At 62.4% G+C, this 111,069-nt stretch carries 117 protein-coding genes and 2 pseudogenes (1 of these 119 running past the window's edge); 66 read left to right on the forward strand and 53 right to left on the reverse strand.

The genetic code is table 11. The annotated features are described in order from the left end of the window. From glpA to AC6I6L_RS15510, 5 genes are all read left to right on the forward strand, one after another. On the forward strand, positions 1 to 514 hold the end of the coding sequence (gene glpA / locus AC6I6L_RS15490) for an anaerobic glycerol-3-phosphate dehydrogenase subunit GlpA (protein WP_497918667.1). Its footprint begins 1,190 nt before the window's first position; 514 of the gene's 1,704 nt are visible here — the last part of the coding sequence; its start codon lies beyond the left edge, outside the window; its stop codon occupies positions 512 to 514. A gap of 1 nt (position 515) precedes the next feature. After that, positions 516 to 1,856, forward strand: a complete 1,341-nt coding sequence (glpB, locus tag AC6I6L_RS15495; RefSeq protein WP_497918668.1) for a glycerol-3-phosphate dehydrogenase subunit GlpB — start codon at positions 516 to 518, stop codon at positions 1,854 to 1,856. Between the two features lie 67 nt (positions 1,857 to 1,923). Next, positions 1,924 to 3,243, forward strand: coding sequence for an anaerobic glycerol-3-phosphate dehydrogenase subunit C (locus tag AC6I6L_RS15500; RefSeq protein ID WP_497918669.1), 1,320 nt, complete (start codon positions 1,924 to 1,926; stop codon positions 3,241 to 3,243). Beyond that, positions 3,240 to 4,400 (forward strand): Cdc6/Cdc18 family protein, encoded by a 1,161-nt coding sequence (locus tag AC6I6L_RS15505; protein WP_497918670.1) that lies wholly within the window; start codon positions 3,240 to 3,242, stop codon positions 4,398 to 4,400. The genes AC6I6L_RS15500 and AC6I6L_RS15505 overlap by 4 nt, the downstream gene beginning before the upstream one ends. A gap of 417 nt (positions 4,401 to 4,817) precedes the next feature. Beyond that, positions 4,818 to 5,951 (forward strand): SWIM zinc finger family protein, encoded by a 1,134-nt coding sequence (locus tag AC6I6L_RS15510; RefSeq protein ID WP_497918671.1) that lies wholly within the window; start codon positions 4,818 to 4,820, stop codon positions 5,949 to 5,951. A 196-nt stretch (positions 5,952 to 6,147) separates the two neighbouring features. Here the strand turns inward: AC6I6L_RS15510 and AC6I6L_RS15515 are convergent, their stop codons facing one another. The 7 genes from AC6I6L_RS15515 to AC6I6L_RS15545 all read right to left on the reverse strand — a co-directional run bounded on the left by AC6I6L_RS15515 (position 6,148) and on the right by AC6I6L_RS15545 (position 12,929). Further along, positions 6,148 to 6,558: a type II toxin-antitoxin system VapC family toxin gene (locus tag AC6I6L_RS15515; protein WP_497918672.1), complete on the reverse strand. Its 411-nt coding sequence runs from the start codon at positions 6,556 to 6,558 to the stop codon at positions 6,148 to 6,150. Further along, positions 6,545 to 6,772, reverse strand: a complete 228-nt coding sequence (locus AC6I6L_RS15520; RefSeq protein WP_497918673.1) for an antitoxin VapB family protein — start codon at positions 6,770 to 6,772, stop codon at positions 6,545 to 6,547. Before AC6I6L_RS15520 ends, AC6I6L_RS15515 begins: the two co-directional genes overlap by 14 nt. A gap of 84 nt (positions 6,773 to 6,856) precedes the next feature. Further along, a complete protein-coding gene (locus AC6I6L_RS15525; RefSeq protein ID WP_497918674.1) occupies positions 6,857 to 7,273 on the reverse strand; it encodes a GlcG/HbpS family heme-binding protein in 417 nt (138 codons plus the stop codon). A gap of 387 nt (positions 7,274 to 7,660) precedes the next feature. Beyond that, positions 7,661 to 8,587 carry a DUF368 domain-containing protein gene (locus AC6I6L_RS15530; RefSeq protein WP_497918675.1) on the reverse strand — a complete coding sequence of 309 codons (927 nt, stop codon included), beginning with the start codon at positions 8,585 to 8,587 and terminating at the stop codon, positions 7,661 to 7,663. Positions 8,588 to 8,623: 36 nt separating this feature from the next. Beyond that, on the reverse strand, positions 8,624 to 8,815 hold the full coding sequence (locus AC6I6L_RS15535; protein WP_497918676.1) for a hypothetical protein: 192 nt from the start codon (positions 8,813 to 8,815) through the stop codon (positions 8,624 to 8,626). Between the two features lie 106 nt (positions 8,816 to 8,921). Continuing rightward, positions 8,922 to 11,888 carry an oligosaccharyl transferase, archaeosortase A system-associated gene (locus AC6I6L_RS15540; protein WP_497918677.1) on the reverse strand — a complete coding sequence of 989 codons (2,967 nt, stop codon included), beginning with the start codon at positions 11,886 to 11,888 and terminating at the stop codon, positions 8,922 to 8,924. A 156-nt stretch (positions 11,889 to 12,044) separates the two neighbouring features. Next, positions 12,045 to 12,929, reverse strand: a complete 885-nt coding sequence (locus AC6I6L_RS15545) for a glycosyltransferase (RefSeq protein WP_497918678.1) — start codon at positions 12,927 to 12,929, stop codon at positions 12,045 to 12,047. A gap of 246 nt (positions 12,930 to 13,175) precedes the next feature. On the opposite strand from AC6I6L_RS15545, the gene AC6I6L_RS15550 reads away from it, so the two are divergent. From AC6I6L_RS15550 to AC6I6L_RS15580, 7 genes and pseudogenes are all read left to right on the forward strand, one after another. Next, positions 13,176 to 14,348, forward strand: coding sequence for a glycosyltransferase family 4 protein (locus AC6I6L_RS15550; RefSeq protein WP_497918679.1), 1,173 nt, complete (start codon positions 13,176 to 13,178; stop codon positions 14,346 to 14,348). 27 nt (positions 14,349 to 14,375) lie between these two features. Beyond that, positions 14,376 to 15,401, forward strand: a complete 1,026-nt coding sequence (locus AC6I6L_RS15555) for a hypothetical protein (protein ID WP_497918680.1) — start codon at positions 14,376 to 14,378, stop codon at positions 15,399 to 15,401. 88 nt (positions 15,402 to 15,489) lie between these two features. After that, positions 15,490 to 17,022, forward strand: a complete 1,533-nt coding sequence (locus AC6I6L_RS15560; RefSeq protein ID WP_497918681.1) for an alkaline phosphatase family protein — start codon at positions 15,490 to 15,492, stop codon at positions 17,020 to 17,022. Positions 17,023 to 17,099: 77 nt separating this feature from the next. Next, entirely contained in the window at positions 17,100 to 18,197 is a 1,098-nt protein-coding gene (locus AC6I6L_RS15565) for a hypothetical protein (protein WP_497918682.1), read from the forward strand. Further along, a pseudogene (locus AC6I6L_RS15570) lies at positions 18,197 to 18,739 on the forward strand (glycosyltransferase); the annotation flags it as partial. The gene AC6I6L_RS15565 and the pseudogene AC6I6L_RS15570, both read left to right, overlap by 1 nt. A gap of 54 nt (positions 18,740 to 18,793) precedes the next feature. Continuing rightward, a complete protein-coding gene (locus AC6I6L_RS15575; RefSeq protein WP_497918977.1) occupies positions 18,794 to 19,351 on the forward strand; it encodes a glycosyltransferase in 558 nt (185 codons plus the stop codon). Between the two features lie 114 nt (positions 19,352 to 19,465). Beyond that, complete coding sequence (locus AC6I6L_RS15580; protein WP_497918683.1) at positions 19,466 to 20,518, forward strand: glycosyltransferase; 1,053 nt, start codon at positions 19,466 to 19,468, stop codon at positions 20,516 to 20,518. Here AC6I6L_RS15580 and AC6I6L_RS15585 read toward each other — a convergent pair. Continuing rightward, positions 20,515 to 21,036 carry a methyltransferase domain-containing protein gene (locus tag AC6I6L_RS15585; RefSeq protein WP_497918684.1) on the reverse strand — a complete coding sequence of 174 codons (522 nt, stop codon included), beginning with the start codon at positions 21,034 to 21,036 and terminating at the stop codon, positions 20,515 to 20,517. The two genes, AC6I6L_RS15580 and AC6I6L_RS15585, sit on opposite strands and share 4 nt — an antisense overlap. Positions 21,037 to 21,255: 219 nt before the next feature. Between AC6I6L_RS15585 and AC6I6L_RS15590 the strand changes: the two genes are divergently transcribed. The 7 genes from AC6I6L_RS15590 (at position 21,256) to AC6I6L_RS15620 (ending at position 27,924) form a co-directional block, all read left to right on the forward strand. After that, positions 21,256 to 22,605, forward strand: a complete 1,350-nt coding sequence (locus tag AC6I6L_RS15590) for a sulfatase family protein (protein ID WP_497918685.1) — start codon at positions 21,256 to 21,258, stop codon at positions 22,603 to 22,605. A 23-nt stretch (positions 22,606 to 22,628) separates the two neighbouring features. Further along, positions 22,629 to 23,648: a nucleotidyltransferase family protein gene (locus tag AC6I6L_RS15595; RefSeq protein ID WP_497918686.1), complete on the forward strand. Its 1,020-nt coding sequence runs from the start codon at positions 22,629 to 22,631 to the stop codon at positions 23,646 to 23,648. Continuing rightward, entirely contained in the window at positions 23,648 to 24,526 is an 879-nt protein-coding gene (locus tag AC6I6L_RS15600; RefSeq protein WP_497918687.1) for a dTMP kinase, read from the forward strand. Before AC6I6L_RS15595 ends, AC6I6L_RS15600 begins: the two co-directional genes overlap by 1 nt. 1 nt (position 24,527) lies before the next feature. After that, positions 24,528 to 25,946 carry an oligosaccharide flippase family protein gene (locus AC6I6L_RS15605; protein WP_497918688.1) on the forward strand — a complete coding sequence of 473 codons (1,419 nt, stop codon included), beginning with the start codon at positions 24,528 to 24,530 and terminating at the stop codon, positions 25,944 to 25,946. A 198-nt stretch (positions 25,947 to 26,144) separates the two neighbouring features. After that, positions 26,145 to 26,351, forward strand: coding sequence for a hypothetical protein (locus tag AC6I6L_RS15610; protein ID WP_497918689.1), 207 nt, complete (start codon positions 26,145 to 26,147; stop codon positions 26,349 to 26,351). 184 nt (positions 26,352 to 26,535) lie between these two features. Continuing rightward, positions 26,536 to 26,850 (forward strand): sulfatase-like hydrolase/transferase, encoded by a 315-nt coding sequence (locus AC6I6L_RS15615; RefSeq protein ID WP_497918690.1) that lies wholly within the window; start codon positions 26,536 to 26,538, stop codon positions 26,848 to 26,850. A 249-nt stretch (positions 26,851 to 27,099) separates the two neighbouring features. After that, positions 27,100 to 27,924, forward strand: a complete 825-nt coding sequence (locus tag AC6I6L_RS15620; RefSeq protein ID WP_497918691.1) for a hypothetical protein — start codon at positions 27,100 to 27,102, stop codon at positions 27,922 to 27,924. On the opposite strand, the gene AC6I6L_RS15625 is transcribed toward AC6I6L_RS15620, so the two are convergent. The 6 genes from AC6I6L_RS15625 to AC6I6L_RS15650 form a co-directional block, all read right to left on the reverse strand. Continuing rightward, positions 27,912 to 28,427 (reverse strand): metal-dependent hydrolase, encoded by a 516-nt coding sequence (locus AC6I6L_RS15625; RefSeq protein ID WP_497918692.1) that lies wholly within the window; start codon positions 28,425 to 28,427, stop codon positions 27,912 to 27,914. The two genes, AC6I6L_RS15620 and AC6I6L_RS15625, sit on opposite strands and share 13 nt — an antisense overlap. Continuing rightward, entirely contained in the window at positions 28,414 to 28,893 is a 480-nt protein-coding gene (locus AC6I6L_RS15630; protein WP_497918693.1) for an OB-like fold-containing membrane protein, read from the reverse strand. The genes AC6I6L_RS15625 and AC6I6L_RS15630 overlap by 14 nt, the downstream gene beginning before the upstream one ends. A gap of 3 nt (positions 28,894 to 28,896) precedes the next feature. Continuing rightward, positions 28,897 to 29,478: a glycosyltransferase family 2 protein gene (locus AC6I6L_RS15635; protein ID WP_497918694.1), complete on the reverse strand. Its 582-nt coding sequence runs from the start codon at positions 29,476 to 29,478 to the stop codon at positions 28,897 to 28,899. A 13-nt stretch (positions 29,479 to 29,491) separates the two neighbouring features. Further along, the gene (locus AC6I6L_RS15640; RefSeq protein WP_497918695.1) at positions 29,492 to 30,586 is read right to left on the reverse strand and encodes a glycosyltransferase family 4 protein; all 1,095 of its coding nucleotides are present in this window, start codon (positions 30,584 to 30,586) and stop codon (positions 29,492 to 29,494) included. A gap of 783 nt (positions 30,587 to 31,369) precedes the next feature. Next, positions 31,370 to 32,293: an NAD-dependent epimerase/dehydratase family protein gene (locus AC6I6L_RS15645; RefSeq protein WP_497918696.1), complete on the reverse strand. Its 924-nt coding sequence runs from the start codon at positions 32,291 to 32,293 to the stop codon at positions 31,370 to 31,372. A 515-nt stretch (positions 32,294 to 32,808) separates the two neighbouring features. Further along, positions 32,809 to 33,015 (reverse strand): HVO_A0556 family zinc finger protein, encoded by a 207-nt coding sequence (locus AC6I6L_RS15650; protein WP_497918697.1) that lies wholly within the window; start codon positions 33,013 to 33,015, stop codon positions 32,809 to 32,811. 66 nt (positions 33,016 to 33,081) lie between these two features. Between AC6I6L_RS15650 and aglF the strand changes: the two genes are divergently transcribed. From aglF to aglJ, 4 genes are all read left to right on the forward strand, one after another. Beyond that, positions 33,082 to 33,819 carry a UTP--glucose-1-phosphate uridylyltransferase AglF gene (gene aglF / locus AC6I6L_RS15655; protein ID WP_497918698.1) on the forward strand — a complete coding sequence of 246 codons (738 nt, stop codon included), beginning with the start codon at positions 33,082 to 33,084 and terminating at the stop codon, positions 33,817 to 33,819. 822 nt (positions 33,820 to 34,641) lie between these two features. Continuing rightward, complete coding sequence (locus AC6I6L_RS15660) at positions 34,642 to 36,021, forward strand: Cdc6/Cdc18 family protein (protein WP_497918699.1); 1,380 nt, start codon at positions 34,642 to 34,644, stop codon at positions 36,019 to 36,021. A gap of 78 nt (positions 36,022 to 36,099) precedes the next feature. Next, complete coding sequence (gene aglM / locus AC6I6L_RS15665) at positions 36,100 to 37,395, forward strand: UDP-glucose 6-dehydrogenase AglM (protein ID WP_497918700.1); 1,296 nt, start codon at positions 36,100 to 36,102, stop codon at positions 37,393 to 37,395. A 133-nt stretch (positions 37,396 to 37,528) separates the two neighbouring features. Further along, a complete protein-coding gene (gene aglJ / locus AC6I6L_RS15670; protein WP_497918701.1) occupies positions 37,529 to 38,533 on the forward strand; it encodes an S-layer glycoprotein N-glycosyltransferase AglJ in 1,005 nt (334 codons plus the stop codon). A gap of 262 nt (positions 38,534 to 38,795) precedes the next feature. On the opposite strand, the gene AC6I6L_RS15675 is transcribed toward aglJ, so the two are convergent. Next, positions 38,796 to 39,125: a DUF5789 family protein gene (locus AC6I6L_RS15675; RefSeq protein ID WP_497918702.1), complete on the reverse strand. Its 330-nt coding sequence runs from the start codon at positions 39,123 to 39,125 to the stop codon at positions 38,796 to 38,798. Positions 39,126 to 39,258: 133 nt separating this feature from the next. Here AC6I6L_RS15675 and AC6I6L_RS15680 point away from each other — a divergent pair, with 133 nt between their 5' ends. Next, positions 39,259 to 39,468: a ribbon-helix-helix domain-containing protein gene (locus tag AC6I6L_RS15680; protein ID WP_497918703.1), complete on the forward strand. Its 210-nt coding sequence runs from the start codon at positions 39,259 to 39,261 to the stop codon at positions 39,466 to 39,468. 36 nt (positions 39,469 to 39,504) lie between these two features. On the opposite strand, the gene AC6I6L_RS15685 is transcribed toward AC6I6L_RS15680, so the two are convergent. Further along, on the reverse strand, positions 39,505 to 39,954 hold the full coding sequence (locus tag AC6I6L_RS15685) for a JAB/MPN domain protein-containing protein (RefSeq protein WP_497918704.1): 450 nt from the start codon (positions 39,952 to 39,954) through the stop codon (positions 39,505 to 39,507). Positions 39,955 to 40,067: 113 nt separating this feature from the next. Continuing rightward, entirely contained in the window at positions 40,068 to 40,751 is a 684-nt protein-coding gene (locus AC6I6L_RS15690; protein WP_497918705.1) for a hypothetical protein, read from the reverse strand. Between the two features lie 160 nt (positions 40,752 to 40,911). Between AC6I6L_RS15690 and AC6I6L_RS15695 the strand changes: the two genes are divergently transcribed. After that, a complete protein-coding gene (locus AC6I6L_RS15695; protein ID WP_497918706.1) occupies positions 40,912 to 41,598 on the forward strand; it encodes a VOC family protein in 687 nt (228 codons plus the stop codon). 83 nt (positions 41,599 to 41,681) lie between these two features. Here the strand turns inward: AC6I6L_RS15695 and AC6I6L_RS15700 are convergent, their stop codons facing one another. The 4 genes from AC6I6L_RS15700 to AC6I6L_RS15715 form a co-directional block, all read right to left on the reverse strand. Beyond that, on the reverse strand, positions 41,682 to 41,972 hold the full coding sequence (locus AC6I6L_RS15700) for a DUF5779 family protein (protein ID WP_497918707.1): 291 nt from the start codon (positions 41,970 to 41,972) through the stop codon (positions 41,682 to 41,684). A gap of 64 nt (positions 41,973 to 42,036) precedes the next feature. Continuing rightward, positions 42,037 to 42,492, reverse strand: coding sequence for a ferritin-like domain-containing protein (locus tag AC6I6L_RS15705; RefSeq protein ID WP_497918708.1), 456 nt, complete (start codon positions 42,490 to 42,492; stop codon positions 42,037 to 42,039). A gap of 276 nt (positions 42,493 to 42,768) precedes the next feature. Next, positions 42,769 to 43,233: a hypothetical protein gene (locus tag AC6I6L_RS15710; RefSeq protein WP_497918709.1), complete on the reverse strand. Its 465-nt coding sequence runs from the start codon at positions 43,231 to 43,233 to the stop codon at positions 42,769 to 42,771. Between the two features lie 130 nt (positions 43,234 to 43,363). After that, positions 43,364 to 44,563, reverse strand: a complete 1,200-nt coding sequence (locus AC6I6L_RS15715; RefSeq protein ID WP_497918710.1) for an RNA-guided endonuclease TnpB family protein — start codon at positions 44,561 to 44,563, stop codon at positions 43,364 to 43,366. Between the two features lie 58 nt (positions 44,564 to 44,621). Between AC6I6L_RS15715 and AC6I6L_RS15720 the strand changes: the two genes are divergently transcribed. From AC6I6L_RS15720 to leuD, 9 genes are all read left to right on the forward strand, one after another. Beyond that, positions 44,622 to 44,756, forward strand: a complete 135-nt coding sequence (locus AC6I6L_RS15720; protein WP_006088820.1) for a hypothetical protein — start codon at positions 44,622 to 44,624, stop codon at positions 44,754 to 44,756. 399 nt (positions 44,757 to 45,155) lie between these two features. Continuing rightward, entirely contained in the window at positions 45,156 to 45,749 is a 594-nt protein-coding gene (locus tag AC6I6L_RS15725) for a winged helix-turn-helix transcriptional regulator (protein WP_497918711.1), read from the forward strand. 386 nt (positions 45,750 to 46,135) lie between these two features. Further along, entirely contained in the window at positions 46,136 to 47,380 is a 1,245-nt protein-coding gene (locus tag AC6I6L_RS15730; RefSeq protein ID WP_497918978.1) for a LeuA family protein, read from the forward strand. A gap of 349 nt (positions 47,381 to 47,729) precedes the next feature. Further along, positions 47,730 to 49,547, forward strand: coding sequence for a biosynthetic-type acetolactate synthase large subunit (gene ilvB / locus AC6I6L_RS15735; protein WP_497918712.1), 1,818 nt, complete (start codon positions 47,730 to 47,732; stop codon positions 49,545 to 49,547). Positions 49,548 to 49,602: 55 nt separating this feature from the next. Then, the gene (gene ilvN / locus AC6I6L_RS15740) at positions 49,603 to 50,265 is read left to right on the forward strand and encodes an acetolactate synthase small subunit (protein WP_497918713.1); all 663 of its coding nucleotides are present in this window, start codon (positions 49,603 to 49,605) and stop codon (positions 50,263 to 50,265) included. Further along, the gene (gene ilvC / locus AC6I6L_RS15745) at positions 50,258 to 51,319 is read left to right on the forward strand and encodes a ketol-acid reductoisomerase (protein WP_497918714.1); all 1,062 of its coding nucleotides are present in this window, start codon (positions 50,258 to 50,260) and stop codon (positions 51,317 to 51,319) included. Before ilvN ends, ilvC begins: the two co-directional genes overlap by 8 nt. 16 nt (positions 51,320 to 51,335) lie before the next feature. Next, positions 51,336 to 51,626, forward strand: coding sequence for a DUF7989 family protein (locus AC6I6L_RS15750; protein WP_497918715.1), 291 nt, complete (start codon positions 51,336 to 51,338; stop codon positions 51,624 to 51,626). After that, positions 51,623 to 53,044, forward strand: coding sequence for a 3-isopropylmalate dehydratase large subunit (gene leuC / locus AC6I6L_RS15755; protein ID WP_497918716.1), 1,422 nt, complete (start codon positions 51,623 to 51,625; stop codon positions 53,042 to 53,044). Before AC6I6L_RS15750 ends, leuC begins: the two co-directional genes overlap by 4 nt. Next, positions 53,041 to 53,682, forward strand: coding sequence for a 3-isopropylmalate dehydratase small subunit (gene leuD, locus AC6I6L_RS15760; RefSeq protein ID WP_497918717.1), 642 nt, complete (start codon positions 53,041 to 53,043; stop codon positions 53,680 to 53,682). Before leuC ends, leuD begins: the two co-directional genes overlap by 4 nt. A gap of 212 nt (positions 53,683 to 53,894) precedes the next feature. Here leuD and AC6I6L_RS15765 read toward each other — a convergent pair whose 3' ends face one another. Further along, positions 53,895 to 54,659, reverse strand: coding sequence for an aldo/keto reductase (locus AC6I6L_RS15765; protein WP_497918718.1), 765 nt, complete (start codon positions 54,657 to 54,659; stop codon positions 53,895 to 53,897). A gap of 138 nt (positions 54,660 to 54,797) precedes the next feature. Between AC6I6L_RS15765 and AC6I6L_RS15770 the strand changes: the two genes are divergently transcribed. Next, positions 54,798 to 55,259, forward strand: a complete 462-nt coding sequence (locus tag AC6I6L_RS15770) for a phosphopantetheine adenylyltransferase (protein WP_497918719.1) — start codon at positions 54,798 to 54,800, stop codon at positions 55,257 to 55,259. A gap of 75 nt (positions 55,260 to 55,334) precedes the next feature. On the opposite strand, the gene AC6I6L_RS15775 is transcribed toward AC6I6L_RS15770, so the two are convergent. Further along, positions 55,335 to 55,799, reverse strand: a complete 465-nt coding sequence (locus tag AC6I6L_RS15775; RefSeq protein WP_497918720.1) for a nucleoside deaminase — start codon at positions 55,797 to 55,799, stop codon at positions 55,335 to 55,337. A 135-nt stretch (positions 55,800 to 55,934) separates the two neighbouring features. Here AC6I6L_RS15775 and AC6I6L_RS15780 point away from each other — a divergent pair, with 135 nt between their 5' ends. Beyond that, complete coding sequence (locus AC6I6L_RS15780; protein WP_497918721.1) at positions 55,935 to 56,129, forward strand: cold-shock protein; 195 nt, start codon at positions 55,935 to 55,937, stop codon at positions 56,127 to 56,129. Between the two features lie 181 nt (positions 56,130 to 56,310). Here the strand turns inward: AC6I6L_RS15780 and AC6I6L_RS15785 are convergent, their stop codons facing one another. Together AC6I6L_RS15785 and AC6I6L_RS15790 are read right to left on the reverse strand one after the other, a co-directional pair. Further along, positions 56,311 to 56,871, reverse strand: coding sequence for a class I SAM-dependent methyltransferase (locus AC6I6L_RS15785; RefSeq protein ID WP_497918722.1), 561 nt, complete (start codon positions 56,869 to 56,871; stop codon positions 56,311 to 56,313). Next, positions 56,840 to 57,037 (reverse strand): hypothetical protein, encoded by a 198-nt coding sequence (locus AC6I6L_RS15790; protein ID WP_497918723.1) that lies wholly within the window; start codon positions 57,035 to 57,037, stop codon positions 56,840 to 56,842. Before AC6I6L_RS15790 ends, AC6I6L_RS15785 begins: the two co-directional genes overlap by 32 nt. A gap of 44 nt (positions 57,038 to 57,081) precedes the next feature. Here AC6I6L_RS15790 and AC6I6L_RS15795 point away from each other — a divergent pair, with 44 nt between their 5' ends. From AC6I6L_RS15795 to AC6I6L_RS15805, 3 genes are all read left to right on the forward strand, one after another. Next, a complete protein-coding gene (locus AC6I6L_RS15795; protein ID WP_497918979.1) occupies positions 57,082 to 57,351 on the forward strand; it encodes a hypothetical protein in 270 nt (89 codons plus the stop codon). A gap of 100 nt (positions 57,352 to 57,451) precedes the next feature. Continuing rightward, complete coding sequence (locus AC6I6L_RS15800) at positions 57,452 to 57,970, forward strand: gamma carbonic anhydrase family protein (protein ID WP_497918724.1); 519 nt, start codon at positions 57,452 to 57,454, stop codon at positions 57,968 to 57,970. Between the two features lie 306 nt (positions 57,971 to 58,276). Next, positions 58,277 to 59,023, forward strand: coding sequence for a class I SAM-dependent methyltransferase (locus AC6I6L_RS15805; protein ID WP_497918725.1), 747 nt, complete (start codon positions 58,277 to 58,279; stop codon positions 59,021 to 59,023). Between the two features lie 159 nt (positions 59,024 to 59,182). Here AC6I6L_RS15805 and AC6I6L_RS15810 read toward each other — a convergent pair whose 3' ends face one another. After that, complete coding sequence (locus AC6I6L_RS15810) at positions 59,183 to 59,674, reverse strand: hypothetical protein (RefSeq protein WP_497918726.1); 492 nt, start codon at positions 59,672 to 59,674, stop codon at positions 59,183 to 59,185. A gap of 74 nt (positions 59,675 to 59,748) precedes the next feature. After that, positions 59,749 to 60,876 (reverse strand): pyruvate dehydrogenase (acetyl-transferring) E1 component subunit alpha, encoded by a 1,128-nt coding sequence (gene pdhA, locus AC6I6L_RS15815; RefSeq protein WP_497918727.1) that lies wholly within the window; start codon positions 60,874 to 60,876, stop codon positions 59,749 to 59,751. Between the two features lie 118 nt (positions 60,877 to 60,994). Here pdhA and AC6I6L_RS15820 point away from each other — a divergent pair, with 118 nt between their 5' ends. From AC6I6L_RS15820 to AC6I6L_RS15835, 4 genes are all read left to right on the forward strand, one after another. After that, entirely contained in the window at positions 60,995 to 62,677 is a 1,683-nt protein-coding gene (locus AC6I6L_RS15820) for an acetate--CoA ligase (protein WP_497918728.1), read from the forward strand. Between the two features lie 103 nt (positions 62,678 to 62,780). Next, positions 62,781 to 63,206, forward strand: a complete 426-nt coding sequence (locus AC6I6L_RS15825; RefSeq protein ID WP_497918729.1) for a universal stress protein — start codon at positions 62,781 to 62,783, stop codon at positions 63,204 to 63,206. 278 nt (positions 63,207 to 63,484) lie between these two features. Then, entirely contained in the window at positions 63,485 to 64,093 is a 609-nt protein-coding gene (locus AC6I6L_RS15830; protein WP_497918730.1) for a VOC family protein, read from the forward strand. 252 nt (positions 64,094 to 64,345) lie between these two features. Beyond that, on the forward strand, positions 64,346 to 64,747 hold the full coding sequence (locus AC6I6L_RS15835) for a carboxymuconolactone decarboxylase family protein (protein ID WP_497918731.1): 402 nt from the start codon (positions 64,346 to 64,348) through the stop codon (positions 64,745 to 64,747). Between the two features lie 16 nt (positions 64,748 to 64,763). Here AC6I6L_RS15835 and AC6I6L_RS15840 read toward each other — a convergent pair whose 3' ends face one another. Beyond that, entirely contained in the window at positions 64,764 to 65,327 is a 564-nt protein-coding gene (locus tag AC6I6L_RS15840) for a CNNM domain-containing protein (RefSeq protein WP_497918732.1), read from the reverse strand. 116 nt (positions 65,328 to 65,443) lie between these two features. Between AC6I6L_RS15840 and AC6I6L_RS15845 the strand changes: the two genes are divergently transcribed. Both AC6I6L_RS15845 and AC6I6L_RS15850 read left to right on the forward strand, forming a co-directional pair. Further along, a complete protein-coding gene (locus AC6I6L_RS15845; RefSeq protein ID WP_497918733.1) occupies positions 65,444 to 66,307 on the forward strand; it encodes an SDR family oxidoreductase in 864 nt (287 codons plus the stop codon). Positions 66,308 to 66,413: 106 nt separating this feature from the next. Then, positions 66,414 to 66,860, forward strand: coding sequence for a universal stress protein (locus tag AC6I6L_RS15850; protein ID WP_497918734.1), 447 nt, complete (start codon positions 66,414 to 66,416; stop codon positions 66,858 to 66,860). A gap of 46 nt (positions 66,861 to 66,906) precedes the next feature. Here AC6I6L_RS15850 and AC6I6L_RS15855 read toward each other — a convergent pair whose 3' ends face one another. Further along, complete coding sequence (locus AC6I6L_RS15855; protein ID WP_497918735.1) at positions 66,907 to 68,532, reverse strand: spermidine synthase; 1,626 nt, start codon at positions 68,530 to 68,532, stop codon at positions 66,907 to 66,909. Between the two features lie 135 nt (positions 68,533 to 68,667). Here AC6I6L_RS15855 and AC6I6L_RS15860 point away from each other — a divergent pair, with 135 nt between their 5' ends. Continuing rightward, positions 68,668 to 68,949: a DUF7967 family protein gene (locus AC6I6L_RS15860; protein WP_497918736.1), complete on the forward strand. Its 282-nt coding sequence runs from the start codon at positions 68,668 to 68,670 to the stop codon at positions 68,947 to 68,949. A 32-nt stretch (positions 68,950 to 68,981) separates the two neighbouring features. Here the strand turns inward: AC6I6L_RS15860 and AC6I6L_RS15865 are convergent, their stop codons facing one another. The 5 genes from AC6I6L_RS15865 to AC6I6L_RS15885 form a co-directional block, all read right to left on the reverse strand. Further along, entirely contained in the window at positions 68,982 to 69,554 is a 573-nt protein-coding gene (locus AC6I6L_RS15865; RefSeq protein ID WP_497918737.1) for a DUF7344 domain-containing protein, read from the reverse strand. Positions 69,555 to 69,797: 243 nt separating this feature from the next. Beyond that, positions 69,798 to 70,991, reverse strand: coding sequence for a redox-regulated ATPase YchF (locus tag AC6I6L_RS15870; RefSeq protein WP_497918738.1), 1,194 nt, complete (start codon positions 70,989 to 70,991; stop codon positions 69,798 to 69,800). 169 nt (positions 70,992 to 71,160) lie between these two features. Next, positions 71,161 to 71,334: a DUF1059 domain-containing protein gene (locus AC6I6L_RS15875; protein ID WP_497918739.1), complete on the reverse strand. Its 174-nt coding sequence runs from the start codon at positions 71,332 to 71,334 to the stop codon at positions 71,161 to 71,163. Positions 71,335 to 71,543: 209 nt separating this feature from the next. Continuing rightward, positions 71,544 to 72,518 (reverse strand): ArsA family ATPase, encoded by a 975-nt coding sequence (locus tag AC6I6L_RS15880; protein WP_497918740.1) that lies wholly within the window; start codon positions 72,516 to 72,518, stop codon positions 71,544 to 71,546. A gap of 17 nt (positions 72,519 to 72,535) precedes the next feature. Continuing rightward, the gene (locus tag AC6I6L_RS15885; RefSeq protein ID WP_497918741.1) at positions 72,536 to 72,832 is read right to left on the reverse strand and encodes a DUF7990 family protein; all 297 of its coding nucleotides are present in this window, start codon (positions 72,830 to 72,832) and stop codon (positions 72,536 to 72,538) included. A gap of 173 nt (positions 72,833 to 73,005) precedes the next feature. On the opposite strand from AC6I6L_RS15885, the gene AC6I6L_RS15890 reads away from it, so the two are divergent. Beyond that, a complete protein-coding gene (locus AC6I6L_RS15890) occupies positions 73,006 to 74,241 on the forward strand; it encodes a CobW family GTP-binding protein (RefSeq protein WP_497918742.1) in 1,236 nt (411 codons plus the stop codon). A 42-nt stretch (positions 74,242 to 74,283) separates the two neighbouring features. On the opposite strand, the gene AC6I6L_RS15895 is transcribed toward AC6I6L_RS15890, so the two are convergent. Beyond that, the gene (locus AC6I6L_RS15895; protein WP_497918743.1) at positions 74,284 to 74,499 is read right to left on the reverse strand and encodes a hypothetical protein; all 216 of its coding nucleotides are present in this window, start codon (positions 74,497 to 74,499) and stop codon (positions 74,284 to 74,286) included. A gap of 152 nt (positions 74,500 to 74,651) precedes the next feature. Then, positions 74,652 to 74,966, reverse strand: a complete 315-nt coding sequence (locus AC6I6L_RS15900; RefSeq protein WP_497918744.1) for a hypothetical protein — start codon at positions 74,964 to 74,966, stop codon at positions 74,652 to 74,654. Positions 74,967 to 75,024: 58 nt separating this feature from the next. On the opposite strand from AC6I6L_RS15900, the gene AC6I6L_RS15905 reads away from it, so the two are divergent. Next, complete coding sequence (locus tag AC6I6L_RS15905; RefSeq protein WP_497918745.1) at positions 75,025 to 75,249, forward strand: DUF8107 family protein; 225 nt, start codon at positions 75,025 to 75,027, stop codon at positions 75,247 to 75,249. A 61-nt stretch (positions 75,250 to 75,310) separates the two neighbouring features. On the opposite strand, the gene AC6I6L_RS15910 is transcribed toward AC6I6L_RS15905, so the two are convergent. Beyond that, positions 75,311 to 75,550: a DUF8007 family protein gene (locus AC6I6L_RS15910; RefSeq protein ID WP_497918746.1), complete on the reverse strand. Its 240-nt coding sequence runs from the start codon at positions 75,548 to 75,550 to the stop codon at positions 75,311 to 75,313. Positions 75,551 to 75,661: 111 nt separating this feature from the next. Here AC6I6L_RS15910 and AC6I6L_RS15915 point away from each other — a divergent pair, with 111 nt between their 5' ends. Together AC6I6L_RS15915 and AC6I6L_RS15920 are read left to right on the forward strand one after the other, a co-directional pair. Then, entirely contained in the window at positions 75,662 to 76,042 is a 381-nt protein-coding gene (locus tag AC6I6L_RS15915) for a cupin domain-containing protein (RefSeq protein ID WP_497918747.1), read from the forward strand. Further along, a complete protein-coding gene (locus AC6I6L_RS15920; RefSeq protein WP_497918748.1) occupies positions 76,039 to 76,740 on the forward strand; it encodes a DUF8052 family protein in 702 nt (233 codons plus the stop codon). The genes AC6I6L_RS15915 and AC6I6L_RS15920 overlap by 4 nt, the downstream gene beginning before the upstream one ends. A 51-nt stretch (positions 76,741 to 76,791) precedes the next feature. Here the strand turns inward: AC6I6L_RS15920 and AC6I6L_RS15925 are convergent, their stop codons facing one another. The 5 genes from AC6I6L_RS15925 to AC6I6L_RS15945 form a co-directional block, all read right to left on the reverse strand. Further along, positions 76,792 to 78,639, reverse strand: coding sequence for a carbon starvation CstA family protein (locus tag AC6I6L_RS15925; RefSeq protein WP_497918749.1), 1,848 nt, complete (start codon positions 78,637 to 78,639; stop codon positions 76,792 to 76,794). Between the two features lie 282 nt (positions 78,640 to 78,921). Next, entirely contained in the window at positions 78,922 to 79,200 is a 279-nt protein-coding gene (locus AC6I6L_RS15930; RefSeq protein WP_497918750.1) for a hypothetical protein, read from the reverse strand. Positions 79,201 to 79,287: 87 nt separating this feature from the next. Then, on the reverse strand, positions 79,288 to 80,451 hold the full coding sequence (locus tag AC6I6L_RS15935) for a pyridoxal-phosphate-dependent aminotransferase family protein (RefSeq protein WP_497918751.1): 1,164 nt from the start codon (positions 80,449 to 80,451) through the stop codon (positions 79,288 to 79,290). A gap of 3 nt (positions 80,452 to 80,454) precedes the next feature. Further along, the gene (locus AC6I6L_RS15940; protein WP_497918980.1) at positions 80,455 to 81,153 is read right to left on the reverse strand and encodes a class I SAM-dependent methyltransferase; all 699 of its coding nucleotides are present in this window, start codon (positions 81,151 to 81,153) and stop codon (positions 80,455 to 80,457) included. Positions 81,154 to 81,235: 82 nt separating this feature from the next. Next, complete coding sequence (locus tag AC6I6L_RS15945) at positions 81,236 to 82,012, reverse strand: NAD(P)H-hydrate dehydratase (protein ID WP_497918752.1); 777 nt, start codon at positions 82,010 to 82,012, stop codon at positions 81,236 to 81,238. A gap of 149 nt (positions 82,013 to 82,161) precedes the next feature. On the opposite strand from AC6I6L_RS15945, the gene AC6I6L_RS15950 reads away from it, so the two are divergent. After that, positions 82,162 to 82,788, forward strand: a complete 627-nt coding sequence (locus tag AC6I6L_RS15950; protein WP_497918753.1) for a phosphoribosyltransferase — start codon at positions 82,162 to 82,164, stop codon at positions 82,786 to 82,788. A 170-nt stretch (positions 82,789 to 82,958) separates the two neighbouring features. Next, positions 82,959 to 85,703, forward strand: a complete 2,745-nt coding sequence (locus AC6I6L_RS15955) for a hypothetical protein (protein WP_497918754.1) — start codon at positions 82,959 to 82,961, stop codon at positions 85,701 to 85,703. A 276-nt stretch (positions 85,704 to 85,979) separates the two neighbouring features. On the opposite strand, the gene AC6I6L_RS15960 is transcribed toward AC6I6L_RS15955, so the two are convergent. Together AC6I6L_RS15960 and AC6I6L_RS15965 are read right to left on the reverse strand one after the other, a co-directional pair. After that, positions 85,980 to 86,120: a rubrerythrin-like domain-containing protein gene (locus tag AC6I6L_RS15960; RefSeq protein ID WP_497918755.1), complete on the reverse strand. Its 141-nt coding sequence runs from the start codon at positions 86,118 to 86,120 to the stop codon at positions 85,980 to 85,982. Between the two features lie 115 nt (positions 86,121 to 86,235). After that, complete coding sequence (locus AC6I6L_RS15965; protein WP_497918756.1) at positions 86,236 to 89,190, reverse strand: bacterio-opsin activator domain-containing protein; 2,955 nt, start codon at positions 89,188 to 89,190, stop codon at positions 86,236 to 86,238. Positions 89,191 to 89,490: 300 nt separating this feature from the next. On the opposite strand from AC6I6L_RS15965, the gene AC6I6L_RS15970 reads away from it, so the two are divergent. The 3 genes from AC6I6L_RS15970 to AC6I6L_RS15980 all read left to right on the forward strand — a co-directional run bounded on the left by AC6I6L_RS15970 (position 89,491) and on the right by AC6I6L_RS15980 (position 92,370). After that, entirely contained in the window at positions 89,491 to 90,423 is a 933-nt protein-coding gene (locus AC6I6L_RS15970) for a winged helix-turn-helix domain-containing protein (RefSeq protein WP_497918757.1), read from the forward strand. A 160-nt stretch (positions 90,424 to 90,583) separates the two neighbouring features. Then, positions 90,584 to 91,507, forward strand: coding sequence for an ABC transporter ATP-binding protein (locus AC6I6L_RS15975; protein ID WP_497918758.1), 924 nt, complete (start codon positions 90,584 to 90,586; stop codon positions 91,505 to 91,507). Then, positions 91,504 to 92,370: an ABC transporter permease gene (locus AC6I6L_RS15980; RefSeq protein ID WP_497918759.1), complete on the forward strand. Its 867-nt coding sequence runs from the start codon at positions 91,504 to 91,506 to the stop codon at positions 92,368 to 92,370. The genes AC6I6L_RS15975 and AC6I6L_RS15980 overlap by 4 nt, the downstream gene beginning before the upstream one ends. Positions 92,371 to 92,524: 154 nt before the next feature. On the opposite strand, the pseudogene AC6I6L_RS15985 reads toward AC6I6L_RS15980, so the two are convergent. After that, positions 92,525 to 92,650, reverse strand: a pseudogene (locus AC6I6L_RS15985) (DUF2196 domain-containing protein); the annotation flags it as partial. Positions 92,651 to 92,700: 50 nt separating this feature from the next. Next, positions 92,701 to 92,862 (reverse strand): hypothetical protein, encoded by a 162-nt coding sequence (locus AC6I6L_RS15990; RefSeq protein ID WP_497918760.1) that lies wholly within the window; start codon positions 92,860 to 92,862, stop codon positions 92,701 to 92,703. Between the two features lie 598 nt (positions 92,863 to 93,460). Here AC6I6L_RS15990 and AC6I6L_RS15995 point away from each other — a divergent pair. Continuing rightward, entirely contained in the window at positions 93,461 to 94,117 is a 657-nt protein-coding gene (locus AC6I6L_RS15995; RefSeq protein ID WP_497918761.1) for a hypothetical protein, read from the forward strand. 22 nt (positions 94,118 to 94,139) lie between these two features. On the opposite strand, the gene tenA is transcribed toward AC6I6L_RS15995, so the two are convergent. Next, positions 94,140 to 94,799, reverse strand: a complete 660-nt coding sequence (gene tenA / locus AC6I6L_RS16000; RefSeq protein ID WP_497918762.1) for a thiaminase II — start codon at positions 94,797 to 94,799, stop codon at positions 94,140 to 94,142. 63 nt (positions 94,800 to 94,862) lie between these two features. Further along, positions 94,863 to 96,524, reverse strand: coding sequence for a tRNA uridine(34) 5-carboxymethylaminomethyl modification radical SAM/GNAT enzyme Elp3 (locus AC6I6L_RS16005; RefSeq protein ID WP_497918763.1), 1,662 nt, complete (start codon positions 96,522 to 96,524; stop codon positions 94,863 to 94,865). A 157-nt stretch (positions 96,525 to 96,681) separates the two neighbouring features. Here AC6I6L_RS16005 and mbhE point away from each other — a divergent pair, with 157 nt between their 5' ends. The 7 genes from mbhE to mnhG are packed head-to-tail and all read left to right on the forward strand — an operon-like array spanning position 96,682 to position 102,896. Further along, positions 96,682 to 99,105, forward strand: a complete 2,424-nt coding sequence (mbhE, locus tag AC6I6L_RS16010) for a hydrogen gas-evolving membrane-bound hydrogenase subunit E (protein WP_497918764.1) — start codon at positions 96,682 to 96,684, stop codon at positions 99,103 to 99,105. A 14-nt stretch (positions 99,106 to 99,119) separates the two neighbouring features. Then, complete coding sequence (locus tag AC6I6L_RS16015) at positions 99,120 to 99,569, forward strand: MnhB domain-containing protein (RefSeq protein ID WP_497918981.1); 450 nt, start codon at positions 99,120 to 99,122, stop codon at positions 99,567 to 99,569. Further along, positions 99,566 to 99,919, forward strand: a complete 354-nt coding sequence (locus AC6I6L_RS16020; protein ID WP_497918765.1) for a sodium:proton antiporter — start codon at positions 99,566 to 99,568, stop codon at positions 99,917 to 99,919. The genes AC6I6L_RS16015 and AC6I6L_RS16020 overlap by 4 nt, the downstream gene beginning before the upstream one ends. Positions 99,920 to 99,939: 20 nt before the next feature. After that, on the forward strand, positions 99,940 to 101,643 hold the full coding sequence (locus tag AC6I6L_RS16025) for a complex I subunit 5 family protein (RefSeq protein ID WP_497918982.1): 1,704 nt from the start codon (positions 99,940 to 99,942) through the stop codon (positions 101,641 to 101,643). After that, positions 101,640 to 102,245, forward strand: a complete 606-nt coding sequence (locus tag AC6I6L_RS16030; RefSeq protein WP_497918766.1) for a Na+/H+ antiporter subunit E — start codon at positions 101,640 to 101,642, stop codon at positions 102,243 to 102,245. The genes AC6I6L_RS16025 and AC6I6L_RS16030 overlap by 4 nt, the downstream gene beginning before the upstream one ends. After that, positions 102,238 to 102,531, forward strand: coding sequence for an MrpF/PhaF family protein (locus AC6I6L_RS16035; RefSeq protein ID WP_497918767.1), 294 nt, complete (start codon positions 102,238 to 102,240; stop codon positions 102,529 to 102,531). The genes AC6I6L_RS16030 and AC6I6L_RS16035 overlap by 8 nt, the downstream gene beginning before the upstream one ends. Next, the gene (gene mnhG, locus AC6I6L_RS16040) at positions 102,528 to 102,896 is read left to right on the forward strand and encodes a monovalent cation/H(+) antiporter subunit G (protein WP_497918768.1); all 369 of its coding nucleotides are present in this window, start codon (positions 102,528 to 102,530) and stop codon (positions 102,894 to 102,896) included. The genes AC6I6L_RS16035 and mnhG overlap by 4 nt, the downstream gene beginning before the upstream one ends. A gap of 7 nt (positions 102,897 to 102,903) precedes the next feature. On the opposite strand, the gene AC6I6L_RS16045 is transcribed toward mnhG, so the two are convergent. Next, positions 102,904 to 104,247 carry an MFS transporter gene (locus tag AC6I6L_RS16045; RefSeq protein ID WP_497918769.1) on the reverse strand — a complete coding sequence of 448 codons (1,344 nt, stop codon included), beginning with the start codon at positions 104,245 to 104,247 and terminating at the stop codon, positions 102,904 to 102,906. A 2-nt stretch (positions 104,248 to 104,249) separates the two neighbouring features. Then, positions 104,250 to 105,341 (reverse strand): SAM-dependent methyltransferase, encoded by a 1,092-nt coding sequence (locus AC6I6L_RS16050; protein ID WP_497918770.1) that lies wholly within the window; start codon positions 105,339 to 105,341, stop codon positions 104,250 to 104,252. Between the two features lie 140 nt (positions 105,342 to 105,481). Here AC6I6L_RS16050 and AC6I6L_RS16055 point away from each other — a divergent pair, with 140 nt between their 5' ends. Continuing rightward, positions 105,482 to 106,324 (forward strand): helix-turn-helix transcriptional regulator, encoded by an 843-nt coding sequence (locus tag AC6I6L_RS16055; RefSeq protein WP_497918771.1) that lies wholly within the window; start codon positions 105,482 to 105,484, stop codon positions 106,322 to 106,324. 15 nt (positions 106,325 to 106,339) lie between these two features. Here the strand turns inward: AC6I6L_RS16055 and AC6I6L_RS16060 are convergent, their stop codons facing one another. From AC6I6L_RS16060 to AC6I6L_RS16070, 3 genes are all read right to left on the reverse strand, one after another. Next, positions 106,340 to 106,831: an SHOCT domain-containing protein gene (locus tag AC6I6L_RS16060; RefSeq protein WP_497918772.1), complete on the reverse strand. Its 492-nt coding sequence runs from the start codon at positions 106,829 to 106,831 to the stop codon at positions 106,340 to 106,342. Positions 106,832 to 106,968: 137 nt separating this feature from the next. Then, complete coding sequence (locus AC6I6L_RS16065) at positions 106,969 to 109,143, reverse strand: DHH family phosphoesterase (protein ID WP_497918773.1); 2,175 nt, start codon at positions 109,141 to 109,143, stop codon at positions 106,969 to 106,971. Positions 109,144 to 109,236: 93 nt separating this feature from the next. Further along, entirely contained in the window at positions 109,237 to 109,500 is a 264-nt protein-coding gene (locus AC6I6L_RS16070) for a hypothetical protein (RefSeq protein WP_497918774.1), read from the reverse strand. A gap of 148 nt (positions 109,501 to 109,648) precedes the next feature. Here AC6I6L_RS16070 and AC6I6L_RS16075 point away from each other — a divergent pair, with 148 nt between their 5' ends. Next, the gene (locus tag AC6I6L_RS16075; protein WP_497918775.1) at positions 109,649 to 110,377 is read left to right on the forward strand and encodes a metal-dependent hydrolase; all 729 of its coding nucleotides are present in this window, start codon (positions 109,649 to 109,651) and stop codon (positions 110,375 to 110,377) included. 186 nt (positions 110,378 to 110,563) lie between these two features. After that, entirely contained in the window at positions 110,564 to 110,959 is a 396-nt protein-coding gene (locus AC6I6L_RS16080; RefSeq protein ID WP_497918776.1) for an OsmC family protein, read from the forward strand. Positions 110,960 to 111,069 lie beyond the last annotated feature (110 nt).

Raw genomic sequence — 111,069 nt, forward strand, 5'->3', positions numbered from 1 at the left:
GTCGATCCTCGACGAGGGCATGGACGATTTCGGCCTTCGATCACCGATCGCCCGCCGGAGCAAACAGCGACTCGGTAGTCGATCGCGGGAGGTTCTCGACACCGACGAGGCGAATCCCGTTATCTGCCAGTGTGAAGGCGTCACACGGGCGGAAATTCAGGATGCGATCTCCCAATCCGGCTCCGACCTCAACGCGGTTCGAATCCGCACGCGCGCGTCGATGGGGAACTGTCAGGGCGGCTTTTGCTGTCAGAACGTGGCCAACGAACTCCACCCCGAGTACGACGAGCCGACGGTCCGGGCGGCCCTCGACGAACTCTTCCAGGAACGCTGGAAAGGCGAGCGCCACGCCCTCTGGGGCGAACAGCTCTCCCAGGCGATGCTCAACTACGCCCTGCACGCGACGACGATGAACCGGGACAACGATCCCGCGAACGAGTCGGAATCGATCGCGTTCGACGCCTTCGACGGCGGACGAAGGCGAGCCGAGCCGCGAACCGACGGAGGGCGCTGAGATGGCGATCGAAGACGACGTCCTCGTCATCGGCGGCGGACTCGCGGGTGCGACGGCGGCGCTGGCCGCCGCGGAACACGCCGACGAGGTCCGACTCGTCACGTACAAACAGAGCACGCTGCGCCACGCCAGCGGCCTGATCGACGTGCTCGGCTACGCGCCCAGCGGGCCCGCGAGCAGTGCGAGCAGCGCGGACGGCGACTCCTCGGACGGGGAGGCACACGGGCCGCTCGTCGACCCGTTCGACGCGATCGAGTCGCTCCCCGAGGGCCATCCCTACGAGCGCGTCGGCGTCGAGGCCGTTCGCGAGGCGCTCTCGTTTTTCGACGACCTCGCGGGCGAGACGTACGCCGGCGGGCACACCGACGCGAACGCGCTCGTGCCGACCCACGGCGGGACCGTCAAACCGACGGCTCGCTACCCCGCCTCGACCGCAGCCGGTCTTGCGAGTGACCCACAGGAGACGCTGCTGGTCGGCTTCGACACGCTGCCGGACTTCGAAGCCCCGCTGGCCGCGGCACATCTCGAAGCCGCGGGCGCGCCGTTTTCGGCACGGGGCATCACGGTATCGTTTCCCGGCATCGTCCGCGACGACGCGAAGGTGACGCGCTACGCCCACTTGCTCGATCGCGACGAGACGGTCGAGATGGGCGTCGGAGAGACCGGCGCGCGAAACGGCCTCGTCGAGACGGTTCGGCCGCACCTCGACGGTGAGACGCGAGTCGGCTTCCCGGCCGTTCTCGGGGACGATCACCCGGAGGACGTTCGGACCGACCTCGCGAACGGACTCGGCGTCGACGTGTTCGAGGTCCCGATGGGGCCGCCGAGTCTTCCCGGCATTCGTCTCGAAGACCTGCTGTTCGACGCGCTCGAGGACGCCGGCGTTCACGTCGAATCCGGCGTCCCTGTCGTCGACTACGAGACGAACGGCGACGACGATCGGGTCGATCGCGTGATCGTCGATCGTCACGGTGCGAAACTCCCGTTCCGGGCCGACCAGTACGTCCTCGCGACCGGGGGCCTGGTTGGAAAAGGCGTCAAATCGGAACGCGAGCGCGTCTTCGAACCGATTTTCGACTGTCACGTGGCCCACGCCGCGGACCGCTACGACTGGTTCGTCGACGACGTCTTTGGCGACCAGCCCTACGCGCAGTTTGGACTCGCGACCGATCGCGAGTTGCGGCCGCTCGACGCCGACGACGATCCCGAGTTTACGAACCTGCGAGCCGCGGGTGCCGTCCTCGGCGGCTACGATTTTGCCGCGGAGAAATCCGGTGCAGGCGTCTCGCTCGCGACCGGGTACACTGCCGGCCAGCGCGCCGGCAGGGAGGGTGGTAAGTAATGACGACCGTGCGAACCGTACTGGCCACGGACCGTACCGAGGCCGCAGAAAACGACGAGGTGATTCGATGAGTGACGCAGAACAGCCGACCGACGATCACGTACCGGGAAGCGAGGAGTTCGAGCCGATCCAGGTGTTCCCCGAAGCCGAGGAGATGGACCTGCGACCGGGCGCGGACAACTGTTATAAGTGTTCGACCTGCGACACGAACTGTCCGGTCGCGGAAGTCGACGACGAGTTCCCCGGCCCGAAGTTCCAGGGACCAGAACAGTGGCGACTCAAGCGCCAGGAGGATCAGGATATCGACGACTCGGTGATGAAGTGCTCGAACTGCATGCGCTGTGATAGCGCCTGTCCATCCGACGTGCCCCTCTCGCAGATGCACAACACCGCCCGCGCCGAGTACGTCGAGGAGAACCTGAGCAAGTACTCCCGGGAGTACTGGCGCAACCGGATGCTCGCGAACTACCGCACGCTCGCGCCGCTGGGGGCCGCGTTCCCCCGAACCGCGAACTTTGTTATGGGGCTGCCGATGACCGGCTGGCTCGGCGAGAAGATTCTCGGCATCGCGGGCGATCGGGACCTGCCCGAGTTCGCGACCGAGACATTCCGAGAGTGGTGGACAAAGCGAGGTGGCGCGCAGGTTCAGAATCCCGACAAACGCATCGCGTACTTCCACGGTTGTTACTCGAACTACAACACGCCGGAAGTCGGCACGGCGCTCGTGCGCGTCTACGAACACTTCGGCTACGAAATCATGGTCCCCGAGCAGGACTGTTCGGGCACGCCCATGTTCGCAAACGGGATGTTAGACGACGCCCGCCGGGCGGCCGAGACGAACGTCCGCGAACTGGGTGCTGCGATCGAAGACGGGGCGGATATCATCACCTCCTGTAGCTCCTGTTCGATGTCGCTTCGCCAGGAGTACCCCGAACTGTTCGACTTCGAGGGGACCGAGAAGATGGCGGCCAACACCTGGGACGCGATCGAATACCTCCGGGTTCACGAGGACCTCAAAGGGGCCCTCGAGGGAACGTCGGTCGAAGACGAGAACTTCGCCTACCACGCGCCGTGTCACGCGCGCAACCAGGGACTGGACGGCCAGACGATCGAGGTGCTCGACCACATCGACGGCGCAAACGCCGAGGACGTCGGCGACTCCTGTTCGGGCATCTCCGGAACCTACGGCTGGAAGGCGGAGAACTACGAAACCTCCATGAAGATCGGGGAAGAGATGTTCGAGCACATGGAACACGCCGACGCCGAAACCGGACTCACGGAGTGTCCGACCTGCTCGATGCAGATGGAACACGGGACGGGCTACGAAATCACGCACACGCTCGAGGTTCTCGAAGCGGCGCTCGTCGGAGCCGGCGCCCAGGAATGAACTTACAGGAGCGGATCGCCCGGCGACGCTCTGCCCACCAGGCGCAGGCGATCGTCATCGATCGAGACCACCTCAGTCCGGTCGTTCACCGATCGGAGCCGGTGGGACGCGGCCCCGTCCTCGAGCAACTGCTCGACGAACTCGAGGCCGTCTTCGACGGCGAGTTGCCGCCGCCGGTCGCCGTCGTCGGACCCGCGGGTGCCGGCACGTCGGCGATCGTCACGGCGCTGTTTACCGCGATGAACGATCGTCTCGGTGCATCCTCGCGGTCGATGGGGACGACGACGCGCGGCGGCACGCCGAGTCCGGTGACGTGGTTCGTCTACGTCGACGCCCGCCGCGTCGACAGCGCCTTCGCGTTCTACCGGGCCGTCCTGTCTGTCGTCTCGAACGAGACCGTCCCCAAAAGCGGCGTGGGGACCGACGACCTCCGCGAGCGACTCCGGGAACGATTCTCCCGACCCGATCGCCGCGCGGTCGTCGCGATCGACCACCACGACGAACCGGAGACCCTATCGCACGAACGCATCTGCGAACTCCTCGACCCAGCGGCCGACAGCGTCACGACGGTCGCGGTCGGCCAGAGCGAACCCGACGGCTGGGGCCGACCGACGGTGACGGTGCCGGCCTACCGCAACCACGAACTCGTCGACGTCGTCACCGATCGCTCCTCGACGGGACTGGCCGCGGGCGCACTCGACCACGAACTGGTCCGCGATCTGGCCGTCTGGGCCGACGGCAACGCTCACGACGCGCTCGCAGCGCTGTTCGGCGCGGCGATCCTCGCGAGCGACGAGGGGTGTTCCCGGATCGAACGCCGCCACATCGACACCGCGACCGCGGACGTTCCCGAGGACGGCGTCCACGTCGATCGCGCGCTCGCGCTGTCGGAAACCCGCCAGCGCGTCCTGCTCGATCTGGTCGCGGTCGACGCGGCCGACCGACCGATCCGCGAGGTCGCCGTCGAAATCGCCGAGCGATCGTCGCTGACGACCGGTACCGTCAAGCGATTTCTCTACGAACTCGCCGATCGCGGCGTCATCGAACGCGTCCCGCTCCCCTCGACGGGCAGCGGTCGTCGCCCGAGCACGGTCGAACCCCGGTTCCCGACGATCGCGTTTTGCGCGCTCGCGCCGTCGATCGACGATCGGTCATAGGGGTTCCGGTCGGGTTTGCGCGGGTCGAACCTGCTGGCGCGATCGGCGGTCGTTCATCGCTGGCACGCCACTAGAAAATCGGCTTCGAGTTTCGTTTGCGAGTCGTTTTGACGGTGCGTCTCGTTCTCTCAGCTATCCGTGCCAACGTTTGGTCGAACTGAGTCCGGCAAGTGGCACCTGGTTGGTCCCGATGGCTGTCGATACGGACGAGCGTTCGCAGCTGAGATAGACGATCCCCCGGACGAAACCCACACAGCGACCGATATCGTCGCGTACGAGCCGCCGGATGACGATTAGCTTAGCCCGGCCTCCGTCTCCCTCGAAGCGAGACTCAGTGGAGATGACGAGCAACGGCTCGTCTTCCCGGTCGACGTTCGCGAGAGCGATGCTGACCTGTGTGGGTCATGCCGTCTCCGATTGGACCACCACCAGAAACGGCGATCGAAGCTCATCACCGAACTCAAGCAGGTGACGCCGGTTCGTGACGGTGATTGGGAGGTGAGCGAGCACGAGACCCGACGCGCCTGCGACTGGTGCCGAGCGCACGAACGCACGACGTGGCACGGTGAAAGCCTCGGCTGTACAGTGTGTCCGGCCTGCGGACGGCTCTTCGAGACGCCGCTCGGGGAGCCGACTGCCGAGAACACGCCGGCAGTCGATCGCCTGCCGGAGACGCCAGCGGAGCCGATCACACCGATCGTCGTCGGGGCGACACTCCCTGACTACGAGCCCACCGAGTTGGTCGGGAGCAACCGGCCGCTAATCAAATACCACGAAACGCACACATACGCGTCGCTGGTGCTCGAACTCGAGCGGACCGGCCATGCCTTCTCGGCCGAAGGGATCGCTGCGCTCGAGCGGGTCCGCACGAGTTACGCCGACCAGGTCGCAGCCGACGACGCACACCGAACTGATGTCACGCTGGAGATCGGGACGACGCCACGGACGATCACGCTCGATGGCATCCCCCCCGAGGATCGGTCGTTGGTGATCGACGAGTGTTGGGATATCGTAAGTGATCCTACTCACTGGGTTCCAATCGGGTGGCCAGAGCAGGGATGGATCCACGGTCGGGCGGCCGATCCCTCGATTCCCAGAGACGAACCCGTCACGGATGCATTCCCCCGCCTCGAGACACAATCGCTAACGCCGTCAGTTGATCTGGAGCTCCTTCGACAAGCGAGCGAACCGGGCCGCTACGAGCGGGGCACGCGCTACTACGAACGTGGAGCCGTGACCGACATCGAGCGTGTCGACGATCACCTCCAGGCGACGGTCCAGGGAAGCCGTCCGTACGACGTTCAGGTAACACTCTCACAGGGGAGCTACGTCGATGGTCGGTGTAGCTGTCCGGATGACGCCATCCCCTGCAAGCATATCGTCGCAACCGTGTTAGCCAGCGGTGACGTCGACTCCGTCGCCGACGATCGATCGCTGGATACGGTCCTCACGGCGGCGTCCGCCGAGGAGCTTCGAACACTCCTTTACGATCTCGCGGACGATGACGTGACGCTTCGCAAGCGTATTTACGATGAACTGGACGAGGTGTGAGTTGTTCTTGCTGCCGACGTTCTTTGTTGCCGATTCCAATTGAATCGTCCTCCTCTGCTCGAGGAGAGCAACACTCTCGACGTGGAGAATCCTACGCACAAGGCGGGGAGGAGGCCACAGAGGGTTATTTCCTGCATTCGGAGCCGATTCAACGGAAGAAGAAAGTGATTCGTACCTACTGTGTAGCGCGCGGGTGTCAAAACGTCGTCCAGTCGACGGCAGTGACGTCGTCCATCCGATCGAAGTGGTCTACGTTCGCAGTGAGCACCGAGAGCCGTTCGACCATTGCCGTCGCCCCGATGTAGACGTCATGGAGATCGTGAAGCGGCGTGCCTTGCTGTTGTAACTCGTTGATGATGTCGGCGGCAGCGGTCGCGACCGCGCGATCAACATCGAGGATTTCGAACCGTGCGAGGAGGCGTTCGAGATTCTCCAGTGCGTCCTGTTGTGTCGCGCCGTCCGTGTATCGCTTGTTTACACCGAAGCGCAGTTCGGTAACTGTGACCGTACTAATCGCGTGGCGTCCCTCATCGTCAAGCTTGGCGACCCGATCGGCGACCCCGCCGCGATCGATATCGACGAGTACCGACGTATCACAGAGCTTCATCGTCGAAATCCTCGAGCGGACCGCGACTCAACTGTCCGATATCCTCCTTGACGGCGTCGTACGTCTCGCGATCGAGTACGCCTACGCCCGTAACGTCGGCGAGTTGGCGACGCTCTTCGAGGTGGTCTCTGATGACGTCGCTGAAACTGCGTTCTCCTTTCTCGCGTTTGAGTTCGCGGTAGACGTCGTCGGAGATCGCGATGTTCTTGCTCATGTAGTATGTATGGGTACTCATACGCAAAAGCGTTTCGTGGAGTTCGACGACCCCACGTTCGAGGAAGTCGACCCGCGCCACCGTTCACCTGCTCTCGAACGCCTCGAGTCCCGCTTGTGCGACTTCGACGTCTTCTTCCACGCTGCCGCCGGACACACCGATACCGCCGACGACGTTGCCGTCGTCGTCCTCGAGGGGGAACCCGCCACCGAAAGTGACGATTCGGCCGTCGTTCGTATGCCCGATCCCATACAACGACTCTCCCGGCTGCGATACCTCGTGAATGGTTTCCGTATCCAGTTTCAACGAGACCGCCGAATAGGCCTTGTTCTGGGCGATGTCGATGCTCGCGAGAAGTGCGCCGTCCATCCGGTGAAAGCCGACGAGATTCCCGCCCTCGTTCAGTACTGCGATACACATCGGTGGGACGTCGGATTCCTCGACGTGATTCTCCGCCGCTTCGATGATCCCCGTTGCGACATCCAGTGTGACGTCTGTCATCTGTTTCGACCTCCGTCCCTACGACCATACTGACAAAAATAAAACGATCACGTGGACTAACACGAATATTACCCCTCTCTGACCCTCTCGCCGGTCGATAGATCGCCCCACGATGCCCCGGTGCGACGATCACACGAACTCCGGTCTCGGTCCCGGTTCTCTCTGACCGACCACTGCGGCGCACATTCCGAATTCTAGAGTGGGGACCCGACAGTGGATATAACCGGGGCGGCTCACTAGCCGGTACCGGGAGCGGCCGAGGATCGCGTCGATCGTCCGCGAGACGATGTTTCTTCGCGTGCGTCCCGCTCGTGCCGGGTTCCTGTCCGCGAATCCAGTGTTTCAGCGTCGTTGTGCGGCACTGGCATCCAGGTGAAATACTGGAATCTAGTACTCCAGATCGTCCGTGTACCGATCGACGACCAGGACGAGTCCGGCACCGACGAGTCCCATGCCGATCGCGGCCGTCGGCGTCCCAACGCTGGTCTCGCTGAGGTTCGTATACACTTCGACGGCGGGGAGTCTGAGCGCGCCGACCATCAGGCTCACCAGAAAAGCGAGCGTCGCAGCCCGGTACCGATCGAGCGCGCGACTGACCAGGTGGGCCATCGTGAACAGCCCGAGGACGGCCCCGAAGCCGAAGACGGCGACGACCGAGCCGGTCTCGAAGACGGGCGCGAGCGTGTCGCCGTTGAGCAATCCGAGGAGGGCGTCGACGAACCGGCTCAGCGTGCCGGTCATGTACTCGTACTGGCCCAGCACCAGCAGGAAGAACGCGCCCGAGACGCCCGGCAAGACCATCGCACAGATCGCGATCGCGCCGGAAACGAACACGATCGCCGGCCCGTGGGAGGCGGTGCCCGCGGTGATGCCCGTGATCGCCGCCGCAATGGCGATGCCGGCGATCGAGACGGCCACTCGCGGCACGGTCCAGCGATCGATTTCGGCGTAGAGCACGATCGCTGACGCCCCGATCAGGCCGAAGAAGAAGCCGTACGTCGGCACCGGATACGTCGTCACCGCGACGTGCATCCCCCGCGAGAGGACGACGATCGCGGTCCCGATGCCGAGTCCGAGCGTGAGCAAGAACGGAATCTCCATGCGCTCGAGTTCCGTTCGGAGTGCGCGACGGCTCTCGGTCTCGTGAATTCGCAGGGCAGGCTCGAACGCGCGCGGATCGATCGCCGTGATCGCGGCGATCAGTCGATCGTAGATACCGACGATGAGCGCGATCGTGGCCCCGGAGACGCCGGGGACGACGTCCGCTGCGCCCATCGAGAACCCCTTCAGGTAGACGGCGAGAAACTCCCGCATCGGTCTGGGATATTTCGGATGCGGTGAAAAGCGTTCTCACTTCTCGCTTCGTTCGGACAGCCAGAAAGCCCCCGACTGCTCCGGTCGGGGGTACGCGAGACGCCCCGCGTCTCGCTCCCCTTCGTTCACTCCGTTCGCGAAGACCTCGCTGCGCGCTTCACTCACGCCGTTCGTTCCAGTGCTTGCGTCGGCCGCCGTCCCGGACCAGCCGGCCCCTTCCAGTCCCACCCCGGGCGGATGGCCCGGTTGGACACGTACGGTGGACTGACGGGGGAATGAGATTCGTGGAAAAAGATTCAGTTCGATCCGCGGAACGGCTTCGGTCGACTCGTGATCAGGGCGCGGGCTCAACCGCGATCGCGTTCTGGGTTTCGTTGGTTTCGGTGTCGTCGCCGGCGGTCTCGTCACCGCCGGCTTCGTCGCCGTCGTCGGTGTCGGTCTCGTTTCCGTCGGCGGGGTCCTCGAAGGCGACTTCCTGGAGATCGACGTCGATCGTCTCGCCGTCGACGACGGCCGTCTCGGGGACTTCGGTCTGGCCGGCATACTGGCTATCATCGCCCCGGACCGTGACGAGGAACTGGTCGTCCGTGTTGACGCTGCTGTTCGTGTAGCCGTCCTCGACGCCGAGCTCGTCGTTCGTCGCGTAGGGCACGGTCAGCTCGAAGGTGCCGTCCTCGTCGACGGTCGCCGTCTGCTGGTAGGTGAACGGATCGAGCTGCGTCCCGGCGTCGACCTGAATGGTGGCGCTGACCTCGCCCTCCCCGTGGAGGGCCTCGTCCTCGACGGTACCGGTGATCGTCGCGCCCTCGACGCGCTCGTAGGTCTTGACCGCGGCTCCCTGGCGCACGTCGAAGATCCGGAGTTCGAGCTGTGGGATCTGCTGGAGGAACGCGAACTGCTGTTGGACCTGCTCGGGACCGCCTCGCTCGTTCAGGTAGATCTGCGGGTTCCACTCGGTGTCGGCGGGGTCGGCCACGTCGCTCTCGCCGCCTTGCTGTTGGACCAGCCGATCGATCGTCGTGCCGAGATCCTCCGTGGCGACGTTGCCGGTCTGGGTGTTGACGATCGCGTAGCTCGTAAACGGCATCAGGTACGCGTCGTTTTTGTGCACGAGGCGGTAGTGTTCCATCCCGCTTGCGTCACCGAAGTACAGCTGTGACTGGACCGTGTCGTAGTACGGCGCGTCGTCTCCCTGGGAGATGTTCTGGAGTGCTTCCGCGGGGATCTGATCGCCTTCCTCGTAGCCGTGGGGCGTCGCGTAATGGTTGTAGTCCGGACCGGTCCACTCCGTGATCGCGTGGAACTTACCCGCGACCATCTGGTCGTCGATCATCACGTAGCGGATGTCCTCGTGGCCGTCGCCGGCCATGGTCTCGAGGTCTTCGTTCGAGTGGACGTCGTTGCCACGGGGCGATTCGCCCGCGGCGATCGCGTCGAGGACCAGTTCGCCGCGTTCTTCGGACTGGGCGGTGAGATAGGCCGAGGACGATCGGGCGTTCTGCTGGAACGGGTTCGAGTGAGGGATCCGCTCGCCCTGGGTGGTTATCAGGTGGCCGTAGTCCCACCACGACATCACGCCGTAGGCCCCTTCGGGGTACTCGTGGTCGCCGTTTTCAGGGTAGTCGTAGGTGCCGTACAGTTCGAGCTGATCGGCGTTTTCGGCGTCTCCGTAGTTCCCCGGCGCGGGTGTGTTGTCTTTCAGCCAGTGGGTCGACTCCTCCCAGACCATCGCGTCGCCGTGGGGCTGGGCGCTTTCGCCGCGGTCCATCACCGTCGCACCGGCGAGGGGCGGAACCAGCGGCGCGAACAGGAGCATGACGACCATGATCATCACGATGACCTGGTACGTCTCGACCTGTCGAAGCGACTGGACGCCGCTTTCGATATCGAGGTTGAAGATCCGGACGATGTCCGCGATGAAGACGGCGTTGACGATCGCGACCGCGAGCACGAGGTAGTAGGAAAAGCGGATCTGCGTCGCGGCCATGCTGGTGAGAAAGAGCGACCAGACGACGATCAGGGTGTACTCGGCGCGGAACTCGCGCCCGAGGAACGGTCGGGCGATCAGGAGGGCGAGACCGGCGAGCATCGTGTAGAAGGCCGCCCCGAACTCGCTGAAGGCGTAATCCGAGAAGAAGTTCTCCGGCGGCTGGGCCTCCTGGATGGTGAGCGTCCCTCGTGCGGGGTTGATCGGGAGCAATCGGCTCGTGAGATTGCCGACCAGCGTGCTATAGAGGTCGGGGACGACGAGCCACATGACGGCGAAGGATGCGATAATGAGTCCCCCGATCGCGGCTGGGTAGTAGCGGCGATCGAGGTCGCGATCGTTCCACTGTCGGGCGAGCCAGGCCATGAGGAGACAGCCGACGGCGACCAGAAGGGCGGTAAACGGCTGAAGATAGCTGAAGCGCGTCACGCTGAACCCTGACTGCTCCCTCAATAACAACGTCACAACGGCCGTCACGCCAAGACTAACTGCGCCAACGAAGGCAACGTGGTCCGGCGAGACACCGCGCAGGTAATCTGTACAGAGCTGGACGGCGAAGAAGACACCGAAGATGCCGATCAGCAGGATCGCTGACGGCCAGACCCAGACGTACAGTGCAAGCGCGATCCCGGCGAGAGCGCTATAGATGGCCGGCGTCTGGAGGGCGTCCCAATCCCTGTCGATCACCAACTCGTAAATCGGTTTCTCCCGTTCGGCCACGCGGAGCGCGACCATCATCGCGAGGACGGCGATCGCCATGAACAGGACCTCGCCAATGTGGTGGTCGAGCTGGCCCACGGTCGATCGGGTGAAGAACTGTCCGGGCGCGAGGGCAAGGATCGTTATTGAAACGATGCCGCCGATCGTGCCGCCGAGTCGGCGTCCGGCGAAGAAGACGGGGATCGCGACGAGAGCAGCCATCGCCGGGATGGCAAGGAGCGCAACGGTGTAGAGCGTGCTCGTCGATGGACCGCCGAGTCCGACGATTATCGCGACGGTGACGATGATTTGGTCGAATAGGGTTCCGAACTGGCCGACATAGGTACCCGTCGGAAAGCCGGTCCAGATATCGTACGGCATCGTCCGCGGATAGTTTTCTGCAGTCCACTGGACCGTTCGCCAGTGATACCACGAGTCGACACCGCTCAGTGCAGGGGTGCCGTCTTCGGTAATAAATCCTCCATAGGATTGAGCTCGTGCCCAGAACATAAACAGCATCACGACCCCGATGAAGGGAATATGATACCATTTCTCCCATGATCCGAGGAAGGACGTTTCGGTCCGCTCCTCGACGCGTTCGGTATCCGTACTCATTAGCTTGCACCAGACCCAAGTCAAGAATAAGTCTTGTTATATACTCGTGGTTTCTTGATATCCACGGCCCGAACCGGTCCGGTATTTTCGACTGTCTCTTGACGGAGAACGATCGCGGTCGATCTGGTTACAGAGTGGGGATCCAGTGTGCTACCCTCAACTCGCCAAACGACCGTAGAGGTATCCGAGACCAACTGCGGCCGTCAGTAAGAATAGGATCAGTATCTCTCCGAGATGTGCTAGAGATGGACTCTTCAGCCGGCGCGGAATGCTATCGGTGACCAAATCCGCCAAGAACGACGATTCGTTTGACATACTCTCGGTGAGCGCTGCTTTGGAATACCCCTGCCAGAACGATCGACGGAACAGATACGGGAGCAAAAGTTGTCCGGAGTCGACCTTGTGCTGGACGACGGCCTTGGGGGTATACCAGAATTCGCCGTCGATCCGTTCACAGAGTTCGGCTTCCTCACCTTGGAGCGGGTTCGTTTGATTCTTGCCGAGATCTTCTCGGAACGCACCGGCGTCGAAGAACGCGTCTCGACGGAAAGAGATGTTACAGCCGAACGTATTTCGGACAGGTTGCGGTTCCATCGTCTCGACGAAGTTGTCGTGCATGACTCCGACGAGCCAGTAGAACTCGGAGGGAAGGTACCACGGTTCGTCACCCGGCCAGAGCGGAACGACATGCCCTCCGACGCCAACCGGATCGTGGGTTTCGTAGATCGTCATCAGTTCTGAAATCCAATCGGAATCCGTGACGATGTCGTCGTCGGTAAACACGACTACGTCACCGGTTGCGGCCCTGGCACCCGCGTTTCGAGCAGCGCTTAATCCGTCGTCGTCGTCAAGTGCAACAATTCGCGTCTCGGGGGTAGCCCCATATTGATCCTCGATCGCTTCAAAAAGGATCGGCGCACCCGAAACGACAATGATGAACTCCATTTCGTAGTGGCCCTGGGAGAGGATACTATCGGCAGCGTCGCTGAATTGCTCGAATCGTGTTCCATCATGGACGTTGACCACGACCGATGCTTTCATTTCGTCACCAGATCGCTGTGCCGGGTATTTAACGATTCCTTTGACTGACTACGCTCCGTCGAAGCGGGGGATCGTCGGATTTCCCAAAAGGAGAGCGGTATGGACCACTCTACAATGGCCGTTGAATTAGCGCAGTGTATTGTGACAGAAGTAAATACGAGATACTACTACGTTTGAATATGCTGCGCGTCTGAAGGGGATATAACGACGGATTTATTTCCCCTGCTATTTGATTTTATCGGTAGTGTGAAAATCTGTACTGTCGCTCCTGGATTCAATCAGCACGGCGGGGTTCCGTATGTCGCCCGTAATCTCGTTGCTCAATTATTTGATCGAGGCATCGACTGTGCAGTAGTTACTGATCATGAACAGGAATCTGACGTAAAACCTGAACTTCCTGATGAGGTGGAGATCTATACAGTTCCGAAATCTAGTGCACTCTTCCCACTAGACATCACTGCCTTCGCGCTTCGGACGACACCAGTGCTCGAAAGCCTCCACCGTCGCCACGATTTTGATGCGATCCACGTTCACGGGAACTACATAATGCTTCCGATCCTCGCGAGGCAGTTGGGACTCATCGATGCGCCGCTGATTGAAACCGCCCACGGGACGTACCTTAACGAGATTCGAGCGTTTTCTAACTATCCCTCGTTCTCACGAAAGTGGAAGTACTGCACCGGCGTTTATTTAGATCACCTGATTCAAAAGTACGGCTCGCAGTTCGCCGATCACGTTCACACGGTTGCCGACCGATCGAAACCGGAACTCGAGGAGATGGGTATCGACGGCGGCAAGATAACGGCGATTCCAAACGGGGTTAATCTGGAGGAGTTTGACGAAGAAACTGTCGAGCGTACCATCCGAACGGAGTACGAGCTAGAAGGCGCCGATATCGTGCTATCCGTCGGAAGTATGGTTCCTCGAAAGGGGATACACACGTTAATCGATGCCGTTCCCGCTATCCGATCCCGAAATCCGAACGCGCATCTCGTCCATGTGGGCGGGCACAGTCACAGCGGATACGCAGAGTACATCTACAACCGCCTCTCGGAGCACGGCGTCGAAGATGCGGTCACACTGACAGGAACAGTTTCCCGGGAGGAGTTACTGGGATGGTACTCGACCTGTGACGTCGCGGTATCGGCTAGTTTCTCTGAAGGATGTCCGATTAACGTTTTGGAGGCGGGCGCCAGTTCGTGTACGGTCGTTGCAACCGACGTGGCCGGTGCACCCGAGATATTGGGTGAACACGGGATCTACGTCGAACCGGGGAACGAGCAGAGTATTGCTGCTGGCGTTTTGAAAGGACTCGAACGCGACACAGGCACCGAAATCCGCTCGCGAATCGAAGAACAGTTCACGTGGGATCGGATTGCGAGCGAGATTTACGACGAGTTCCTGGAGTGGGTGGAGTAACGACGTATCACGTTCCGTTGAACTACTATGATCGACACATACGGTATTCACGACTTCCTCACGATTCAAACCAACGTTTCACTTCCCGTCCCCAAATACTTCGCCGGGGAAACGGCCAGCGGTGATCCGGAACTGCTGATTCAGGAGATGACAGCGTTCGACTTCGATCCCCCGTCGTACGCCCGTCGACTTGCGAGTCATTTTTACTGGTTTGACGAAGGGACGTTGACGGTTACGTACCCGAAGACACCGACTGGTAAGCCGGTTGCTGTCCAGATTTCCGATATCGGTCAGGGGAAGACAGTGGTTCGGTATACGCCCGCGTTTCGGAAAATGGTCGACTTCGGCGGGTTGTTCGAAGGGCTGTTGACGGTGAAACTTCTCGACGCAGGCGTCGCGCTAATTCACGCTGGTGGCCTCGTTCGGGGCGACGAGGCGACGCTGTTAGCCTCCATGGGACGGATGGGGAAAACATCGACCATCTTATCAGTTCTATCGGCGAACGAGGACGTCGAATTCATGGGGGACAACGTGGTACTGATCGATTCCGACGGGAGAGCGTACGCGTGGCCTGCCACCCTCGGTATCTTTCCAGGAACGGCCGTCACCGATCGGCAGCTATCGATCACGAAGCGACTTCGGGTTCGGGGCAAACGAGCGATCGCGAAGTCGGATCTGCTCAGCGCCCTCCTGTTGCACAAATTCTCGATCGATCTTTCCGAGAGTATCGACCCGCACGATGTCGCGACGATCAAACGCGATGCCCGGGTCGACCGTGTGTACGTACTCAACGGCGGGCGCCCGCAACCCGGCAGTCAAAACCTGTCTGCGGCAGCGGCTGCCGCCAAAGTAGCGACCGGCACCGACATCGAACTTGATCCGCAGAGTTACTACCTCTCACTGTACGCCTTTGCAGGGGACGTGCCAGCAGCGCATCTAGACCGGATTAAACATCGCCGAGCGGCGCTACTAGAGCGTTCATTTTCTACTACCGGGCTAACGGAGCTCTTTTCTACGGACGTATCCGGATATACGGAGCAGATAGAGATATGACGAACAGATGTATTTTCGAAACATGCATAAATAGGGGCTGGCCTTCTTCACGAGAAAGGCTGGATTCGAAGATCCGACAACACTCACTATGAAAACGCTCGTAATTGGTCTCGACGCTGCGACATACGATGTCCTCGGTGATCTGCTCGACGCAGGTCGGCTTCCGAATCTCTCACGGTTAATTAACGAGGGGGTATCGGGAACGCTTCGGTCGACGATTCCACCAGCGACCTACCCCGCCTGGAAGTGCTACTCGACGGGACAACATCCGACGAAGCTCGAGTTTCACAGTTTTCTCGACTTCGATCAAGGCGAGTTAGAGCCAGCATCTACTGACGCGCCGGAAATTTGGGATTATCTCTCGGTACAGGGTGAGACGGCGGTCATGATAAACATGCCCACCACGTATCCTGCGAAACCTCTCAACGGGATCATGACGTCGGGATACGTCGTGTCCGGAGACGACTGGGCCTATCCCAAGGAGTTGAAGGGCGTTCTCGAGTCGGAGTTCGATTACGAGCCGTTGGTGGATTTCCCGGTCCACACCGAACTTCTCGCCGAGGATACTGAACAACAGCGGTCGGAGATACGCCGACTGATGCAGAGTCGGTTCAACCTGGCATCGTTTGCTGTAGAACAGTTGGATCCAGACTTTCTCCAGCTGACGATGTATTATACCGACACGTACCAGCACTTCTTCTGGGAGGAACGGGAGATTCTCCACGAGATGTGGGAGTACGTCGACGGCCAGATCGGTGACCTCCTCAACCAGGTCGACGAGCCGAACGTGTTCGTCGTTTCGGATCACGGGTTTCACGAACTCGAGTCTGGAATTTTCTACATGAACCAGTGGCTACAGGAGAACGGCTATCTGAATTTCGACGAAATCGAGAAAACGGGCGTTATGCGGTCGCTCGGTCTCACATCGAGCGGTCTTCGAAACGCGCTCGATCGCGTTAATTTGCTCGGAGTTGCACGTAAAGTCGTCCCCGAGTCACTTCGACGGCAAGTGCCGAACCCCCGCGGAGAGGTGGGCGTAGACCAGTATCTCGAGAAGATCAACTGGGACGACAGTACGGCGTTCTTTTACGGAGGGATTTTCCTCAATGCCGAGAACCTCGGTTCGAGATACGAGGATGTTCGCGACGAACTCGCCGAGGAACTCGTACGGATAACCTCCCCGGTAACGGGCGAGCGGATATTCGAGACGGTTTGTCCGCCGGAAGAGGTGTACGAAACTCCACATTCGCCGAAAGACAATCACAAGATCCCAGACCTGCTCTTATTGACGAAAGATAATGCGTTCGCGAGTCCGGGTATTTCGGGGTCGCTGTGGAATACGGAAGACCTCGCGGGACGCTGGAGCGTTCACGCTCGTGACGGCATATTCATCGCTCACGGCCCCAATATTCGGAGCGGCGAGTCGACCGATCTCGAGATATTCGACGTTGCACCGACGATACTCCACAGTATGGGACACGCAGTTGCTGAAGAGATAGACGGACGGGTTGCCGACGAAATATTCGAACCCAGAAGTGACCCTGCGTTGCGCGACGTCGAAGTACAGTCCGAAGCCGAACGAATTCAACTGGCGATCTGGTCCGCCCAAGAGGAACTATGAGTCACCGAATAGCGAGCAATACCGTCCGTTCGTCGAGATCCAAGTACGATTACGAATTTATCGATTATCCCCGAGACGTGCCCTGGGAAGCGTACGAGGAAGCCCGGCAAACGTTCATCGACCGGATCGCGGGCGAAGAAGGGATCATTTCTGTATACGAATCGGGGCGCCCCTCCACGAGAGGCATCTCGGATATCGATCTAATAGTCGTCGTCGAAGACGAGATCGATGACATCGATCGGGTTCGCGCCGCGATCGAAAGCGCAAAAACCGACGAGTACTATTTTTTCCACGGACCGGAAGTCCTGACGCGCGACGTGTTTCGTACGTATCACAGCGTGTTGCCTCAGCCGAAAGAACTGCATCATTTGTACGGCGAACAGTTGGACCACGAGGGTGCTCGAACGGAATATACCGCATTCGTGTACCTCGTCGATTCGGTGAATGCGACCTACCCCCGTGAGTTCTTGGAATTTCTGTACTTACCGAGCGTAACCCGCTCTCACGAGTTGCGAATTATCAGTCAAGATCTGCTCAGCTTGGTGGTCCCGCAGCCGATCACTCGTCAGATAACGCTCCGCCTTGACGTCCGGCTCGCGATCCATCGGCTCAATTCGTTCCGAAACGACGTCAATATGTATTTAGAGCAGTACGGAGACGGGAACGAAACCCTGGAACAGTTCGACCGAGCGATAACTGACCTTCGGCAAGGGTGGTTCGAGAACCCGAATCAGGAAGAAACGCTTCTGGAACGCCTGGAGGACTCGGTCACGGCCGCTTTCATCCTCGCCGGTGAACTAGCTGAAACCCTTTCCTCGATCGGCGTTCGCGTCGAAGCGCCGGACAGAGAGCTACGGACGGCCGACATCTACTCCGACGTATACACTGCTGACTGGTCGCGGACGACGGGTGAGCGGACATCGATACGGAATTTCGCCGAAAAGGGGGTCCCCTCCTGCCTCCTCCCCCAGATCGTGACGGTAAATCAGCGGATCAGGAGCGGTGATTTCACCGTGACGACGCCGGACGATTACCGGCAGACGGTCGACTACCGGAACGAAGTGTCGGCTAAACGGGAAGCGAGCATGGAATCGTACAAGTACCACCCGCTTCGTTCGCAGTACCTCTCGGTCGTTCGGACGCTGAATAAAGCGAAAATTCGATTGGTTTGCTAATGAGTTCGCAGTTCGCTCCAGAGCGAGTTTGTTACCTGGGATACGGATTGCACCCCCCGTGGGACGAAGGAACTCGCGTTCTAACGCGAGATCTTCTTCGGGCGGTTCGAGACTATTCGAACGTCACGCCGATCGGCCTGTCTACGATCGACCGCGGGGAGGAGCCGGCGACAGAACTGTCCACCGACTACGTTCGAGAATCCTTCGTCGGCCGAGCGGCCGCCAGAGCGGGTTTGTATCGGTACAATACGGACGTTCCGATGATGTTGCGACTCGGTGTCGAACTACGGAAAAAGATTCGTTCGGGTGAGTGTGACCTCGTTCACGCTGGGTTCGCAAGCCATTCGATATACTCTGCGATAGCGGGGCCGTCGGTCCCGTTCGTCGCGCACGTTTTCGGGGGACTGGAACATCGGAAACTGTTACGACTCCTCCGAACGCAGCGGCGGATCGACGCGTACGTTACGTCCTCGAAAAGCGGTCAAAAGGAGCTTATCGAGTTCGGGATTCCCGACAGGAAACTGTACTACGTCCCGCCGATAGTGGAGACCGAAACCCGAACTGACACTGACGGACGGGAACGATACGATCTCCCGATGGACGACTTCGTGGTGGGATACATCGGTAACGTCAATCAGTACAGATTCCCGTTCGAATTTGCGAAGCGATTAGATCAGTTTGCATCGGATTCCGGAACGAGCGCGGTGGTCTTCACGAAGAAAATAGAGGACGAGGACATCCGAGCGCTACCGAACTTGGATGTCGTTGTCAGGTCGCTCTCGACGGAGGAAAAACAGCTAGCGCTGGCCGCTGCCGACGCGTGGGTGTTCCCCTTCGTGTTCCCGAGTACGGAGGAGGCGCCGATAATCGATCCGCCACTTACGGTTCTGGAAGCGATGAGCGCCGGAAAACCGGTCGTCGCGTCGTCGACGTTGAGCCTTCCCGAGATTATCACGGATGGTGAAAACGGTTTCCTCCGGTCTGGCGGCAATTTCGAGTCGTTTTTCCGAGCGCTCGAAACGCTTCGTAACGAGCGGCGCAACGCCTCCGGCGTCGGAACGAATGCGCGACAGTACGTCCGCGACAATTTCTCTAGCCAACAGGTCGCGAACGTACTCTGTGACGTTTACGGAGACGTGATGTCTGATGTGTGACACCGCGTGTAGAGACGGAAGCACTTCGAACAGAGCGTACGGTTCCGTAATTGTGTTCGATGGGTCGAATGCTGGCTGCGCAGCGGCGAGCATAGTTGTTTCAGGTGACAGAGTATGACCGAACCAACCCTCGCCGTGTTGCACGACGAATTTCAGAGCGTCGGTGGCGCGGAAGAAGTAGCCGTCCAGATGGCAAAAACACTGGATTGCGAAATTTACACGAGTAAGAAAGAAACGACGCACTACGATGACGAAGTTACGATACATGAACTCGGTGCACCCTCGATCGGGAATCCGATCGTGGACGAGATGTTATCCGGAATTCCGTTTTATCGACTGGATCTGCCGGATGTGGACGTAATCATCAGTACTGGTGACCGTTCGAAACTCTATGTTCCGACCGCCGAGCAGCGGGTTATCAATTACACCCATACGCCGACCAGATGGGTATACGATCTTCGAGAGACGATCGCCGGGGAGTTAGGAGTCCCGAAAGGATACGCGCTGCGGTTCCTCGCTACGATTTGGGATCGAATTCTCCGGAGATCGCTACGGAACGTCGATACCTTGCTGTGTAACTCTCCGGTCATCAAACAGCGGATCCGAACGTACTGGAACACCGACGCCGAAGTCCTCTACCCGCCGATCGATACGTCGGAGTTTCACCACGCTGAAGACAACGGGTACTTCCTCTGGATCAATCGGTTACTCCCGCGTAAACGACCCGAAGTCGTATTCGATGCGTTCGAATCACTCGACGAGACGTTGGTCGTCGTTGGCGACGGACTCTCGAAGTACGAAGAGCGCGCTCAGGCGCAGGAGAACATCGACTACCGAGGCCGCGTTTCCGACGAGGAGAAGATTGAACTACTGAGCCACTGCACTGCGACGGTTTACGTCCCGATGGAGGAGGACTTTGGCATCGTCCCTATCGAGTCGTTCGCCTCTGGTAAACCAGTGATCGGGGTATGCGAAGGGTTTACCCAATATCAGATCGAAGTGGAGAAAAACGGGCTGTTCGCCGAGCCAACTACGGATGGACTCGAAGAAGAGATTCGGAAGTGTCGATCGATCAGTTGGAACGAGAAGGAAATTCGAGAGTGCAGCAACAAATACGATCTCACGAATTTTGAACGGTCTTTGTTGCAGTACGTCGACGAGATCTAACTTTTTTCGACTGTGAACCGGAGCTCGCCCGAAAACCAAGGCGTGCTGCTGAGCCAATCTCCCGGGTACCTTCTCGCGAGTAGTCTGAATATGGGCGTGAACACGCCTATTATCGGAAGATCAATATTTGCTTTGATCTCCCTCGATGTCAATCTCAGCGGAAAATCGAAGTAGTAGTCGCGTTCGTGATCCCCCTCGAATAGAAATTCGAGTGTGCTCCACGTGAAGAACTGTTTGTGGGTCGGATCGGTGAACATTTGCCTTCCGACGGGGACTCGGATTTCCGCCTGCCCACCACGTTTCAGTATTCGAGAAATCTCATTGAAGGTTTCTTCTAAATCACTTAAGTGTTCGACGACGTGATATGCAATGACTCGATCGGCGATCTCATCGGCAAAGGGCCACGGGGGGCGGTCTAGATCGCAAACAATATCCACTTCGTCTAATGGCGCTATATCGACCCTGATATCCGACTCGGGATGTGGGACCGTTCCGCAGCCGAGTTCAACGACGGTCATATGGACAGTTATTGATAACACTCTCATGAATCCTTCGTTGAACGCTTGAACGGGAGAGGACTGTCCAGTATACCGGCTATATTTGAAAGTTCTAGTCGATTATCTGTTGTGTTTCTAGAAATAGGCCTCTTGCGAACTATTCATTAACACTCGCTCGAATACATGCGGAGAGTCTGAATACGAATGGTTTATTCTCACGATCGAATCACTAGACGACGAATGCACCCTGATGGGCCGAATGTTCTCGTTGTCGTCGTTGACGCACTCCGGGCGGACTACGCGAACCGAAAGGTTGCCCCGACGATCTCGTCGCTCGCGGAATCGGGCGTCTACTGTTCCCGAGCCTTTTCTACGATCAATACGACCGATCCGTCGCTAACCTCGATCTACACGGGCAGCTATCCTCGATCGAACGGGTTCGTAAACCACGGGTCGGGCGTAACTCCTGACGAGCGTCGATCGATCGAACGGACCCCGTTTCTTCAGGAAGTGCTCGGAGAGCGTGGATACGAAACGATCGCGATCGACTGGATGGAACGCTGGCACGAGAACGGTTACGACGAGTACACCGGTGAACTCGTCGAACGAGAGACGAGCGCGGACGGTGAATCGGACAGGAGACGGATCGGTGCGACAGTTACCGAGAGTCTTCGTGAGCGTATTCCTCCGGGCCTCTACGCTGCTATTAGAGGTGTAAAACACCGGGTCAGCCCGCCGACGGTGGAGCAACTCGGATGGCTCCCGGACTCGGCAGCGGACGTCACGTCCGCGGCTGTCAATCGGATCGACAACTCCAGTCGTCCGTTTTACCTGTTTGCACACTACTGGGACGCCCACGCGCCGTACGAAGTCCCCGAAGAGTACACGACCAAGTTCGGTGATCTCGACGATCCGACTGCACGATACGCCGGCGGTGTCGCCTACATCGACGCTCAACTCGGCCGGCTCCTCAACGAACTTGAGGGTCGGGGGATCCGCGACAAGACGCTCGTCGTCGTGATGGGTGATCACGGCGAGAGCCTCGGCGAACACGGCATCTATTACGACCATCACGGCCTGTACGACCAGACGATTCACGTTCCGATCGTCCTCTCCCACCCTGACGTTCCGAGCGCAGACCTCGATTCGTTCGTCCAGCACGTCGATCTCGCTCCGACGATCCTCGATCTCATCGGGTACGACGTTCCTGCAAGTATGGACGGCCAGTCGCTTCTGCCTGTCCTCAACGGGGACGCCGAGACGCGATCGGCGATCGTCGCCGAGGAAGCGCAAACCCAGCGTAAGATCTGCATTCGGACCGACCGCTACAAGTACATCAAACATATCGGGGACGACCACGTTTGTCGTGGGTGTCACGTCGTCCACGGGGGCGAGGAAGAACTGTATGATCTCGAGGCGGACCCGGACGAGACGAGGAACATCGTGGACGAGCGGCCGGAGACTGTTGAAACGCTCCGAACGGAGTTAGAGGAGTGGATGAAGCAACACAGTAGCGAACGAGCGAGCATCAAGCGGGCCGTCGGCTCACTCGTCGCAAGCGACTCTGGTAAAGATGCGATTAATTTATAATCGGACCACGGCACGGCGTTACTATGAAGGCCGAGCCAGCAACGAGACGGAACGCCCTCTCTCCGACGTCGGAGGCCGTTGCAGCCGCCGTTGATCCTCGCTTTCCATCCTCACCTTCGACTTCCTTGGAAGGTCTTCCTCAAGCCCTTCGGGCGAACAAGTTCTCTCACGAACTGGCTGTCAAGGTAGGTGTCGACGAAACTGGTCTCGAAGATGAAGATCATCGGGAACACCGTCATGCTCGCGAGAACCGACTCGAACGGGTAACCGCCGCATTCAACAAAGAGGGGGTCTCGTATGCTTCAATCAAGAATCTCCGCGGACCGAACGTCTTGATGAGCGATATCGATCTGTTGATACCCGATCCGGCACAGCAGGCGAAAGCCGCACGCGTGCTCACCGAGCGCGGCTACGATTTTTATCGATTCCGCCTGCTTGCTCACCCTCGCAAAATGATGGCCAAGCAGTCCGAAGGGGATCCCAGACCGGTTGACATCTACCCTGATGCTATCTGGATCCGCAAACGGGTGTGCGACCCAGAAACGGTCGTCAACCGTGCAGCGGCCCACAGAGAACGGAGACCTGCTCCAGAGGACGACCTGTATCTGGTCGCGACCCACGCGTTTTCACACTTTTCAGTCACATTCGCCGAGATGTTCCACGGTGTTCGTCTGCTGGAAGACGAGCAAATCGACTGGGAGTATCTGATCGAGACGGCGACGACCTATGGCTGTGCGGACGCGCTCTATGTCTATCTCCGGCTGGTCGATTCATATCTGGCGGCGACGAGGCGGGAGCGGGTTCCCGATCGGGTCTTCGAGAGGCTCGGGAGCGCGTGGCCGTGTAAACTGATCGACCGGTGGTGGCGTAGGCAGTCGACATTCAACTATCCAGTGGAGATTCCAGTACATCTGGCTGGCGTCGTCTCTTCGTTTTATCACACGCCGCTAATTGCCCGTCACTCGTCTCTCAGGGAAACGTTCAAAGACGCACAGTCGCATTACCTCGCGACTGCATCGCAACTTTTGCTGGGTGAAGCGTGATGAGCCGCACTCGAGACGTCAGTATCGCCCTTGGGCTGCTTGCCATCGGGGTCGCTCCCGTTCTCGCGGGGACGATAGTTAATTCCCTACTCGTCATAGCCTTTGGCACAATCGCCATCGTCGCCGTTCTCCCGATCAGTTACAAGCTAATTCGGTATCCGTCGACGCGGAAGGCGACGCTCGGCGAGGTCATGTACACGTTACGAGGGGCGCGCGGGTCTCGGCTCCAAGGCTCACGCGGGATGCTGGTCTGTTTTACCGGCATCGACGGGTCCGGAAAGACAACACAGGCGAACCGGCTCGTTGAGGAGTTCGAAGACCGCAACGTTCCGGCAACACATATCTGGGCCCGCTGGCGTCCGTTTTTTTCCTACCCACTTATGGGCGTTCTTTATCTCACTCTCGGCTGGCGCCGGAAGGATTATCACAAGAGTACTATTCTTCAACGAATCTGGGGCTATCTTCTCGTAGTCGATCATAGCCTTTTCTATCTCAGGTATATCTATCCTCGCTTGCTCAGGGGTCAGGTCGTGTGTATCGATCGCTACGTCGTCGATCAGCTCGTCGAAATGCGCTACGATGGACTCTACAACGATCGGGCAGCCCGATTGCTTGTCCGGTTGCTTCCGACACCGTCGGAGACGTTCTTGATGGACGTTCCAGTCGAGGTGGCCCTGTCACGAAAGGACGATACCCAGGAGATGCTCGATCGGCTGCAGCTCGAGGTGGATGTGGAAACGTATCTCCGGGACCGACGGGAACTGTTCCAGGAGAACGCTACCAAGATCGACTTGACGACGGTCGACACGACGCGTCCGATCGAGGAAACCCATCCCGAAATCACCGACCGCGTCTTCGAATCGTACTTTGAGTTCTAATATGGCACGTCTTTCTCGCGCGTCGACACTCCAGTTCGGGATCGAACTGTTCCAGACGCTCTTGGGATTCATCGCGATCGTCTACTTTGCACGACGTCTCGGGTCGGGGACCCTCGGACAGTACTTTCTCGCGCTGGCTGTCGTCAATTGGCTATTGATTCCGTCATCGGGCATCCGAAGCACGATGCATAAACGGGTAAGCGAGGACAGCGATCAGGACCAGTTCTTTACCGCAGGGTTAATCGCTCAGTTCGTCTTTCTGACCGTTATCATCGGAGGTCTCGTTCTCTTCAGAGGTCCTGTTAACGACTATCTCGGATTCGAAGGCGTCGCACTGGTCGGCGCACTGACCGTCGTCAAAGCATTCGCGACATTCCAGCAAGCGGCACTCCGCGCCGAGCACCGGGTCGAACTCGCGGCGATCGTCAGCGGCGCATGGGAGACATTCCGTATCCTCCTGCAACTGGCGCTCGTTATCGGCGGATTCGGCTTGCTGGGGCTACTCATCGGCGAGATCGCGGCGGGTGCACTGATCGGCGTCGTCCTGACGGTGATACTCTCGTTACGGCTCGCTCGTCCTGCACGTCATCATTTCCGATCGCTCTACGAGTACGGCAAGTACGCGTGGTTGAGTACAATTAAACCTTTCGCGTACTCTTGGGTCGACGTTCTTGTCCTCGGCTTTTTCGTTACGAGTTCCGTCATTGGGGTCTACGAGGTTGCGTGGCGGATCAGCGCCGCGTTCATTCTGCTCCCGTCGGCGATGGGTAAGGTCGTATTCCCATACCTGAGCCGTCAAGCTTCAGAAGGAGATACTGAACAGATCCGGAATACGTTACGAACCGCAACGACCTTCGCAGGCTTGTTCGCTATTCCAGGAATGGTCGGTACGTTCGTAATCGGGATGGACGTGCTCCGTATCTACGGGCCCGAATTCGCTACCGGGATGTTGCTACTAATAGTGCTGACGTTCGGTCGCCTAGGTCAATGCTACGAGACGTTCCTGATACAATCACTCAACGCCATTGATCGACCCGACGTCACCTTCCGCATTTCGGCGCTGTTCATCACGTTGAATCTGGCGCTGAACGTCGTCCTCGTCTGGCAGATGGGTGCGATTGGAGCGGCACTTGCGACGGCGGCGACCATGCTCCTTAGCACGGCGCTTGCCGCGCGAGCTCTAAACGACACTGTCGGGTTTACAGTGGACTGGAGCACGCTCGGCGTGCAAGTGGTGAGTGCGGTCGTCATGGGCCTCGTCGTGTTCTGGGCCCGCGAACAGATCGCACCAGTCACCGAAATCGAAACGGTAATGTTGGTGGCCCTGGGCGCCGCAGTATACTTCGCCGGGATCTTTGCAGGTGCCGACGAGGCGCGGTCACAGCTTCGACACGTCGTCAACCAGTCATTGAACCGTTGAGACAGAACTGCCCCAACGTCCACGAACGAGCGTTATTTCAGCACCTGTCATATTGGTACTGGCGATGACCGATTCCGAAGTGGGCGATCACTCGATACTGTTCGTCACGGTCGACTGCCTCCGGGCTGACCACACCGGTTGTTACGGATACGACCGTCCGAGGACCCGAACGTCGACGAACTCGCACGAGACGCGACGATGTTCGAGTACAGTTACGCGAACTGTCCACAGACGCAGTGGGCGATGCAGTCTCTCCATACCGGTGTCTGTGCCCACGCCATCGGCGGACTCGGTATTCCCGACGAACGAGGCATCGCGCTCGCCGATCGGTTCAGTGCGGGAGGGTACGCGACCGGAGACTTCGCCAACGACGGGTTCGTGTCTTGGGAATATCATTATCACTAAAGTAATGTTTTAACAAGTGCAAGAACGTCTCCGATTTTACCCGATCGAAACCGTTCCTGAAGCGTCTCGGCGATCGTGTCGATAGATTCACTGAAAGTAAGGTCCTACGGTATGTCTACACGCCATTCGTCGAATCCATTTGATCGGCCGAGGAAACGGTGACCACGATGACTATCGTGAACTGGTGACGGGTCGCTACGTGGTGGACGCGGCGATCGACTGGATTGAGGCCCTACGGGAGGCCGACGGACCGTTCTTCGCATGGACCCACCTGGTGGACGCGCACACCCCCTACTCCCGGTGGGACAGACACCGGGAGGAACTGCGCGGTGACACCGACATCGAACATGTCGTTCGTCCACACGGCCTGATCACGATGGGCGAATCTCCTCCGGGAGCGGTGATCGACGCCCACGATGGTGGAATTCAGAGCGCCGACGAACAGATTGATCGCGTGCTCGACGTCATCTCCGACGACACCGCGGTCGCTCTCACGTAAGATCACGGCGAGTCCTTCGGCCGGTACGCCGGATTCCACGGCGGGAAGGTTTACAGTCCGTTCACACAGGTTCCAATTGTCTTCCGTGTCCCGTGGATAGCACTAGACCGTTTAACGAGTATCCCGTCCAGCACCTCGACATTACGCCGATGCTTCTTGAGATGGCAGGGATCAACGCCCCCATCAGCACTGTCTGGCGATTCCGTATGTCAGAGCGACTGAGAGCACGATTTTCCGGTTTACTTCTGTGTGACCGACGACGAGAGAGACGACGTGGTCGGCATCACCAGCGGAGAGTGGAAGTACGTCGAGCCGAAATACTGTGAACGAGAGCTCTATCACCATACCCACATGGGTGCGGAGGAGACTGAAGTCGGCGACGATTACCCCGACATTCATGATCGTCTGATGACTGCCTTGACTGACGGCGAAAACTGTATTGAACAGCGAGAACTGCTAGACGTGGCTCCGACGATCTATTCTCTGCACGATGTCGACCCGGCCGAACGCTTCCTCAGAGAGCACCTGCTCGAGGGTGACGAGCGAGAGGTCATCTCACTCGGCACACAGATTCGTCGCGACGAGGGTGTCGTCTCCGGCCGCTGGAACCGATGGAAGTACGTTTACACCGGAGGTGAGGACCTGCTGTTCGATCTGAATGTCAATTCTAGAGAGCGGGTCTCGGTTGCCGACAAACACCCCGACATCATCGTGTGGTTTGAGCGATCGGGAATCGATCGCTTATTCGGAACGGATGATGGCGAACTCCGGAGGGCGACCGGGATCGACTCGAGGCCCTCGGATATCTCGAACTCGAAGACTGAACGTACGAATATCGACTGTTTTATCCGTCTGTTCACGTACCGTCAATCGATGGCAACAGTCACGATCCCGGACGGCGTCTACGCCCGTGTTGAACAGCGTGTCGAGGAAAGTGAGTTCGAGTCCGCAGACGAGTACACGACGTTCGTTCTCAAGGAAGTCCTCGACCAGCTTGAAGGCGATCGAACTGAGGATGCTGGCGACCGCAACGAGGTACTCGACAAGCTTCGGGACCTTGGCTATCTGGAGTAATGGGTCGTTCTAGTCCGGTTGCCGATAATGTACCACGCAACCAGTGCGAGTACTGTCGCTCCGATCGTCGGCCACACGTCGGAACTCACGTATAGACCCGGGGACGGTGGACGATACGTCGACAGCGGCCAGAACAGCGGGTACGGGGCGAGACCGCTCGCGGTCTTCAGGAGTGCATCGAGCAGGAGATGGGATAGTGCTCCTGCAGTAAGTACCAAGAGGCTCTTAGACTGGGCCCGCGGAACGAGGACGACCACCACGATACCGATGGTAATTGCGACGCCGACCGCCGTATGAAGCGCTGTCCAGCCGAGCGATCCCCCGATCACCGATACGATTGACGAGTCGTCGATAAAGAGCGTGACCTTGGTGAGATCGGGAAGTATTGCTCCGACCATTCCCATCGTCACGTACGGTCGAGTGATCCACGACCACCTTACCGAAGCGATGCGGAAAACGGCGTACACTAACAGGGCGTGAGTCAACAGGTCAGGCACTGTCATCACCGGGGCTGAATCCCCATCGCTCGGATTCGAAGCGCCAATCGCGAAGGAACCGACCGAGTACCCAGAGGCCAGCTAGAAGTGAGATTCCGTACGCGTACCAGTGGGCTCGCTCAGACCGAACGACGATACCCTGTGCTTCGATGTGGTGGTCCTCCCTGACTTCACCGTGCACTTCGATGTACTGCCCCTCGACGACGTCCGTGTCAGGGTCAAGAGACCGTATCGTGAGAATGAACGGGCCATCACTGGAATCGTACCGGATTCGGACCGGGTCGGTCTCAACGACCTGTCCGTACACGACGGCCTCGTCGCCCACGTACGAGTCGTATTCGTCCACGAGATTGGACGTTTCAGGGTGGGGACTTCCGTCGGACGGTAATGCCCCGAACCAGACGACGAGTCCGCCCTGTGCGATGATTAGGGCGAGGAGCACCAGCAGCCGGATTCGTGCGGCTTCGAGCATCGATCATGTCACCACGAATCGAATTCTCCTCGCAACAATTCGCCCCGCGACGGGAGCGAAAATACGCGGATGTCGTCGGGTGAGATAGCTGAGCCACTCGAGATGTCCCCGCGAGTGCATGGATTCACCAGTATCAATATCATAATGCGGAACCGCCTCCCTTTCCAGCCGATGTACCGCTCCACCGGCTTTCTCTACGCGGATCGCAAAATCGGTGTCTCCCCCGTGGTGGCGCGACTCGTCGAAGCCGCCGATGGTTTCCCACAACGAGACGTGGAATATCATGAGCCGTCCGATCACCCACCGTAACGGCGGGAAATCGCCAAGCCCAGCGAGTGTTCGATCGTCTATATTGTCGATCGTCTCACCGACTGTCGCCGTCGGAAAATCGATATCGTCGTCGCAGATGACGATCCACTCGTTCGACGCTGCACTGACGCCGGCGTTCCTGGCCACATTCAGTCCCTCGTCCCGCCGGACGATCACTTCGGCCGATTCGGGAGTCGTCCGGATAGTGGTTATGTCGTCCCGAATCGTCGGCACGATAATCGATACGTTTTTGAATATGGATTCTTCCTCGGACATCGTTTTGAGTTGCCTATATTCCCGATTCAGTCCGGGTATCGGTCGGTCTGGACTGTTCGATAGGCCGCTGGTACACATCAACCACTCGATCGGTTACGTCCTCCCACGTTGGAAGGGAGGCGTTGACATTATGGTCGTTGATCTCTAAACACTCCCGGACAGCGTCGGCGACCGTTGTTGGATCGATCTCGGAAACACCGATACAACCGTGACAACGAATCCAGTCCCGTAATGCGCCGGCCTCCCGGACCACACATGGTGTTCCAGCAGTCAACGCCTCACCGACGGTCAGACCGTACGCCTCGAATTCGGAGAGGGTCACGAACGCCTCTGCGCCTGCGTACAACCCGGGGAGCCGACTATCGTCAACGTACCCGAGAAACTTGACCCGGTGGGTAACGCCCGTGTTGCGTGTGACTCGTTCCAGTTCCTTCCTGTATGGGCCTTTTCCAGCGACGCGGAGATCGAATCCAGGGAGCTCCGGAAGCGCACGGATCACGTGCTGGATGCCTTTATACTCCGCTAACCGACCGACACACAACAGATAGGGGCGACCGCGAGTTCCCGGATCACGATCAGAAAATCGTTCAATGTCTATACCGTTCGGTACCACGGCCGGTTCGATACCAAAATCAGAGTGCAAGCGGTCGCGTTCCCAGTCGCTCACGGCGACGACTGCATCTGCACTGCGAAGACTCCAACCGCCGAGTGGTCCGTAGAGAGAGAAAAGGGGACCCCGAACGCTGCTGGCGCTTTGACCATGATAATGTGGTGTCACGACGAAGCGCTCGTCGGTGACTCCGACCGCGGCGCAGAAAAGTGGGAGAGAGTGATAGTTGTGGCCGTGAACGATGTCCACATCAGCGCGACGGACGGCGAGTGCAAGTTGTGGTGCAACGTGCAATGCGTTCCCGGGTGATAGCGAACGGAATCGACAAATACGAACGCCGTCTTCCGTCCCTCGCGATGGAACGTCTCGGTCTGCATCGGCGGAGAAGACGGTTACTTCGTGACCACGAGTTACTATTCGTGTGGCAAGTTCCTGAACGTGGGTTTCGATACCACCCTCGTGTGGCGGATACCGATGCGTCACGAACAGTATCTTCATACTCTTACACCACCGCGTTCTCGTCCCATTGGACTCGCACTATCACAGTTCTGCAAAGCTCTTACGATTCCGCTTAGTTTCTTTACCCCTCGAATGTTTCACATTATTCATATACTGTCTGCAAAACTTAAGACTGGTTTCCACCCAATCGACTTCTACAGAATTGAAAGTTCATAATAAAGGGGGATTTGTGTTACAGTTTCCTAAAATCATAGGGACTAGAACGGTGTCAAGCCAATCGTACACCGTTTGTCCGGAAAAACCAGGCAACTCTTCAATCTCTGCCAGTGAATTTCCCTGTCCATACGGCAGAGTACTCATGAGACGTTTGACAGCCTTCGCATCCATCTCCTTACACAGTTGCTGCGCAACTGGTCCTAATCGACACCATCCAACTTGCCGCCCCACTCCATCATGGGGCCTTTTTACTCGTCTAGAAGAAATGAGTTAGTTTGCTGAGGACTATGAGAAATTCGGAGAAGAGTTAGTCGTATTTCTCGACTGAGCAGGCTACTTCTACGCAAAAGATGCCTGGGAGCATGTGAGTGGCGAGCACGAGACCGAAACTGTCGTGAATCGGTGAGCGCGTCATCTGCCAAGAATCCATGCCTGCGTATTTTTCTCGGCCTTCCGTCACCAGTCGAGATGAACCATTCGAGTGTTCTGCGGTCTTCATCAGAGAGTTCGACAACGTGCTTCTTCGCTCCCATTCATAGAGATAGGGTCCCAGAGTGCTTAGCCCAGCAGGTCAAGGGTTGAAGCTACATAGTCGCCCGCCGAACCCTACCCGTCAGTGTACGGCTCACACACACGCCGAATACCCTCTTTGAAGTCGATTCTGGGTTCCCAGCCAATTTCCCGGTGAATCTTCGTCAAATCCGCACAGGTATCATGAACGTACACCGACTCAGGAATCGGGTTCTCGATGTACTCGGGCTCTACATTGGTCCCAAGTACCTCGTTGATTAAATCGACGACCGTATTGAAATCGTAAGGATCCCCCGTGCCTAAATTGTAGATGCCAGTGAGCTCGTGGTCGGCGGCCAGTTCGAGGCCCCGGACAACATCAGACACATGTGTGAAATCGCGCGTCTGTGTCCCGTCGCCGTAGAGCTTTGGCGATCGACCGTGTGCAATATCGTCTGCAAACTGCGCAATCACGTTAGCGTACTCTCCTTTGTGCCCCTCGGCTCCCTCGTACCCTTGATAGACCGAAAAGAAACGAAGACCGGCCATGGCCATACCGTAGTGGTTCCCAAAGTACTCACCATACCGTTCGCGGGCGAGTTTGGAGGCCTCGTAGCCGGTGTTGACTTCGACGTTCATCGACTCGGGAGAAGGTTCGGTCCGGTCCCCGTAGATCGACGACGTTGACGCGTAGACGACGGTGTCACAACCGTCCTGTCGTGCCTGCTCGACGACATTTACGAACCCCTCTACGTTCACGCGGGCACCATGCTGAGGATTGTCTTCGTGCATCGCATACGAAGAAAGTGCCGCAAGATGAAACACCACATCCACGTCAGTTGGGAGGTCGTCCTCCAAAACACTCCGTTCGACGAATTCTACCTCGTCTTCGAGGTTCGTCGGGGTACCCAGGTAGCAGTCGTCGATCGCGATCACGTCGTTGTCCGTCGCGAGGTAGTTTGCGAGATTCGAGCCGATGAATCCCGCACCGCCCGTTACGAGGACGCACTGATCCTGCATACTGGGACCCTTTCAGCAATCGAATAAAAAGGGTTCGAGATCAGTTCGGAGGTCCTTTTGACTCGCTACGAATCTCGGTTTCGTCGAACTGTCCGCAGGGATTGCCATCGTTTGGGTCCTTCCGAGTAGCGAGGTGGAAGACAAGATTGAGGCCCGACTGACGACCGTACTTACTGCGCTCCGATCGGTCAGTTCCATATCGACGACCGCTGTATTGTCTGGAACTCTCCCCTTGTGACGGTTCGAAAAGTCGTCGCCGTCGACGATTTTGTTACCGTCAGTAAGGAAATGCTCGATAACTGTGATCCAATAAGTTCCACACCACCGTGGTTAGAGTACGGCGATCCGTTAGACCCATACAGCCCGATTGTCCGTCGCTGAAGAAGCTCTTCCGGTTGTATTGGCCCCAAGAAGACGCGCCGGGCTAGATAAGTTCGGTGTAGGGTCTGGACAGTTCACTTCGGCGATCTCAGTCGGAATCTGTTACCGAAATCTGTTCGGGGGAGTCCTCTAACTCAATCAACGTCCCAGAACTGCACTGCCGGAGTACCACACTTGGTGCAGACGACGGCTTCGTTCCCCTTATATCGGTCTCGAACGAGTGATCCACTATCACAGAAGGAACAATCAGTATTTTCTAGTTGGAGGAGATGGGTGCCGTTCGCGGAAGTCAACAATGGATCGGTGGAAGTACTCATCTGATTCAGTGATTGTGTATACATTACAAATATTTTCTGGCTGTGAAAATCACCGGCAAATCAATGTATCTTTCCTCGGTCATTAGACGTGTGCAAGGAGTCGTCCTGGCCGCGGGCAAAGGAACCCGCCTCCGGCCGCTCACCGATGACAAACCGAAGGTCCTCGTCGAAGTCGACGGCAAACCCCTGATCGAGGACGTTTTCGACAACCTACTAGAAATCGACACGACCGAGCTCATCGTCGTCGTCGGCTACCAGAAAGAACAGATCATCGAACGCTACGGCGACGAATACGAAGGCGTCCCGATCACCTACGCCCACCAGCGCGAACAACTCGGACTCGCCCACGCGATCCTCCAGGCCGAACCCCACGTCGACGACGACTTCGTCCTCATGCTCGGGGACAACATCTTCCGCGGGAACCTCGGCGACGTGATCAACAGACAGCAGGAAGATCGCGCCGACGCTGCCTTCCTCGTCGAGGAGGTTCCGATGGAGGAGGCCTCCCGGTACGGCGTCCTCGACACCAACGAGTACGGCGAGATCGTCGAAGTCATGGAGAAACCGGACGACCCACCGTCGAACCTCGTTATGACCGGCTTCTACACGTTCACGCCCGCGATCTTCCACGCCTGCCATCTCGTCCAGCCTTCCGATCGCGGCGAGTACGAACTCCCCGACGCGATCGATCTGCTCATCCAGTCAGGACGAACGATCGACGCGATTCGGATGGACGGCTGGCGGATCGACGTTGGCTATCCGGAAGATCGCGAGGCTGCAGCGGAGCGAATCCAGAACGAAGCTGAGCCACCAGCGCCGACCGAGTGAGTTCGCACACTGTTTTCGACCGGCGGGAATCGCGTTCCCAGTGAGTGTTTCGATCGGGATCGATCCGAACTGGCCCACAGATCGGACTAATACGACCACCCCCACACCGGATTTCAGATGATTTTGCGTCCATGAGGGTGGGTACCTGTAGAATGCAGTGGAACGATTTCGGGCGGAAAACGGACTGCAAGGGCGGGTTCGGCACGATCTGGGACAGATTCGGTTCGGGGAGACACCCTGACGCGTAAATATATCTGTTACTGTCACGGCAATGTATTACTACGTACTAGTATGACAAGCTAGTAGTAGTGAGTGATCCCGAAGCGTATCGATCGGACAATTCTATCGACAGCGATCGAGCGCAGAGAAAACGGGGCGGAACACTCGGCGAAACCATCCAACGCAAACCACCGACAGCTCCCTCTGGTAACTCCAACTGGACGATCGATTTGAGCGACGCCGACGCCCGACGGAACCAGAACCCCGCTCCCAGCGACCTCGATCGCAACACGCCCCTCTGACCGTACCCAAATTCATCTGAAATCCGGTGTGGGTGTGGAACGTATCCGCCACCCCCATGTGATATTCGATCGCAAATTCATCTGAAACCTGGTGTAGCCGATCGGCTTCGTCGGTCCGTTTCCCCACCAGATCATTTGAAATCCGGTGTTCGCTCCCGCGGCGACACTGCCCACAGGTATTTGACCCATCGCTGACCGCTTCCTGGCGAAAATAGCCGCCGAAGACGGCTCTGAATCCCACTTCGGGAGAGACAGTCTCGGAACGAAAAGAACTAAGACGAATTCATTTGAAATTCGGTGTATGTCTCTCCGAACGGAGGAGGTCCAGTCGCTCGGCGAGTACGCGGCCGAGCACGGGGCCGTCGCTCACTCTCGCTCCAAGTCTCGCGACGATCCGCTGTCGGTTCTCGACGAGGAAGATCGAATCTTCGCGAACGAGGATCTGCTCCGCATCGATCACGTCCCCGACCAGAACAAGATCGTCGGCCGGAACAACCAGATCGAAACCGTCGCCCGTCGCCTCAAACCCACGATCGCCGGCGGAACCGGCAAGGGAACGCTCCTGCTCGGCAAATCTGGGTCGGGCAAGACACTCGTCACCCGCTACGTCAGCCGGGAGGTCGTCGATCGAGGCGAGGAAAACGGGGTCCGGATCGGACGCGCAGTTATCGACTGTGCACAGCGCCGGTCGGAGGTCCAGACCGTGATTCACCTCGCGAAGAGTCTCAACGATCCCGACGAGACCGGAATCGCGATTCCACACTCCGGGATTTCGACGGGCGCGTACTACGACCGGCTCTGGGCGGTGATCGACGACCTCTACGACGCGATCATCGTCGTCCTTGACGAGATCGATCGGCTCGCGCCACCCGACGACGTCGAGAACGTCCCGCCGGAGGAAGCCGACGACAGCAAGCTCCTGATGCAACTCTCGCGGGCGGGCGAAGAGAACGACGTCGACGCGAGCATCACGGTGATCGGGATCAGTAACGACCTCAAGTACGGCGATCGACTGGACACCCGCGTCGAGAGTTCGTTCTCGCCGGACGAGATCGTGTTTCCGGCCTACGACGCGAACCAGCTGGGCGACATCCTGACCCGGCGGCGTGACGCCTATCGCGAGGACGTGCTCACCGACGACATCATTCCGCTCTGTTCTGCGTTCTCGGCACAGGAACACGGCGACGCGCGGCGCGCGATCGACCTCTTTCGACTCGCCGGCGAAGTGGCACGCGAAACCGACGCCAATCGAGTCCGCGAGGATCACGTCCGCGTAGCAAACGACGACGCGGAGGTCACCCGCATCCAGGATCTCATCCGCGGCTGTCCGACGCAGGCGAAGATCGCGATCGGCGCGCTGGCCACGATGGACGAGTTCTCGGAGCGATCGGCGTTCACGGCGACCGAACTGTATCGCGTCTATCGCGCGTTCGCCGAGTCGATCGACGCGAACGTCCTCGGCAAAAAGCGCATCACGGACCAGCTCCGCGAGTACGAGACCCTGAAGATCATCGACATGACCCGAACTAGCGATGGATACCGAGAGGGGACGTACCTGCGGCTGTCACTACTGGACGATTCGGGGCTTCTCCTGCAGACGATCGGGCTCGACGATCGCTGTGCGACGATTCCGATCGACTCGCGGATGCGCCAACACATCGCCGCAGTCCTCGACTTGTGAGTACCGTCACTTCGAGTCGCTGAATCCACACCGATCGAACCCAAAAATCACTAACACCCTCCCGTCCTCTCGACAGGTATGCACGTCTCGATCGTCGGTAGCGGCTACGTTGGAACGACCGTCGCGGCCTGTCTCGCAGACCTTGGCCACGACGTCGTCAACATTGAGATCGACGAGGACGTCGTCGCCCGGATCAACGCGGGCGAGGCCCCGATTCACGAGGCTGGCCTCCAGGACCGAATCAGCGAACACGCCGGAACCCGCCTGCGCGCGACGACCGACTACGCGGCTGCCGCCGACACCGATCTCACCCTGCTCTGTCTCCCGACGCCACAGGCCGAGGACGGCAGTCTCGACACGGCGATCATGGAAGCCGGCGCGGAATCGCTGGGCGATGCCCTCTCAAAAAAGGACCAGGACCACGTCGTCGTCGTCAAGAGCACCGTCCTCCCCGGCACTACGGAGGACGTCGTCGGCCCGATTCTTGAAGACCACTCGGGCAAGCGCGTCGGTGAGGATCTCCACCTCGCGATGAATCCCGAGTTCCTCCGGATGGGGACCGCGGTCGCGGACTTCCTCGAACCCGACAAGGTCGTCGTCGGCGCGGGGAACGAGACCGCCGCCACCGCACTCCGCGACCTGTACGCACCGATTCTCGATCGCCCGGAAACCTCCCTCGTCGAAACCGACATCCGGGAAGCGGAGCTGATCAAGTACGCGAACAACGCCTTCCTCGCCGCGAAGGTCTCGCTGGTGAACGAACTGGGCAACATCGCCAAACAGTACGACGCCGACGCCTACGAGGTGCTCGACGCCGTCGGTCTCGACGATCGGATCTCGGATCGGTTCCTCCGATCGGGACTGGGCTGGGGCGGCTCCTGTTTCCCGAAAGACGTCGCCGCGCTGCGAGCGGGCGCGCGCGAACAGGGGTACGAACCCGAACTCCTGGACGCGGTCGTCGCGGTCAACGACGAACAGCCCCGGCGACTCGTCGGCCTCCTCGCAACTCGCGTCGACCTCGACGGTGCCCGAATCGCGGTTCTCGGGCTCTCGTTCAAGCCGGGAACCGACGACATACGCAAATCTCGCGCACTCGACGTGATCGATTGCCTCCGCGAACGAGGCGCGGACGTCGTCGCTTACGATCCGGCTGCGATGGCAAACGTCCGGGAACAGTATCCCGACCTCGATATTACCTACGCCGACTCGGCCGAGGCCGCACTCGAGGACGCCGACGGGGCGGTCGTCGCGACCGACTGGCCCGAGTTCGACGACCTCTCGTTTGCAGGAATGGCCCGCCGCGTGGTCGTCGACGGCCGCCGGATCGACGTCGACGAGGGGGCCCTCGAGACCTACGACGGGCTGACGTGGTGAGCACCCGAGCGACCTCGGCCCGATCGACGCACGCCGTCCAACCGACACCGATCGGTCGATTCGACAGCCAGTACAAAAACGATTCACTGATCTATCAGCATGCTTTTAGACACCGACGCGAGAATGCCAGTCAATGGAGCATGACGGGGCGCGCGTGGAATCGGTCGATCGGCGCGGGGAGGTGCTCGCGATGATCGAGGAGACGCGCGAGATTTCGGCCGACGAGGTCTGTATCCTCATTCCGACGCTCGACGAGGCGGCGACGATCGGCGACGTGATCGACGGCTTCTACGAGCACGGCTACGTCAACGTGGTCGTCGTCGACGGTGACTCGACCGACAACACTCGAGAAATCGCCCGCGAACGCGGGGCCGAAGTCATCGTCCAGTCGGGCAGCGGAAAGGGACAGGCCGTCCGGGAGGCACTGGAGTACGTCACCGTCCCGTACGTGCTGATGGTCGACGGCGACGGCACGTACGACCCCGCGGACGCGAATGCGATGATCGAGCCCCTCTCGCGGGGGTACGACCACGTGATCGGGAACCGCTTTGCGGACATGGACGACGACGCGATGAAGGCGTTGAACGGCTTCGGCAACCGGCTGATCAACAACTCGTTCCGGTTCATTCACGGAGCCGACTACGACGACATCCTCTCGGGCTACCGGGCGTTTACCGTCGATTCCTTCGAGCGGCTGTCGCTGGACTCGGACGGCTTCACGATCGAGACGGAACTCGCCGTCGAGTGTGTCAAACACGGGATCGAGACGGCCGTCGTCCCGATCAGATACAGCGCCAGGCCCGACGCCTCCGAAACGAACCTCCACCCGCTCAAAGACGGCGGGACGATCATCCTGGCGCTGTACTCGCTCGCCAAGACGAACAACCCGCTGTTTTATTTCGGGAGTCTGGGACTGGGCGCGATCGGTTCGGGGGCCGTGATCGCGGCCTACGTCCTCTGGCAGTGGGTCCAGTACGGCCAGGGTCACGAGATCATGGCGGTCGTCTCCGCGGCCGCGATCCTGCTCGGCGTCCAGTTGCTCATGTTCGGCGTGCTCTCGGATATGCTCGTCACGCTCCACCGCGAACAGCGTCGTCGCCTCGAACAGATCACGCGGGAAAACGGCCGCGACGACTGAGTTCGACACCAGAGTTTCGATGCAATCGCTTCCGAAGGGCGAGACCGATCGGTCCGGTGAACCGATGCGAGCACTGTCGCGGACGGCGTGAGCGAAGCGCGTGGTTCGAGAGAGCGGCGCTCTCTCGTCATCACGAAAGATCTCCGGTCTTTCGAACGACGGCGAGTTGCAACCGGCCGAGCGGTCGAGAGCGTTGGGGAGTATCCGTACCCGCGTCTCGAAAGACGCTGTTTCCGACTCCGATCGCGAACACGAACCAGATTCAGAAGGGGAGGAGCGATCGAAACTGCTGGACGACGCCGCCGGAATGTTGCTGTCGATACTCCTCGAAGGGGTGGTGCAACGCGTTCAGAAGTTCCTGGCGCGATCGGAACTCTTCAGCCTTGACTTCCGCGAGCATCTCGCCCAGCGCGACGTCGTTGCCGTGGACGTTGTAGGGGATGCGTTCGTGGCCGATTTCGGCCCGGACGTCGTCTGTCGTCGCCGGGAACGAGAGGTCGGCGTCTTTGAGACGCGCGTCGACGGCGGCGATGCCGAACTCGACGCTCTCGGGTTCGTCGTCGTCTCCGTTCGATGGTGGCCGGACTCCCATACTGACTCACTAGACAGTGAAATATAAAAACCGCTACGAAGACGGTGCGACAGCACGCTCCGATCGGCAGCGTCCCGTGACGCACCCACATCCCGTCGACACGCCTTTTTGCCTCCCCAGTGGAGTATCAAGTATGACCGAATACACCACGGTTTCGATTCCGAAGGATCTCGCCGATCGGGTCGACGAGACGATCGAGGGGACGAGTTTCCAGAGCACGAGCGATCTCGTCCGGTTCCTACTTCGCAGTATCGTGATCCAACATCAGCGAGAGGGGCAACTGACCGAAGCTGAGTTCGAGGAGATCACCGAACAGCTCCGCGGGCTGGGGTATCTGGACTGACGATCGATCGGTAGCTCATCGGAACGGCAGTGCCTGTCAGTTACCGACACGCCACTCGACGTCCGCGAGGAACTCGTCGGGCGCGTTCGCCTCGATGATCTCGAGGGGCAGGTCGTTGCCCTTCCGATCGAACGCGGCGAACGATCGGTCGTCGATCTCCCAGGGTGGGACGGCGACGAAGATCACCTGCGCGAGGTCGTCCCGTTTGGTCACCGCGAGTTCGCGAAGCGGGTGGGAGACGAATCGTCCCTGGGCCTGCCGGGCGGGCGTCGAGAGGTCGACGCCGAAAACCGCGTTGACCGCGTTGCCGGGGTCGGGCAGGTAGAAGTCCGTAAACACCGGGGTCTCGGGCGGGAGCGCCGCCGCGTCCGCGCCCTCGAGCTCGCCGGCCGGCGTGACGGACACGCCCGTCGTCACGCGATTGGGATCGGCGTCGCTGGCGAGATCGAGCAAGACGTCGACGAGCGCCCGCGTGACGTAGACCATGCCCGCGCGTACGGGCGGCTGACAATTAAGCTGTGTTCCCCGCGGGTGCGAAGTCGGGGACGCATACACGACGAATCGCGTGAATACTTCGATCGAGTTCCCACGCGACGCCCCTAGAACGGAAGCAGGTTCCACCCTGCCTTTGCGTACACGAGCGGCATCCGTCGTCGAGAACCCGAAAGTGCGTCGTCGAGCGCTCTCGCGGCGTCGTCCAGAATACCGGCCCCGTGACCGACGAGGACGCGATCGGGCGCGAGGTCGCCCAGCGCGTCCCGCGGCGGGACGGCTCGACGCATCGGGTGGACGCCGAGGCGCTCGCCCGGCGCGAGGAAGTAGTCGGCCGTACCGACGGATTCGGGGACGACCAGGGTTCCGTCCGCGGGGTTGTACAGCGCCACCTCCTGCCAGAAGCGGTTGTCGACGATCGTCCGGACCTCCACGCCAGTGTCCGAAAGCTCGGTCTCGAACCGGACGATCGGTGCGTCGAGTTCCTCGCTGACCCCCTCGAAAAAGCGGGGCAGATAGAGGTGGACGCCGTGTCGGTTGGCGATCGCAGCGGCGTCGCGCTTGTGTCGATCGAGCGTGATGACGACGCCGGCGACCTTCCCGAACTCGGCCAGCAGGTCGTCCAGTCCGGCCGCGTCAACCGGATCGATGACCCAGACCTCGCCGTCGATGGCGAGGGCGTGACTTGCCCGCTGCATGGTCTCCTCGGGGTGGGCGATCCAGCCGATGCCGTTTGCGAAGCGATCGATCGTCGTGAAGTCGGTCGCGCGCTCGTCGATCCGGAAGCTCATACCACTGGTAAGACCGTCACCTCAATAAACGCGGGCGAAGCGGTTGGTTTCGTTGCGAGTCGATTCCGCGGCTCACACAGTTCATATCTTTCCCCGTCGGCACTTGTTTTCCACCCCCAACCGCCGACGCTTCTTTGCCCCCGGACCCTGTAGGTGTGGTATGTTGCGCCGGCTGTCGTGGCTCGCACTCGAGGTCAAGTATCTCGATCGAGCGCGCGCCTTCTACGAAAAGCAGTTGGGACTGTCCGTCCGGGAGGAGCGGGCGGGCGAACTCGCGCTTGCGGCCGGGGAGACCGATCTCGTGCTTCGCCGGCCCGAGGCTGTCCCGCGCGGCGGACTGCACACCCACTTCGCGTTCTCGATCCCGGCCGCCGAGTACGACGACTGGTGGGATCGCCTGAGCGAGGCGTTCGATCTGGAGGAAGTGACGTTCGGTGCCGCGAAATCGCTCTACCTGTACGATCCGGACGGCAACTGCGTCGAACTCGGTCAGCGAGACGTCGCCGGACCGGGGATCGACGGTATCTTCGAGGTCGTCCTCGAAGTCGAATCCCTCGATCGCGCCCGATCGTTCTACGAATCGCTCGGGTTCGAGACGGTCGACGTGGGCGGCGATCGCAAGCGCATCCGACTCCAGGGGCCGATGGCGCTGGAACTGTGGGAGCCGCATCTGGGAATCGCAGACGCCCGCGGCGGCGTCCACGTCGATCTGGGCTTCGAGGCCGACGACCCGGCGGCGGCGCTCGATGCGGTGCGAGATCGGGTCCGGACGATCGATCGGGAGGAAGGAGACGAGATCGTGGTTCGCGATCCGGACGGCCACGTGTTGACGGTCAGGTCCGCCTGAACGAGAGCGTGCCGGTCGCAGCCGGTCTGTCCGCCGGGTAACATCGAACCGACGGCCGACGACTCTGTAGCGCCGTCAGTTCCCTACAGGCGATCGGTACTGACGTCGACGCCCGGCGGGGTGACGAGTAAGAACCCGCGGAAGTGGACGAGATTTCCGCCGGACTCTTTGATATCGCGGGCGAATCCGGAGGCCAGTTCGTTGACGTCGCCGTCGACGCAGAGCACGAGGACGTTGCCGTTCGAGACTGTTTCGAGCCACTCTTCTGCGGGGGTCGAGCCGTCGAGCACACCCAGGACGAGCTCGCCTTCGAGGTCGAGTTCGTCGTCGATGTGTTCCTCGACGGTCCGAAGGTCGAGGTCGAAATCACTCATGTGGTCTGCGTCGAACTACGACGAGAAAAACGTTCGCCTCGCGACGACTGTCGTCCCGCCGCGGTCAGTCCTGCGGAAATTCCTTCCTGAATCCGCGGAACTCCGTGTGGTGAGCTTCTTCGTCCGCGAGAATCGTGACCGCCACGTCCTCCGTGACGGGATCGTTCGCGTCCCGAGCGGCCTCCAGCAGCGATCGGTACCGCTCCATCGCGCTGTCCTCGGCCTCGAGGACGCCGTCGATGACCGACTGGACGTCCGTCGTGTCCTCGGGCGGCTGGAGACTCGCCTGCTGTGCCTCGAAGGACTCCGACCCCGGCGGCGAGTGATCGAGCTGTTTCAGGCGGTTTCCGAGCAGCCGCGCGTGCTCGAGTTCCTCCTCGACGTCCGCTTCGAGGCTCGCTTTCACCTCTTCGGCGTGGACGCCGTCCAGTACGATCGCGTTCGTCAGGTAGTTCATCACGGTCTCGAGTTCGTCGACGTACGCCTCGGTCAAGAGGTCGGTAACCTCTTCTGATGTCATTGCTCGTCTCCCTACCACGACCGGGGATAAAGGTTTGACACGCGCGTTTCGCTACCCGGCCTCGGTTCGAGTACATCCGGTTACCGCTGCCACCACGGGCCCGATTGCGGCCGTCGAATCACGAAGTTCGGATCGTTCCTACCGGTTGAGACCGTTCTGGAATCGAGAGGTCTGTCAATTCTACCGAGAGGTTTCTGGGATCGAGTATCCGTACCGGAAGCATCCCGACTGTCGTGAGACGCCGATGTTCTGTCTGAGCGCTCTTGCGGAACGTCGTCAGCTGGGTTCGATCTCTCGCGTCTCGACGAGAGTAACCACGAACAGACACGCACCGATTACCATTGCCAGGGTTGCCACTTGTCCAACCGTTCTCGAAGCGGAGAATCCCGCATCGAAAAAGAACCAGAAGTATTGAACGGAGATGTCGACATCAGCAGCCACGCCGAGGATGAACCCACCCAGTACGAGCCCCGACGACAGTCGATCGGTTTGTCGCGGGTCCAGCCCGGTCGAGATCGACGAACCGAGCGCATCGAGACCGTACCGGACGACGATCGTGAGTGCCAGAAGTGCCAGACCGATGAACCCGATCAGCGCGAGAAACATCGAGAGCCGTCCCAGTGCGCGAATCTCGCCAAAACCTGCTGCCGGGACGATCATCAACGTCGTCCCAAATACGGCGAGGACGATCGACCCGGCCACTGCGCGCTTCGTCAACGGCCAGCGTACCGAAACGGACATCGACGGCAGTCTTTCTCGTCCCATATTCGTGACATCCTCGCCCGCCGTGAACGACGGGGCTTCCTACAAGGGAAGCCTCGCGTCAAGGGAGGTTTCAGGACTCGAAGGCCGCAAGCGTCGTCTGTCGGGATTACCGACTCGGCGTGCGGTGTCCTGTGGCCGTGTCACAACGGCTCCCATTCCGTGGCGAGTCATCGCGCTCCGGTTTCCAAGGAACGCTCTCTCCCCACGGATCAACGCGACTGGCGATGTTAGCCGCCGCGTTGATATCTGCTTGAAACGTCGACACGTGGCACTCGGCGTTCGTACACGTGAACTCGGCTTGCGATCCACGATCGCCGATGTGACCGCAGGCGTGGCACGTCTGGGACGTGTAGCGCGGGTTCACAAACTCGACCGGAATACCGGCTTCGAGGGCCTTATCCTCGATCCGCTTGGTAAGTCGAGCGAACGCCCACGAGTGCAAGCGTCGGTTCATGTACTTTCCGTAGTCCAGATTCTCACGGATGTACGACAGGTCTTCAAGGACGATCACTGGGTCCTCGAAGGATGCGGCGTACTCGACGGCTTCGCGAGACGCCTTCTCAACGATATCCGTCAAGGCACTCTGGTAGTGGTCGAAGCGCTCGTCCACGCGCCACTCGGCGGCATCACGCTCTTGCAGCCGTTTGAGTGTCGTGTGCATCTCCTTGCGGAGTGCTCGCGCACGACTGCCGTCGTAGATGTACGGTTGGATCGGCGTATCGTTCTGACAGGCACAGCCCGTCAGCAGTTTGGATTCGCCGATATCGAAGCCGATTCGAGTCGGTTCCTCTGGCGTTTCCGGGTCGGCTACCTCGTATTCGACGGTAACGTGGAGCACCCAGTTCGTTCGGTGCTGTTGCAGCCGGAACTCTCCGACTGTCGCATTCTCGTCGAGCAGGTCGAACCAGAGCGGTTCCTGGTCGGGATTGATCCGAAGTGGAATCCAGAAGGCGTTGCCACGCCCGGCCTGTGGAACGCGCCAGCAGAACTCGTAGGTACGTTCGTCAGAATGGTCGAGAGTGAATCCCCGGTTTGTGAATCGAACCGGGTGGTCGTCTCCGAGTTCCGACGCGTTGTACGTATCCCGAAGCTTCGGGACGTAGTTCTTGAGCGCATCCTTGGCGTAGGACGTGAGAGTGTACGGCATGACGATATCATTAACCGCCGTTTGCGTATCCGCGCCACTCTCGAAAGCGTCCGAAAGGGCGCGGCGGTACGTCGTCACGGTACGCTTGAGCCGTTGCTCTTTGCCCGTAGTAGGCGGGGCGAGCGTGGCTTCGAGCGTTTTCGTGACGGTCGCCGACACAACTACGAGTACGGTAGCGTAATAGTTAAAACTAACGAAAAACTAACCATGTGTATAGATGCCCAACCTGAACATCGAAGTAGATCAAGACGAGTACGACCGCCTGAGCGAGATCAAAGACGCCCACGGCCTCACCTGGAAAGGAGTACTACTCCAAGGCGCAAAGTCGTTGGACACCGAGGGGCCGTTGTAGGGCGAGTCGAGACACGAACGAACGCGATTCCTCCCCGTGCTAGAGTGGTATGCGTCACTCCTGAATACTGGTCAAACAAGTGCTCGGCTTGGTATCCAGCTTTTTGAAAGAACGCTTTGCAGCGAGTATTCAAAACAAACCATGATCACTCAAGCACGGGGTTTCCTCACTACCGCAAGATGAGTATGATCGACACACTCAACGAACATGTCATTTTCTAATTCGATCGCACGTCACACTGGCAAATCGCACGTCAAGAGGGCCAGTCGAACGTTACGGCAGTCCGGCACCGCGCCGAGCCCAGGACGGCCGGTTCCGTCGGTTCATCCGCGCCGAACGTAGGCGCACCGGTTCGGTAGCAGCCGTACACTCATTGCCGCCCCTGCCCAAGAAACGCACATGCGCGACCTCGACGACACCGACCTCGAGATTATCCAGTTGCTCACCGAGGACGCCCGCCGGCCCTACAGCGAAATCGCGGATCACGTCGACCTGACGCCGCCGGCCGTCTCCGATCGAATCGCCCGACTCGAAGAACAGGGACTCATCCGCGGCTTCACCGTCGATATCGATCGATCGAAACTCCAGCGGGACGTAGCCGTGCTGGCCGAACTTGACCCGAAGCCGGCCGCGGTCGACGACGTGTACGCGGCGGCCGCCGATTTAGACGGCGTCGAACACGTCTTCGAGGGGATGGACGGACGCGTGCGAGTCCACGCGACGCTTCCCGACACCAACGTTCGATCGTGGCTCGAGGCCGGACTCGACCTCGAAACGTTGTCGGGGTACGACGTGACGCTACTGGCCCGATCGGAGCGCCGCGTCGGCGTCTCGGCGACGGACTTCTCCCTCGAGTGCGTCGTTTGCGATCAGCGGATCACCAACGGGGGCGTGACGGCGACTATCGACGGCGAGGTCAAGACGTTCTGCTGTCCCTCCTGCGAAGACCGGTATCTCACCGAGTACGAGACTCGCCAGGAAGCGATCGACTAGCGTCGCGCGCGGGCAGCCAGTTGCCGAGTCCGGGTCGGCCGCGATCGCCCCACTATTCGAACGTTTGTCTTCTAGATGCGCGACAACGTCGACAATTGAAAACTTGGGGACGGTCGACGGCGGCGGCGATGCACGGTCGTCCAGCCGGGGCGCGCGCGAGCGATCGATCGGGGCCGATCGGGTCGATTATCCCGAATCAAACCCCGATCGGATTCGGTTGGCACGGTAGCCGACGCGTCGTCTACCGTATTGTAATAGGATGTTAGTGTCTATATCAGGGCGTTGATGTCGTGCGGTTTTTCGGATCGATCGCGATAGCGTGTCACTGAATCACACCCTTCCTCGGTGGAGACAGCGACACGCTTATATATCATGTCGCACGTCGGATTCTGATACAATGTCTTCACCAGACAACCCGTCCTCTGACACCAGTCAGGGGGGTCGAGTTCTTCCAGGGCACGTTAGATTCCACTGACGAAATAGAGTCAGCACGTGTCTTCGATACCACCCTCCGGGATGGTGAACAGTCTCCCGGAACTTCGTTCTCGTACGACGATAAACGGCAGATCGCGTCCATTCTGGACGAGATGGGAACCCACGTCATCGAAGCAGGCTTCCCAGTGAACTCTGACGCCGAGTTCGAGGCCGTTCGCGACATCGCATCGTCGACCCGGACGACGACCTGCGGGCTGGCCCGCGTCGTCGACAAGGACATCGAAGCGGCACTCGATTCCGGCGTCGAGATGGTACACACGTTCGTGTCCACCAGCGACGTCCAGATCGAGGATTCGATGCACGCCACGCGAGAGGAAGTTGTACAGCGCGCAGTCGAGTCGGTCGAACGCATCACGGAGGCGGGAGCGATCTGCATGTTCTCGCCGATGGACGCGACCCGGACCGACGAGCAGTTCCTGATCGACGTGATCGAAGCGGTCACCGAGGCGGGAGTCGACTGGATCAACATTCCGGACACCTGTGGCGTCGCGACGCCGACGCGGTTCAAGGCCATGATCGAGAAGGTCTGTGCCCACACCGACGCGCGAATCGACGTCCACACGCACGACGACTTCGGACTGGCCACCGCCAACGCGCTGGCCGGCATCGAAGCCGGTGCCGACCAGGCGCAGGTCTCGGTCAACTCGATCGGCGAGCGGGCCGGCAACGCCGCCTACGAGGAGTTCGTGATGGCCGTCGAGTCGCTGTACCAGACCGATACTGGGATCGACACGACCCGTATCACCGAACTCTCGCAGGTCGTCGAGGAAAAAAGCGCCATGCCGACCCCGGGCAACAAACCCGTCGTCGGCGCGAACGCGTTCTCCCACGAAAGCGGGATTCACGCGGCCGGCGTCATCGAGAACTCCGACACCTTCGAGCCGGGCGTGATGACCCCCGAGATGGTCGGTGCCGAACGCCGACTGGTCATGGGCAAACACACCGGGACTCACTCGGTTCGGGAGCGCCTGCACGAACTGGGCTTTGTGCCCTCCGACGAGCAAATCAACGCGGTCACCCGCCGGGTCAAAGACTACGGCGCGGAGAAGCGCCAGATCACGGTCGACGACCTGGAGCGCTTTGCCGAAGAGGCTGGCATCGATCGCCAGGAGGAGCGAGAGGAGGTGCGCATCTAAGGGATGTCCTCCCCGTTTGCTACCGTTCGCGAGCACCGGCTATGCTCGAAGTACGGAGTGATTCGTACGAGGTCCGGAATGACTCGTAAGGATTATGTCCCTCGAACCACCTACGTGGGTAGTAATGAGGTCTCGCGTGTCGCTGTCGGCTCGCACCGTCGACACCGGCGCGTCCGCTCTTATTCGTATTGTAGGGGCGTAACCGCCCCATACTCAGTACCCAGTCAGCGACCCGAGTCCGCACGCTTTCACAGCGATCAGCTACCTAACAGCGACCAGCCACCTACCAGATGACACCGCACCGTACATCCACACCGACGAATCGCCAACCCGCGGCGGGAGATACTCGATGAGCGAACGCGCCGCATCGGTCACACCAGCAGAACAGGACGACGAACCAGCCGACGCCGAGGTCACCGACGGAGTCTCGCCCGGCGAAGAGACCGACGACGTGTCCGAGCCGACGACCGAAAGCACGCCGGTCACGACCGGGGCCGAGGCCGTGATTCGCGCGCTGGAAAACGCGGGCGTCGAGTACGCCTTCGGCGTGCAGGGCGGGGCGATCATGCCCGTCTACGACGCGCTGTACGACTCGGATATTTACCACGTGACGATGGCCCACGAACAGGGCGCGGCTCACGCGGCCGACGCCTACGGCATCGTCGCAGGTGAGCCGGGGATCTGTCTCGCGACGTCGGGCCCAGGCGCGACGAATCTCGTCACGGGCATCGCGGACGCCGACATGGACTCGGACCCGATGGTCGCACTGACGGGCCAGGTGCCGACGGAATTCGTCGGCAACGACGCCTTCCAGGAGACCGACACCACCGGCGTCACGACTCCGGTCACGAAGGACAACACCTTCTCGACCGATCCCGATCGCGTCGGGACCGACGTGAGTGAAGCCTTCGCGCTCGCCCGCGAGGGCCGGCCGGGACCGACCCTGGTCGACCTGCCGAAAGACATCACCAACGCCGAGACCGATCGGGAGCCGGAGGAAGCCCGCGTCCCCGACACCTACACCGTTCAGGAGCGAGCCGACGACGAGATCGTCGCGGCCGCAGCCGAACGGATCGAGAACGCCGCCCGCCCCGTCATGCTTCTGGGCGGCGGCGTCATCAAAGGCGAGGCCAGCGAGGCCTGCCGCGAGTTCGCGATCGAACACGAGATTCCGGTCATTACGACGATGCCGGGAACCGGCGCGTTCCCCGAGGACCACGAACTGTCACTCGAGGGGGCCGGCATGCACGGCACCGGCTACGCCAACATGGCGATTACCCACTGTGACACCCTGATCGGGATCGGCACGCGCTTCGACGATCGCCTCACCGGCGGCATCGAGACCTTCGCGCCTGACGCGGAACTGATCCACGTCGACATCGACCCTGCGGAGATCTCGAAGAACATCCACGCGGATTACCCGCTGGTCGGCGACGCCGAAACCGTCGTTTCCCAACTCTCTGAAGCGGTCGAGCGCTCGCCGGAAGCGAAAAAGTGGCGCGCACAGTGCCAGCAGTGGAAATCCGACTACTCGATGGCCTACGACGCCCCCGAGGACGAACCGGTTCAGCCGGAGTTCGTCGTCGAGGCCTTAGACGAGGCCACGAGCGATCGCGCGATCGTCACCACCGGCGTCGGCCAACACCAAATGTGGGCCTGGCAGTACTGGACCTACACCGAGCCTCGGACGTGGGTGTCCAGTCACGGCCTCGGGACGATGGGGTACGGACTGCCCGCCGCGATCGGTGCTCGCATCGCGGCCGACGACGACCAGGAGGTCATCTGTGTCGACGGCGACGGCTCGTTCCTGATGACGATGCAGGGGCTGTCCGTGGCGGTCAGAGAGAATCTCGACATCACCGTCGCGGTGCTCAACAACGAGTACATCGGGATGGTCCGCCAGTGGCAGGATGCCTTCTTCGAGGGGCGACACGCCGCCTCGGAGTACAGCTGGATGCCCGAGTTCGACAAACTCGCCGAGGCCTTTGGCGCACGCGGCTTCCGCATCGACGACTACGACGATGTGGCCGACACGATCGAGGCGGCGATCGCCTACGACGGGCCGTCCGTGATCGATGTCCATATTGATCCCCAGGCGAACGTTTACCCAATGGTGCCAAGCGGCGGCGACAACGGACAGTTCGCGCTGTCGGAGGACCAGCTATGACCGTCGGACGGACTCCGTCCGACCGCACGCGAACCACTGACCGGAGGTGGTTCGCGTGAAACGCGGACTCGACGGGCCACGCCCGGAGGAGCGACCGACGCCCGCGGGCCGGCGCAACAAGCAGGGGATTCGCATCGACCCCGAGGTCGAGGCGACCCACCTCCCCCGCCGCACCGTCATCTCGGCGCTGGTCACCCACGAACCCGGCGTGCTCTCGGACGTTTCGGGACTGTTCTCGAGACGGCAGTTCAACATCGAGAGCCTCACCGTCGGGCCGACCCACGACGAGGACCGCGCCCGGATCACGCTGGTCGTCGAGGAACCAGACCCCGGCATCGACCAGATAAAGAAGCAACTCCGGAAGCTGGTGCCGGTCATCTCCGTGCGCGAACTCGACCCGGACGCGATGCGCCGCGAACTCGCGCTCGTGAAAGTCGACGCCGAGCGCCCCGATCGGGTCGCCGCCGTCGCGGACATGTACGACGCCAAAACCGTCGACTCCAGCCCGGAGACCGCGACCTTCGAGATCACGGGCGCACAGCAGAAGATCGAAGCCGCGATCGAGACGTTCAGTCAGTTCGGCATTCGGGAAATCTCCCGGACCGGCACGACGGCGCTCGCACGCGGCACCGACGACACTGCGGCACCGCTGACTGCGACCGAATCGGCCGCCGACGGGGCGAACCAAGACCAACAGTATACAGCAGACGATGACTGACGAATTCACGACCGATATCTACTACGACGATGATGCAGACGTATCGACGCTCGACGACGACACCGTAGCCGTCCTCGGCTACGGGAGCCAGGGCCACGCCCACGCGCTGAACCTCCACGAAAGCGGGGTCGACGTGGTCGTCGGCCTGCGCGAGGATTCGTCCTCGCGATCGGCGGCGGAAGCCGACGGGCTGACGGTCACGACCCCGGCCGAGGCAGTCGCCCAGGCAACCTACGTCTCCGTGCTCGTTCCCGACACCGTCCAGGCGTCGGTCTACGAGAACGCGATCGAACCCAACCTCGAGGCGGGTGACACGCTCCAGTTCGCCCACGGGCTGAACATTCATTACAACCAGATCCAGCCGCCGGAAGGCGTCGACGTGTCGATGGTCGCCCCGAAGAGTCCGGGCCACCTCGTCCGACGCAACTACGAGAACGACGAGGGAACGCCCGGCCTGCTCGCGGTCTACCAGGACACGACCGGCGACGCACACGAACGGGCGCTCGCGTATGCGAAGGCGATCGGCTGTACCCGCGCCGGCGTCATCGAAACGACGTTCCAGGAGGAAGTCGAATCCGACCTCTTTGGGGAGCAGGCCGTCCTCTGTGGCGGCGTCACCGCGCTCGTCAAACACGGCTACGAGGCGCTCGTCGACGCGGGCTACTCGCCGGAAATCGCCTACTTCGAGTGCCTGAACGAACTCAAACTCATCGTCGACCTGATGTACGAGGGCGGGAACATGGAGATGTGGAACTCCGTCTCGGACACCGCCGAGTACGGCGGTCTCACCCGCGGCGATCGTATCGTCGACGACTCGGTTCGAGAGAACATGGACGAAGTGCTCGAAGAGGTCCAGAACGGAGAGTTCACGCGAGAGTGGATCCTCGAGAACCAGGCCGGTCGACCGAGCTACTCCCAGCTTCGTCAGGCCGAGCAGAACCACGAAATCGAGGAAGTCGGCGCACGACTGCGCGAGCTGTTCGCCTGGGCCGACGAGGACGAAACTGAAGACGAGACCGAAGAGGAGTCCGTTCAGGTGCAAGCGGACGACTGATCACGACTCACAAATCATGAGTGGAAACCAGCAAGAGACGACCGATACGGTGGCCGACATGAGCCACACCAACCCCTACACCGGGGAGACGGCCGGCCGGCTGTTCAGCCGCGGCCCGACCGTCATCGCGGACGGCGGTGAGCCGGCGGCGACCGACCCGAACGGACGCACAGCCGACGAATCAGCAGCGGAGACGGTACGAGACGTCGACCACACTCCGCCAAAGGGCGCAGACGACGCCAACCGCGTCTTCGAACGCGGCCGAACACGCCCCGTAGGGGATGAGACTGTAGAGGACGAGACATGAGCGAGGGAACACTGTACGACAAGGTGTGGGACCGCCACAAGGTAACGCAACTGCCGACCGGACAGGATCAGCTGTTCGTCGGTCTCCACCTCATTCACGAGGTGACGAGTCCGCAGGCGTTCGGAATGCTCCGCGAGCGCGACCTCGAGGTCGCATTCCCGAAACTGACCCACGCGACGGTCGATCACATCGTGCCGACGGCGGATCAGTCTCGACCGTACAAAGAGGACGCCGCCGAGGAGATGATGGCCGAACTCGAACAGAACGTCCGTGATGCGGGTATCGACTTCTCCGATCCGACGAGTGGCGACCAGGGGATCGTCCACGTCATCGGTCCGGAGCAGGGACTTACCCAACCCGGCAAGACGATCGTCTGTGGCGACAGCCACACCTCGACGCACGGCGCGTTTGGCGCGCTCGCGTTCGGGATCGGGACCTCCCAGATTCGGGACGTGCTCGCGACGGGGACGATCGCGATGGAGAAACAAAAAGTCCGCAAGATCCAGGTCGACGGCGAACTCGGTGAAGGCGTCGAAGCGAAGGACATCATCCTCGAGATAATCCGCCGACTCGGCACCGAGGGCGGCGTCGGCTACGTCTACGAGTACGCCGGCGAAGCGATCGAAGACCTCAGCATGGAAGGGCGGATGTCGATCTGCAACATGTCGATCGAGGGCGGCGCTCGCGCGGGCTACGTCAACCCTGACGAGACCACCTACGAATGGCTCGAGCAGACCGACTACTTCCAGGAGAATCCTGAGGAGTTCGAGAAACTGAAACCGTACTGGGAGTCGATTCGCAGCGACGAGACGGCAGAGTACGACGATATCGTCCACATCGATGCCGGCGAACTCGAACCCGTCGTCACGTGGGGGACTACCCCCGGCCAGGGAATCGGTATCTCGGATCCGATTCCGGCACCCGAAGATCTCCCCGCAGACAAGCAAGACACCGCTCGGCGCGCCCAGGAGCACATGCGGGTCGAACCCGGCGAGACGATGGCCGGCTACGAGATCGACGTCGCCTTCGTCGGCTCCTGTACGAACGCCCGACTGCCGGACCTGCGCCGGGCGGCGGCGATCGTCGAGGGGCGGCAGGTCCACGACGACGTCCGTGCGTTAGTCGTCCCCGGAAGCCAACGCGTCCAGCGTGCCGCGGAAGCAGAAGGACTCAAAGACGTCTTCGAGGACGCCGGCTTCGAGTGGCGAAACGCCGGCTGTTCGATGTGTCTCGGCATGAACGAGGACCAACTCGAGGGCGACGAGGCCAGCGCCTCTTCCTCGAACCGGAACTTCGTCGGTCGCCAGGGCAGCAAGGACGGCCGCACCGTGTTGATGAACCCCCAGATGGTCGCTGCGGCGGCGATCGAAGGCGAAGTGACTGACGTTCGAGAGATGACGGAGGTGACCACAGTATGACTGACACCGATTCGGTCGACATTCCGGAAGTCGACTACGTTTCCGGCACCGGTATTCCGATCCGAGGTAACGACATCGACACCGACCAGATCATTCCGGCCCGGTTCATGAAGGTCGTCACCTTCGACGGACTCGGCGAGTTCGCGTTCTTCGACGTGCGCTTCGACGAGAACGACGATCCCAAAGACCACCCGATGAACGAGGAACAGTTTCAGGACTCCTCGATCATGGTCGTCAACAACAACTTCGGCTGTGGCTCTTCGCGCGAACACGCCCCGCAGGCGCTGATGCGCTGGGGAATCGACGCCATCATCGGCGAAGGCTTTGCCGAGATTTTCGCCGGCAACTGTCTCGCGCTCGGCATTCCGACCGTCACCGCCGACACCGAGACGATCGAAGCGCTCCAGAGCTGGGTCGACGAGAACCCCGACGGCGACATCGACGTCGACGTCGACGCCGAGACGGTCACCTACGGCGGGGAGACGATCGATGTCACCGTCGACGAGGCCCAGCGCAAGGCTCTCGTCGAGGGCGTCTGGGATACGACGGCGCTGATGAAATCGAACGCGGGCGAAGTGAACAAGAAGGCCGCGGAGCTGCCGTACGTTCCCGACACGGCGATTCCGGACGCGGAGTAATTCTCGCCGTTCACCACCACCCAACCACACGCACGTCTACTCGATTGCTTCCCCGAAACTTGCTTGCCTCCCCGAAACTCGCTCCTTGCGTGGGATGGCTCCACCTCGAACGATGCTGAAGTGCCGCGGTCGGTCGGTTACTGATTTTCGTGAGAATCGGCAATCGATTCGGCTCCGGGTACCCGTTGGACTGGACCCAGTTTCGAGACCGCCTATTCAGGGAACAGTTCGTTTTCCCGATCGATCGCGGCGATCCGGTTCCGATCCCCGGCGTCCAGTTCGAGCTGGGCGGCCATACGATTCGATTCGAGGTGGTTTCGCGAGGAGGCCTTGGGGATCGTGACGACGCCGTCGGTGCCGACGAGCCATGCGATCGCGACGGTTTCGGGCGTCGTCTCGTGTTTGTCCGCGATCGCCTGTAGCGCTGGGAGTTCTCGCACCCGACCGCCGGCGAGGGGTGAGTAGGCCACGAGTGCGTAGTCGTTTTCCCGCGCGTCGGCCAGGAGTTCGTCTCGCGTAAACAGTGGGTGGCGTTCGACCTGGTGGGCTGCGATCGACGATTGGAGATGCGTTCGCGCTGTCTCGATTTGCTCGGCTGTGAAGTTCGACAGACCGAGATGCAAGACGAGGTTGTCGTCGACGAGCGCGTCGAGTGCCGGGAGCGTTTCCGTGGGGTCGTACGCGCCGCGTGGTCGGTGAACGTAGAGGATATCGACGTAATCGACCCCGAGCCGATCGAGACTCTCCTCGGTCGCCGTTCGGACTCGATCGGGATCGAGGTCGTCGATCCAGAGTTTCGTCGCGACGGTCACATCCTCGCGAGGTACGTCGCTCGCGGCGAGGCCCTGTCCGACGACATCCTCGTTTTCGTAAATGCTAGCGGTGTCGAGGTGTCGGTAGCCGACATCGAGGGCCATCTCGACGACTGCGGGATCGTCGATGCCCATCGTCCCGAGACCGACCGGCGGAAGGTTCATATCGACTCTCCGTACGTCACAGTGATAAGCGCCGTCGTTTATCAACGCGGTCGCCAGGATTCGACCGGGATCGGTTCGAGCGTCGGTGGTGTGGCCGGCCCGCGCCCTTCTTGTGGCTCGAGGCCGTCACCGGGTCGTATGCGAGTCGCAGTCGCTGGCACGTTCGGTCCGGTCCACGACGGTCACCGGGAACTCTTCGAGCACGCGCTTCGGTTCGGCGAAGACGGCGTGGTTCTCGGCCTCACGAGCGACGCCCTCGCGACCGAAACGCGATCGCGGCCGGTCCCGTCCTACGAGAGCCGGGAGCGATCGGTTGCCGCCGAACTCGAGTTGATCGACGAGTGGACTCGAAACGTCTCGATCCGGAAACTCGACGACCCGTACGGAATCGTCACGGACGACGCCTCGATCGAGGCGCTGGTCGTCTCGCCGGAGACCGCAGACGAACTCGTCGCGATCAACGAGAGACGCCGGGAGCGCGGGTTCGATCCGCTGACCGGAATCGTCGCGCCGTACGTGCTCGCCGCGGACGGCAACCGAATCTCTTCGACTCGGATCGTTCGAGGAGAGATCGACGAACACGGCGCGGTGGTCGACTGAGCGCCGTCCGCGACGCTGTGATCGGGTGCGTAGCTCCCCCCTTCCCTTGGGGCACTCGCGTGGAGGGAGCGTGAGTTACCAATCGAACGTTTCGTGGAGGTGTCGTCCCTCCTGGTTCAGGACGGGACCGACGACTTCGGTGACGCCCTCGAGGACGGTTGCCGATCGAACCGGCGTCTCGTGTCCGGTGAACGCGCCGATCTCGTCGCCGCCGACGCTGTATGCGATGCGCCCGAGTTCGGCATACCGGAGACCGCCGGCACACATCGGACAGGGTTCGGTGCTGGTGTACATCACGGTCTCGCGTCGGGCGTCGGGATCGAGTTCTCGTCGGGCGCGGTAGGCGAGGTGGAGTTCCGGATGGCGTCGGACGTCGGATTCGGTCACCACGCGGTTCGAGGCCTCCATGATGACCTCGTCGTCGCGAACGAGGACGGAACCGAACGGGCGGTCGCCTCGCTCGGCGGCCGATCGGGCGAGATCGAACGCCCGGCGCATGTGCGATTCGTGATCGAACTGGTCGAACGGTGAGGGTGTCACGTCCGGAATTCGGAGTCGACGGGGAAGAACGTATGCCCGCTGCGATCGCAGACGAACCCCTATATATACTCGTGGCACCTGCCACATGCAGGTATATAAGTCCGGGACGACTCGAACGAGGTGGAGGAACCTGCAATGCCAACCGGTACGGTCGACTTCTTTAACGACACAGGCGGCTACGGATTCATCGAGACCGACGAAATTGACGACGACGTCTTCTTTCACATGGAAGACGTCGGCGGCCCGGACCTCGAAGAGGGACAGGAAGTCGAGTTCGAAATCGAACAGGCGGACAAAGGCCCTCGAGCGAAGAACCTGAAGCGCCTGTAAGCGTCGGGGGTGAGGTCCGACACCGCTCGATCGGTGAACGGGTCGCCCGCCGAAAACGGATGTGTTACCAACGCGGTCAGCTGGCGCTTTGGCGGTTCGAGCGCGCCTTCTACCGACTGGAGAGTGTCCGCGTTGCACGTTCGACCGAAACTGAGCTGTGTCGATCGGGACTGCAGTTTGGTCAGGGGACGCTCTGGACCGTTGGATCCAACGATCGGGCAGCGACTAGCCAGACGCGAGATCGGTCCTCGTCTTCGGCGTAGTACTGGATCGTCAGTTCTTGACAGGCGTCTAATAATTCGTTCGGTTCGAACCGGTACCGATTGCTCTCGGGTTCGGACTGGAGGTGGTGTTCGTAGACGAGTACGCCGCCCGGTGTGAGGGCTGTTGTAATGTCTGCCAGTCGATCGCGCGCGTCGAAAAACCGGATCGCCACCACGTCGTAGGCGGCCTCGGGAAAACAGTAGCTATCGACGTCGGCGAGAATCCACTCGATCGCACACGATCGGGCGACCGCTCGCTCGCGTGCGCGGTCGAGCATCGCTCGCGAGATGTCGATTGCGTCGACCGTCCAGCCTTCGTTGGCGAGTGCGATCGCGACTCGTCCGTCACCGGTTGCGATGTCGAGTGCTCGTCCCTGCGGTAACTCGTCTTTGACTGCGTCCACGAGCGTCGTTCCGTCGGTCGGACGCAATGCGACGCGGTTCTCGTCACCGGCCGCCGATCGCTTCCCGTTTGCCATCGTATGTGACCTCTACGCGGAGGTATGCGTTTTGCGTTTCGGGATGGGAGTCGTCGGTGTCGAGCGCCTCGATCACGTCGCGCCCGAGACGGAACCCCTCGACGCCGGACGTTCCGTTCGATCGGCCACGACTGCCGGCCCGCTGTGACCCGCGTTCACGCGACACTCGCAAGGCCGAACGGTATGTCGATCGTCGCCGTCGCGTCGTACATGGCTGACACACCCGACGTCGACGCAGTCGAGACCGAAGATGAGTACATTCACGTACGGTTTCGCGATCCGGACCGGTACGACGAGATTCGAACGCCAGACTGGGCGGAGAAGCCAGCGGGATCGGTCTCCGAGGGAAGCGAAGTGCGAACCGGTCGGGTCGAAGGCGAGGACGACTGGGAAGTGACGAGCGTACTCATTCCGAAATCCGTCGGCGAGGAGAACGCCGAAGAACAGGCGCGCGAGATACTCGAAAAGATCGAGTCCTAACGCCGAACGGACCCGTTGGACACGGTGTACGTTTCGGGCGGCGTGTCTGTCACGACCTCGTCAACGAACGCTTATGAGACGCCTCGTGGTCGAATTTCGCATGGTCGACAGTCGAACCTACGCGTTCGAGGGAACCACACCGACGATCGACGAGCAGGCTCGCGTGAGTCACGACGCGGTACTCGTCGGTGACGTGACGGTCGAGTCGGATGCGAGCGTCTGGCCGGGCGTCGTCCTCCGCGGCGACATCGGTCCCGTTCGCGTTGGTCGGCAGGCCCACGTTGGTGACAACGCGACGATTCATGCTTCGACGCTCGAGGCGAACGCGATGATCGGCCACGGTGCCGTTCTCAACGAGGCGATCGTCGAAGAGCGCGCACTGGTCGGCTTCAACGCGACGGTCAACACCAACGCCACGATCGGACGGCGAAGCATCGTCGCAGAAGGAACGGTGGTCCCGAACAACTACAGCGTTCCACCGGAATCGTTCGTCCGTGGCGTCCCGGCGGAGATCACGCCACTCGAGAAGACGACGATCGATCCGGAGGAGGTCTTCGAGGAGTTTTCTTCGGGTGCGTATACGAACCTCGCACAGCGCCACGAGGATCTATTCGAGTGATTGCCTGCGTCTCGCTGGTGTATCAGCGGCCGTGCGTTGCCGTCGCTTCCAGTCGACGCGATCGCAGCCGGTGGACGGGGACATCACTCGGAGAACTTACAGTGGTCCTGACTCACCGGGATCGTTGACCATATCTAATAATTGATTTAAAGGAAATTCAGGAGAATATATAACACTCGTGGGCCAGTAGAGCACGTTGACTGTCGGGACTGTGGCCGGGCGAAACCATCGGGCACCGCTGTTTCCGGTCGTTTCGGTCGGCTCCGACGCAAACGTATCCCATCCGTATTCGAGGTGTAATGAACCATGTCCGAAGAGGTACCTACACAAGACGACGTCGTTCAGTACTACAGTTCGGTGGATCGCGTCGAAGAGTACACGCACGCCGTCGCGGCGGGACTAACGAAATCCGAACGGTTGGCGATCGAGAGGTATTTCACCGATTCGACGGCGAGAGTCCTCGACCTCGGTTGCGGGGCCGGTCGGACGACGGTCGAACTCGATCGAATAGGGTTCGACGTGATCGGACTCGATCTGACCGAGCCTCTCGTCAAAAGCGCTCGACAGCAGTCCCCCGAGATCACGCTTTCAGTGGGTGACGCACGGCTGTTACCGTTCGAAGACGAATCGTTCGACTACGCGTTGTTTTCGTACTTCGGGATCGACGACATCCCGAGCGAACACGATCGATATCGAGTGCTTCAGGAGGTTCGACGCGTGTTGCAACCCGGTGGAGTGTTCGTATTCAGCGCCCACAATCTGTGGAGCACGTACGTCATCCGAAGCCTCGATCTGGAGGGACTCTACAAATTCGCCGAATTCTGGGCCCAGAACGTCCGTTCTGGACGCGTGTTCTCCCGGTACAAATACGACAACTACATTTCCGGCGAGCCAGGAATAATTTACTACATTCGACCCGCAGATCAGAAACAGCAACTTCGACGATGCGGGTTCGAAGTCGTCGACCTCGTGCGCAACGACGGGAGTATTCGCCAGTACGTCGGGCATCCCTATTACGTCGCGCGCAAGCCGAACCGTTCTCGACCGACCTGACCGCGCCGCCGAGACTCGACCCGCTCGCAAAAGCGGTCCTCGTCGCGACTCGATCGACGAAAATCGCCGGACGTCTCGATCGACGAGAGTCGCTGAAAGTCCGTGTCACGCCAGCGCACTCGGCGTGTGGTCGGAGGGGGAGAAACCGCAGGTCGGGGTCTACGTTTCGACGGTCTCGGTCTCGAATATCTCCGCGTAGAGGCCGTCCGCGAGTCGATCGAGATCCGTTTCGGCCTCGCTCGCGTCCATCGTGTCGCAGATACCTCGCCACTCGACCGAAAGCTGCGAAATCGGAACCAGTGCGACACCGCCGACGGTGACCTCGCCGTCGGGCGTGTGGACCGTCCATTCGGTTCGCGTCCCCCTCGTGGACCTGGTGACGGCGGTGATCTGGCCGCCGGAAGCGAGCCAGCGATCGACGAGACCGTCGGTAATCCGCCGAAGTCGTCGCTCTCCGAGGACGTGGACCGTGATGCCACCGGTCGTAAGCAGCGCGAACGCGCCGATGGCGACGAAGGGGCCGCCGTAGGTGACGTTTAGCGACGCCGCGAGCGCGGCCGTCAGGACGACGAGGCCGAGGACGCGCATGTCGAAGGCGGTCGGGACCGTGCCGGACCAGGTCGATTCCTGGCTCGGCTGTTCGAGTTGCATGCCGGCCCGTCGGGACGAGGGTCTCGTAGTCCTTTCTATGTCCGTCTGGCCGCTTTATGAGGCCTCTAATAACGTTATTCGTAGTCGATCAGTTCGTCGTCACCGTGCGTTTCGCGAAGCCCTTCGAGGTACTTGCGCTGTTCGACCAGCCGCGGCGTCGGCTCCTCGTACGTGTACTCGAACAGTTCGCCGGGATCGGCCACGACGCTCTCTGTCCGATCGACGATCGACGCCAGCGTCTCCTCGATTTCGCGTTCGATCCCGTCGATCGCGTCCTCGTCGAGCACGCCGCGGTCCCGGAGATAGGTCTCGAACCGATCGATCGGGTCGCGCTCGCGCCAGCGTTCGACCTCCGCCTCGTCGCGGTAGACGTCCGGATCGTCGGCCGTCGTGTGCGCGCCGTAGCGGTACTGGACGGCCTCGATCAGCGTTGGTCGAAGCCGATCGCCGTCGCCGTCGAGTGCCTTCTCCCGTGCGGCCTGCGTGACGACGTAGGTTGCGAGCGGGTCCATCCCGTCGACCTGAACGCCCGCGAAGCCGTAGGCGTGGGCTTTCTGGGCGATCGTCGCGCTCGCAGTCTGGCGCTCTCGCGGGACGGAGATCGCCCACTGGTTGTTGTTACAGACGAAGACGGTCGGTGTGTCGAAGACGCCCGCGAAGTTCATCGCCTCGTGGACGTCGCCCTCGGACGTCGACCCGTCGCCAAAGTGGACGACCGACACGCGCTCGTCCCCGTTCAGTTTCGCCGCCCACGACCAGCCGACGGCGTGTGGGAGGTGTGCTCCGATCGAGATGTTCAACGGGAAGACGGAGATCTCTGCGAGCGCGGCATTCCCGTCTTCGTGGCCCATCCAGTAGAGCAGGTACTCCCAGGGGAGGCCGCGAGCGACGATCGCGCCGTGTTCCCGGTACTGGAAAGAGAGCATGTCCTCGTCCGCGAGTGCGTAGGTCGCCCCGATCTGGGACCCCTCCTGACCGGCCAGCGACGAGTACGTCCCCATCCGTCCCTGGCGCTGGAGGCTGATCATCCGCTCGTCGAAGCGCCGACAGAAGCGCATGTCGCGGTACATCGATCGCAGCGTCTCCGGTTCGAGATCCGGCTCCAGTGCCGGCTCGACGACGGCTCCGTCCGCATCGAGAACCTGCACTCGATCGTCCGGGGCTCGCTCGAGTACGGCCCGCGCGAGCGCGTCTCGTGACATGCACAGATCGTCGTACCGGGGCGTTATAACAGTACTGCGGCCCGTGAACAGTAGCTACGATACGCGCTTGCCCCCGGCGAGCGATGGCTACTATATCTTCCGGCCGCAACGATCGCCCATGAGCTGGACGGTCATGCCGACGTTCGAGACGTACGATCGGGCCCGCGAAGAGTTCTCCTGGGACCTCCCGGCGTCGTACAACCCCGCCGTGGATTTCCTCCGGAAACACGAGGACACGAGTCGTGTCGCCTTGCGGTACGAACATTCCGAGAGCAGTGAGGGAGAGACGTACTCCTTCGACGATCTCGACGATCGATCGGACCGGATCGCCGCCGCGCTGGCCGACCTCGGCGTCGAGGCCGGCGACCGCGTCGGGGTGGTCGTCCCGCAGAAGCCCCAGAATCCGATCACCCATCTCGCGAACTGGAAACTCGGGGCCGTCTCGGTGCCGTTGACGGTACTGTTCGGCCGCGACGCGCTCCAGTACCGTCTCGAAGACAGCGAGGCGACCGCGGTCGTCGTCGATCCGAGCGTTCGAGGGACGATCGAGGAGGTTCGCGACGACTGTCCGGCGCTGGAACACGTGATCGAACTCGGCAGTGGGCGGACGGTCGCGGGTGCTGACGAAACGGCGGCCGGCGAGAACGATTCTGCTGGCACCGCACACGCCTTCGACGACCTCCTCGATCGATACGAGCCCGGAATCGACGTCTACGACGCGACGCCGGAGACGCCGACGGCGATCATGTACACGAGCGGGTCGACAGGCCCGCCGAAAGGCGTGCTTCACAGCCACGCGCTGTGGCTCGGGCGTGCCGCGGCGGCGTACAACTACTTCGACCAGGGGCTCACCGAGGGCGAAGCGACCCTGTGGACGCCCGCCGACTGGGCGTGGGGCGCAGCCCTCGGCGGCACCCTTTTTGCGGCCTGGCACCACGGCTGTACGATCGTCGGCTGGCCCCGCGACGGCTTCGATCCCGAGGCGGCGTTTTCTTTCCTGGAGCGCCACGAGGTCACCCACTCGTTCATGCCGCCGACCGCGTTGCGGATGCTGGCGGGCGTCGACGATCCCGAAGCAACCTACGACCTCGCGATCGAAACGTTCGCCTCCGCGGGCGAACCCCTCACCTCGGAGGTCGTCGACTGGGTCGAGGCGACGTTTACGGACGTGGCGATCAACGATTTCTACGGACAGACGGAACTCAACCTCGTGGTCGGCAACGCCGACAACTGGTTCGATACCAGGCCGGGGAGCATGGGCAAACCGTTCCCCGGCTACGACGTTCGGGTTCTCGATCCCGAAACACGCGAGGAGGTCCCGACCGGTGAGGCTGGTGAACTCGCCGTCAGGCCGGCCGATCGCCGCGTCTTCTTCGACGAATACTGGGGGCTTCCCGAAAAGACGGCGGCCAAGCAGACGGCGGATGGCTGGTTTCTGACGGGTGATCTGGTCGAACGCGACGCGGACGGTTACCTCTGGTTCGTCTCACGGACCGACGACGTGATCCTCACCAGCGGCTACCGCGTCGGCCCGATGGAAGTCGAAGAGGCCATCCTCCACCACGAGGCGATCGAACAGGCCGGCGTCGTGGGCGTGCCCGACGAGACTCGCGGCGAGGCGATCAAAGCGTTCGTCCAGCCGGCGACCGCCGAGTACGACCCCGAGGCGCTCCGCGCGGAGATTCGCGAGGTGGTCCGCAACCGACTCGCCGCCTACGAGTATCCTCGCGAGATCGAATTCGTCGCGGAACTGCCGACGACGACGACGGGCAAGATTCGGCGGCGATCGCTGCGCGAGTGAGCGACTGTCGGGGGACTGTGATCGGTGGCTCGTGGCGCTGAGACGGCCATCAGTAGACATACTCGCTAGCGGTTTTATATGGTGGTCGTGACAACGAGTGCGTATGCACCGTGTACTGATCCCCGTCGACACGAACGAAGAGCGAGCGCTCACGCAAGCAACCTACGTCTCCTCGCTTCCCGAAGCGAGCGAGACCGTCGAAGCCTTCGTGTTGTTCGTCTTCACCGACGAGAGCGAGGACCTTCCACGGGAGTTCGAGCAGTTCAAATCCGCCGCCCGGATCGGGTCGGTCCGGCGAGCGCAGGAGCACCTCGAAGACCACGATATCGACGTAACGATTCTCGAAGACAGCGGTGACACGGCACAGGACATTCTCGATCTGGCAGGGGAGTACGACGTCGATTCGATCGTTCTCGGCGGGCGAAAACGATCGCCGGTCGGCAAGGCAGTCTTCGGCAGCGTGACCCAGTCGGTTATTCTCGGGACCGATCGACCGGTCGTCGTAACGGGATCCGGGGACGGCGACTGATACGGATTCGTGTCCGTAGGTACCGCCGAACGGCGACCCGTCTTGGCCGTTCAGCGGCAATTGATGGCACTAATCCGTATGACGCCCCCCTCCGGGAGTCGAGGAGACCGTCGGTCGGCTATCGGGGCGATCGAACCGGTGACCGACGGAGATCCGCCGAGCGATCGAAGCGACACCCGCTCCAATTCGCCGGCCGATCGAAGCGACACCCGAAGCCGAACCGCCGAGGCGACGCGCTTGGGGCCAGCGGTTTATATTCTCGACCCGTATCCCGAGCCATGACGACCGACCAACCCGTGACCGCGGACCTGCCGGACAGCCCGATCCGAATCTCCGGAACCGACCACATCACGCTCATCGGCAGCAACGAAGCGGATACGATCGCGTTTTACCGAGACCTGCTCGGGATGCCGCTGGTGCTCAGACAGCCGAACCTCGACGATCCGGACTCGACCCACCTGTTTTTCGATACGGGCGACGGGCGAATCCTCACGTTCTTCGTCAGCGATCGCGGCTCGAACCCGCGGCCGCTCCAGCACCAGATCGGCTCGGTTCATCACATTTCGTTTTCGGTCGACCCGGAACGCTTCGTCGAGACGAAAGAAGCACTCGAGGACGCCGGACGGGGCTACAACGAGTTCGATCGCGGCATCTTCCACTCGCTGTACACCCGCGATCACAACGGCCTGACGATCGAACTCGCCACCGACAAGTTCGCGATCCCGGACGATCGCCGCGGCGAGGTGCTGGCGACCGCCCAGCGACTGCGAGAGGAAGACGGCGTCGACTTCGCGGAAGAACGGCATCTCGAGGCGGCACTCGAGGAACTCGGAATCGAGGTCGAAAAGTACGAGTTGCCGGACGCGCCGACGGGAGCCGGCGTCTAGCCGCCACTAGCGGCGCAAGCGGTCGAGAGCACCGCGTTGGGCTTGCTACAGTCCCCAACCGACACGAGAAACAGTCTCCGGGCGGCCAGCATCTCGGTTCCATCCGGCCACTGACGGATCGAGACGGCGACGGGTTCGTGCAGTCGCTGCTCATCGCGCACCGTCTGGACGGCTTCCAGCCGCTACCGGATGGTCACGGGATGGCTATCTACCGATCGCAGTCGTAGCGATTTTCTGCGGGGTGTATCAGACATGGTATCAGCAGTCACACAACAGGAGATCGAACAGACGCTCGGGCTGGTTCCGAGCTGGATGGAACACATCGCAGAGCCGGCCGGCGACCACAGCTGGGGAATCTTTCGCGACCTCGTACTCGGGGAAACGGAACTCGCGCCGCGAGAGAAGGCGCTCATCGGCCTCGGGGTCGCGTCGGCGATCAAGTGTCCGTACTGTACGCACTTCCACACGGAAGAGGCGCGTCTGGCGGAGGTAACCGACGACGAGATCGAAGAGGCGGTCAACGTCGCCTGCTCGACACAGTACTTCTCGACGCTGCTTCACGGCAACGAGGTCGACATGGACGAGTTCGTCGCGGAGACGGCACAAATCGTCGAACACATCGGGGATCAGGAGGCGGCACCCGCTGACGACTGAGCAGGGTTTCGGGGTATTACCGATCGGGAGCCTGCGATGACGTCTCAGTCGTCGCGTCGCTTCCGCCGTCTGCGTACGGACGCTCGATCTCCGAATCACCGTTGAGCAGATTGCTGGTCCCGCGCGTAAGCAGATCGAAGGTCACAACGAGCGGGTAAAGAACTCGCTGAATTGCCGAGAGTGGGCGGGAAACCCGCAGACTCCACGGTTTGGCGTGACCGAGACCGTAGGACTTGGGAATGATTTCCCCGACGGTCAACACGAGCGAGCTGGCGACGAGCGTCGCCGCCACGGCAGCCTCCGTCGGCGGGAGGTAGGCGACGAAGAGCACGGTCGTGATACTCGAAATCGAGATATTGACGATATTGTTGCCGACGAGAATGGTCACGAGCAGTCGGTGGCTGTTCCCGGTCAGCACAGCGAGCGTCCTCGCTCGCTCGTCGCCGGTCGCCGCCTGGGACGCGACCCACTCCGCCGGCAGTGAAAAGAGTGCGATTTCGCTACTCGAGAAGAACGCGCTGAACCCCAGCAGGACACAGACTGCGCCGATCGCGACCGGAAGTACTCCGAAGTCGATCATCTGCGGACGTTGGCGCAGGCGTTACAAAAAGGCACTCACCGATCCCGACGGTGATCTCGAGTCAAACCACCCTGCTTCGCCCGGAGAACTATACTCCCGGTGCCGAATGGTGTACCATGTCACTCGATCGACCGGATCTGTCCGGACAGACGGCGTTCATCACTGGCACGACGCGGGGAATCGGCAAAGCGATCGCCCTCGCACTCGCTGAACGGGGGTGTAACGTCGTCTCGACCGGCAAGACCAGCGAGGAAGACGACGACTTCGAGGAGAACGATCTCGAGGGATCGATCGAACAGACGGCTCGCGAGGCCCGCGAGCGCGGTGTGGACGCGCTCCCGATCCAGTTGAACGTCCGCGACGAGGCGAACGTCGAGGCCGCGGCCGAGCGCGCGATCGACGAGTTCGGCGACGTCAACATCGTGATCAACAACGCGAGCGCGATCCAGCTCGCGACCGTCGCGGACCTCCCGCCGAACCGCTTCGATCTGCTAACCGACGTCAACGTCCGCGGAACGTACCTCACGTCGCGGGCGTTCGCAGACCACCTCGCCGAGGTCGAGAACGCCTGGTTGCTCACGAACGCGCCGCCGGTGACCGTCGATCGCGCACCGGGCGAAGCGCCCTACGCGTGGTCGAAACTCGGGATGACGTTCCTGACGCTCTCGCTGGCGTCCGAACTTGGCGGACACGATGTCGGCTGCAATGCCTTCTGGCCCGTGACGGCGATCGATACCCGCGCGACGCGCTATTTCGGACTCGGCACCGAAGACGACTGGCGGACGCCCGCAATCGTCGCGGATACGGTGCTCGAAATCCTCAGCCGCGATCCGGCCGAGTTCACCGGTAACGCCGTCTACGACGAGGAGCTGCTTCGAGAGGCCGGCGTCGAGGATTTCTCGCAGTACAACCTGACCGAGGGCGATCCCGCTCCGATGTCCGCCCAGATGTTCGACCGCGAGTATCGCAGGCCGGAGTGACGGCGACGTAGATTGTGCCCTCCTCCGGGCGACCGTGACATTCTCCGGGCACGTAGCGCCGCCGATACCTCTATTCGCGAGGGCGTGGACGCGGTACGTGATCACGATGTACGATCGAATCCTCGTCCCGACCGACGGCAGTGAACCGGCGACGGCCGCGATCGACGAAGCGGTCGACCTGGCGGCCCAGAACGACGCGGAACTCCACGCGCTGTACGTCGTCGAACCGATCCCGCTGGGCGGGTTCTCCGCGGGCGGCGAACCGGCCTCGGCCGAGTGGGGTAGCGTCGTCGAGAAACAGCGAACGGAAGGGGAGAACGCGACTGCCGCGATTGCCGATCGCGCGAGCCGGCACTCCGTCGACGTCGTCGAGGCGATCGAACACGGCAACCCGGCCCTCGAGATTCTCGACTACGTCGACGACCACGACATCGACGCGGTCGTGATGGGGACCCACGGCCGATCCGGTGCCGATCGGATCGTCCTCGGAAGCGTCACCGAAAAGGTGATCCGCAAGAGCGATGTCCCCGTTCTCACCGTCAGGATGGGGTGAGCGGGTCGCGAGTGACGAATCGAAGGAGACGGCTCACGTCAGGAGGTCAGGGCTCGACGACCGGTGCCTGCACCGGCAGGGGCGCGCCGACGGCAGCCGTGGTCCCGTCCGTGGAACCGCCCTCGGAATCGGGATCCCCGGTCTCCTCTATCACGTAGCGTTGGCCCAGCATCGGATCGAGCAGGCTGTCGACCTCGCCGCGATCGTCCGTCAACAGCGGTGCGTCGTCCGTCTCGGGTGGCTCCATCTTGTTATCGATCGGTTCCCGAAGGTCGATCGCAACGTCGCGGGCCTCGTTTCGGTCCTCGAAGTCGGCCTGTGAGAGCCCGGTTTCTTGCTTCGTCGCCACGAGCTGGATGTTCTGGATGGCGTTCGAATCGGAGGTCCGGAAGCTGTAGACGTCGGGGAAGACCTCATTCATCGTCTTGTACTGGGCGCGGTAGAACTCGCTGGCCGCGCCCTCGGGCGAGGAGATCACGTTCGCGTGGAGAACGCCGTCCTCGCTCAGCCGATCGGAGAGCAACTCCATGAATTCGACGGTCGTCAGGTGAAACGGCACCTGATCCTTTTTGAACGCGTCGAGGACGATCAGGTCGTACGTCTCGTCGCTTTGCTGCAGGAACTGGCGACCGTCCCCGGTGTGGACGGTCACTTCGTCACGATCGAGACCGAAGTACGTCTCTGCCGCTGCGGTCACCTCCGGGTCGATCTCGACGACGTCGACGGTCGCGTCGTACTCCTCGGCAAAGTCCTGCGGGCCGGTGTAGCCCCCGCCGCCGATGAACAACACTCGATCGATCTCGTCGGGGTCGTCGGTCGCAAGCATCGGGAGGTGGAAGTACTCGGTATACCGGAAGACGTGGCGATCGGGGTCCTCGAGATCGATCGCGCTGTGGCGGGCCCCGTCGAGGTACATGATGCGCACGTCGCCGTCGTCGACGATTTCGAGTTGCTGGTAAGCCGTCTGGCTCTCGTGGACGACCTCACCGCGGTAATCGTAGGTGACGGGACCGCTGCCGGCCGCGACGACGAGCAACAGCGCGATGAAAACGCTCGCAACGGTCGGGTTTCGGGGCAGCGAGGGGAGCGTAAGCGCGAGGGCCGTCGCGACGAGCGTGAGACCGAACAGCACGCCGATCTGTGGGATCGTCAGCGCCGGAATGAGGACGAACGTGGTCGCGGCCGAGCCGAGAATGCTCCCGATCGTGCCGAGGGCATAGACGTGGCCCGACGCCTCACCGGTTCCCTCTTTGACGGAGAGTTCGGCGGCGTACGGGCTGATAAACCCGAGTAAGTACGTCGGCGGGCCAAAGAGGAGGATGACGGCCGGCAGCGAGGCGTACCGCGGGGGCAACGCCAGCGTCGACGTGTAGACGAGCAGCAGATCGCTCGCGAAGACCACGATCGCGACGTACACCGCCGTCGCCAGCATGATCCAGGACATTTCGCGATTCGTCGCCAGCGCCGATCGATTGCCGCCCTGCCAGTAGCCGAGGCTCAACGCCGCGAGAAACACCGTCAGAATGCCGCCGACGGTGTAAATGTGGCTGCCGAACTGCGGCGCGACGGTTCGGACGGCGAGAATCTCGAGACCCATGCTGGTGACCCCCGAGACGAAGACCGCGAGTTCGGGCTTGGTCGGGCGATACGAGCGGAGGGACCGCAAAGCCATTGGGTGATCAAAGTGGCCGCGGCCGGGAGTACTTTCCGCTCGCGATCCGCGACGCGGTTATATTCGCTCGCTATCCGACCGACACCGACTTCTTTCACGATCGTCGTCGCATCATCTCACGGTGACCGAAGCGCAATGGACGACCCGAACGACGCCGTTCGCTGCTGGCTGGTCGAACGGACGTACTCCGACGACGAACAGAACGTTATCATCCTCACGTACGCGACGACGGAGGGAGATCGATACTTGCGCAAAGAGCGCGCACTGACGTCGTTCACCGACGTTCGTGAGACGACGGCTGCCGTCGACGCTGATCCGGGCAATCTCGGGACGGTAACTGATTCCGAGCGCAAACGGCGGTACGCCACCGAAGCGACGCGGATGGCTCGCCTGCACGAACCCGACGATACGATCTGACCGCGTGACCGCGTTTCGGGAATCAGCTCGACTCAGATCGACGCCGTTGCGAGCACGAACAACGCCGTGACGATCGCCCCGAGCGTCGGACCGGGAAGCTGGAAAACGCCGACCGCCGAGGCGGCGAGGAGGCCGAGACACGCGGCGATCGTTGCAGCGTAGTACGGGCGAGAGGGGCGCACAGTTCCGAAGATCTCCTCAGCGCGCGTCGACTCGGATGGTGATGGTGACGCGGCCTCGAGATGGAGGCGAAACAGTTCGAGGCGATCGGTCGGACGGACGATGCCACGAGATTTGTTGTACTCGATAATCCCGGCCTCGTCGAGTTTCGGAAGGTGTGACTGGTACAGCGGGATGTAGACGCGCTGGCGCTGTGTGGAGGTCAGGTTTTCGACCGTCGTCTCGTGTTCTTTCGCGGAGACGTGCTCGGCGACGTCTCCCATCTTGACCGCGCCGTCGACCTCCAGCATGTACCGAATGGTCTCCCGACGCCGGAACGTCTGGAGGATGTGAAACACGTCGTCGGGTGACAGCGGCGGTCGATCCGCCGCCGTTCCGTTAGAGGGGGTGTCCGAAGCGGCGGATGGGCGGGATACGGCACTCATGCTACTCGCTCGGGTAGGGGAACCAGACATACCTAAACTTTATTGTCTGCAGTTCTTCTGAGAATCTTATGGGAATATCTATTGGATTCGGTTAGAAATCCAGTCAAAGCAAGTGTCTGACCGGTTCTCAATCGAACGTATCGACAATTCTGAATTGGGCAAACCGAACCTGGTGATTCCGAGAATCGCGGACGTGTCGGACGGAGAGACGGTGGTCACGGCGAGGAGCGATCGCGCAGAGCGTCAGTTCGTCGTAATAATCTCGATCACGTCCCGGTTTTCGACCTCGTAATCCTTGCCGAGTTGGCGGTTCGATCGGCAGTCGATCGCGTGCAAGAAGCCGTCGCCGATGTCCGAGTGGAGGCTGTAGGCGAAGTCCTCGGCGGTCGAACCCGGCGGGATTAGGTAACAGTCGGGAAGCACCTCGCCGCGTTCGTTTCCGAGGCCGTTCGCACCGCCGGGGAAGACGGGCGTGACGCCCAGCACGTCGAACAGGGCGGTTTCGAGGGCCGCCTGAACACCCGTCGCACCGTAGGCGTCGAGAAAGTCCCGGATCTGTTCGAGGCCTTGCTCCTGGTCGCCGGAGATGTCGCCCGTAATGTCGAAGTCGTCGTCGCCCGGTCGGTAGTCGACGACGCCCGCCTTGTCGGCCGACTTGAGCGCCTTTTCGGCGTGGGCGCTACAGGGCACGATCGTCAGGTGGTCGTAGTCGGGGTCGGCCGTGATCTCCTCGTAGTTCGCCTGGGCATCGGGCGTGTCCATCTTGTTCGCCGCGATGACCATCGGTTTGGTCTCCTTGCGGATCTCGCGGGCGAGGGCGAGTTTGTCCTTACCGTCCCACTCTTCGGGTTCGAAGCCGACGTCGACGCGCCGGATGAGGCGCTTGATTTCGTCCACGTTGGTCTTGAACGCGCTCATCTGCTCGGCGAGTTCCTCCTCGATCGCGTCGTCCTCCGTGGTGTAGCCCGTCTCGTAGCGCTCGATTCCCTTCTTCAAAATGCCCAGATACCACTGGTCGAGTTCCTCCTCGAGAAAGTCGATGTCCTCGCGCGGGTCGTGACCCTCAGTGGGTTCGCCTTCGGCGTCCGTCTCGCCGGCAAAGTCGACGACGTGGACGAGCACGTCGGTTTCGTTCAGATCGGAGAGAAACTGGTTGCCGAGGCCGGCACCCTCGTGTGCGCCGGGGATCAGTCCGGCCACGTCGACGAGTTTCGTCGGGACGAACCGGGTGCCGTGGTCGCAGTAGCCGACGCTCGGCGTACACTCCTCGTCGAACTCGGGGGCCGCACACTCGACGCGCGCGTAGGCTTCGCCCACGCTCGGATCGATCGTCGTAAAGGGATAGGCTCCCTCGGGCACGTCGTTCATCGTCGCCGCGTTGAAAAAGGAGGACTTGCCGACGGAGGGTTTGCCGACGAGTCCGATTCGGTAACTCATTGGTTCGTCTGGGCGGCCATCGCGTAAACTGGTTTCCCTCTCCGGCCGTATTGAGACGTGTCTGCGTATCACACGGCCGTTTCGACGTTCAGGGGGTACCCTCGAACTGTGGAACGCGGTCCAGTAAAGAACGCAGCAGAAAGGAGTAGTACTTCACCGAGGGGAGTTGCTAGACGACTTGTAGATGTTCGCTCCGGAGTTCGTCCTCCGTGTACTCTTGCCCGTGAATCTCTTTCATGTGCTTTTGTGCCAGTTCGACCGCCTCTTCTTCGTTTTCAGATTGGATAATGAATCGACACGTATCCGATACCGATTCACAATCGAGCTTGTGTGCTTGTGCCATTGGTCTCTCCCCCGTTCCGCGGCTTTAATAGGTGTCTGGTATCATGATCTATGCTACCAAACACCATGATACGTACTCCGATACGGCACTTAGTAATTTTTGGCGAAAACAATTCACAATTCATGCGGAGAATCCGGCGATCCGCCGTATCGTGGGATAGCCGAAAGGGGCGATCGTGTTCGAACCGCCTGTGGCCAGGTCGATCGACCTCATCCCTGCGTCGGCGCGTCCACGGCCGTTTCGATATCGAGGTCGCTCGCAACGTCCTCGAGCAAGCTGCCTTTGACCTCAGCGACCCGCCAGCCGATTTCGGCACAAAGGGGCGGCTCGAACTCTTCGCGGATCGTCTCGAGGTGAGCCTGTTCGGTTGCGACGCGATCGCGAAGGTAGCGCGCGCCGCGGCCGTTCTCGTCGGCGTCGGGCGAGGGTGTGAGTTTGTTCGCGACGAGGCCGCGAACCGCGAGGTCTTTGGATCGAAGGTCGTCGATCGATCGCGCCGTCTCGTTCACCGAGAGTTCATCGGGGTTCAGGACGAGGAAGAAGGCAGCGTCGTCCCGCAGGGTCTTGCCGGCAAACTCGAAAAAGTCCTTGCGTCCCTGTAGTCGTGCGAGGACCGGGTCGCCGTCCATGACGCGCCGGGGTTCGTTGTTCCCGATCGCGGCCTTCTCGAAGAGGTCGATGCTCGTCCGGCGTTTGTACATGAGTCGATCGATCCACTCCTCTAGCAGGTCCGGCAGCCCGAGCAGCCGGAGCGTGCTTCCCGAGGGGGCGGTGTCGAAGACGATCCGATCGTAGGGGTCCGGATCGCGCATGACGTCTACGAACCGATCGAACAGCGCGGATTCGTACGCGCCGGGGGTGCCGTGGGCCATCTCGAGTTGGCGGTTAATCTCGTTGACCATCGATGCCGACACCTGCTCGGAGAGGTCCTGACGAATCTCGTCCAGATGTCGCGTGACCTCGTCTTCGGGATCGAGTTGCAAGGCGTCGAGTCCGTCGATTCCGTCGACGGGGGTGGGCGAGTCGTCGAAGGGCTGGTCGAACACGTCGGTGACGGAGTGAGCCGGATCGGTCGAAACGACGAGCGTCCGGTGCCCGTCACGGGCACAGCGAAGCCCGTAGGCACACGAGACGGTCGTTTTACCGACCCCGCCCTTGCCGCCGAAGAAGACGAACGGCTCCATGTTACTCGTCCTCCATGTCAGAAGTGATACTGCTGGCCCTTTCGTTCGAGGAGCGTGCCACGATCCCACAGCCGTCGTTCCCAGGCCTCGAACTCCGTCTCGAGGTAGGGCAACAGTTCGGCGGTGTAGTACGAAACCGGGGACGGAATGCCGAAGGCGTCGGGAAAACAGGCGAGCAAGAACGCGTCCTCGGCGTCTTCGGCTTCCTTTTCGATCTTCTCGTAGGCCGGATGGGAAATCAGTCCGTGGTAGAACCCCCGGAGCCACTCCTCCAGTGTCTCCCGGAATCGCTCGATCCGATCGGCCAGATCCATGCTATTCCATTCGGTTCGCCCCGGTAAAGTCTGTCGCGGCCACAGTCGCTTATCTGCTGGGTCCGAGTGCGGAGACCTGTCGCGGGCGATTGCGGCCACCTGTTGTGGCCAGCGCCGGCTACGCGATTCGATCGAGGCGCGCCTTCAAGTTTCCCGACTCCAACTATCGGGATATGCGTACGGATACCGAGGATCACGTTCCGGTGACGATCCTTTCGGGCAGTCTGGGGGCCGGCAAGACGACGCTGCTCAATCACCTGCTGTCGACCGCCGGCGATCGGACGCTGGCCGTCCTGGTCAACGACATGGGCGCGGTGAACGTCGACGCGGAACTCGTTGCCGACGGCTCCGAACTTGAACTCGACGACGGCGTGGCCGAACTCTCGAACGGCTGTATCTGCTGTGAGCTTCAGGACGACCTCGAGACGGCCGTCGTTCGCCTCTCTCGCGATCGCTCGTTCGATCACCTCGTCGTCGAGTCCTCGGGTATCTCCGAACCCGCACCCGTCGCGCGGCTATTTACCACCGAATCCCGCGTCGCCGCACGGTACACGGTCGATACGCTCGTCACGGTCGTCGATACCCCCGCGTTTCTCGACGCGTTCGGCGGCGAAGACGTCCCCGAACGCCGCGGTGAGGAAGACGATCGGCCCCTCTCGGACCTCCTCGTCGAACAGATCGAGGTCTCGAACGTCGTCCTCCTGAACAAGGCCGACCTGTGCAGCGAGGCTAAACTCAGGGAGGCCGAGGCGCTCGTCCGCGCGCTCCAGCCTGACGCCGAGACGATCCGCACGGAGTTCTCCGCGGTCGACCCCGATCGGCTGCTCGGCGCAAACCGGTTCGATCCCGATCGCATCTCGGATCTCGCAGGGTGGAAACGCGCACTGGAGACGACTGACGACCACAGTCACGGCGACGATGGCCACGGCGACAGTGACGGTCGAGACCACAGCCACGACCATCGCCACCCCAACGAGGTCTACGGCGTCTCGTCGTTCGTAACCCGGTATCGACGTCCGTTCCACCCCGATCGATTCGCGTCGTTCCTCCGTGACCTTCCCTCGGAAATCGTCCGCGCGAAGGGGACTGCCTGGGTCGCGGACAACGAAATGCGAGTCGCGATCGCACAGGCCGGGCCGTCGGTCAGGGCGACGGCGCAGGGGCCGTGGATCGCCAGTCTTCCGGACATCGAACGGGACATGTATCGATCGAACCGGCCGAACCTGGAGTGGGACGACGAGCACGGGGATCGACGCACCGAACTCGTGTTCATCGGAACCGAGTACGACGAGTCGGCGCTCCGGACGGCGCTCTCGGAGGCGCTCGTCACCGACGGGGAGTGGGGCACGAGTTTCGAAGGCCCGTTTCCCGTCGAACAGGGGGCGGAAACAGTGCTCCGTGTGCCCTGACAGCGTGGCGTTTCGAGCGACTCGGCAGCGTGGTTTGCCGCGCTAACAGGCGCAGTCCCGACCGGTCGATCGCTCGAAGCGCATCTCCGCGCCACAGTCCGGACAGTCGGGTACGTCCGTCTCGCGTTCCTCGAGATCGACGTCTCTGATTCGGATCGCACACTCGTCACACCAGTATGCGCCCACGGAGCCGTCGGTCGGACGATCGGTTGGCCCGGCGGCGTCGAGAACCGTTTTGATCGAGTCGAACACGCCCATGCGTGTCCGTCTCCCTCCAGCAGTACCAATCCGTGGGGAATGTGTCCTCGTCACACACGACCGCTTCAGTGCCGGGAGTCTTCCCCGCCGAGACACGAAAAGCAGGATCGCGGGCACGACGATAGGCACACGCCGGTGACGGCAAACGCACACTATCTCAGAAATGGAATCGCGAGCGCGACGACGATCGCGACGAGAACGAACATGAGGTAGAACAGTCGCTCCCCCCGGAGGGCGGCCGGAACGGGGGCTCCGATCGGCCGCGCGGTCCACACCTGCCAGTAGTACGCGAGGAGCGTGAGGGCGACGAACGCCCCGAACGAGGCGGTGATCGAAGCCGCGAGCGGTGCGCCGAGTGCCTGTCCGTACAGCGGCCCGAACGACAACAGGATCATGAACGCGAGCCCGACGACGACGAAAAACGGGACGGGATCGATGGGCCGTCCGTGACTGTTCCGAAGCCTCATACCGTGGGTTCGCTTTCGAGCGCCAAAGAGCTAAGTGTCGAACGGACAGTTCTCAGCTATGAGCGATCGAGAGCCGGATTCCGGGGGGTTCAACGAGGGTGTTGCCTCCTCGGAGGGCGACCCTCGCGTCCTGTTGGCGATGAACGCGATCCTGTCGACGCTGTTTGCGTGGACGGTCGTCTGGGGGCTTTCGTTTCTCGATATTGTCGAATTCGGACTCCTCAACGTCGCGACGGCCGCGATCGTGCTGTTTGCGATCACCTACGCGGTAACGATGGCCTGAGCGCGATCGCCGCGGCACTCACGACGTTCTCCATTACCACGGTCGCCATCAGGTCGCGATCTCAACGCTGGTAAATGAACCGACTGACAGCGGCGTCGATCCGAGTGGTCACTCGGCCCGCCCAGGCGGCCGGTGACACCCGCCGAAGGGTTGCCTCGTCGATCTCGATCGCCTCGTCGCCAAACGGGTCTCGATCAGCGGTCTCACTCTCGTCGTCCGACCCGACGGCGTCGACGACGGTCGACATCGCACACCGCCCGCAGGATTCGGTTTTCTTCCCGCCCATGGCTGTTTCTTGCATGATCTTTCATTTCCAGCGGCTAAAGCGTACCGCACACTCTCCGACGAGAGCGTCTCGAGTGGCACGACACCCACCGACGCCTATTTGCCGTCGTGACCGGTATGCCGTGGTATGGGATACCGAGCCGTCGATCCGGAGGCGATCGACCCCGCTCCCAACCGGCCGTGTGAGTGTCGGAAGCTGTCGGAATCGGCGGGTCTCGATCAGATGGCAATCAACCGGTTTCGCGCCGAACCGGGCGAGGAACTGCCGCTTGCCTACCACTATCACGAGACCCAGGAGGAGGCGTTTTACGTTCTTTCAGGAACGCTCGCCGTCGAGACGCCGGAGGAGACGTACGAGGTGCCAACTGACTGCCTGTTCGTCGTCGATCCGGACAGCCCACAGCGTGCGTACAACCCGACCACTGCAGACGAGGCGGTTCGGGTGCTCGCGATCGGTGCGCCGCCGGCTGCCGACGACGCACACGTCTACGATCCCGAAAACGCATGAGCGAGGACGCTCTCGATCGATCGACCGACGAGGGACCCGGACGAGTGAGTGACGAATCGTCCTCACCCACGCATACGGAAGGTCAGGGCGGCGAAACGCGTCCCAAAGCTGACGAACTGCCCGCGGAGATTCGCGACGCCGTTCCCGAGTGGGACGACGAGTACATCGATCGGATCGCCCACCGGCTGGTTTACAGCTACGATCTCGAAAAGGACTATCGCCTCGGCGGGCAGCGCTGGGAGCTGTACGGCGAGATGCGCGTCGTCACCCAGAAGCAGTTCGTTCACCCCGCGTTGAGCTACGCCGACCACGAGTCCGCGGAATATCTGTTCGTCCGCCGCGAACCTCGCCCGACGGTGGGGGATCTCGATCGACTCGTCGAACTCGGCCACGAGGCCGCTGACGATCGGATCGACGCCGACGAGGAACACTACGGAACCGACGTGAGCTTCGTGCTCGTCGCCGAGGAGCTGTCCGACGAGGTCCGCGAGTACATCTCGGGATTTCGCGAGCGAACGCTGTTGAAGTTCGGTTACTACGGCCACTACGACGTCAACCTCGTCGTCGTCGTTCCCGAGACCGAAGACCACGTTGCAAGCGAGGTTGCGGACGTGGTCGAGGCCGTGACGCTGTGGCAGGACGTCAGTGAGCCAGATGAGGGCGTTCTCTCGCGGTTTGCGAAGCGATTCTGGCAGTAACGGCGGTTTCAAAAATCCGCGAAGGCGAATCGCGTTGGCGCTGCAGTCGGATCAGTCGTCGCCCGGCGCGGCGGGCGTCTCCGGTCCGCCCCGGACGTCCCGGATGTTCCTGTACCCGAGCCTGACGAGTGCGAGCGCAAGCGTTATCAGGACGAGTCCGAGGATCATCTGGACGCTCGAGGAGACGATCGCTTCGGTGGTCCCGGCCCCACCCTGAAGCAGGTTCTGGTAGAGATTCTCGTAGAACACGAGCACCGAGAGCCCCATAACGGTGATCGTCACCATCACTGCCATCGGGACACCGGTCGAGACGAGCTGTTTGCTGTCGTCCCAGTTGGCGAGCCAGACGGTCGCGGTCAGCAGTGCAAGCGCCGCGAGCAGCTGGTTTGCGCCGCCAAAGAGCTGCCAGAGGACGACCCACTGGCCGGAGATGACGAGCAGGTAGGCTGGAACGATCTGGATGATCGGATTCGTGTAGCGGCCGCGGACGAGCGAGGCGGGGTCGCTGGTCAGCCCCGTGCTAGTCATGCCGGCGGGCGTACCGACGATCTCTTCCATCATGTACCGACCCAGCCGGACCGCGGTGTCAGTCGAGGTCAACAGGAAGCTGACGAGCACGAGCGCCATGAACACGGCACCGACCGTTTCGGGAACGCCGAGGCTGGTGAAGATGATTCCACCGCCGGAGGCGAAGTTCGGCAGGGCAGCGCCGATCCCACCGGCCGGGTCGGCAAAGCCCCACACCGCAAGCGTCGAGAGGGCCACCGCGGCGAGCAGTCCCTCACCGAGCATTCCGCCGTAGCCGATCAGTCGGGCGTCGGTCTCCTTGTCGAGTTGTTTGGCCGTCGTCCCAGAGGAAACCAGCGAGTGGAATCCGCTGATCGTCCCGCAGGCGATCGTAATGAACAGCAGCGGGAACAGCGGCGCGAGGCCGGCGGCTTCGACGCCCCAGAACCCCTCGAAGGCACCGATCGTGTCGTCGATGACCAGCGGCTGGGACGACGTTCCGAGGAACGTTCCCACGATGATCGCGACGATCGCCCCGCCGACGCCGGTGTACAGCAGGAACGAGGACAGGTAGTCACGCGGCTGCAACAGGACCCAGACCGGCAGTGCGCTCGCGATCGCACCGTAGACCATCACGATCGGGATCCAGGCTGCCGTGTTGCCGCCACCGATGCCCGCCATTTCGGCCGCACCGGGAACCCAGTCTCCGGGGCCACTGAACAGCACGATCGTTCCGGCCGGGTAGTCGCCGGCGAACAGTGCGAGTGGGTACTGGATCCCGACCCAGACGGCGGCGAACACGCCCGCGACGAACAGGATCGTCCCGGGAATGAACGGCCCGTTGAACTGGTACAGGTACACCCCGAACGCCAGTGCCAGGACGATGTAGATGAACGAAGCGGTCACCACCTGCGGGAATGCGTTGAAAACGATCGCGACTACGAGCGCGAAGACGGCCACGACAAGCATGATCGTCAGGAACGCGAACCACAGCAGCATGTTCTTCCCGCTCTCGCCGACGTATTCGCCGATCATGTAGCCGATCGACTTCCCCTCGTGTCGCAGGCTGCCCGACAGCGAGACGAAGTCGTGAACTGCACCCATCAGCGGGTTCCCGATCGCGATCCACAACAGTGCCGGCACCCACCCCCAGATCGCCCCGGCCGTGATCGGGCCGACGATCGGTGCCCCGCCCGCGATACTCGAGTAGTGGTGGCCCAGTAACACCGGCTTCTTCGAGGGGACGTACTCCTGGCCGTCCTCGTACTTATGAGCGGGTGTCTCTCGGTCCTCGTCGAGTTCGACGAATTGCGTGAGATACTTCGAGTATCCCACGTACCCCACGGTGAACGTTACCAGCACCGCCGCCACGATCCATATTATCTGTGTCATGCTACCTTGACCCACGATACCGTCTACGCCTATATTAATAATTGTTCATTTAATAGCCAAAATCTCAAATATTGTTCTATTTTTATAGAAATATACTAGAATAGATTATATTATTGGAGAAAACACTGTCTCAGGATTCAATAGATACTCTCCAGAATCAAGTGATACTCGCGCTCGATCGAAACCACCTGCCGTGACGGCTGTGCGAGAGACGGCGTCGTATTCGCATCTGGGGACGGGTAGCGTCCGTGTCTCGACAACAGTCCCCGGTTCGCGGAGGGACTACCCGAGAAGCGCGCTCCATCCCCACCCGGCCAGGGCGATCACGACGAGCGCGAAGACGGCGATCGCGCCCCACTGCTGGACGCCGGTGTCTGCGATCGGCGCGAAGACGTCCACGAGACCGGTCGCTTGCATCATAACGACCGCGAGCAACAACAGCGCCAGAATCGAGACGACCGCGATCGCGACCCCGTTGCGAATCATCCACTTGCCTTCCGCCTCGGCGTCCGCCGCGTCGGTCGTCGGCGTTTCCGTCGGCTCCCGATCGGGTTCGGACATACACCGACGTAGCCGCGAGGCAGGTGAAACAGTTCTACCTGCACGTTCCGGCCGCGGTCACGGACTCCTCGACGGACCGGGCGATCGTCAGTCGAGAACGTCGGCGAGTGCGTCCATCGTCCGCTCGACGCGATCGATCCGGGCGTTGTGTCCCATGTGGCCGACCCGGAGGATGTCGTCTTCGAGGTCCCCCAGGCCGGTTGCGAGGACGATATCGTGGTCCTCGCGCAGTGTCGTCTGTAGCTCACCCGCCCGCCCGTCGACGGCGAGTGCCGTCACGGTCGGCGACGAGTCCGCGGTCTCGGCGGGGTACAGCTCCAGCCCGAGGTCGGCCGCACGCTCGCGACACCGCGTTGCCGCTGCCTCGTGTCGCCCGAAAACGGTTTCGAGTCCTTCCTCCAGGAGCAGATCGATCGCCGCGTCGAGTCCGTACAGGTTCGCCGTGAGATGGGTGTAGGGAAACCACTCGTCGTCGATCGCGGTCTTCCAGGGCTCGAGATCGGCGTAATACGTCCGGTTGTCGACCGACTCGATGCGCTTCCAGGCGCGATCGCTGATCGCACAGGTCGCAAGGCCCGGCGGCGCGCTGTAACACTTCTGGCTGGCACCGAGACAGACGTCGATTTTCTCGGTCGGAACGGGCGTCCCGCCGAGCGAGGAGACCGCGTCGACGACCGTCACCACGCCGCGCTCGTCGAGTACGTCGAGAATCGGCTCGAGATCGTTCAGCGTCCCCGTCGGCGTCTCGCAGTGGACCATCGTCGCGACCGCGAACTCCTCCCCGGCGTCATCAGCGTCGTCGAGACACGCCTCGACTGCTGCCGGGTCGAGCGTTTCGTCCCAGGGGACATCACAGACGACGGCCTCGCCGCCGTAGTCGTCGACGAACTCCGCGAACCCCTCGCCGTACAGCCCGTTCGAGAGACAGCACACGCGATCGCCGTCCTCGACGAGCGAGGCGACGGCGGCCTCGAGTCCGAGGATTCCCTCGCCGCCCAGAACGACGACGTCGCGGGACTCGTTTCGATCGTCGTCGCCCCGGTCGGATCCGGCCGGACCGCCGGCCGGCCGTTCCTGCGATCCCGCGACGTGAACCGTCTCGAGTTTGTCCGCGAGTTCGCGGTAGAAATCGACGAATTCGGGCTCGACGTCCGGATTCGGCATCGGTTCGGCCATCCGCTGGCGGACCGCAGCGGGCACGTCGGTCGGGCCGGGAGTCATTCGCAACGGCTCCGTGGATGAGTCGGTCATGGGCTAGAAAAGCAGCCGGTCGATAAAACCGCTCCCGTCGCGCCGTCGGCGGAGCGTCCCGCGAACGATCGGTGTCGCGGGAAAGATCCCGACCGAGAGCCGTTCGATCTCCTCGACGGCGAAGGCGTCGTGACAGGCGAATCGATCGACGGTGTCGCGATTCAGCTGACAGCCGCCGGCCGCGCGCTCCCAGAGCGGATTCAGGAGGTTCTGGCCGGTCCCGCGCCAGCCGTCGGCGCGGACGTGTTCGAGAAAGCGGAACTCGCCGCCGGGCTTCAGCACCCGCGCGACCTCCGCCAGCGCGGCGTCGGGATCCGCGATCGTACAGAAGACGAGCCCGGCGATGACGACGTCGAAGGCATTATCCGGGTACGGAAGCGACTCCGCGCGAGCGCCACGAAGGTCGACGGTACAGCCCACCTCGCGTGCCTTCGCTGCTGCCTGACGGCGCATGTGTGGATCGGGTTCGATCGCGTGAAACTCGACCTCGCCGGATGCGTCCGCGACGTGGGGGAACGTCGCGCCGGTTCCGGCTCCGACGTCCAGTACGCGCCCGGAGAGGTCGGCAATCAGGTACTGCCTGTGCGGCGCGAACAACGTTCGCTCCGGGACGACCCAGTCGTAGACTCCGGCGACAAGCGGGTGTGAAATCTCCCCACCTGACGCACGACAGGCCGTTCGGTCCCGATCGTGTGCTGACATTCGTGGCTCGATCGACGAGGACCAGCGGGAAACCGGTTGCGTCACGCGCAGGAATCGATCGGTCGCGAGCGCGTGGCGGACGCTATCGAATCGCATCTGGGATTCGATCGATCACGTCAGTCGCGAGGACGCCGGGACCGTACTCGGCCGTCGCCAGTTCGCCGGCCTTGCCGAGAACCCACGCGCCGAGTTCCGCTGCATCCGCCCGGTCCATCCCCTGCCCGAGTAGCGACCCGACGATGCCGGCGAGCGTGTCACCCGTTCCGGCGACGGTGAGCGCCGACGTTCCCGTCTCGTTTCGGAGCCGCTCTGCCCCGCTGACGATCTCGTCGGTATCTCCCGTCAGCGTGACGACCGCACCCGTCTGGTCGGAGAACGCGTCGAGCGAGCCGTACGACTCCCGAATCGGATCGACTTCGGCGCTACTGGGGGTGAGGACGGCGTTCGAGAGATCGGCCTCGAGTGCGGGTTCGATCGCGAGGGCGTCCACGACGACCGGGACGTCGATACCGTCGACGGCGTCGCGGACGGCGTCCGGATCGGCGTCGACGAGGCCGGGCCCGACGACCAGCGCGTCGGCCCAGTCGCCCATCTCGTGGGTGCGTTCGACCGCGCGCCGATCGAACCGCTCGCCCGCGTAGCGATCGACCAGCAGGTTCGGATCCTGGCCCGCAACGACCTCGTAGATCGGCTCCGGAACGAACGCCCGGACGTGGTCGGACCCGGTTCGCAACGCCGCGCGTCCGACCAGTGCCGGCTGATTGGGGTACTGGACCGCGCCGCCGACGACACCGACGCGTCCGTTTTCGGTCCCGCTCCCCTCGGAGACGTTCGTGAGCGTCCGCTGCAGGCGCGCCATACCGCCGTTCCTGCCGCCCGGCGGGTAGCCCTTCGGCAGGCGAGTTCCGGTCGCCTTTTCGACTCCGGAGTCGCGATCAGTGGCGACCGCGAGCGCCACCCGACGCGTGCCACGTCAACCCATAGTATCTGGACCGCGTAGGAACGACCATGTTCGCCAACAGAGCCGACGCCGGCGATCGACTCGCAGCGGAACTCGACAGTCGCGGCCTCGAGACCGACGTCGTCCTCGGCATTCCACGTGGGGCCTTGCCCGTCGCACGACCCGTTGCGGACGCACTCGACGCCGATCTGGACGTCGTCGTGGCCCGGAAGATGGGCGCGCCCGGAAACCCCGAACTAGCCCTCGGCGCGGTCGCCAGCGACGGCAGCGTCTGGTACAACGGCGAACTCATCGACCAGCTCGGGGTGGACGAGGACTACCTCGAAACGGTCCGCGAGGACGAGGCCGAGAACGCGGCCCGAAAGGCCGATCGGTATCGCGACGAACCTGGGCTGCCCGACCTCGCCGGCAAGCGAGTGGTGATCGTCGACGACGGCGTCGCCACGGGGGCGACCGCGATCGCCTGCCTCCGACAGGTTCAGGAATCCGACGCCGAGTCCGTCGCGCTCGCCGTCCCGGTCGGCTCACCGCGATCGATCGCGGCCCTCGAGAGCGAAGCCGACGACGTGATCGCCCTCGAGACGCCCGCACACTTCCAGGCCGTCGGCCAGTTCTACCGAACGTTCGGACAGGTCAGCGACGAGGAAGCGATGGAATATCTGGACGGCGGCTAGCCCCACGCCGAGCGAGACCGCTGGGAACTCGGGAGCTACGCTCGACTGTGGATTCGGGGTCAGTTTCAGTCCGGAACGACCTTGTGGTCGCCCGACGGTTCGTACAGCTCCGGTGTCGCTGGGTTCGATTTCGTGTCATGGAAATATATTTATAGCTACCTTGAAACGTTATGGGTGTGAAGCAGCCCTCCAGGCGACGCTTCCTTCTCGGAAGCACTGCCACAGCCGCCGGCTTCGCCGGCATTGCAGGCGGATCGTCCGAAAAACGAATCGCGAGCATCGATGCCGATGTTCCCGACGGCGCGGGGGACGCACTCGCGGTGATCCCCGCGGAGTCTGCCGCTGAGACCACCTATCGAATGGTGATCCTCGCGGACGTCACGGACGCCGAGGACGAAACCGAGTACGGCTACGAGGTACGGGAGGTTCTGCGGTCGCTCGACGACCTCGACACCGACGACATCTCGCACGTCGGCGCGGCCCACGCCACTGACCCCCGTGGTCAGGTCGGGGTCGCGGTCGGCTCATTCGACCGGCCTGAGCCGGGTGAAGAGACCGACGAGCGAGACGGGTGGCGACTGGCGGAATCCGACGGCGAGTCGTACGCGACGGCGGACGACCGTGCGGTGGTCGGCTACGGCGAGACGCCGACGGCGCTGACGAGTGCGGCCGTCGACGTCGATGCAGGCGACGCCGAGTCGTTTCTCGACAGTCGCGAGGACGCCGTCGCGGCGTTCGAGTTGCTCACCGACCAGCCGCTGGTCTACTTCGCACCCGACGTCGAGGGAATCGGCTTTCGCGGCCTCGGTTCCGACACGCTCGACTCGTTCGCAGCGGGCTTTGCGGACGTCCCGCACACGATCGAGGGGACGGTCGAAAACCAGTACGTCCTGTCTACGGCCACAGATAGCGACCTCGACGACGAAACCGTCGAAGCGATCGTCACCGAACTGGAACCCGGAATCGTTGCCGAGATAGAGTTCGATCGCGAACCCGGTCTCGTCCACGCGACGGTGGTCGCCGAGGAGCCCCCGACGCGGGACCGCGAGGCGGCACCCGACGCGCGGATCGACGCTGAGATCGACCACGACGAAAGTACCGTCGTCTTCCGCCACCGTGGTGGGGAGTCGGTCGACGCCGACGACCTCGAACTGTGGCACGACGGGGAACTGTCCGAGGACGGTCCCCTCGACGAGTTCGAGACATTCGAGGAGGGCGACGAGTTGATCGTCGCGACCGATCCGATCGCCACGTTGACCCTCCGCTGGTTCGACGACGACGAGAACGCGTTCTACACGTACGAAACCGTCCTCGTCGGACGGGACGCCTTCGAAGTCGACTACGACTTCGACGCGGAACGCGTAGAAATCGAGTACGTCAGCGACCGGGCGGCCGATCCGACGAAGCTGGCACTTCGACACGATTCCGACGAGGGATCGAACGTGCTCGAGGGCTTCGCCGGCACTGGCGACGAACTGACCGCGGGCGAGACGGTCGCCGTCGAGAACGTCGGCGTTGGCGATCGCGTGTCTCTAGAACTCGACGTGCCGAACAACCCCCAGCGATCGCCGACGCAGTTGGTCAACTACCGGATGCGCCCGCCGCGGGTTCACCTCCACCGCCGGCCCGATCAGGGCGTCGTCGCTCGGTATCACGACGACCACGAGCGCGACCCTGCGGCGTTTCGTCTCCTGATCGACGGCAACGAGGAGGCGACGTTCGACGATCTCGTCGAGAGCCGGACGCTCGATCGTCACGCCGAGATCGAACTCGGTGACTACGATATCGGCACGGAACTGCTCGTCGAGTGGACTGCGCCGGACGAGCCGATGGCGATCGGAGAACTGGTCGTCCGACCGCGCGTGCACGCTTCCGTGGAGTACACCGGGGACGACGGAGCGGTGACGCTCGTCCACGAGGAGGGCGACGCCGTCGACGCAGACGATCTCGAACTGCGCGTCGGTGGCGAACTGACCGACACACAGCCGACCGACGAGTTCGACAACTTCGGCCCGGGCGATGAGCTGACGGCCGAAGCGGAGCCGTTCGTTGAAGTTACTCTCTCGTGGGTTCCCGAAGACATCGACCGTGAGCACACGCTCGATCGGACGGTGACAGCCGACGACACCTTCGAGATCGATTACGATCCCGACACCGCCGAGATGGAACTCACGTACGTTGGGGAGCAAGACGCCGATCCGGACCGGCTTGGCCTCGATCGGCGGGACCAGGGGTCGAGCGGCAGCGCGGGGCCGGACGCGCTGTTCGCGGAGGCACACGACACCCTCACAACGGGCGATACGACCGTCATCGAAGCCGTCGAGATCGACGAGCACATCCGCGTCGTCGTCGCGGACGACGACGGTCGGTACCGTCACCACGTCCTCAGCATCACCCCGAAACCGCGCTTTGCGTTCTCCATCGAGTCTCGGGAGGACGGCGTCGTCGCCGTCTACCGCGACCGGATCGCTCGCGATGCGGCCGAGTTCCGGATTCTCGCTGACGGCGACCGGACGGACGCACAGCCGGCCGACGACCACGATCGGCTCACAGCCGACGACGAGATCGATCTCGGCACGTTCGAGGCCGGAACCGAACTCGTCGTCGAGTGGACCGCACCCGAGGAGTCGATCGAGGTGACGGACCACGTCGTCGTTCCGGATGCGTCGTTCGAGATCGGCTACGACGAGGAGACCAAAGCACTGACCGTCACTCACGACGGCGGCGACGAACTCGCTGCGGAGAACGTTCAGTTGTTCATCGAGCCACGGAGTGCAGAGCCGATGGTGTGGGGCGACGACGGCACAGTTGTAGAGGGCGACAGCAAGACGATCGAACTCGAGAGCGATCCGGCGGCCGTCTTCGTCGTCTTCCGCGAGCGCGAGCTTCTCCAGCGGAAACGGTTCGACGACTGATCGACGAGCGATCGGCGATCGGATTCGCGACTGATCGACGATCCCAGCGAGAACAGCGAAAATCGCAGCCGTCCGCTGTGATCAGGGCCAGAGACCGCGGGCTTCGTGGGCGTCACGAATCCGCGAGAGCGCAACGGTGTAGGTGGCCTCGCGTCAGGTGACGTAGGTGGCCTCGCGCCAGGTGACGTAGAGAGTTTTCGAGGACCGTCTCGCGTGCGTCGTCGCTCGCTCGCCGCGGCTCGGCGGAGGGTGGGGAACGGTGGTGGGACGATATCGCTACTCGATCGGCATTCCCCGATTGCGCATCTCCGTCCCGCATTCGGGACAGCGGCCGGGTGCCGAGGTGCTCACGACGGTACCGCACTCGAAACACTCGTAGGTCGATTCGTTCTCGGGATCGAATTTCACGTCTTTCATGGGTACACGACGAATCGATCGGTGATCGCGGCGTTCGTCGTGGTAGTATTGTATTAGGGATATTAGGGTGAGCGTGTTCGTCAGATATCTAGCGTCATATCGAATAGGGGGTTCACTATTCAACTGCAGTCGCAGTATTTGCCGGCAATCCGATCTCCTCGAACAGTACTTCGAAGAGTTTTCGCTGCACGATCCGGGTGTGGCGGTAGAACGCGGCCGGCGAGATGCCGAGGGTTTCCGCGACGTCTTCGCCCGTCTTCGCCCGCGGCGACTCGAAGTAGCCGCCGTAGTAGGCGAGCTGGACGACCTCGAGTTGTCGATCGGTCAGCCGATCGAGCAGCGCCGAGCGGAGGTCGCGCGCGCTGGTTCGTTCGACGGTCCGTTTCGATCGAAGTTCGATCTCGGCAAACGCAGTGGAGACGACGGCCACCCCGCTCCGTTCGTCGACCGTGCTCGGAATGTCGACGACGACGCGAGTCCCGTCCGGCGACGCCTCGACGCTCCGCAACACCACGCCGTGGTCTGCGAGTCGGAGCGCGAGAAACGGCGTTGATAGCTCGAGGAGGACGGCACCACTCTCGCCGTCACTGCCGGCCTCACCGTCTTCGCGACCACTGTCGGTTCCGATCACTCGCGCCTCTTCGATAGCGAGGAGGCCGGCCGCGGCGGTGACCACGGCGTCCGGGGACGCACCTTCGACGGTCACGATGACCGACGCGCCGCCTTCGTGCTGGCGAACGCCGCCGTCGAACGAGAGACGGGCCCCGGTCTCGCGTGCGAGTCTGGTGAAGACGAAGCCGTCGTCGTCGACGTCGAACTCGAATCGGGTCCGCGAATCGGTCACCAGCGCTCGCTTGCGATCGACTGCAGCTATCGCGGCGGCGATCGTCTCGCCGAGCTCCGCGAGGACGGCCTGCGTGGTGTCGTCGAACGCGTCGGGCCGATCGGCGTACACCGTCAATACGCCGTAGGAAAACTCGTCGTAGGCGAGCGGGACGCTCGCGACCGACTGGTAGTCACGCGCGAGCGCGGCCTCGCGCCACGGCTCCTCGTGGAGGCGATCGACCACGTTCGAGACGACGGTGACCGCGCCGCGGCTGGCCGTCGCGGTCGCGGGTTCGGAACCGCCGGCGACGGTGAAATCCACGCTGTCGAGGTAATCACGTCCTCGTCCCGTCCCACTGTGGGCGCTCGATTCGAGGCGTTCGCCCGCGGCGTCGGTCGTCCCGATCCAGGCGAACGAGAAGCGATCGGCCGAGGTGAGCCGTTCGCAGACGGCGGCTTCGATCTCGGCGCGCGTCTCGGCACCGACGAGCGCCTGGTCGATTTCGCGTATGATCTCGTTCATGCGGTCGAGTCGGGTGAGTTGCCGGTTCTGTCGCTTGAGTTCTCGATCGCGTTCGCGCAGGCGTTGTTCTCGCTCGACACGGTCGAGTGCCGCTTCCGCGGTCGCCGCGAGCAGATCCGTGAGTTCCCGAGAAACGTCGTCGAAGGCGTCGACCTCGGGCGAACCTGCGAGGAAGACGCCGTGATCGCCCAGCGGAACGAAGCCGGCGCTCCGGATGTCGGTCGTGGGGTCGGACAGCGTTGGCGAGTCGTGGATGTCCGCGAAGAAGCGACGCTCGCCTTCGACGAACACCCGCCCCGAGATCGTCTCGGCGTTCGCCCGTCGACGCGAGAGGGGACCGTGTAACCGGTCCATCGCCGGCGAGGTCGACGCCGGCTGCAACACGTTCTCGTCGGTGTCGAACAGGAACGCGGCGCTGGCCTCGAGATCGAGCACGTCTGTCGCGTCGTCGACGATTCGATCCGCGATTTCGCGTTCCGTCTCGGCGTAGAGCAGGTCGCGAGTCGTCCGGTGCAGCGCCGTCAGCGCCTCCTCGCGGCGCTTTCGTTTCGTCACGTCGCGACAGCTGTAAAGGAGCGTCCCGTCCTGGATCGAAACCTCGCGGACGTTGACCAGCAGCGTGTGTTCGTTCCCCGCCCGATCGGTCGCCGTACACTCGATGTTCGTCAACACGCCCGCCTCCGCGAGTCGGTCGCGATCGAAGAGGTCGGGTCCGAGCAACTCGTCGATCGTCCCCATCTCGTGGATCTGCTCGTCCGTGTAGCCGAAGATGAAGTGGACGTTCGGACAGACGTAGGTGAACTCGCCTTCCTCGTTCGCGATGAGGACGGTGTCGGTCATGTTGTTCAGCGTCACCCGGTGGAGTTCCTCGGACTCTCGGAGGTCCGCTTCGAGCCGGGCGCGTTCGGTCACGTCGGTGGCCCGTGCCAGCAGCGAGACGACCGTTCCGGAGTCGTCGGTGACCGGCCGGATCGTCACCTCGAGGGTTCGCGGCTCGTCTCCGTTAGTCTCGTCTGCAATTCCCCCATCTGAGCCCGTCTCGTCTGCAACTCCCTCGTCTACGGTCGGTAGTTCGGCCCGCGTCAGCTCTCGGTGCGTGACCGTTCCGTTCGCCGCGCGTTCGATCGCGTTCTGAATTGCGTCGCGCCCGTCGCCGTGATCCCACCAGGGAAGCGCCCAGAACGGTTCCCCGCGGATCTCGGCGGCCGTCGCATCGATCGCGTCGAGTGCAATCGTGCTGGTCCGGCGAACGATCCCCTCCGAGTCGAGCACCCACGAGTACGTTTCCGGGTCCTCGAAAATTGCCTCGAATTGGCGCGCACGATCGCGTCTCGCTCGTCGGTCATCTCCCGTCTCCATTGCCCGCTCGACGGCGCGTGCGATCGCGTCTGTACCAGCCTCGTGGGGGACGTACTCGGTGACGTCGGCAGCGATCGCTTCGCTCGCGAGCGTCTCGTCACCGTCTGCCGGCACGAGTACGACCGGGAGGACGGGATCGCGATGGCGGATCGTCTCGAGCAGTTCGAGTCCGGTTCCGTCCGGCAGTTCGCCCGCCGCAACGACGCAGTCGATCGCTTCGTTCGTGACCACCTTGACTGCTGTGGCCGCGGTCGACGCCCGTTCGATTTCGTCGATAGTGTCGGGGACGACGGCCGACGCCTCACCGTTCTCGAGGCCGACGACGAGGGGGCGTGTGATCTCGGAAGGCGTTGCGGTAGCCATTCGTTGTTTCTACTGCGGTGACCGGATAGAACCTGTCGGTTACTCGGTCGATCGCCTGCCGCCCTCGCTGCCCTCGTTCGCGCCGATCGACACCGCTTCACGGCTCGCCGGCGTCTCTGGCCCTATGCCAGACTTCGTCACCGTCGACGATCGAGTCCGCCCCTGCAGTCACTCTCTGGAACCCGATGCGAGGCGACGGGTGCGGCGAGACGCGAGCGCGCGCGATCGACGCCGCGTTTCGCGGTTCACAGCACGATCCCGAACGATTCGATCTTCCCGGTCCCCTCGAACGTGGGTCTTATGACGACGCCAGATCCCGACAACCGTCTCGATATCGGGACGGACGTAGTCGACGCGATCGCATCGCTCGGAAACCGGCGGCGACTCGAGATACTGGTGGCACTCGCCGACAGGGAGCGAGAGTTACAGGAACCGGGTCACCCGCTGTCGTTTACGGCGCTGTACGATGCCGTCGACATCGCGAGCACGTCACAGTTTTCCTACCACCTCGATCGGCTCGTCGGTGACTTCGTCGTCGAAACGGAGTCAGGCTACCGGCTCACGTACGCCGGAAGCAAAATCGTACGAGCGATCCGTTCGAACCTCTACGAGAGCGCATCAGCGTTCGAGGACCGATCCGTCGATGGCGCGTGCGTCTTCTGTACGGCCGACGACCTCGTCGCGACGCTTTCGGACGAACACTTCGTCGTTAGATGTAACTCGTGTGACGCGAGACTCGTGACCGACTTCTTCCCGCGCAGTCAGGCCCGACACCGAACGCCCTCGGAGATCGTCGCGAGCTTCGGCACCCGAATCTGGAGTACTGTCGCTCACCTGCAAGGAACCATCTGCCCGGAGTGCTACGGGCTGGTCGAAACGGAGATTTACACGCACGAATACACTGTGGGTGAACACGACGAGGAGAAATACGACGATCGATCGTTCGCCGCCCACCGGAGCACCTGTCGCGAGTGCGGACTCGTGGTCACGATTCCGATCGAGGTGACGGCCGCGTTCCATCCGGCGGCGATCGGATTATGCTGGGACCACGGCATCTCACTGTTCGACCTGCCGCTCTGGGAGTTCTTCGAATTCGTCACCTCAGGGGTCGTTCGGGACGAAATCGACTCGCTCGACCCGTTCGAGGCGATCGTCGAGTTCGCGATCGACGAGGAGACGCTCAGAATTGCGGTGGACGCCACTGGCGTCGTCGGCCCGGTCGAATCCGACTGAGGCCGGTCAGGAGATCGTTCTGCGTGTCTCTCTCACGAGAACACTCTCGGGGCGGGGATAACCGTGTGACGCGACTTGCTCAACAATATTTGAGTAGGCTCGCTGTCAATATGTAAGACAGATAACAATACTTATCGACTGGCGGTGGGTTGCTCGTTATATGACAGCGATCGAAATCGCCGGTCTCACGAAGCGGTTCGACGACGTCGTCGCCGTCGACGACCTCGATCTGACCGTCGAGGACGGCGAGATATTCGGATTTTTAGGGCCGAACGGTGCCGGAAAGTCGACGACGATAGATATCCTGCTGGATTTTATCCGGCCGACGGAGGGGAGCGTGACGGTGCTCGGCCACGACGCCCAGTCGGAGGGCGAGGCCGTCCGGCGACGAACTGGTGTCCTGCCGGACGCCTACCACGTCTACGATCGACTCACGGGCCGCCAGCACGTCGAGTTCGCCATCGAGATGAAAGACACCGGCGAGGACCCGATGGCGCTGCTCGAGCGAGTCCGTATTGCTGACGCCGCCGATCGGAAAGCGGGCGGCTACTCGAAGGGGATGCGCCAGCGACTCGTCCTCGCGATGGCGCTGGCCGGCGACCCGGACCTGCTCGTTCTCGACGAACCGTCGACGGGACTCGACCCCAACGGTGCCCGCGAGATGCGCGAGATAATCCGCGAGGAGAACGCCCGTGGAACGACCGTCTTCTTCTCGAGTCACGTCATGGAACAGGTCGAGGCCGTCTGCGATCGCGTCGCGATCATCGACGACGGACAACTCGTCGCCGTCGACACCATCGACGGCCTTCGGGATGCGACCGGCACGGGCGAGACGCTGTACGTCTACGTAGACGAACTGAACGACGGGACCGTCGATCGAGTGGCGGCACTCGACGGCGTCGGCAGCGCCGCGATCGACGACGGTCGGCTGCGGGTGAGCGTCGACGGCGTCTCCAAGTTCGCCGCGTTGCACGCGATCGACGAAGTCGTCCCGATACAGGACTTCGCAGTCGTGGAGTCGTCGCTCGAGGACCTGTTCGTCCAGTACACGAACGCCGGCGAGAAGACGGTGGTGGAAGCATGACCTGGCTCACGATCGCAAAGAAGGACTTCCGCGACGCCGTCCAGTCGCGGGCGCTGTGGGCACTGGTTGGCGTGTTCGTGGTGCTCTCGCTGCTCTCGACGTACGCCTACGTCGAGGTGCCGGAGATGTTCGGGGAACCGGCCGGCGCGACGTTCGCCGGACTGCTGTTCTTTACCACCGGACTCCTCGCCCTGTTCGTCCCGCTGGCGGCGATCGTTGTCTGTTACAAGAGTCTCGCGGGCGAGCGAGAACTCGGCAGCATCAAACTGTTGCTCTCGCAGCCGACCACCCGCCGCGACGTTTTCGCCGGAAAGGTCGTCGGCCGGGCGGGCGTCCTCGCGATCGGTCTCGGGGTCGGCGTCGTCGTCGGTCTCGGGTTCGGAGCCGCCCTGATCGGTGCGATCGACGCCGTAGCCGTCCTCGCGTTCGTTCTCCTGTCGCTGTCCTTTGCCACCGTCTACGCCGCGATCGTGGTTTCGCTGTCGGCGACGACGGGGTCGACCTCGCGTGCGACGACGCTGGCGCTCGGCTTCTTTGTCGTCTTCGAACTCCTCTGGGACGTCGTCCCGATGGGCGTTCTCTACGTGGTCGGGGGCTTTTCGTTTCCCGCGGAGATTCCGGACTGGGTGTTCCTCGTCACGCAGGTGTCGCCCTCTTCGGCGTACTTCTCGTCACTCACCGCGTTGCTGCCCGGTCTGGCCGACCAGGTGGGTGCCGATCCAGGGGTCGAAGCGGGCGTCGAGGTGGCTACCGAGTCCGGGTCGCTCTACGCGAGTCCCGAGGTTGGGCTGGTCGTCCTGGCGCTGTGGCTGGTCGTTCCCGTCGCCGTTGGCTATTACCGGTTCGACGCCGCTGACCTCTAACGAGACGCGACGATGGCTGGCCGGCAGAGCGCTTCGAGACGCCCTCTCATCACCGTTCGCGAACGCTACGACCGAACGGTTCGTGCAGGCTATCCGATCGTACGTACCTATCGCCGTTCGTGGCGGGTGCCGACCTCGAAATCGAAACGGGTCGTCACTCACGACTCGACTCGTCGTGACCGACGGACTGGACGTGACCGACGGCACCACTTTTCAATTCGACTGCCGGGCCCGCGAGTTCGTTGCCGTAGATCGTGGCGATCTCGCCAACGATCGGTTCCGCCTAAGCGGCGATCGAGATCGCGAGGGGGTCGCGCCCTCTCGCGTCGGCTATCGCCTGGTAATGACGTCCGTGCTTCCACACTCGGGACACTGGGTCATCCGCCCGAGTTTTGGAATGTCGATCCGCAACCATTCGTCGGAGCCGCCGGCTGCCTCGAAGCCGCAGTTTCGACACCGTGAATGTCCGAGCGTTGCTGAGTCACTCGCCATGGCGTGGCATATGCTGCCGAGAGTCATATACGTTGGTTACGGAAGTCGGCGACCAGCGGACGTTCGGAACGCCACCCGATAGCAGCCACTGAACATCACTGCACACCCGATCGCACGACTGGAACGTGGTTCGGAGCGAGCGTGGTTCGGAGCGAGCGTGGTTCGGAGCGAGCGTGGTTCGGAGCGAGCGTGGTTCGGAGCGAACGGAGTGAGCGAGAACCACGATAGCGAACGGGGAACGGATGTGACCCGTGAGCGAACGGAGTGAGCGAGAACCACGATAGCGAACGGGGAACGGATGTGACCCGTGAGCGAGAACCACGATAGCGAACGGGGAGCGAAGCGCCAAGCGCCTCGAATAGCGAGCGGTGACCAGCGGGAACCGCGAGCAGTGACCCGTGAGCGAACAACGCAAGCGAGAACCGCGGGTAGCGAACGGGAAGTGAAACGATCCGCGAGCACTGATATCCGACAGTATAATCCGAACCCGACCATTCTGGACGCGTATGCACGACGGGAGCGAGAACCGACTGCTCGATCGAGCCCGTACGACCCGACGCCAGCTCCTGGATACGGGACGCGGAAGGAGGACCCGGCAATGAGTCAGGGTCCCGGACCCCGCTGGGACGACGTCTACCAGCTTCCCTCGGTTTTCGACCGGCTCGAGGCGGAGGGTGGCATCTCGGTCATGGCGCTGGTCGACGAACTGGTGGCGAGCGGACAGATCGACATCGAGACGCCGGGCGTCGTCTATCACGATCGTGGAATCCGCGCACCGGGCTACGATGCCACCTTCGTCCACGAGCCGATCGGCTCGCGGGGGCGACCCGCCTTCAGCGTCGAGGTGAATACGATCGGCCCGCGAAACACCTGGGCGAAATTCGACGACACGCTGTCCTGGGACGCCTACTTCGTCCAGATGGGGGATCTGGCGGCGATCGCCTGGATCAGCGACGAGGAGTATCAGGTCGAGGAATCGGATCAGTTCGCGTCCAAACAGGAGGCGGTCGCGGCGGGCCGGTTCTCCTTTGCGGTCTTCCTGTTCGACGAGGCGGGCTGGACCCAGCGAGTCGAACGTCTCCAGGCGACTGACGCGCCGGCGTACCTGCTTCAGGAGGATGGTGAGCCGCTGTTTCCACAGACCCAGGGGGAGTTCTACGACATCGTCAACTCGTCGGTCACGGCGTTCCGGACCTCCGGCGGGAACGCCCCCTCCTATCTCGGCGTGCTCGAACTCGAGGTCACGATCGACTGACGCGTGCTTTCGGTCCCCGCGTCTAGAGGTCCCACCCTTCCCGCGTGTAGGCCATCTCCCAGAACTGATACTCCAGTTTGGCGCTCGTCAGGAACGCGGCTTCCATCGCGTCGTGCTCGCCGGGATACTGTTCTCCGCACCGATCGACGAACCCCCGACACCAGCCGGTCGCCTCGCGAAACTCGTCGCTGGTATACATTTCAATAAACGGCGTGTACCGGTGGTCGTGCTCCGCGAGGTCGGCCATGTGATCTGCCACGTCGAGATAGCCCTGCATACACGGGTACAGCGCCGATGCGATCTCTGCGATCGAGCCTTCGTAAGCGGTTCTGATGAGAAAGCTGGTGTAGGCGACGCAGGTCGGGACCTTCTCGACGGATTCCAACTCGTCCCGCGAGATCCCGTAGTCGGCGGCGAACTCGCGGTGGAGATCCATCTCGTGGTCGAGCACCTGGTGGGCGACGCCGAGCAGGTGGGTCATCTCCGACTCGGTGCGTACCTTTCCGCCGGCGATCGCGAACAGCCGCGCGTAATCGAGCAAATACCGATAATCCTGTTTTACCCAGTGTTCGAAGGCTGCGTCGTCGAGCGTTCCGGCTGCGAGTTCGGTAACGAACGGGTGATTCTTCTGTGCATCCCAGATGTGGTCGCCTGCGTCGAGCAGTCGATCGCTGAATGCCATCGTCTCTCGAAACGCTTCGGGGAACGATATACTCGAGTGGTAGACGCCGGTGACCCGCCCGTCTCAGAGCTGTTTGCTGACGTACGGCCCGTCCTGATGGTAGCCGAGTTTGTTCCGGTAGTACTCGCGAGCGCCGATTCCGGAGATAACGCTCAGCTTGTCGTAGCCGGCTTCCATCGCGAGTTCTTCGGCACGCGTCATGAGCTGTTGACCGTAGCCCTGATGTTGGTGCTGGCCGGTTTCACCGTCGGTGCCGACCGCGACTTCGGTGCCGTAGACGTGAAGCTCGCGGACGATCGCGGCGTTTTCGAGTTCCGATCGGACGGGGTCGCCAGGGAACCGCAGGCGACAGAAGCCGATCAGGAGGTCGCGATCGAAGTCCTCGATCGAGATGAAGTGTTCCGTCCCGCCACAGGCGTCGTAGGTCATGACCTCGAGGTCGACCTCGTCGGGTTCCTCGTCGCTCATGCCGACCTCGCGACAGCGGATGCACTCGCAGGTCCAGCCGTGGTCGTCCATGCGCTGTCTGGCGAGTTGGCGCAGGTTCGACTTCCAGACGCCGGCGTCGATGAAGTCCGCGGGAATGTCGCGCTGGACGCGCTGGAGGCGCGTAAACCGGGGGATCATCGACTTGATTTCAGCGACCAGTTCGGCGGCTTCCTCGTTGTCGAGGGGGTCGTACTCGCCCTTGTGCCACCAGTCGTAGGTCGCCGTTCCGCGGACGATCAGCGTCGGGTAGATTTTGAGGTAGTCGGGTTTCCACTGCTCTTGCTCGAAGACGCGCCGGAAGTCCTCGAGACACATCTCTTTGGACATTCCCGGCTGGCCGGGCATCATGTGGAAACCAACTTTGAATCCCGAATCGCGGAGCCGTCGGTTCGCGTCGATCGAATCCGCGGTCCCGTGGCCGCGGTGCATCTCGCGGTTGATCCGCTCGTAGGTGGTCTGGACGCCGACCTCGACTTTCGTCCCGCCGAGGTCGAGCATTCGATCGATCTGCTCGGGATCGCACCAGTCGGGTTTGGTCTCGAAGGTCGTCCCGATGTTGCGGACGTCGGCGGTCTCGTTTTCCGCGATGACGTCCTCGACGTATTTCCACTCGTAGTCGCCCGGATCCTGGGCGAAGCTGACCCCTTCGGCGGGTTCCGGCTCCGTGTCGACATCGTAGTCGTTCATCGCCTCGAGCGCGCGCTTGACGAACCACTCCTGGTAGTCGTGGCTCCGGGCGGTCATCGTCCCGCCCATCAAGATGAGTTCGGCCTTGTCGACGGGGTGGCCGATCTCGCGCAGTTGCTCGAGACGAAGCGTCACCTGTCCGTAGGGATCGTAGTCGTTCTGGACGCCGCGGGCGGCCGCCGGCTCCTCGCCGGTGTAGCTCTGGGAGGAGGAAAACTCCGAGTCCGGCCCGCCGGGACAGTACAGACACTTCCCGTGGGGACAGCGCTCGGGCGAGGTCATGATCGCGATCGGGGACACCCCCGAGGCGGTGCGTACGGGCTTGCGCTGGAGTACGGCCTGCAGTTCCTCGCGGTGTTCTTCCGGCGCGTAATCCACCACCTCGGAGTTTTTCGGCACCTTCGGTGCGGAGTGTTCCGAACAGGCCTCGAGTTTGGCCTTCTCGACCTCGTCGCGTTCGATCTCGCCCGCGAGAATCCGATCGACGAGCGTCTCACAGACTCGCTCGAAGGCGTCGGTTTCGGTCGGATCGGGCGTCTCGGTGCTCACTATACAACCGTCGTCGCCGTTTGCGAATAAGCGTGTCGGACTCCGGAACCTGCGGGTCCGAGCCCGTGGTCTTCGATCGTCGGCCCGACGCTTCCTCCGACCGAGGGAAGAAAGGTAATCGTTTAAGGCTGGGGTTGTCCTATCCCCGGCGTACTACATGTCACCCGACCTAGCGGTGGTCCTCGCCGCGGTCGCGTTGCCGTTCGTCGCCGCAGGGCTCACGCCCTTGCTGTTCCGCCTGCTCGGGGAGCGAACCGGCTACGCGGGCGCTCTCGTCGCGGCAACGTCGTTCGCGCTGCTCGCCTCGCAGTACGCCGCGACGACGAATCCCGGGACGGTCGAACTCTCCTGGATTCCGGCGCTCGACGTCTCACTCCGGTTCTACGTCGACGGGTGGGCGCTGCTGTTCGCCCTTCTGGCCTGTGGCATCGGAACCCTCATCTTCCTGTACTCGCCCGCCTACATGCACGGCGAGTCGAACCTCGCCAGATTCTACGCGACGTTACTCGCGTTCATGGGGTCGATCGTCGGCGTCGCACTCGCGGCCGACCTGATCGCGATTTTCCTCTTCTGGGAACTCACCAGCCTCGCGTCGTTCGTCCTGATCGGCCACTACACGGCAGAGAACTCCTCGCAGTACGCCGCCCGGATGGCGATGCTCGTCACCGTCGGCGGCGGCCTCTTCTTGCTGGTCGGCTTCCTCCTGCTTTCGATCGTCGCGGGTGACGTCGTCGGTCCCGCATCCGCGTTTGACCTCGCCGCGATGCTCGAGAATCCGGAGACGATGCAGGAGGCCCTCCGCGAAGCGGGGCTGTTCCTGCCTGTACTCGGCCTACTCGCGATCGGCGCGGCGACGAAATCCGCCCAGGTCCCGCTGCACTTCTGGCTGCCCAACGCGATGGCGGCCCCCACGCCGGTTTCGGCCTTTCTGCACTCCGCGACGATGGTGAAAGTCGGCGTCTACTTCGTGGGACGGATGCGCCCGATCCTCGTCGGGGAGGAGTGGCTGCTCCTGTTCGCGACGCTCGGGTTGACGACCATGACCGTCTGTGCGATCTTGGCGGTCGCCGCGACGGATATCAAGGAACTGCTGGCCTACTCGACGGCGAGCCACCTCGGGCTGATGGTCGCCGGATTCGGATTTACCTCGATCTATGGCGCGGAAACCGGCGTCTTCCACCTGTTCAATCACGCCCTGTTCAAGGCCGCGCTCTTTCTCGTGGCGGGGATCATCGCCCACGAGGCCGGCACCCGGCGGATCGACGCACTCGGAGGACTCCGCCACGACCTGCCCATTACGGCGGCGATCACCGTCGTCGTCGCGCTCAGTATGGCCGGTATCCCGCCGTTCAGCGGCTTCTACTCGAAGGAACTGCTGTTCGAGGCGGCCGTCGAGGCGGGCCACTACCACGACGTCGGTCTCCTCGGCTGGCTCTACCCCGCCGTGGCCGTCTTCGGGAGCGTGTTCACCGTTCTCTACTCGCTTCGATTTCTCGGACTCTTCTTCGGGAGCCGGCCCGACGCGATCGGTGCCGTCCATCGGCCCTCGGTCACGCTGCTCGTCCCGCCAGCCGTTCTGGCCCTCCTCACGGCCGTCGTCAGCGTCAACCCGGAGATCGCGGTTCGGGCCATCGTTCAGTCGGGCGTCGACGCGACCGCGATCGACCCCGAGACGGTGCACGTCGGGCTCCCCACCTCGTACTCCACGCCGGTCGGGATGAGCGCCGTCACGATCGGTCTCGGAATCCTCGCGTACCCCTTCTACGATCGGATTCACCGCGTGGTTCGGTCGATTCCCGCTGCGGTCCCGCCGGTGAGCGCGAACTGGTGGTACGACGCCGTCGTCGGCAATCTCACGGGTGCGGGCTCGTGGCTCGGCTCGCGGGTCCACAACGGCCTGCTCCGGACGTACGCGACGTGGACGCTGGCCGCCACCTGCGCGTTCGCGCTCGTCGGCTTCGCCGCCACGGTCGCCGTCGCCCCTGCCGACCTCGTGGGTGTCGACGCCACGGCGTCGATCGCACTCGTTCTGGTGGTCGCGGTCGTGGCCGCCCTCGCGGTCGTAACATCCGAGTCACACGTCGCCGGCATCCTCACCCTCTCGATTCTCGGCTTTATGATCGCCATCTTCTACATTCTCGCCAGCGCGCCCGATCTCGCGTTGACGCAACTGGTCGTCGAGACGCTCCTGCTCGTGATCTTCCTGCTCGTGATCGAGGAGATTCCGGAGTACTACGAGGTCGACCTTGGCAGGGTCGCCCGAGACGCCGTCCTCTCGGTGGCCGTCGGCGCGACCGTCTTCGTCACCGTCCTTCTCACGACCGACGCCCGGCCCGCGGGCAGCACGGACGTCGCCCGTTACTACGCCGAGCGAGCGGTTCCAGAGGGCGGCGGGACGAACATCGTCAACGTGATCCTCGTCGACTTTCGCGGCTTCGACACGCTTGGGGAACTCGTCGTCGTCGCGCTGGCCGCCATCTCGATCCTAACGCTGATCGTGATGCGATCCGCCGACGAGACGCAGACCGAAGAACCGACATCCGGCGAGACAAAGACCGACGACGGAGGTGCAGACCGGTGACGACGACGGTCATCATGCGAACGACCGCGCGGGCGATCGTTCCGATCATTCTGGTCGTCGCCATCTCGCTGTTCGTGGAGGGACACAACCTCCCCGGCGGCGGCTTCATCGGCGGCGTCCTCACGACGACGGCCTTCGCGATCGTCTATCTCGCGTTCGGGCTGGACTTCCTCGAACGGGGGGTTCTCGGCCGCGACGTCGACCCCGGCAAGGAGCCCTCGCGCGATCGGGTCGTCGTCGCCTACCGACGCGTCTTCGAGTACGGCCTGGCGATCGCCGTCGTCAGCGGACTGGTGCCGCTGCTGTTCGGTCGGGCCTTCCTCACGCAGACGTTCTGGGAGTTCGAGGGCGTGCCGATTTACCACCACGTCGAGGTCGCGAGCGCGGTCGCATTCGATTTCGGGGTTTACTGCGTGGTCGTCGGCGGCCTGCTCACGATTCTCTCGGTGGTGGGGGCGGAATGACGGCGATCGTCCTCGCGGCCGTGGTCGGCGCGCTGTTCGCGCTGGGAACGTTCCTGGTCCTCCGGCGGGACCTGATTCGAGTCGTCTGGGGGCTGGCGATCATCGGGCAGGCGGCGAACGTCTACCTACTGGCGATGGGCGGCATCGTCGAAGGCACGGCTGATTCGGTCCCCGTGCTTGCCGGCCACGGCGACCACGTCCCGGAGACGGCCGATCCGCTGGTACAGGCGCTCGTCCTGACCGCGATCGTCATCGGCTTCGGCATGACCGCGTTCGCGCTCGTGCTCTCCTACCGGGTCTACGAGGAACACGACACGTTAGACGTCTCCGAACTGGGTGATCGAGAATGACGACGACACTGCCGACGACGATGAACAGTTCGACGACGATAGGGACCGCGACAGTGACGGACCTTGCGACGACGACGCTGACCGCGATGCCGATCGGAACGGCGTCCCAACTCGTGATCGCGCCGATGCTCGTGGTTCTCCTGGCAGGCGTCGGCAGCCTCCTGCTCGGTCGGTGGCCGCGGGGGCGAATCGGCGTGAGCCTCGCCGGGGGCGCGGCCTACGCGATCGTCGTCGCCGCGATCGACTGGTACGTTATCCTCGCGCCGGGCGCGCCGGGGATCGCGACCTACCAGGTCGGCGGCTGGCCGGCCCCCTTCGGCATCACGCTGGTCGTCGACGGCCTGTCGGCGTTCATGCTGACGATGGTCGCGATCCTCGGCGTCGCGTCGCTGGTCTTTTCGACCCGCGTGTTGCCCGAACTCGATCGTCGGAGCTACTACTTCCCGCTGTTTCACTTCCTGGCGCTCGGCGTCACCGGGGCGTTTCTCACCGGCGACCTGTTCAACCTGTTCGTCTGGTTCGAGGTGATGTTGATGGCCAGTTACATTTTCGTGGCCTACTACGGCGGCCCACAGCACACCCGCGCCGCGTTCTGGTACGTCGCGCTCAACCTGCTCGCGAGCGCCATCTTCCTGCTCGGCGTCGGCGGTATCTACGCGACGACCGGCACGCTCAATATGGCCGACCTCTCCCGGCGGCTGGCGGATCCGGTCGCGTACGGGATCGATCCCGGACCCGTCGTCGGTCTCCTCGCGATGCTCCTGTCGGTGTTCGCGATCAAAGCCGGCCTCGTCCCCTTCCAGTTCTGGATTCCGACGGCCTACCGGTCCGCGCCGCCACAGATCGCCGCCTTGCTGGCCGGCGCGACGAAAAAGGTCGGCATCTACGCGATCATCCGCCTCTCGTTTACCGTCTTTGCGGACGCGCAGGTCCCAGTCAGCCTCGACGTCCCCGGGCTCGGGACCGCCGTCGCCGGGGACTCTCCGCTCGCGTTCGTCGGAGCTGCCCTGTTCGTCATGGCCGCCGCCAGCATCCTCGTCGGCGGCATCGGGGCCGTCGGCCGGGACTCCATCGAGGGCGTGCTCGCGTACTCGAGCATCGGTCAGGTCGGCTTCATCGCGATTCCCGTCGCGATCGCGGCGACGACGAGTAGCCCCGAGTTGCGCCACCTCGGAGTCCTCGCCGCGCTGGTGTACGCGCTCAACCACACGCTCGCGAAGGGGCTGCTCTTCCTCTCGGTCGGTGCTGTCAGGTCCGCGACCGGGACCAGCAAACTGGCCGAACTCGGCGGGCTGGCGGGTCGATCGACGCCGCTTGCGATCGCGTTTTTCGTCGGCTCGCTCGCGCTCGTCGGTATCCCGCCGCTGTCGGGCTTTTTCGGTAAGTTCCTCGTCTTCGACACCGCGGCGCGGGCGGCGGCGACGCCGGTGGTCGCCCTCCTGCTCGTCGGCTCGCTGTTGACGATCGCCTACGTCACGCGAACGTGGAATCAGAGCTTCTGGGGCGCTCGAACGCCCGCCGTCGAGGACGCGGTTACCGACCCGATTCAGGTCGGCGTCGTCGTGGTGCTCGCAGCGACCGTCCTCGCGGTCGGCGTCGGCTTCGAACCCGTCTACGAGTTCGCTGACGCCGCGGCGACGGCCGCGCTGGATAGCGAGGGGTACAGGGAGGCCGTCGGACGGTACGACCCCGCCGTGGAGCAGAACGGAGGTGGTCGCGAATGAGGGTCCGGGCCTGGCCCGTCGCCGGCGTCGTCTTCGCCGTGCTGTGGAGTTTCGTCCGCGGCGTCACTCTCACCCCATCGGCGGTGATCGGGCAGTTCCTCCTCGGACTCGTCGTCGGGCTTCCGATCGCGTTCGTCTTTCGACGGCTGTACGCAAAGCAATTCGATCTCGGTCGCGGCATCCGCTCGCTCCCGTATGCGCTTCGCTACCTCGCGATCTTCTTGTGGGAGATCGTCCGGGCGAACGTCGACGTGGCCTACCGAGTGCTCTCGCCGGGGATGCCGATCGAACCCGAGGTGATCCTGGTCCCGCTCCGGGTCGAAACCGATCTCGCGGTCACGACCATCGCCAATAGCATCACGATCACGCCCGGGACGGTCACCCTCGACTACGACGAACGAACGAACGCGCTCTACGTCCACGCGGTCGACGGCCGCGATCCGGCGGCGATCGTCGCCCCCATCCGCACCTGGGAGGACTACGCTCTCGTGATGTTCGACGAGGACGCCACGCCCGACGATCGCCCGCGAGAGATCGTCGTCTCTGGCGGGGAACGAGACAGCACGCCGGGGCCCGATGACGGAGGTGTCGACGATGAGTGAGCTGCTCGATCCGGCGTTACTCGACGCGGTGGTTCGTGCGGCCCTGATCCTCGTCAGCGGGCTGTGCGTACTCTGTAGCTACCGCGTGATACGGGGGCCGACGGACCCCGATCGAGTGGTCGCACTCGATGCGATCGCGACGAACGTGGTCGCCATCGCGGTCCTCTTTGCGATCGGGACCGATCGCGGGCTGTTTATCACCGTCAGCCTCGTGCTCGCAATCATCGGCTTCATCGCGACGGTCGCCGTGGCCAAGTTCGTCACCGAAGGCGAGGTAATCGAATGATCCGGACGGGCCTCGTGATGGCCCTGATCGCGATCGGCGTCTTCTTCCTGACGGTCGGAACGATCGGACTGCTCCGCCTCCCGAATGTCTACAACCGGATGCACGCCACGAGCAAACCCACGACACTCGGAACTGCCGCAATCTTCGTCGCCGGCTTCGTCCACTTCGGACCCGGAAACGAAGGGTTGACCGCGCTCATCGGAATCGCGTTCCTCCTCGTGACCGTTCCGACGGGTGCACACATGATCGCCCGCGCCGCCGAGCGGATCGGGGTTCCCTTCGAGGGAAGCGTCACGTGGCCGGACGCGTCGGTACTTTCGAGCGATCGACGGAACAGCGCCGAAAAGGAGCCGGACGACGAGTGAGAGCCGGTTACGCGCTCCGTGGAACGGGTCGATCACGCTCGTCGATCGGCCGTGAACCTGCGACGACGATGGCGGCGACGGCGATCGCGGCGATCGCGCCGCCGAACAGTAACGGGGCGTAACCGGTCGTCGCGGCGACTCCAGCGAAGCTCACGGGACCGATCGTTCGGCCGAGAAACGTCGTGCTGTTGCGGAGGCTCAACGCACCGGCCAGGTAGCGGCTGGCGACCCGATCGCTCACCTCGGCGTCGACCGACGGCAACACGAGGCCGACGCCCCCGCCGAGTATCGCCGTGGCCACCGCGATCACGAAGACGGAGGCTGCGAGCCACGCGACGGCGAATCCGATCGCGAGGCAGACGAATCCGACGGCGACGATCGTCGCGTTCGTGGCGACTCGCGCGAACCGCCCGTTTGCGAGGGAGACGGCGACCGACACCCCCTCCGAGAGCATCAATACGCCGCCGACGACGGCGGGTGCGAGGCCGTATGAACCGACCAACAGGAACGGCACCGCCGTCAGGACCGCGCCGAACAACAGGAGTTCGGCCGCGAACGTGGCGACGAACATTGCCAGCACGCTCCCCGTACCGACGGCGGCGAGCACACCTCGAACGTACGTCGCGTCGAGCGTCATCGAGCCGTCGTCGCCGCCATCGGTAGAGGTCCTCCCATCGTCGCTTCGTCCGGTAGTGTCCGCAGGATCGCCGCGATCGAGATCTTCGAGAGCGACCCAGGCCGCCAGCCCCAGCGGAACCGCGAGCAGGTACAGCAGGTACGGAGCGTCCCAGGAGACGGCAACGAGCACGCCGCCGACGACCGGAAAGATCGCCGCGCCGACCGAGAGCACTGCCGTGTTGACTCCCAGGACGGTGTTTCGCTGTGGGCCGTCGAACGTGTCACCGATGAGGGTGACCGTCGCGACGAAGATACCTGCAGAGGCCGTCCCCTGGACGACCCGCACGAGCAAGACCGTCGTGAACGATGGAGCGAGGACGATTACCCCGCCCGCGAGACCGAAGACGACGAGGCTCGCGGCGAGGACGAATCGCCGGCCGAGTCGATCGGCCAGCGCCCCGATGAACGGCGAGAGGACGATCCCGGCGACGAAGTAGGCGCTGATGAGCAGGCTGGCCGTCGCCTCGCTGACGGCGAACGTGTCGCGGACGACCGGGAGCGTCGGGCTGACCAGCGGCACCCCGAGCGGTGCCAGCAGCGTGCTCAGGAGGACGATCCGAACCGTCGACGAATCCCACGGAATCCGCGCCTCGGCGGAGTCGGTTCCGGGGGAAGCCGGGTCGGTAGCGGATTCGATTCCGGAGGTGTCGGGATCGGGAGCGGGGTCGGTCATGGTTACGGATGGAGCCTGTAGAACCGGAAGAAGAGGTTCTCGATCGGCAGCACCTCGACCGCCTCGAATCCGGCGTCGGTCGCGTACTCGGTGAGCGTGGCCGGGCGCATCACGGTCCCAGTGCCCGTCGCCGGCTCGTCGACCGTGCCGACGGGCAGGCAGTGGAGGACGCTAAATCCGTACAGCAGCGGCTCGATCTCGTTGCCCTCGGGAGTGAACGACTCGCCGGCACGTTCGTCGACGACCAGAACGGCACCGTCCTCACCCGCGAGCCGACGCATCGTCTCGAGGACGGCGATCGGGTCCGAGAGATCGTGGACGCACTCCAGTGCCATCACGAGATCGTAGTCGCCGTCGATGGCGGGGTCGCCGGCGTCTCGGTTGTGAATCGTGACCCGGTCGTCGACGCCGCGCTCGGCCGCGTTCTCCGTTGCCCGCGCGACCGACGCCGCGTCGAGATCGTAGCCGTCGACGCTCGTCTGGGGGTAGTGTTCGGCGACGCCGATGCTGGACCAGCCGTGGCCACAGCCGATATCCGCGACGCGCCCGCCGCCCCGGAGCGTCGCGTCGACGTCGGGAATCGACGCGAGCCATTCGGGGCCGAGTTGGGTGACGAACGCGGGCCGGTTCATCGCCGCGATCCCTTCGTGGCAGGCGTCTCCGTAGGCCGCAAACGGAACGCCGCCGCCGGTTCGAAACGCCTCGATGACGTCCTCGAGCGGCGTTCCCACGCCCGCGATGAGGCCCGCGAGCGGTGCGAGGTAGTTCAAACTCTCCGGCTCACAGAGGACTTCGACGTAACTCGCGGGGAGCGCGTACCGTCGATCGGTCGCGTCCGCATCCGGACTTTCGACGGTCAGGACTCCGGTGACGGTCTGGTGTTCGAGCCACTCGCGCGCGTACCGATCGTCCGTCCCGGTCGCGGCCGCCAGTTCAAGAGCCGTGTGCGGTCCCGTCGACAGGGCGTCGTAGTACCCGAGTCGATCACCGACGTGGATGCTGAACAGCGACATCGCTCCTGCGGATCGCTCGAGGAGCGTCTCGAGGAACGTTTCGGTCTGCTCGGGGTCGATCTGATCTGTCGTCGTTGCCATGGGTCAGTGGAGGCGGCCGGACGTTCTATACTTAATTTTTGAGATTGAAATCTGGCAATGAATCCTATCTCAGGACGTGAGACAGCGTTAAGCGGGTGAACGGTGTACCGGTAGTACCGACTCCAGGAGGGTGACTCTCCGTGACTCGTGATCTCCTCGACGAACTCATTCGATACGATCGAAACCTCCAGCGAGACCAGCACTGGCGCGACCGGGATCGGGACTCGGAGATCAAAGCGCTGGTCGACGTCGTTCGCCACGGCGACCTGCTGCGAGCGTTGCTCGCCGAACCGCTCGATCGCCGCGAAATCGAGGCGGTTCTCGACGTGTCGCGGGCGACGAGCCACCGGTTCGTCCGCTGGCTCGAAGACGAGGGGTACGGCGAGCGCGTCGATGGCCGGTATCGACTGACCGGCTACGGCGAAACCGTCGCCTACGGCGTCTGCAAGTTCGAGACGTACCTGCGGACGACACGTCGACTCGAGCCGCTGTTCGAGTACATCTGCGAGGATCACGAGGAGTTCATCGTCGAACCGTTCGTCGACGCGACGGTCACCGTCGCCACCCCGTCTGACCCGTACGCCCCCGTCGCTCGCTTCCTGAAACTCCTCCGCGAGAGCGAGAGCTTCCGGGGGTTCAATACCACGCACATGATCCCGCCCGGGCTCGACGCGACCGGTGACCGGCTCCTCGAAGGGCGAGCGATCGAACTCATCTACCGACCCGAAACGGTCGAAACGCTCCGTAGCGATCGCGAGACGCGTCTCGGGGAGGCGAGCGAGGAGGGTCGAGTCGCGATCCGGACGCGAGACGCGCTCCCCTACGGACTGGCGATATTCGATGATCGAGTCGGCGTCGGCGGGTACGACGAGGAAACGGGGGCGATGCGGGTGTTCGTCGACACCGAAACCGCGATCGCACGCGAATGGGCGACGAGCGTATTCGAATCGATTCGCGCGGATGCCAGACCGGTGTCGTCCTGAGGCCCAGTCACACACTCACGATTCGTATTCGAGATCCCTCGACCGCTCGTCGCGAGCGTTCCGTCGCCACTCCTCGGCATCTTCGACCGTCTCCGTCTGGAGGAGTCGATCGAGTTTGCGCTCGAACTGGTCGTCGGTGAGCTCGCCCGCGGCGTACCGATCGCGAAGCGTTTCGAGGGCGTCCCGGGTCGTTTCGTCGTCCGTCCCGGTTCTGGCTCCGGATTTCGCCTCGTCTGGAGCCGTCGTCGCGTCCGTCTCGGCGCTCGATTCCGAGGACCAGTCGTCCCACCACTCGCGTCGATCGGCCTCGTCACCGAACAGCAAGGCGACCAGCGGGACCACGACGATGTAGCCGACGAGCAACGCGGCGAGCCACCACGATTGACCGGTAAACATGGCTCCCAGCCAGAATCCCGTTACGAGTACCGACGCGATTCCCGTCGCGTTCTCCCTGACCCGCGTCCACGGCCCGTCGTCGCGAGCACCACTCGTTCCCGTCGTGTTCATACTCCCAGTATTCCGTCGCAACCGAATATATGTTGTACACGTTCGCGTCGATTCCGAGTGATCGACGCGACCGAACTCGGGACTCTCGGCGGGCCTGCGGCTGCTCGAAAGCGATCGACGGCGGAGAAGGGCGCGTATTAGGCGAGCGTCTCTGCGAGCGCGTCGAGTGCAGCCTCACGGACCGCATCGCGTTCGCCCGGCAGGAACTCGACGTGACCGTCCGCACCGCCGACCACGCTGACGCCTGCGTTCGGTGCTTGTTTGGCGATCGCATCACCGAGATCGCGGACGTTCAGCGATTCGGTCGCACGAACGTGCAGTTCGTCAGACCCGACGCCGAGGGTGACGAACGGAGCGTCGGCCTGGGCGCGTTCCTGGCGGTGCAGTTCGTCCAGCAAGAGGACGGTGGTCGGGAAGTCATACCGGTGCGTGAACGCGTCGGTATCCAGTAGCGTGACGGTCACGCCGTCGACGCCGCGCACCGTGGCGTTCTCCCGTGCCGTCTCAAGTTCGTTCTCGAGTTTCGCGCGGAACTGCTCGGAGACGTGGGCGGCGAGCCCGTCGTTTCGAGCGCTCTCGGTGGTCTCGCTGTCCGCGAACAGCAGGTCGATTACGAGTTCGCGCTTGTCCTTGTACGACTGGTAGTAGGCCTCGAGCGCGACGGCTTCCCGCCGGTTCGAGATGTCCGTCTCGTCGTAGCCGGCGTCGGTCGCGAGATCGAGGTAGCTCTCGGGCGTCTCCTCCCAGTAACTGAGCGCCGGGAGGTGTTCGAGGTCGCTCCGAACGTCGTCGTTGACGTGTGCGGCGACGTTGGCCCCGAGCGCGGTCGACGTCACGTCCGAGACGTCGACGCCGGAAAGCGACGGCGTCACTGCGACGGAGACCGCGTCGACGATCTCCTCGTCGGCACGACTGTCGTCGACGACGATCGACTCGGCGTCGTACAGCGACAGCAGATCGTAGCCGTCGATCGACTCGACGGTAGAGCCGGCGTCGACCAGCACGACCAGCGGCAGTTGCTCGCCGTGTCGATCGCGGGCTTCGAGCATCGAGGTGACGTCGTTGGTCGCGGCGTCCATGTCGTAGACGCGACCGTCGAGCGGTCGGCGCTCGAAGTAGTGGTACTCCGCGTCCTCGCGGGTGTGTTTCTCCCGGATCAGCGGGAGGACGGCGCGTTCGATCGCCGCGCCGGCGACGTAGCCGTCGGCGGTCGCGCCGTGGCGGACGACGATCGGTCGGGCCTCCATAACGGCCCGTCGGACGGCAGTCGCGGCGTCGACGATATCGTCTTCGACGGCCGTCACCGCCTCGTGGTCGGCCAGCAGATCGACGTCGGCCGGTCGCGCTTCGCTTTCGATCGCGCTCTCGAGGCGATCGACGACGGTCTCACGCTCGTCGCCGTCGAGGCGTTCGAGCGATTCGGTCTCGACCTGCAGGTCCCCGTGGTGGCGTTCGACTTCGCCTTCGAGGGCGACGACATCGTCGGTGTCGACGTCCGGGTAGGCTCGAACGCCGGCTTCCTTGAACGCCGCACACTCGACGGTGCCGGTCTCGTCTCGCAGTTCGAAGACGGTCGGACCGCTGGTCTGGCGAACGCCGATGATCTCTCCTTCGAGACGAACGACGCTGCCGACCTGCGCGTCGATCGCGTCGATCGTCGTCCGGTTGAGCGCGGGTTCGGTGTCGGCCGCGTCGTCAGTTGTTGGAGTCGACGCGGCGGCAGATTCGGTCGCGACGGAGCCGCTTCCGCCGGCAACGGTGTCGCTCGCGTTCGGGGCTGCGGTTCCCTGTTCTGTCGCGGCGGCATCGTCGGCTGCCGCCCGGGCCTGAAGATCGCCCGCTTCGACGTCGGTTCCGTCGGGAGCAGTATCGTCGGCCGAGGTGTCGGTATCCATCGACTGCGTCTGCCCGTCGTCGCTTTCGGTCCCGACGTCTTCGGGGTGGCGTTCGTCTTCACCCGTATCGATTAGCTGGCCACGGAAATCGCGTTCCCGCTGTCGGATCGACCAGCCGAGGTCGACGTTACCGTTGTCCCGAACGTCGAGTACCTGGACGAAGACCTCGTCGCCGGGTTCCCAGTCGAGACTTTCGAGTCGTTGATCGAGTTCGCTTCTGTGCAACAGGCCAGTGACGTGGTCTCCGATGTCGACAAAGACACCGAAGTCGGCGTAGCCATCGACGGTCCCCCGGTAATACCGGCTGGGGGACAGCTGTGAGGCGGAGTTACCGTCGAACGCAAACACGACGTCCTCCTGATGGATCTCACAGACCAAGCCGTCGACAGGCTTGCCGCAGATGATACAGTTACCCATCTACTCGGACCAAGCAGTTTCGCCCTAAAACTGTTGTCGGATTGCGCTCGGGGCGACCGCGGTGATAGTTATTGATTGATTATGAATGATCCCTCACTCGAATACCGGCGAGTCCTCCTCGAGCGCCTCGACGTCCGCGGTGAGTTTGCGAACGTCCTCCGGGAACAACGACACCTGGACCTCGTTTCCGTCCTCGTCTTCGAAAACGAGTTTGACCCGCTTGTCACCGAACTCGCGCGCCTCGGCGGATTCGACGTCGAACAGTTTGACCGTCGCCGACTTGTTTTTCGGCCCGACGTTCTTGATCGATCCGTCGTTCAACTCCAGCATGAACTCCTCGAGTGTCAGTGCGAGCATGCTCGCTGTACGCACCACGTACAAAAAACGGTAGGCATTGTCTGTGAGAGATTCCGTTTTCGTTCGAGCGGGAGGCACCGTCGATGCGGACTCGGTTTTCGGTGTCCGCCCGGTTTTAAGTTCATCTCCGCCGAACGGTCCGAGTGCTATGCAAGTCACCTGGCACGGCCACTCGACGTGGCACGTTACCGTCGGCGAGACGGCGTTGCTGATCGACCCGTTCTTCGACAATCCGAAGACCGACCTCGATCCGTCGGACGTCGAGACGCCTGACTACGTGCTGTTGACACACGGCCACGCAGACCACATCGCCCACGCCGGCGAGTTCTCCGAGGCGACGCTGGTGGCGACGCCGGAACTGGTTTCGTACTGCCAGGCCGAGTTCGGCTACGAGGACGCCGTCGGCGGCATGGGGATGAACATCGGCGGCACCGTCGAGTGTGGCGACGCCTACGTCACCATGCACCGCGCCGACCATACCAACGGGATCATGACCGAGTACGACGTCGACGCGGGGATGCCGGGCGGATTCATCATCTCCGATACGAAGCCGACTCAGGTCAGCGACGAGGAGTCGACGACGTTCTACCACGCCGGCGACACCGGGCTCATGACCGAAATGCGGGACGTCATCGGTCCCCACCTCGAACCCGACGCCGCCGCGGTGCCGATCGGTGACCACTTCACGATGGGACCGTGGCAGGCCGCGATCGCGGTCGACTGGCTCGACGTCGACCTGGCGTTCCCACAGCACTACGACACGTTCCCGCCGATCGAGCAGGATCCCGACGACTTCACGCGCGAAGTCGCCGCGACGGGGAGCGACGCCGAAGTCGTTGCTCTCGAGGCCGACGAACCGTACGACCTGGACGCCTGATCGCGGTCAACTGGACCGTCTCTCGACGACCGTTGCCCGCTGCCCGCTGCCCGACGCGATCGGTCTCGGCCGATCGCGGTCGACCACGATGGTCGGCCGAATGGGACCGGTGCTTTCGTTTCCGTTCCGGCCGACTCGGCCGCGAGAGCAACGTTTACGGCGCAGGCTGTCGACGGTTGGACTGCGATGACGAAACAGGTCACTACCGTCTCCGAAGAGGGGTTTAGCGCGACGAACGAAGTACGCGAGTTCGAGACGACGATCGACGCGACCGGCGAGGACTCGCCGGATACGCTCGAATCGTTGCTGGCCGCGTACGCGTCCTGTTACGTCCCCGCACTCCGAGTTGGCGGCGAACAGCGCGGTGTCGAGGACATGGGTCACGTAGAGATCGAGTCCTCGGGCGAACTCAACGACGACGACAAACTCGAATCAATCTCGTTCGACGTTCGCGTCGAGGCTGACGTCGACGACGAGACGGCCGAGAAAGTCATCGATCGGGCCGCCGAACTCTGCAAGGTCCACGATGCGCTGAAGTCCGACCTGCACGCATCGGTGACGATCGAAGGCGACGCCTTCTAACGTACTGGAACGATTCTCGGACGCCGCTTCGAGTTCGGCGTTCGACTCGCTACCGGTCCGCCTCGGTGGTCGACGCGTCGGCTGTCGACGCTCCGGCGATGGTCTCGACG

This window comes from Halosolutus sp. DAT137 (assembly GCF_059736405.1).

What these genes read in the sequence shown, in the direction of transcription:
- AC6I6L_RS15910 (WP_497918746.1), bottom strand. Translation starts at nt 75,550, where the DNA reads ATGCAAGAAACAGCCATGGGCGGGAAGAAAACCGAATCCTGCGGGCGG.
- AC6I6L_RS16065 (WP_497918773.1), bottom strand. Translation starts at nt 109,143, where the DNA reads ATGGGTAACTGTATCATCTGCGGCAAGCCTGTCGACGGCTTGGTCTGT.
- AC6I6L_RS15500 (WP_497918669.1), top strand. Translation starts at nt 1,924, where the DNA reads ATGAGTGACGCAGAACAGCCGACCGACGATCACGTACCGGGAAGCGAG.
- AC6I6L_RS15895 (WP_497918743.1), bottom strand. Translation starts at nt 74,499, where the DNA reads ATGGGCGTGTTCGACTCGATCAAAACGGTTCTCGACGCCGCCGGGCCA.
- AC6I6L_RS15820 (WP_497918728.1), top strand. Translation starts at nt 60,995, where the DNA reads ATGAGCTGGACGGTCATGCCGACGTTCGAGACGTACGATCGGGCCCGC.
- AC6I6L_RS15710 (WP_497918709.1), bottom strand. Translation starts at nt 43,233, where the DNA reads ATGTCCGTTTCGGTACGCTGGCCGTTGACGAAGCGCGCAGTGGCCGGG.
- AC6I6L_RS15690 (WP_497918705.1), bottom strand. Translation starts at nt 40,751, where the DNA reads ATGAGCTTCCGGATCGACGAGCGCGCGACCGACTTCACGACGATCGAT.
- AC6I6L_RS15995 (WP_497918761.1), top strand. Translation starts at nt 93,461, where the DNA reads ATGAGTCAGGGTCCCGGACCCCGCTGGGACGACGTCTACCAGCTTCCC.
- AC6I6L_RS15640 (WP_497918695.1), bottom strand. Translation starts at nt 30,586, where the DNA reads ATGAAGATACTGTTCGTGACGCATCGGTATCCGCCACACGAGGGTGGT.
- AC6I6L_RS15650 (WP_497918697.1), bottom strand. Translation starts at nt 33,015, where the DNA reads ATGTATACACAATCACTGAATCAGATGAGTACTTCCACCGATCCATTG.
- AC6I6L_RS15770 (WP_497918719.1), top strand. Translation starts at nt 54,798, where the DNA reads ATGCGAGTCGCAGTCGCTGGCACGTTCGGTCCGGTCCACGACGGTCAC.
- mnhG (WP_497918768.1), top strand. Translation starts at nt 102,528, where the DNA reads ATGATCCGGACGGGCCTCGTGATGGCCCTGATCGCGATCGGCGTCTTC.
- AC6I6L_RS15855 (WP_497918735.1), bottom strand. Translation starts at nt 68,532, where the DNA reads ATGGCTTTGCGGTCCCTCCGCTCGTATCGCCCGACCAAGCCCGAACTC.
- AC6I6L_RS15865 (WP_497918737.1), bottom strand. Translation starts at nt 69,554, where the DNA reads ATGAGTGCCGTATCCCGCCCATCCGCCGCTTCGGACACCCCCTCTAAC.
- AC6I6L_RS16050 (WP_497918770.1), bottom strand. Translation starts at nt 105,341, where the DNA reads ATGGCAACGACGACAGATCAGATCGACCCCGAGCAGACCGAAACGTTC.
- AC6I6L_RS15505 (WP_497918670.1), top strand. Translation starts at nt 3,240, where the DNA reads ATGAACTTACAGGAGCGGATCGCCCGGCGACGCTCTGCCCACCAGGCG.
- AC6I6L_RS15870 (WP_497918738.1), bottom strand. Translation starts at nt 70,991, where the DNA reads ATGAGTTACCGAATCGGACTCGTCGGCAAACCCTCCGTCGGCAAGTCC.
- AC6I6L_RS16015 (WP_497918981.1), top strand. Translation starts at nt 99,120, where the DNA reads ATGCGAACGACCGCGCGGGCGATCGTTCCGATCATTCTGGTCGTCGCC.
- AC6I6L_RS15680 (WP_497918703.1), top strand. Translation starts at nt 39,259, where the DNA reads ATGACCGAATACACCACGGTTTCGATTCCGAAGGATCTCGCCGATCGG.
- pdhA (WP_497918727.1), bottom strand. Translation starts at nt 60,876, where the DNA reads ATGTCACGAGACGCGCTCGCGCGGGCCGTACTCGAGCGAGCCCCGGAC.
- AC6I6L_RS15795 (WP_497918979.1), top strand. Translation starts at nt 57,082, where the DNA reads ATGGCTGACACACCCGACGTCGACGCAGTCGAGACCGAAGATGAGTAC.
- AC6I6L_RS15905 (WP_497918745.1), top strand. Translation starts at nt 75,025, where the DNA reads ATGAGCGATCGAGAGCCGGATTCCGGGGGGTTCAACGAGGGTGTTGCC.
- AC6I6L_RS15880 (WP_497918740.1), bottom strand. Translation starts at nt 72,518, where the DNA reads ATGGAGCCGTTCGTCTTCTTCGGCGGCAAGGGCGGGGTCGGTAAAACG.
- AC6I6L_RS15540 (WP_497918677.1), bottom strand. Translation starts at nt 11,888, where the DNA reads ATGAGTACGGATACCGAACGCGTCGAGGAGCGGACCGAAACGTCCTTC.
- AC6I6L_RS16030 (WP_497918766.1), top strand. Translation starts at nt 101,640, where the DNA reads ATGAGGGTCCGGGCCTGGCCCGTCGCCGGCGTCGTCTTCGCCGTGCTG.
- AC6I6L_RS15610 (WP_497918689.1), top strand. Translation starts at nt 26,145, where the DNA reads ATGTTCGAGTACAGTTACGCGAACTGTCCACAGACGCAGTGGGCGATG.
- AC6I6L_RS15875 (WP_497918739.1), bottom strand. Translation starts at nt 71,334, where the DNA reads ATGGCACAAGCACACAAGCTCGATTGTGAATCGGTATCGGATACGTGT.
- AC6I6L_RS15845 (WP_497918733.1), top strand. Translation starts at nt 65,444, where the DNA reads ATGTCACTCGATCGACCGGATCTGTCCGGACAGACGGCGTTCATCACT.
- AC6I6L_RS15520 (WP_497918673.1), bottom strand. Translation starts at nt 6,772, where the DNA reads ATGAGCAAGAACATCGCGATCTCCGACGACGTCTACCGCGAACTCAAA.
- AC6I6L_RS15960 (WP_497918755.1), bottom strand. Translation starts at nt 86,120, where the DNA reads ATGAAAGACGTGAAATTCGATCCCGAGAACGAATCGACCTACGAGTGT.
- leuC (WP_497918716.1), top strand. Translation starts at nt 51,623, where the DNA reads ATGAGCGAGGGAACACTGTACGACAAGGTGTGGGACCGCCACAAGGTA.
- glpB (WP_497918668.1), top strand. Translation starts at nt 516, where the DNA reads ATGGCGATCGAAGACGACGTCCTCGTCATCGGCGGCGGACTCGCGGGT.
- AC6I6L_RS15955 (WP_497918754.1), top strand. Translation starts at nt 82,959, where the DNA reads ATGGGTGTGAAGCAGCCCTCCAGGCGACGCTTCCTTCTCGGAAGCACT.
- AC6I6L_RS15545 (WP_497918678.1), bottom strand. Translation starts at nt 12,929, where the DNA reads ATGAAAGCATCGGTCGTGGTCAACGTCCATGATGGAACACGATTCGAG.
- AC6I6L_RS15630 (WP_497918693.1), bottom strand. Translation starts at nt 28,893, where the DNA reads ATGCTCGAAGCCGCACGAATCCGGCTGCTGGTGCTCCTCGCCCTAATC.
- AC6I6L_RS15840 (WP_497918732.1), bottom strand. Translation starts at nt 65,327, where the DNA reads ATGATCGACTTCGGAGTACTTCCGGTCGCGATCGGCGCAGTCTGTGTC.
- AC6I6L_RS16060 (WP_497918772.1), bottom strand. Translation starts at nt 106,831, where the DNA reads ATGAACACGACGGGAACGAGTGGTGCTCGCGACGACGGGCCGTGGACG.
- AC6I6L_RS15945 (WP_497918752.1), bottom strand. Translation starts at nt 82,012, where the DNA reads ATGGCGCGCCTGCAGCGGACGCTCACGAACGTCTCCGAGGGGAGCGGG.
- AC6I6L_RS15900 (WP_497918744.1), bottom strand. Translation starts at nt 74,966, where the DNA reads ATGAGGCTTCGGAACAGTCACGGACGGCCCATCGATCCCGTCCCGTTT.
- AC6I6L_RS15555 (WP_497918680.1), top strand. Translation starts at nt 14,376, where the DNA reads ATGATCGACACATACGGTATTCACGACTTCCTCACGATTCAAACCAAC.
- AC6I6L_RS15785 (WP_497918722.1), bottom strand. Translation starts at nt 56,871, where the DNA reads ATGGCAAACGGGAAGCGATCGGCGGCCGGTGACGAGAACCGCGTCGCA.
- mbhE (WP_497918764.1), top strand. Translation starts at nt 96,682, where the DNA reads ATGTCACCCGACCTAGCGGTGGTCCTCGCCGCGGTCGCGTTGCCGTTC.
- AC6I6L_RS16080 (WP_497918776.1), top strand. Translation starts at nt 110,564, where the DNA reads ATGACGAAACAGGTCACTACCGTCTCCGAAGAGGGGTTTAGCGCGACG.
- AC6I6L_RS15605 (WP_497918688.1), top strand. Translation starts at nt 24,528, where the DNA reads ATGGCACGTCTTTCTCGCGCGTCGACACTCCAGTTCGGGATCGAACTG.
- AC6I6L_RS15560 (WP_497918681.1), top strand. Translation starts at nt 15,490, where the DNA reads ATGAAAACGCTCGTAATTGGTCTCGACGCTGCGACATACGATGTCCTC.
- AC6I6L_RS15525 (WP_497918674.1), bottom strand. Translation starts at nt 7,273, where the DNA reads ATGACAGACGTCACACTGGATGTCGCAACGGGGATCATCGAAGCGGCG.
- AC6I6L_RS15825 (WP_497918729.1), top strand. Translation starts at nt 62,781, where the DNA reads ATGCACCGTGTACTGATCCCCGTCGACACGAACGAAGAGCGAGCGCTC.
- AC6I6L_RS16025 (WP_497918982.1), top strand. Translation starts at nt 99,940, where the DNA reads ATGAACAGTTCGACGACGATAGGGACCGCGACAGTGACGGACCTTGCG.
- AC6I6L_RS15800 (WP_497918724.1), top strand. Translation starts at nt 57,452, where the DNA reads ATGGTCGACAGTCGAACCTACGCGTTCGAGGGAACCACACCGACGATC.
- leuD (WP_497918717.1), top strand. Translation starts at nt 53,041, where the DNA reads ATGACTGACACCGATTCGGTCGACATTCCGGAAGTCGACTACGTTTCC.
- AC6I6L_RS15685 (WP_497918704.1), bottom strand. Translation starts at nt 39,954, where the DNA reads ATGGTCTACGTCACGCGGGCGCTCGTCGACGTCTTGCTCGATCTCGCC.
- AC6I6L_RS16035 (WP_497918767.1), top strand. Translation starts at nt 102,238, where the DNA reads ATGAGTGAGCTGCTCGATCCGGCGTTACTCGACGCGGTGGTTCGTGCG.
- tenA (WP_497918762.1), bottom strand. Translation starts at nt 94,799, where the DNA reads ATGGCATTCAGCGATCGACTGCTCGACGCAGGCGACCACATCTGGGAT.
- AC6I6L_RS15925 (WP_497918749.1), bottom strand. Translation starts at nt 78,639, where the DNA reads ATGACACAGATAATATGGATCGTGGCGGCGGTGCTGGTAACGTTCACC.
- AC6I6L_RS15885 (WP_497918741.1), bottom strand. Translation starts at nt 72,832, where the DNA reads ATGGATCTGGCCGATCGGATCGAGCGATTCCGGGAGACACTGGAGGAG.
- AC6I6L_RS16020 (WP_497918765.1), top strand. Translation starts at nt 99,566, where the DNA reads ATGACGGCGATCGTCCTCGCGGCCGTGGTCGGCGCGCTGTTCGCGCTG.
- AC6I6L_RS15980 (WP_497918759.1), top strand. Translation starts at nt 91,504, where the DNA reads ATGACCTGGCTCACGATCGCAAAGAAGGACTTCCGCGACGCCGTCCAG.
- AC6I6L_RS15765 (WP_497918718.1), bottom strand. Translation starts at nt 54,659, where the DNA reads ATGAACCTTCCGCCGGTCGGTCTCGGGACGATGGGCATCGACGATCCC.
- AC6I6L_RS15860 (WP_497918736.1), top strand. Translation starts at nt 68,668, where the DNA reads ATGGACGACCCGAACGACGCCGTTCGCTGCTGGCTGGTCGAACGGACG.
- AC6I6L_RS15935 (WP_497918751.1), bottom strand. Translation starts at nt 80,451, where the DNA reads ATGACCGACTCATCCACGGAGCCGTTGCGAATGACTCCCGGCCCGACC.
- AC6I6L_RS16070 (WP_497918774.1), bottom strand. Translation starts at nt 109,500, where the DNA reads ATGCTCGCACTGACACTCGAGGAGTTCATGCTGGAGTTGAACGACGGA.
- AC6I6L_RS15595 (WP_497918686.1), top strand. Translation starts at nt 22,629, where the DNA reads ATGAAGGCCGAGCCAGCAACGAGACGGAACGCCCTCTCTCCGACGTCG.
- ilvB (WP_497918712.1), top strand. Translation starts at nt 47,730, where the DNA reads ATGAGCGAACGCGCCGCATCGGTCACACCAGCAGAACAGGACGACGAA.
- AC6I6L_RS15675 (WP_497918702.1), bottom strand. Translation starts at nt 39,125, where the DNA reads ATGGGAGTCCGGCCACCATCGAACGGAGACGACGACGAACCCGAGAGC.
- AC6I6L_RS15580 (WP_497918683.1), top strand. Translation starts at nt 19,466, where the DNA reads ATGACCGAACCAACCCTCGCCGTGTTGCACGACGAATTTCAGAGCGTC.
- AC6I6L_RS15725 (WP_497918711.1), top strand. Translation starts at nt 45,156, where the DNA reads ATGCGCGACCTCGACGACACCGACCTCGAGATTATCCAGTTGCTCACC.
- AC6I6L_RS15990 (WP_497918760.1), bottom strand. Translation starts at nt 92,862, where the DNA reads ATGGCGAGTGACTCAGCAACGCTCGGACATTCACGGTGTCGAAACTGC.
- AC6I6L_RS15705 (WP_497918708.1), bottom strand. Translation starts at nt 42,492, where the DNA reads ATGACATCAGAAGAGGTTACCGACCTCTTGACCGAGGCGTACGTCGAC.
- ilvC (WP_497918714.1), top strand. Translation starts at nt 50,258, where the DNA reads ATGACTGACGAATTCACGACCGATATCTACTACGACGATGATGCAGAC.
- AC6I6L_RS15575 (WP_497918977.1), top strand. Translation starts at nt 18,794, where the DNA reads ATGGACGACTTCGTGGTGGGATACATCGGTAACGTCAATCAGTACAGA.
- AC6I6L_RS15805 (WP_497918725.1), top strand. Translation starts at nt 58,277, where the DNA reads ATGTCCGAAGAGGTACCTACACAAGACGACGTCGTTCAGTACTACAGT.
- AC6I6L_RS16075 (WP_497918775.1), top strand. Translation starts at nt 109,649, where the DNA reads ATGCAAGTCACCTGGCACGGCCACTCGACGTGGCACGTTACCGTCGGC.
- aglM (WP_497918700.1), top strand. Translation starts at nt 36,100, where the DNA reads ATGCACGTCTCGATCGTCGGTAGCGGCTACGTTGGAACGACCGTCGCG.
- AC6I6L_RS15890 (WP_497918742.1), top strand. Translation starts at nt 73,006, where the DNA reads ATGCGTACGGATACCGAGGATCACGTTCCGGTGACGATCCTTTCGGGC.
- AC6I6L_RS15720 (WP_006088820.1), top strand. Translation starts at nt 44,622, where the DNA reads ATGCCCAACCTGAACATCGAAGTAGATCAAGACGAGTACGACCGCCTG.
- AC6I6L_RS15590 (WP_497918685.1), top strand. Translation starts at nt 21,256, where the DNA reads ATGCACCCTGATGGGCCGAATGTTCTCGTTGTCGTCGTTGACGCACTC.
- AC6I6L_RS15695 (WP_497918706.1), top strand. Translation starts at nt 40,912, where the DNA reads ATGTTGCGCCGGCTGTCGTGGCTCGCACTCGAGGTCAAGTATCTCGAT.
- AC6I6L_RS15625 (WP_497918692.1), bottom strand. Translation starts at nt 28,427, where the DNA reads ATGACAGTGCCTGACCTGTTGACTCACGCCCTGTTAGTGTACGCCGTT.
- AC6I6L_RS15940 (WP_497918980.1), bottom strand. Translation starts at nt 81,153, where the DNA reads ATGTCAGCACACGATCGGGACCGAACGGCCTGTCGTGCGTCAGGTGGG.
- AC6I6L_RS15700 (WP_497918707.1), bottom strand. Translation starts at nt 41,972, where the DNA reads ATGAGTGATTTCGACCTCGACCTTCGGACCGTCGAGGAACACATCGAC.
- AC6I6L_RS15515 (WP_497918672.1), bottom strand. Translation starts at nt 6,558, where the DNA reads ATGAAGCTCTGTGATACGTCGGTACTCGTCGATATCGATCGCGGCGGG.
- AC6I6L_RS15835 (WP_497918731.1), top strand. Translation starts at nt 64,346, where the DNA reads ATGGTATCAGCAGTCACACAACAGGAGATCGAACAGACGCTCGGGCTG.
- aglJ (WP_497918701.1), top strand. Translation starts at nt 37,529, where the DNA reads ATGGAGCATGACGGGGCGCGCGTGGAATCGGTCGATCGGCGCGGGGAG.
- AC6I6L_RS15930 (WP_497918750.1), bottom strand. Translation starts at nt 79,200, where the DNA reads ATGTCCGAACCCGATCGGGAGCCGACGGAAACGCCGACGACCGACGCG.
- AC6I6L_RS15750 (WP_497918715.1), top strand. Translation starts at nt 51,336, where the DNA reads ATGAGTGGAAACCAGCAAGAGACGACCGATACGGTGGCCGACATGAGC.
- AC6I6L_RS15975 (WP_497918758.1), top strand. Translation starts at nt 90,584, where the DNA reads ATGACAGCGATCGAAATCGCCGGTCTCACGAAGCGGTTCGACGACGTC.
- AC6I6L_RS16045 (WP_497918769.1), bottom strand. Translation starts at nt 104,247, where the DNA reads ATGACCGACCCCGCTCCCGATCCCGACACCTCCGGAATCGAATCCGCT.
- AC6I6L_RS15965 (WP_497918756.1), bottom strand. Translation starts at nt 89,190, where the DNA reads ATGGCTACCGCAACGCCTTCCGAGATCACACGCCCCCTCGTCGTCGGC.
- AC6I6L_RS15660 (WP_497918699.1), top strand. Translation starts at nt 34,642, where the DNA reads ATGTCTCTCCGAACGGAGGAGGTCCAGTCGCTCGGCGAGTACGCGGCC.
- AC6I6L_RS15920 (WP_497918748.1), top strand. Translation starts at nt 76,039, where the DNA reads ATGAGCGAGGACGCTCTCGATCGATCGACCGACGAGGGACCCGGACGA.
- AC6I6L_RS15810 (WP_497918726.1), bottom strand. Translation starts at nt 59,674, where the DNA reads ATGCAACTCGAACAGCCGAGCCAGGAATCGACCTGGTCCGGCACGGTC.
- AC6I6L_RS15780 (WP_497918721.1), top strand. Translation starts at nt 55,935, where the DNA reads ATGCCAACCGGTACGGTCGACTTCTTTAACGACACAGGCGGCTACGGA.
- AC6I6L_RS15950 (WP_497918753.1), top strand. Translation starts at nt 82,162, where the DNA reads ATGTTCGCCAACAGAGCCGACGCCGGCGATCGACTCGCAGCGGAACTC.
- AC6I6L_RS15830 (WP_497918730.1), top strand. Translation starts at nt 63,485, where the DNA reads ATGACGACCGACCAACCCGTGACCGCGGACCTGCCGGACAGCCCGATC.
- AC6I6L_RS15635 (WP_497918694.1), bottom strand. Translation starts at nt 29,478, where the DNA reads ATGTCCGAGGAAGAATCCATATTCAAAAACGTATCGATTATCGTGCCG.
- AC6I6L_RS15970 (WP_497918757.1), top strand. Translation starts at nt 89,491, where the DNA reads ATGACGACGCCAGATCCCGACAACCGTCTCGATATCGGGACGGACGTA.
- AC6I6L_RS15585 (WP_497918684.1), bottom strand. Translation starts at nt 21,036, where the DNA reads ATGACCGTCGTTGAACTCGGCTGCGGAACGGTCCCACATCCCGAGTCG.
- AC6I6L_RS15850 (WP_497918734.1), top strand. Translation starts at nt 66,414, where the DNA reads ATGTACGATCGAATCCTCGTCCCGACCGACGGCAGTGAACCGGCGACG.
- AC6I6L_RS15600 (WP_497918687.1), top strand. Translation starts at nt 23,648, where the DNA reads ATGAGCCGCACTCGAGACGTCAGTATCGCCCTTGGGCTGCTTGCCATC.
- AC6I6L_RS15530 (WP_497918675.1), bottom strand. Translation starts at nt 8,587, where the DNA reads ATGCGGGAGTTTCTCGCCGTCTACCTGAAGGGGTTCTCGATGGGCGCA.
- AC6I6L_RS15915 (WP_497918747.1), top strand. Translation starts at nt 75,662, where the DNA reads ATGGGATACCGAGCCGTCGATCCGGAGGCGATCGACCCCGCTCCCAAC.
- AC6I6L_RS15645 (WP_497918696.1), bottom strand. Translation starts at nt 32,293, where the DNA reads ATGCAGGATCAGTGCGTCCTCGTAACGGGCGGTGCGGGATTCATCGGC.